The sequence below is a fragment of the Gemmatimonadota bacterium genome (assembly GCA_040388535.1).
Lineage (GTDB): Bacteria > Gemmatimonadota > Gemmatimonadetes > Gemmatimonadales > GWC2-71-9 > Palsa-1233.
This window is the reverse complement of sequence record JAZKBR010000002.1, coordinates 1,226,691-1,327,165: the sequence shown is the minus strand read 5'-3', so window position 1 is coordinate 1,327,165 and position 100,475 is coordinate 1,226,691. Positions and strand designations below refer to the sequence as shown.

At 65.9% G+C, this 100,475-nt stretch carries 98 protein-coding genes and 1 riboswitch (1 of these 99 only partly in view); of the genes, 40 read left to right on the top strand and 58 right to left on the bottom strand.

Features of this window, described 5'->3' with window-relative positions; translation table 11 throughout:
* Window positions 1-62: 62 nt before the first annotated feature.
* The 11 genes from V4558_09490 to V4558_09440 all read right to left on the bottom strand — a co-directional run bounded on the left by V4558_09490 (window position 63) and on the right by V4558_09440 (window position 11,418).
* Entirely contained in the window at window positions 63-1,253 is a 1,191-nt protein-coding gene (locus V4558_09490; protein MES2305731.1) for an acyl-CoA dehydrogenase family protein, read from the bottom strand.
* 203 nt (window positions 1,254-1,456) lie between these two features.
* On the bottom strand, window positions 1,457-2,674 hold the full coding sequence (locus V4558_09485) for an acyl-CoA dehydrogenase family protein (GenBank protein ID MES2305730.1): 1,218 nt from the start codon (window positions 2,672-2,674) through the stop codon (window positions 1,457-1,459).
* Window positions 2,671-3,285: a SprT-like domain-containing protein gene (locus V4558_09480; GenBank protein MES2305729.1), complete on the bottom strand. Its 615-nt coding sequence runs from the start codon at window positions 3,283-3,285 to the stop codon at window positions 2,671-2,673. Before V4558_09480 ends, V4558_09485 begins: the two co-directional genes overlap by 4 nt.
* A 97-nt stretch (window positions 3,286-3,382) precedes the next feature.
* Complete coding sequence (locus V4558_09475) at window positions 3,383-4,234, bottom strand: metallophosphoesterase (GenBank protein MES2305728.1); 852 nt, start codon at window positions 4,232-4,234, stop codon at window positions 3,383-3,385.
* The gene (locus V4558_09470; GenBank protein MES2305727.1) at window positions 4,231-5,592 is read right to left on the bottom strand and encodes a hypothetical protein; all 1,362 of its coding nucleotides are present in this window, start codon (window positions 5,590-5,592) and stop codon (window positions 4,231-4,233) included. Before V4558_09470 ends, V4558_09475 begins: the two co-directional genes overlap by 4 nt.
* Window positions 5,589-5,879, bottom strand: coding sequence for a hypothetical protein (locus V4558_09465; GenBank protein MES2305726.1), 291 nt, complete (start codon window positions 5,877-5,879; stop codon window positions 5,589-5,591). The genes V4558_09470 and V4558_09465 overlap by 4 nt, the downstream gene beginning before the upstream one ends.
* Window positions 5,854-6,870, bottom strand: coding sequence for an isocitrate/isopropylmalate family dehydrogenase (locus tag V4558_09460; protein ID MES2305725.1), 1,017 nt, complete (start codon window positions 6,868-6,870; stop codon window positions 5,854-5,856). Before V4558_09460 ends, V4558_09465 begins: the two co-directional genes overlap by 26 nt.
* Window positions 6,871-7,515 (bottom strand): hypothetical protein, encoded by a 645-nt coding sequence (locus tag V4558_09455; protein MES2305724.1) that lies wholly within the window; start codon window positions 7,513-7,515, stop codon window positions 6,871-6,873.
* Between the two features lie 9 nt (window positions 7,516-7,524).
* The gene (locus V4558_09450) at window positions 7,525-8,388 is read right to left on the bottom strand and encodes an SDR family NAD(P)-dependent oxidoreductase (protein ID MES2305723.1); all 864 of its coding nucleotides are present in this window, start codon (window positions 8,386-8,388) and stop codon (window positions 7,525-7,527) included.
* Between the two features lie 52 nt (window positions 8,389-8,440).
* Window positions 8,441-11,095: an ADOP family duplicated permease gene (locus V4558_09445; GenBank protein MES2305722.1), complete on the bottom strand. Its 2,655-nt coding sequence runs from the start codon at window positions 11,093-11,095 to the stop codon at window positions 8,441-8,443.
* On the bottom strand, window positions 11,092-11,418 hold the full coding sequence (locus V4558_09440) for a PadR family transcriptional regulator (protein MES2305721.1): 327 nt from the start codon (window positions 11,416-11,418) through the stop codon (window positions 11,092-11,094). Before V4558_09440 ends, V4558_09445 begins: the two co-directional genes overlap by 4 nt.
* A 141-nt stretch (window positions 11,419-11,559) precedes the next feature.
* Between V4558_09440 and V4558_09435 the strand changes: the two genes are divergently transcribed.
* The 3 genes from V4558_09435 to V4558_09425 all read left to right on the top strand — a co-directional run bounded on the left by V4558_09435 (window position 11,560) and on the right by V4558_09425 (window position 14,987).
* Window positions 11,560-11,838 carry a hypothetical protein gene (locus tag V4558_09435; GenBank protein MES2305720.1) on the top strand — a complete coding sequence of 93 codons (279 nt, stop codon included), beginning with the start codon at window positions 11,560-11,562 and terminating at the stop codon, window positions 11,836-11,838.
* A gap of 86 nt (window positions 11,839-11,924) precedes the next feature.
* Window positions 11,925-12,251, top strand: a complete 327-nt coding sequence (locus V4558_09430; GenBank protein MES2305719.1) for a PadR family transcriptional regulator — start codon at window positions 11,925-11,927, stop codon at window positions 12,249-12,251.
* Between the two features lie 9 nt (window positions 12,252-12,260).
* Window positions 12,261-14,987 (top strand): ADOP family duplicated permease, encoded by a 2,727-nt coding sequence (locus V4558_09425; protein MES2305718.1) that lies wholly within the window; start codon window positions 12,261-12,263, stop codon window positions 14,985-14,987.
* 9 nt (window positions 14,988-14,996) lie between these two features.
* Here the strand turns inward: V4558_09425 and V4558_09420 are convergent, their stop codons facing one another.
* Window positions 14,997-17,750: an ABC transporter permease gene (locus tag V4558_09420; protein MES2305717.1), complete on the bottom strand. Its 2,754-nt coding sequence runs from the start codon at window positions 17,748-17,750 to the stop codon at window positions 14,997-14,999.
* 7 nt (window positions 17,751-17,757) lie between these two features.
* Window positions 17,758-18,093, bottom strand: coding sequence for a PadR family transcriptional regulator (locus tag V4558_09415; GenBank protein MES2305716.1), 336 nt, complete (start codon window positions 18,091-18,093; stop codon window positions 17,758-17,760).
* Between the two features lie 183 nt (window positions 18,094-18,276).
* On the opposite strand from V4558_09415, the gene V4558_09410 reads away from it, so the two are divergent.
* Together V4558_09410 and V4558_09405 are read left to right on the top strand one after the other, a co-directional pair.
* Window positions 18,277-19,335 carry a hypothetical protein gene (locus V4558_09410; protein MES2305715.1) on the top strand — a complete coding sequence of 353 codons (1,059 nt, stop codon included), beginning with the start codon at window positions 18,277-18,279 and terminating at the stop codon, window positions 19,333-19,335.
* Window positions 19,335-21,044, top strand: a complete 1,710-nt coding sequence (locus V4558_09405; GenBank protein MES2305714.1) for a DUF2911 domain-containing protein — start codon at window positions 19,335-19,337, stop codon at window positions 21,042-21,044. The genes V4558_09410 and V4558_09405 overlap by 1 nt, the downstream gene beginning before the upstream one ends.
* 63 nt (window positions 21,045-21,107) lie before the next feature.
* Here the strand turns inward: V4558_09405 and V4558_09400 are convergent, their stop codons facing one another.
* Both V4558_09400 and V4558_09395 read right to left on the bottom strand, forming a co-directional pair.
* Window positions 21,108-21,581, bottom strand: a complete 474-nt coding sequence (locus V4558_09400) for a cupin domain-containing protein (protein MES2305713.1) — start codon at window positions 21,579-21,581, stop codon at window positions 21,108-21,110.
* Between the two features lie 2 nt (window positions 21,582-21,583).
* The gene (locus V4558_09395) at window positions 21,584-23,206 is read right to left on the bottom strand and encodes an amidohydrolase family protein (protein MES2305712.1); all 1,623 of its coding nucleotides are present in this window, start codon (window positions 23,204-23,206) and stop codon (window positions 21,584-21,586) included.
* Window positions 23,207-23,393: 187 nt separating this feature from the next.
* Here V4558_09395 and V4558_09390 point away from each other — a divergent pair, with 187 nt between their 5' ends.
* From V4558_09390 to V4558_09375, 4 genes are all read left to right on the top strand, one after another.
* The gene (locus tag V4558_09390) at window positions 23,394-25,001 is read left to right on the top strand and encodes a HAMP domain-containing sensor histidine kinase (GenBank protein ID MES2305711.1); all 1,608 of its coding nucleotides are present in this window, start codon (window positions 23,394-23,396) and stop codon (window positions 24,999-25,001) included.
* Window positions 24,998-25,699 (top strand): response regulator transcription factor, encoded by a 702-nt coding sequence (locus tag V4558_09385; protein MES2305710.1) that lies wholly within the window; start codon window positions 24,998-25,000, stop codon window positions 25,697-25,699. The genes V4558_09390 and V4558_09385 overlap by 4 nt, the downstream gene beginning before the upstream one ends.
* Window positions 25,700-25,778: 79 nt before the next feature.
* Window positions 25,779-26,114, top strand: coding sequence for a PadR family transcriptional regulator (locus V4558_09380; GenBank protein ID MES2305709.1), 336 nt, complete (start codon window positions 25,779-25,781; stop codon window positions 26,112-26,114).
* A 30-nt stretch (window positions 26,115-26,144) separates the two neighbouring features.
* Window positions 26,145-28,817 (top strand): ABC transporter permease, encoded by a 2,673-nt coding sequence (locus V4558_09375; protein ID MES2305708.1) that lies wholly within the window; start codon window positions 26,145-26,147, stop codon window positions 28,815-28,817.
* A gap of 7 nt (window positions 28,818-28,824) precedes the next feature.
* On the opposite strand, the gene V4558_09370 is transcribed toward V4558_09375, so the two are convergent.
* From V4558_09370 to V4558_09350, 5 genes are all read right to left on the bottom strand, one after another.
* Window positions 28,825-29,724 carry a hypothetical protein gene (locus tag V4558_09370; GenBank protein MES2305707.1) on the bottom strand — a complete coding sequence of 300 codons (900 nt, stop codon included), beginning with the start codon at window positions 29,722-29,724 and terminating at the stop codon, window positions 28,825-28,827.
* Window positions 29,725-29,826: 102 nt separating this feature from the next.
* Window positions 29,827-30,999 carry a hypothetical protein gene (locus V4558_09365; GenBank protein MES2305706.1) on the bottom strand — a complete coding sequence of 391 codons (1,173 nt, stop codon included), beginning with the start codon at window positions 30,997-30,999 and terminating at the stop codon, window positions 29,827-29,829.
* The gene (locus V4558_09360) at window positions 30,999-31,520 is read right to left on the bottom strand and encodes a hypothetical protein (protein ID MES2305705.1); all 522 of its coding nucleotides are present in this window, start codon (window positions 31,518-31,520) and stop codon (window positions 30,999-31,001) included. The genes V4558_09365 and V4558_09360 overlap by 1 nt, the downstream gene beginning before the upstream one ends.
* A gap of 15 nt (window positions 31,521-31,535) precedes the next feature.
* Window positions 31,536-31,991, bottom strand: coding sequence for an isoamylase early set domain-containing protein (locus tag V4558_09355; protein ID MES2305704.1), 456 nt, complete (start codon window positions 31,989-31,991; stop codon window positions 31,536-31,538).
* Window positions 31,991-32,524, bottom strand: a complete 534-nt coding sequence (locus V4558_09350) for an RNA polymerase sigma factor (protein MES2305703.1) — start codon at window positions 32,522-32,524, stop codon at window positions 31,991-31,993. The genes V4558_09355 and V4558_09350 overlap by 1 nt, the downstream gene beginning before the upstream one ends.
* A 157-nt stretch (window positions 32,525-32,681) precedes the next feature.
* Here V4558_09350 and V4558_09345 point away from each other — a divergent pair, with 157 nt between their 5' ends.
* From V4558_09345 to V4558_09335, 3 genes are read left to right on the top strand one after another with little or no spacing between them, the layout of a single operon-like run.
* Entirely contained in the window at window positions 32,682-33,365 is a 684-nt protein-coding gene (locus V4558_09345) for a DUF4397 domain-containing protein (protein ID MES2305702.1), read from the top strand.
* A 3-nt stretch (window positions 33,366-33,368) separates the two neighbouring features.
* Complete coding sequence (locus V4558_09340; protein MES2305701.1) at window positions 33,369-33,755, top strand: hypothetical protein; 387 nt, start codon at window positions 33,369-33,371, stop codon at window positions 33,753-33,755.
* 19 nt (window positions 33,756-33,774) lie between these two features.
* Entirely contained in the window at window positions 33,775-34,464 is a 690-nt protein-coding gene (locus tag V4558_09335; GenBank protein ID MES2305700.1) for a DUF4397 domain-containing protein, read from the top strand.
* A gap of 6 nt (window positions 34,465-34,470) precedes the next feature.
* On the opposite strand, the gene V4558_09330 is transcribed toward V4558_09335, so the two are convergent.
* Window positions 34,471-35,247, bottom strand: coding sequence for a LytTR family DNA-binding domain-containing protein (locus V4558_09330; protein MES2305699.1), 777 nt, complete (start codon window positions 35,245-35,247; stop codon window positions 34,471-34,473).
* Window positions 35,244-36,344, bottom strand: coding sequence for a histidine kinase (locus V4558_09325; GenBank protein ID MES2305698.1), 1,101 nt, complete (start codon window positions 36,342-36,344; stop codon window positions 35,244-35,246). The genes V4558_09330 and V4558_09325 overlap by 4 nt, the downstream gene beginning before the upstream one ends.
* A gap of 162 nt (window positions 36,345-36,506) precedes the next feature.
* Between V4558_09325 and V4558_09320 the strand changes: the two genes are divergently transcribed.
* Window positions 36,507-37,937, top strand: coding sequence for a hypothetical protein (locus V4558_09320; GenBank protein MES2305697.1), 1,431 nt, complete (start codon window positions 36,507-36,509; stop codon window positions 37,935-37,937).
* Window positions 37,938-38,083: 146 nt separating this feature from the next.
* Here V4558_09320 and V4558_09315 read toward each other — a convergent pair whose 3' ends face one another.
* Genes V4558_09315 through V4558_09305 form a run of 3 tightly spaced genes read right to left on the bottom strand, consistent with a single transcriptional unit; the run spans window position 38,084 to window position 41,252 of the window.
* Window positions 38,084-39,199, bottom strand: coding sequence for an ABC transporter permease (locus V4558_09315; protein MES2305696.1), 1,116 nt, complete (start codon window positions 39,197-39,199; stop codon window positions 38,084-38,086).
* Between the two features lie 8 nt (window positions 39,200-39,207).
* Window positions 39,208-40,197, bottom strand: coding sequence for an ATP-binding cassette domain-containing protein (locus V4558_09310; GenBank protein MES2305695.1), 990 nt, complete (start codon window positions 40,195-40,197; stop codon window positions 39,208-39,210).
* Window positions 40,194-41,252, bottom strand: a complete 1,059-nt coding sequence (locus V4558_09305) for an efflux RND transporter periplasmic adaptor subunit (GenBank protein ID MES2305694.1) — start codon at window positions 41,250-41,252, stop codon at window positions 40,194-40,196. The genes V4558_09310 and V4558_09305 overlap by 4 nt, the downstream gene beginning before the upstream one ends.
* 177 nt (window positions 41,253-41,429) lie before the next feature.
* Here V4558_09305 and V4558_09300 point away from each other — a divergent pair, with 177 nt between their 5' ends.
* Genes V4558_09300 through V4558_09290 form a run of 3 tightly spaced genes read left to right on the top strand, consistent with a single transcriptional unit; the run spans window position 41,430 to window position 44,837 of the window.
* On the top strand, window positions 41,430-42,557 hold the full coding sequence (locus tag V4558_09300; protein MES2305693.1) for a hypothetical protein: 1,128 nt from the start codon (window positions 41,430-41,432) through the stop codon (window positions 42,555-42,557).
* A 52-nt stretch (window positions 42,558-42,609) separates the two neighbouring features.
* Window positions 42,610-44,643, top strand: a complete 2,034-nt coding sequence (locus V4558_09295; protein MES2305692.1) for a carbon starvation CstA family protein — start codon at window positions 42,610-42,612, stop codon at window positions 44,641-44,643.
* A complete protein-coding gene (locus V4558_09290; GenBank protein ID MES2305691.1) occupies window positions 44,640-44,837 on the top strand; it encodes a YbdD/YjiX family protein in 198 nt (65 codons plus the stop codon). Before V4558_09295 ends, V4558_09290 begins: the two co-directional genes overlap by 4 nt.
* Window positions 44,838-44,850: 13 nt before the next feature.
* Here V4558_09290 and V4558_09285 read toward each other — a convergent pair whose 3' ends face one another.
* The 3 genes from V4558_09285 to V4558_09275 are packed head-to-tail and all read right to left on the bottom strand — an operon-like array spanning window position 44,851 to window position 46,990.
* Complete coding sequence (locus V4558_09285; GenBank protein MES2305690.1) at window positions 44,851-45,663, bottom strand: hypothetical protein; 813 nt, start codon at window positions 45,661-45,663, stop codon at window positions 44,851-44,853.
* The gene (locus V4558_09280) at window positions 45,660-46,589 is read right to left on the bottom strand and encodes an ABC transporter ATP-binding protein (protein MES2305689.1); all 930 of its coding nucleotides are present in this window, start codon (window positions 46,587-46,589) and stop codon (window positions 45,660-45,662) included. Before V4558_09280 ends, V4558_09285 begins: the two co-directional genes overlap by 4 nt.
* Window positions 46,586-46,990 carry a GntR family transcriptional regulator gene (locus V4558_09275; GenBank protein ID MES2305688.1) on the bottom strand — a complete coding sequence of 135 codons (405 nt, stop codon included), beginning with the start codon at window positions 46,988-46,990 and terminating at the stop codon, window positions 46,586-46,588. Before V4558_09275 ends, V4558_09280 begins: the two co-directional genes overlap by 4 nt.
* Window positions 46,991-47,109: 119 nt before the next feature.
* Between V4558_09275 and V4558_09270 the strand changes: the two genes are divergently transcribed.
* Window positions 47,110-47,937, top strand: coding sequence for an AraC family transcriptional regulator (locus V4558_09270; protein MES2305687.1), 828 nt, complete (start codon window positions 47,110-47,112; stop codon window positions 47,935-47,937).
* Here the strand turns inward: V4558_09270 and V4558_09265 are convergent.
* On the bottom strand, window positions 47,891-49,249 hold the full coding sequence (locus V4558_09265) for an alpha/beta hydrolase (GenBank protein ID MES2305686.1): 1,359 nt from the start codon (window positions 49,247-49,249) through the stop codon (window positions 47,891-47,893). The genes V4558_09270 and V4558_09265 overlap by 47 nt on opposite strands.
* A 161-nt stretch (window positions 49,250-49,410) precedes the next feature.
* On the opposite strand from V4558_09265, the gene V4558_09260 reads away from it, so the two are divergent.
* Window positions 49,411-50,058 carry a hypothetical protein gene (locus tag V4558_09260; GenBank protein MES2305685.1) on the top strand — a complete coding sequence of 216 codons (648 nt, stop codon included), beginning with the start codon at window positions 49,411-49,413 and terminating at the stop codon, window positions 50,056-50,058.
* Between the two features lie 4 nt (window positions 50,059-50,062).
* Here V4558_09260 and V4558_09255 read toward each other — a convergent pair whose 3' ends face one another.
* A complete protein-coding gene (locus V4558_09255) occupies window positions 50,063-51,871 on the bottom strand; it encodes a DUF2911 domain-containing protein (protein ID MES2305684.1) in 1,809 nt (602 codons plus the stop codon).
* Window positions 51,872-51,978: 107 nt separating this feature from the next.
* Here V4558_09255 and V4558_09250 point away from each other — a divergent pair, with 107 nt between their 5' ends.
* A complete protein-coding gene (locus V4558_09250) occupies window positions 51,979-52,884 on the top strand; it encodes a helix-turn-helix domain-containing protein (GenBank protein ID MES2305683.1) in 906 nt (301 codons plus the stop codon).
* A 117-nt stretch (window positions 52,885-53,001) separates the two neighbouring features.
* Here the strand turns inward: V4558_09250 and V4558_09245 are convergent, their stop codons facing one another.
* Window positions 53,002-55,131 (bottom strand): glutamine synthetase III, encoded by a 2,130-nt coding sequence (locus tag V4558_09245; GenBank protein ID MES2305682.1) that lies wholly within the window; start codon window positions 55,129-55,131, stop codon window positions 53,002-53,004.
* Window positions 55,132-55,451: 320 nt separating this feature from the next.
* On the opposite strand from V4558_09245, the gene V4558_09240 reads away from it, so the two are divergent.
* Both V4558_09240 and V4558_09235 read left to right on the top strand, forming a co-directional pair.
* Window positions 55,452-55,997 carry an RNA polymerase sigma factor gene (locus V4558_09240; protein MES2305681.1) on the top strand — a complete coding sequence of 182 codons (546 nt, stop codon included), beginning with the start codon at window positions 55,452-55,454 and terminating at the stop codon, window positions 55,995-55,997.
* A complete protein-coding gene (locus tag V4558_09235; GenBank protein MES2305680.1) occupies window positions 55,994-57,193 on the top strand; it encodes a hypothetical protein in 1,200 nt (399 codons plus the stop codon). The genes V4558_09240 and V4558_09235 overlap by 4 nt, the downstream gene beginning before the upstream one ends.
* A gap of 3 nt (window positions 57,194-57,196) precedes the next feature.
* On the opposite strand, the gene V4558_09230 is transcribed toward V4558_09235, so the two are convergent.
* The 5 genes from V4558_09230 to V4558_09210 all read right to left on the bottom strand — a co-directional run bounded on the left by V4558_09230 (window position 57,197) and on the right by V4558_09210 (window position 61,782).
* Window positions 57,197-58,429 carry an MFS transporter gene (locus V4558_09230; protein ID MES2305679.1) on the bottom strand — a complete coding sequence of 411 codons (1,233 nt, stop codon included), beginning with the start codon at window positions 58,427-58,429 and terminating at the stop codon, window positions 57,197-57,199.
* A complete protein-coding gene (locus V4558_09225; protein MES2305678.1) occupies window positions 58,411-59,823 on the bottom strand; it encodes a hypothetical protein in 1,413 nt (470 codons plus the stop codon). The genes V4558_09230 and V4558_09225 overlap by 19 nt, the downstream gene beginning before the upstream one ends.
* Window positions 59,820-60,803: a sugar phosphate nucleotidyltransferase gene (locus V4558_09220; GenBank protein MES2305677.1), complete on the bottom strand. Its 984-nt coding sequence runs from the start codon at window positions 60,801-60,803 to the stop codon at window positions 59,820-59,822. Before V4558_09220 ends, V4558_09225 begins: the two co-directional genes overlap by 4 nt.
* Before the next feature lie 4 nt (window positions 60,804-60,807).
* Window positions 60,808-61,164 (bottom strand): cupin, encoded by a 357-nt coding sequence (locus tag V4558_09215; GenBank protein ID MES2305676.1) that lies wholly within the window; start codon window positions 61,162-61,164, stop codon window positions 60,808-60,810.
* 90 nt (window positions 61,165-61,254) lie between these two features.
* Window positions 61,255-61,782: an outer membrane beta-barrel protein gene (locus V4558_09210; GenBank protein ID MES2305675.1), complete on the bottom strand. Its 528-nt coding sequence runs from the start codon at window positions 61,780-61,782 to the stop codon at window positions 61,255-61,257.
* Window positions 61,783-61,998: 216 nt separating this feature from the next.
* A riboswitch (cyclic di-GMP riboswitch) is annotated at window positions 61,999-62,073 on the top strand.
* Between the two features lie 63 nt (window positions 62,074-62,136).
* On the opposite strand from V4558_09210, the gene V4558_09205 reads away from it, so the two are divergent.
* Window positions 62,137-62,865 (top strand): hypothetical protein, encoded by a 729-nt coding sequence (locus V4558_09205; protein ID MES2305674.1) that lies wholly within the window; start codon window positions 62,137-62,139, stop codon window positions 62,863-62,865.
* Between the two features lie 73 nt (window positions 62,866-62,938).
* Here V4558_09205 and V4558_09200 read toward each other — a convergent pair whose 3' ends face one another.
* Window positions 62,939-63,514, bottom strand: coding sequence for a 4Fe-4S binding protein (locus V4558_09200; protein ID MES2305673.1), 576 nt, complete (start codon window positions 63,512-63,514; stop codon window positions 62,939-62,941).
* Between the two features lie 163 nt (window positions 63,515-63,677).
* Here V4558_09200 and V4558_09195 point away from each other — a divergent pair, with 163 nt between their 5' ends.
* Window positions 63,678-64,520 (top strand): AraC family transcriptional regulator, encoded by an 843-nt coding sequence (locus V4558_09195; GenBank protein ID MES2305672.1) that lies wholly within the window; start codon window positions 63,678-63,680, stop codon window positions 64,518-64,520.
* 208 nt (window positions 64,521-64,728) lie between these two features.
* On the opposite strand, the gene V4558_09190 is transcribed toward V4558_09195, so the two are convergent.
* Window positions 64,729-65,214, bottom strand: a complete 486-nt coding sequence (locus V4558_09190) for a nuclear transport factor 2 family protein (protein MES2305671.1) — start codon at window positions 65,212-65,214, stop codon at window positions 64,729-64,731.
* Between the two features lie 124 nt (window positions 65,215-65,338).
* On the opposite strand from V4558_09190, the gene V4558_09185 reads away from it, so the two are divergent.
* Window positions 65,339-66,472 (top strand): hypothetical protein, encoded by a 1,134-nt coding sequence (locus V4558_09185; GenBank protein MES2305670.1) that lies wholly within the window; start codon window positions 65,339-65,341, stop codon window positions 66,470-66,472.
* A 14-nt stretch (window positions 66,473-66,486) separates the two neighbouring features.
* Window positions 66,487-67,638 (top strand): hypothetical protein, encoded by a 1,152-nt coding sequence (locus V4558_09180; GenBank protein ID MES2305669.1) that lies wholly within the window; start codon window positions 66,487-66,489, stop codon window positions 67,636-67,638.
* Window positions 67,639-67,776: 138 nt separating this feature from the next.
* On the opposite strand, the gene V4558_09175 is transcribed toward V4558_09180, so the two are convergent.
* Window positions 67,777-68,238: a hypothetical protein gene (locus V4558_09175; GenBank protein MES2305668.1), complete on the bottom strand. Its 462-nt coding sequence runs from the start codon at window positions 68,236-68,238 to the stop codon at window positions 67,777-67,779.
* A 20-nt stretch (window positions 68,239-68,258) separates the two neighbouring features.
* Window positions 68,259-68,516: a LysM peptidoglycan-binding domain-containing protein gene (locus V4558_09170; protein ID MES2305667.1), complete on the bottom strand. Its 258-nt coding sequence runs from the start codon at window positions 68,514-68,516 to the stop codon at window positions 68,259-68,261.
* Between the two features lie 153 nt (window positions 68,517-68,669).
* Between V4558_09170 and V4558_09165 the strand changes: the two genes are divergently transcribed.
* Together V4558_09165 and V4558_09160 are read left to right on the top strand one after the other, a co-directional pair.
* Window positions 68,670-69,014, top strand: a complete 345-nt coding sequence (locus V4558_09165) for a hypothetical protein (protein ID MES2305666.1) — start codon at window positions 68,670-68,672, stop codon at window positions 69,012-69,014.
* A 78-nt stretch (window positions 69,015-69,092) separates the two neighbouring features.
* Complete coding sequence (locus tag V4558_09160; GenBank protein ID MES2305665.1) at window positions 69,093-69,530, top strand: hypothetical protein; 438 nt, start codon at window positions 69,093-69,095, stop codon at window positions 69,528-69,530.
* 8 nt (window positions 69,531-69,538) lie between these two features.
* Here the strand turns inward: V4558_09160 and V4558_09155 are convergent, their stop codons facing one another.
* Window positions 69,539-70,114: a DUF4142 domain-containing protein gene (locus tag V4558_09155; GenBank protein ID MES2305664.1), complete on the bottom strand. Its 576-nt coding sequence runs from the start codon at window positions 70,112-70,114 to the stop codon at window positions 69,539-69,541.
* A gap of 228 nt (window positions 70,115-70,342) precedes the next feature.
* Here V4558_09155 and V4558_09150 point away from each other — a divergent pair, with 228 nt between their 5' ends.
* A complete protein-coding gene (locus V4558_09150) occupies window positions 70,343-70,783 on the top strand; it encodes an Ig-like domain-containing protein (GenBank protein MES2305663.1) in 441 nt (146 codons plus the stop codon).
* 81 nt (window positions 70,784-70,864) lie between these two features.
* Here the strand turns inward: V4558_09150 and V4558_09145 are convergent, their stop codons facing one another.
* The 4 genes from V4558_09145 to V4558_09130 form a co-directional block, all read right to left on the bottom strand.
* The gene (locus V4558_09145; GenBank protein ID MES2305662.1) at window positions 70,865-72,205 is read right to left on the bottom strand and encodes a sorbosone dehydrogenase family protein; all 1,341 of its coding nucleotides are present in this window, start codon (window positions 72,203-72,205) and stop codon (window positions 70,865-70,867) included.
* Between the two features lie 75 nt (window positions 72,206-72,280).
* Entirely contained in the window at window positions 72,281-73,894 is a 1,614-nt protein-coding gene (locus V4558_09140) for a M56 family metallopeptidase (GenBank protein ID MES2305661.1), read from the bottom strand.
* Window positions 73,891-74,271, bottom strand: a complete 381-nt coding sequence (locus V4558_09135; GenBank protein MES2305660.1) for a BlaI/MecI/CopY family transcriptional regulator — start codon at window positions 74,269-74,271, stop codon at window positions 73,891-73,893. The genes V4558_09140 and V4558_09135 overlap by 4 nt, the downstream gene beginning before the upstream one ends.
* A gap of 74 nt (window positions 74,272-74,345) precedes the next feature.
* Window positions 74,346-75,368 carry a hypothetical protein gene (locus V4558_09130; GenBank protein ID MES2305659.1) on the bottom strand — a complete coding sequence of 341 codons (1,023 nt, stop codon included), beginning with the start codon at window positions 75,366-75,368 and terminating at the stop codon, window positions 74,346-74,348.
* A gap of 124 nt (window positions 75,369-75,492) precedes the next feature.
* Here V4558_09130 and V4558_09125 point away from each other — a divergent pair, with 124 nt between their 5' ends.
* A complete protein-coding gene (locus V4558_09125) occupies window positions 75,493-76,644 on the top strand; it encodes a hypothetical protein (protein MES2305658.1) in 1,152 nt (383 codons plus the stop codon).
* A 26-nt stretch (window positions 76,645-76,670) separates the two neighbouring features.
* Here the strand turns inward: V4558_09125 and V4558_09120 are convergent, their stop codons facing one another.
* Together V4558_09120 and V4558_09115 are read right to left on the bottom strand one after the other, a co-directional pair.
* Window positions 76,671-78,962, bottom strand: coding sequence for a BTAD domain-containing putative transcriptional regulator (locus tag V4558_09120; GenBank protein MES2305657.1), 2,292 nt, complete (start codon window positions 78,960-78,962; stop codon window positions 76,671-76,673).
* A gap of 49 nt (window positions 78,963-79,011) precedes the next feature.
* Complete coding sequence (locus V4558_09115; GenBank protein MES2305656.1) at window positions 79,012-80,541, bottom strand: hypothetical protein; 1,530 nt, start codon at window positions 80,539-80,541, stop codon at window positions 79,012-79,014.
* A 104-nt stretch (window positions 80,542-80,645) separates the two neighbouring features.
* Between V4558_09115 and V4558_09110 the strand changes: the two genes are divergently transcribed.
* Complete coding sequence (locus V4558_09110) at window positions 80,646-80,894, top strand: hypothetical protein (protein ID MES2305655.1); 249 nt, start codon at window positions 80,646-80,648, stop codon at window positions 80,892-80,894.
* Here V4558_09110 and V4558_09105 read toward each other — a convergent pair.
* Complete coding sequence (locus tag V4558_09105) at window positions 80,881-82,527, bottom strand: Ig-like domain-containing protein (GenBank protein ID MES2305654.1); 1,647 nt, start codon at window positions 82,525-82,527, stop codon at window positions 80,881-80,883. The two genes, V4558_09110 and V4558_09105, sit on opposite strands and share 14 nt — an antisense overlap.
* 171 nt (window positions 82,528-82,698) lie before the next feature.
* Between V4558_09105 and V4558_09100 the strand changes: the two genes are divergently transcribed.
* Window positions 82,699-83,532, top strand: coding sequence for a hypothetical protein (locus V4558_09100; protein ID MES2305653.1), 834 nt, complete (start codon window positions 82,699-82,701; stop codon window positions 83,530-83,532).
* A 71-nt stretch (window positions 83,533-83,603) separates the two neighbouring features.
* Here the strand turns inward: V4558_09100 and V4558_09095 are convergent, their stop codons facing one another.
* The 8 genes from V4558_09095 to V4558_09060 form a co-directional block, all read right to left on the bottom strand.
* Window positions 83,604-84,692, bottom strand: a complete 1,089-nt coding sequence (locus tag V4558_09095; protein ID MES2305652.1) for a 6-bladed beta-propeller — start codon at window positions 84,690-84,692, stop codon at window positions 83,604-83,606.
* 141 nt (window positions 84,693-84,833) lie between these two features.
* A complete protein-coding gene (locus V4558_09090) occupies window positions 84,834-86,195 on the bottom strand; it encodes a hypothetical protein (protein MES2305651.1) in 1,362 nt (453 codons plus the stop codon).
* A 170-nt stretch (window positions 86,196-86,365) separates the two neighbouring features.
* Window positions 86,366-86,899: a F0F1 ATP synthase subunit delta gene (locus V4558_09085; GenBank protein MES2305650.1), complete on the bottom strand. Its 534-nt coding sequence runs from the start codon at window positions 86,897-86,899 to the stop codon at window positions 86,366-86,368.
* Entirely contained in the window at window positions 86,896-87,429 is a 534-nt protein-coding gene (gene atpF, locus V4558_09080; protein MES2305649.1) for a F0F1 ATP synthase subunit B, read from the bottom strand. Before atpF ends, V4558_09085 begins: the two co-directional genes overlap by 4 nt.
* Window positions 87,430-87,448: 19 nt before the next feature.
* Entirely contained in the window at window positions 87,449-87,715 is a 267-nt protein-coding gene (locus tag V4558_09075; protein MES2305648.1) for an ATP synthase F0 subunit C, read from the bottom strand.
* Between the two features lie 303 nt (window positions 87,716-88,018).
* Window positions 88,019-88,885, bottom strand: a complete 867-nt coding sequence (atpB, locus tag V4558_09070) for a F0F1 ATP synthase subunit A (GenBank protein ID MES2305647.1) — start codon at window positions 88,883-88,885, stop codon at window positions 88,019-88,021.
* On the bottom strand, window positions 88,882-89,247 hold the full coding sequence (locus tag V4558_09065) for a hypothetical protein (protein ID MES2305646.1): 366 nt from the start codon (window positions 89,245-89,247) through the stop codon (window positions 88,882-88,884). Before V4558_09065 ends, atpB begins: the two co-directional genes overlap by 4 nt.
* Window positions 89,228-89,452, bottom strand: coding sequence for an AtpZ/AtpI family protein (locus V4558_09060; protein ID MES2305645.1), 225 nt, complete (start codon window positions 89,450-89,452; stop codon window positions 89,228-89,230). The genes V4558_09065 and V4558_09060 overlap by 20 nt, the downstream gene beginning before the upstream one ends.
* A 256-nt stretch (window positions 89,453-89,708) precedes the next feature.
* Between V4558_09060 and V4558_09055 the strand changes: the two genes are divergently transcribed.
* The 5 genes from V4558_09055 to V4558_09035 all read left to right on the top strand — a co-directional run bounded on the left by V4558_09055 (window position 89,709) and on the right by V4558_09035 (window position 93,412).
* On the top strand, window positions 89,709-90,719 hold the full coding sequence (locus V4558_09055) for an AAA family ATPase (GenBank protein ID MES2305644.1): 1,011 nt from the start codon (window positions 89,709-89,711) through the stop codon (window positions 90,717-90,719).
* 365 nt (window positions 90,720-91,084) lie between these two features.
* Window positions 91,085-91,393 carry a hypothetical protein gene (locus tag V4558_09050; protein MES2305643.1) on the top strand — a complete coding sequence of 103 codons (309 nt, stop codon included), beginning with the start codon at window positions 91,085-91,087 and terminating at the stop codon, window positions 91,391-91,393.
* A gap of 68 nt (window positions 91,394-91,461) precedes the next feature.
* Complete coding sequence (locus V4558_09045) at window positions 91,462-92,058, top strand: hypothetical protein (GenBank protein ID MES2305642.1); 597 nt, start codon at window positions 91,462-91,464, stop codon at window positions 92,056-92,058.
* Window positions 92,016-92,759 carry a sensor histidine kinase gene (locus V4558_09040; protein MES2305641.1) on the top strand — a complete coding sequence of 248 codons (744 nt, stop codon included), beginning with the start codon at window positions 92,016-92,018 and terminating at the stop codon, window positions 92,757-92,759. Before V4558_09045 ends, V4558_09040 begins: the two co-directional genes overlap by 43 nt.
* Complete coding sequence (locus V4558_09035; protein ID MES2305640.1) at window positions 92,756-93,412, top strand: response regulator transcription factor; 657 nt, start codon at window positions 92,756-92,758, stop codon at window positions 93,410-93,412. Before V4558_09040 ends, V4558_09035 begins: the two co-directional genes overlap by 4 nt.
* A 137-nt stretch (window positions 93,413-93,549) precedes the next feature.
* On the opposite strand, the gene V4558_09030 is transcribed toward V4558_09035, so the two are convergent.
* Together V4558_09030 and V4558_09025 are read right to left on the bottom strand one after the other, a co-directional pair.
* The gene (locus tag V4558_09030; protein ID MES2305639.1) at window positions 93,550-94,929 is read right to left on the bottom strand and encodes a M20/M25/M40 family metallo-hydrolase; all 1,380 of its coding nucleotides are present in this window, start codon (window positions 94,927-94,929) and stop codon (window positions 93,550-93,552) included.
* Window positions 94,930-95,116: 187 nt separating this feature from the next.
* Window positions 95,117-95,803: a DUF1080 domain-containing protein gene (locus V4558_09025; protein ID MES2305638.1), complete on the bottom strand. Its 687-nt coding sequence runs from the start codon at window positions 95,801-95,803 to the stop codon at window positions 95,117-95,119.
* 158 nt (window positions 95,804-95,961) lie between these two features.
* Between V4558_09025 and V4558_09020 the strand changes: the two genes are divergently transcribed.
* The 4 genes from V4558_09020 to V4558_09005 form a co-directional block, all read left to right on the top strand.
* On the top strand, window positions 95,962-97,065 hold the full coding sequence (locus tag V4558_09020) for an MBL fold metallo-hydrolase (GenBank protein ID MES2305637.1): 1,104 nt from the start codon (window positions 95,962-95,964) through the stop codon (window positions 97,063-97,065).
* Window positions 97,066-97,157: 92 nt separating this feature from the next.
* Complete coding sequence (locus V4558_09015) at window positions 97,158-97,766, top strand: hypothetical protein (protein ID MES2305636.1); 609 nt, start codon at window positions 97,158-97,160, stop codon at window positions 97,764-97,766.
* A 108-nt stretch (window positions 97,767-97,874) separates the two neighbouring features.
* Window positions 97,875-98,225, top strand: a complete 351-nt coding sequence (locus V4558_09010; GenBank protein MES2305635.1) for a PadR family transcriptional regulator — start codon at window positions 97,875-97,877, stop codon at window positions 98,223-98,225.
* Window positions 98,222-100,475, top strand: the 5' portion of a protein-coding gene (locus V4558_09005; protein ID MES2305634.1) for an ABC transporter permease. It continues 401 nt past the right edge of the window; the window shows 2,254 of its 2,655 coding nt (coding positions 1-2,254); its start codon is at window positions 98,222-98,224; the stop codon falls past the right edge of the window. The genes V4558_09010 and V4558_09005 overlap by 4 nt, the downstream gene beginning before the upstream one ends.

The window sequence follows — 100,475 nt, the reverse complement described above, 5'->3', positions numbered from 1 at the left end:
TCATCTGTCATCTGTCATCTGTCATCTGTCATCTGTCATCTGTCATCTGTCATCCTGCTGTTCTAGTACGCCGCAAGCCCCGTGATCTCCTGCCCGAGAATCAGCGAATGCATATCGTGCGTCCCTTCGTACGTGTACACTGACTCGAGATTGGCGAGGTGTCTCATCGAGTGGTACTCGATCAGGATGCCGTTGGCACCCAGCAGTCGCCGCGCTTCGCGGGCGCACTCGCACGCCATGTTGACGTTGTTGCGCTTCGCGAGCGAGACCCGCGACGGCGTCGCCTTGCCCTGATCCTTCAGGCGGCCGAGCTGCAGCACGAGCAGCTGCGCCTTGGTGATCTCGGTGAGCATGTTCGCGAGACGCTCTTGCTGGATCTGCGTCTGGCCGATCGGCTTGCCGAACATCACGCGATTGGCGGCGTAGCGGCGCGCCTCATCGTAACAGGCCATGGCCGCGCCGACGCCGCCCCATGCAATGCCGTAGCGGGCCTGGGTCAGACACATCAGCGGCGACTTGATCCCGCCCGACTTGGGGAGGATGGCGTCCTTGGGCAGGTGCACGTCCTGCATGTGCAGTTCGCTGGTATCGCTCGCGCGGAGCGAGAGCTTCCCTTTCTGATCCTTGCCGGAGAACCCCGGCGTATTGGTCGGCACGATGAAGCCACGAATCGAGGAGGCGTCATCGATATCGCCGGTCTTCGCCCAGATGATCGACACCGTCGCCTGTGAGCCGTTGGTGATCCACATCTTGGTACCGTTGAGCACCCAGCCGTCGGCGGTCTCGCGTGCCGTCGTGATCATCCCTGCCGGGTTCGAGCCGTAGTCCGGCTCCGTCAGTCCGAAGCAGCCGATGTCGGTGCCGTTCGCCAGCCGTGGCAACCAGTACTTCTTCTGCTCGTCGGAGCCGAAGGCATAGATCGGATACATCACCAGGGCACCCTGCACCGAGGCAAACGAGCGGATGCCGCTGTCGCCACGCTCGAGTTCCTGCATGATGAGCCCGTACGCCACGTTGTTCAATCCGGCGCAGCCATACTCCTCCGGCAGATTGGCGCCGAAGAGGCCCAGCTCGGCCATCCCCGGAATCAGCTGCTTCGGGAAGCGCCCCTCGATGTAACAGTCACCAATGACGGGAATCAGCTGGTCGTCCACCCACGAGCGAACGGTATCGCGAACCGCCCGCTCCTCCTCGGAGAGAAGCGAGTCGCAATCGTAGAAATCAACGCCGGTGTACTCAGCAGAACCTGCCATTCCGAGCCTCCAAGAGGGACGCGCCAATCTAATCAGGCGGGAAGCGGGAAGCGGGAAGCGGGAGGCGAGGGGATCCCCGAACCCCTGGCTCCGTCGCCCAGAACGAAGTGAGGGGGCGAAGTGCCGTTTTAGGTCGGGCCTCCGCCCCCTCGCTGCGCTCAGGGCGACAGCGCCCTCCTCGCTTCCCGCTTCCCGACCGTGATCTACCGGTACGCCGGCAGCCCCGTCAATTCCTGCCCCACGATCAGTGTATGCATGTCGTGGGTCCCCTCGTAGGTGTAAACGCTCTCGAGATTTGCCATATGACGCATGCTGTGCCAGCCGCCGAGGATGCCGTTGGCGCCGAGCAGCCGGCGGGACTCGCGGGCCACGTCGCACGCCATATCGACGTTGTAGCGTTTCGCGAGTGAAACCTGCCCCGGCGTCATCGTCCCGAGGTCCTTGAGTCGGCCCAGCTGGAGTGCCAGCAGCTGCCCGTTGGTGATCCGGGTGACCATATCGGCGAGGCGAGCCTGCTGCAACTGCGTCTGGGCGATCGGCTTGCCGAACATCTCGCGCTGCTTGGCATACTGGAGCGACTCATCGAAGCACGCCATCGCCGCGCCGAGCGCACCCCACACGATGCCGTAGCGCGCCTGCGTGAGACACATCAGCGGACTCTTGAGCCCACCGGACTTCGGCAGCAGCGCATCCTTCGGCAGCCGCACCTGGTCGAACGTCATCGCGCTCGACTCCGACACCCGGAGCGAATGCTTGTCGTCGACACGATGCACGGTCACACCAGGCAGATCGGTCGGGACAATGAATCCGCGGATCGAGTGCGCATCATCGCTGTCGCCAGTCTTGGCCCAGACAACAGCAATCGTGGCCGAAGGGCCGTTGGAGAGCCACTTCTTGGTGCCGTGCAGGAGCCAGCCGTCGGCCTTCTCGGTGGCGCGCACGATCATCCCCGACGGGTTCGAACCGAATTCCGGTTCGGTGAGGCCGAAGCAGCCGATCGCCGTGCCCTGAGCCAGCCGCGGCAGCCATTCGCGCTTCTGCGCCTCCGACCCGAACTCCCAGATCGGGTACATCACCAGTGAGCTCTGCACCGACGCGAAGGAGCGGATCCCGGAATCACAGCGTTCGAGTTCCTGCATGATGATGCCGTACGCGACGCCGCTCAATCCGGGGCCGCCGTATTCCTTCGGAATCGTCGGGCCGAGGAGCCCGAGGGCGGCCATCTCCTGGACGAGCTCGCCGGGAAAACGGCCGGCGAAATAGCAGTCGGTGATGATCGGCATCAACCGCGCTTCGACCCACTCTCGCACGCGACTGCGCAAGGCGAGTTCGTCGGTGGTGAGCAGCGAGTCGACGTTGAGGAAATCGATCGCGGTGTACGGCGGCAACGGCGCCGGATGAATCGGGGCGAGTGGCTTCATTCGATGCTTCCCGAGTGGTCGTACGTCGTGGGGAATCCTGCTTCGGCGCGCGCGTTGGGGGAAATGCCGACCTCGCGCGCCTTGGCACGGAACGCGGCGCCGTGGTCGAGGGGGAGCCCGGTTTCGCATTGCCACTGATGCACCATCTCGTGCAGCAGGGTCTCGGAGGCCGCCGGCCAGCCATCGCGACGGACATGCCGGCCCGAAAGCGTGATCTCGAGGGCACGCCCATCGTGATCCGCCCGGAATTCACCGAGTCGCGAGCGCATCCGATCGGAGATGGTGATCGGCAGGGTCGCGAGCAATCCACTGAAGTGGCGCGCGTTGAGAATCTGGTGCAGCCGCAACAGTCGGTTCACCATCGTCTCGTGCTGCGCCGGTATTGGACGCGTGCGCCGCGGCCGGCTGCGCGAGGGAACGTGCCGGTCGACCGGAAACCCGAGGAACTTCCGTCGCGCCACAATCCGCTCGGCGCGCGGCACCCGCGGCTTGAGAAAGAGGACGATCGCGGCGAGGACATCGTCCGGCGCCCAGGCATAACCAGCGTGCAGCCGGAGCCCGAAGCGTGCGTGATGCGAGACGAGCACCGTCCGGTTGCGCGTGAGTGTCACCTCCGTCCCGGGCGGCAAGCCGAGGCGGAAGAGTCGATCCGGAAGGGCCTCTTCGGGAGCGAGTTCCAGTGCGAGGCCGAACTGGCCGTCCTCGGCACTAGCCGCGGGTGCTGATCGTCTCCGCAACGCGTGGGCGCGGGAAAGAAGTTTCGTTCCCGGCGTGAAAGGCGCGGTCGTTGGCGTCCCACAGGTAGTGGCGCACCACGATCGAATGCTCGTCGGCGATGATGAGGTTGCATGCCGACCCTCGCCCACCGCGGGTACGCGGCGTGTGCGTGCCGGAGGTTGCGACCACGGCGCCGTTCGGGAGCGTACCGGCCGCCTCTTCGTGATCGTGCCCGCAGAGCACCAGGTCGACGCCCGTCGCCATCACGTTGCGCCACGCCTGGCGCCAGCGCGCCAGACCCATCCGGCCCGAAATGCGGCCGCGCAACAGGTTCTGGTGCATCACCATCACCCGCAGCAGATCGGGACTCTCCTCGGCGAAGCGCATCCCGGCACGCTCGGTTTCGCGCGCCGGCAGATGACCTTTCACGGCCATGTCGTTCAGGTTGTACGTCATTGACCCGGCCACCACGCCGTAACTCGTGAGCACACCGCTCAGCACCGCACCGTCGACCACCAGCGTCGGCGTGAGTTCATCGCCAAAATACTTGCGGTACTTCTCGTACTTCGCACCCGCACCGATGACATCGAATGGCGTCGCCCACCATTGCACATCATGGTTCCCGGGCACCACCAGCGTGGGCGCGAGGCGTCGCATCGCCTGCACGAAGACCAGCGCCCGCTGGAATTCGCCGTGTCGCGCGCGCTGCGTCAGGTCGCCCGCGATCGCGACGGCCGTGGGAGCGAGATCGCTCGCCAGCGCCTCGATGCCCGCGACCTGGTGCAGGTCGCAGTCGTGACCGAAGTGCAGGTCAGAACATTGAAGAATCGAGACTCGACTCACCAGACCACACGCACGCGGTACGTGAGCGTCGCCTTGCCCTTTGCCGGGACTGTCACGGGAAAGACAACGCGCGAAGAGGAGCGCTTCTGGGCGACGACCGAGCTCTCGACCACCGACCACTCGCCGCCACGATCCTCGCGCACCTCCACGACCACCGCCGAATCCTTGGCATTCTGCAGCGCGACCTTGAACGTCGCGGTCGCGATCGTCCGCACCGGCGCCGCGGTCCTGCTGGTGGTGAAGTCGGTCTGCGTCCGCTTGGCGGTGACGTCGAAGGCCGTCCCGGTGCTGACCATCAACTCTTCACCTGGTGCGGTGTGACCGATATTGCCCATCCCGATGAGCTGCACCCGTCCGGCCTTGTCCGCGTCGAACACCGACACACTTCCTGCCGGCAGCGGCAGATCACCAAATGGTGTCGCCAGCTTGCGATCGAGCTTGTATGCCACGGCCACCGGCACTTCCTGCTCGTCCTCGGCCTGGCCGAAGCCACCGTAGTACGGCAGCACGCCAGTCACCGTGTAGCGACGCTCGGCCTTCGCAGTGGTCGGCTCGAAGAGCGGGACCACGAGTTGGGTGCCCGGGGTGAAGGTGACTCGGGTCGGCAGGGTGTAGAGCCGCGCTTCTCCAACCGCCTCTTCCGCCGCGTTCCCCGCGTCCTTGGCCAGCGACTGCGCCCGCGCCGCCATCTCGTACATCGGCCGCGGACCCGGCGCCATCGGTGGCGCGCCGATGTCGCCGGCGAGCAACTGCACTTCGGCATCCTTGAAGTCGAGCATACCGGTGTTGATCGTGGCGTTCCCTTCGACACGCCCGGTCCCGCCGAGGAAGAGTCGATACGTTGCGCCCCAGTTGGCCCCGGCGGTGGCGTACATCACCTTGATCCCGGTATGCGCCTTGTCGCTGCGCAGCGTCAGATCCGCCATCGGCGTGACGGGCACGCGCTCCGCTGGCCAGATGATCTGACCCGGTCGGCCGAAGCTCACTCCGGCAGTCCCGTTGCTGCTCGTGAACCAACGCTCGGGATCCATCGAGACCAGTGTCGCTGAAAAGGCCGGCTCGCTGCCGCGGCGAATCATGAACTGGCCACCGATGTTGCGGCGCAGAAGTGCGTCTTCGGAAAAGGCCGGGTCGAAGGCGAGTCGCTGCAGCGTGACACCGGGCTCCATCACGGCGAAGTCGCTCGCCGAAATCGCGCCGAGGGCTGCGGAGAGCGTCGTCGTGCCGGCATTCACCGAAATGGGGAGCGTGCGGCGCACCAGCACGCGCCCCGACGAAAAGAGCGTCAGCGACGCATCCTGCGCGGCGAGCGGGGTGCCGAGCAGGAGCAGGGTGGCAGCAGTCAGGGCGATCTTCACGGCAACGCCTCCATGGCAATGGGGCCCGCGATCTTGCGGACCAGCACGTAGGTCAGCGGTATGCTCAGGGCGGCGTACCAGCGACCGGTTGGAGACGACGGAAGGGTCAACAACGTCCACGCCCCGACGAGTAGCGTCGCCGTCAACGAGGCGATCCGGCCGATGCGAGACGCTTTCGCCTTGCGCCGTGCGAAACAGGCGGGACAGCGCTCCCCGAAGTCGATGTCCGGCACGAACTCGCCGCACTCGACGCAGGGGACTTCACGCCACCCGGTGGGCGACGGCATCACCGAATTCCCGCGTGGAAGCTGTGCCCCCGAGGTCACGAGTGCGCACGCGATCGGCCACAATCGTGGCAATGATCGCGCGCCGCACTCGGTCACCGGCCTTCACTTCGCCGATATGGTCGAGCATCATCGCCGCCGCGAGGATCAGCGCCGACGGATTGGCGATTCCCTGCCCCGCAATATCCGGGGCCGATCCGTGCACCGCCTCGAAGATCGCCGCGTGCTCGCCGATGTTGCCGCCTGGTGCGAGCCCGAGCCCGCCAACAAGACCGGAAATCTCGTCGCTGAGAATGTCGCCGAAGAGATTCGTGGTGACAATCACATCGAATTGTTCCGGCTTCATCACCAGCTGCATCGCGCAATTGTCGACGATGAGTTCGTTCATCGACACGCGACCTTCGTACTCCTTCGCAATCTCGCGCCCGACCTGCAGGAAGAGCCCCGACGTGAACTTCAGGATGTTGGCCTTGTGGACCAGGCTCACCTTCTTGCGACCGTGCGAGAGCGCATACTCGAAGGCATAGCGGATCACGCGTTCGGAAGCCGCGCGCGTGACGACGGCCACAGACTCCGCCTGACCATGCGGGTCGCCGTCGACCTCCACCCACCGCTCCTGCCCGATGTAGAGACCTTGCAGATTCTCGCGCACCAGCACGATGTCGACGTGCTCGAAGCGTCCGCCCGGGATGATCACCTTGGCAGGGCGCACGTTGGCGAAGAGCTCGAACTCCTTGCGCAGCGCGACGTTCACCGAGCGGAAGCCCTCGCCCACGGGCGTCGTCAGCGGCCCCTTGAGCGCGAGGCGCGTCCGGCGAATGCTCTCGAGCGTGGCCGGCGGCAGTGGGTCGCCGGTGGCATCGACGGCGGCCATTCCGCCGAGCTGCCGATCCCAGTGGAACTCGATCCCCGTCGCCGCAAGCACCTTGATCGTGGCATCAGCGATTTCGGGACCGATCCCGTCGCCGGGAATGAGCGTGACGTCGTAGGCCATCTAGTGATTGTCGGGAAGGATGTGAGCGATCGCCGCGGTGAGTGCCTCGGCCGCCGTGGCCCCGGCGCCTACCGGATGACTGCGGAACAACACCTGACCATTGCGCGAATCGACCAGCACCAGTGTCACCTCGACCTTGGCGCCGCTCGCAGCAGGCACGAATCGCACCGCAGCCGGCACCAGGATATCACGCGAGTCGGTCATCGCGCTGAGTGACCGCAGGTACGATCGCAACGGGTCGGGAGTCCGGTTGAAGCCATCATTACGCAGCATCGCCTGGCCCATGCGGTCCGGATCGGTCACCAGCCCGGGGGCGCGTTTCGCCACTCGCCGCAGCTCGGCCGGGAGCACCCAGGTCACCTCGGGGCCGCGCAGTTGCAGGGTCGCGGCCACAATCGAGTCGGCCCAGGCGAGTCGCACCGCGTTTTCGGCAGGGAGCCCCGGTGGGGTAACCGAATCGCTGAGCAGGAAGGTGATTGGCAGGACCGGGATGGCCTGACCGGCAAGGGGCGCCAGCAGCAGGGAGGGCGCCGCCGCCACCTTGGCGGGCTTCCCCTGCTGGGCGGTGGCGGCACAGGCACCGCTGGAAAGCGCAAAGGCCGCCAACAGGGCGAGCCGGGATGTGGCCGTACGGAGGTTTTTCACCGCTGAAAGCTATTCGAGCGAGAGCCCCCCGTCCACGACGATCGTCTGTCCCGTGATGTGCCGTGCCGCATCGGAACAGAGGAACGTGATAACGTTGGCCACGTCCTCGGGCTCGGCCAGTCGCCCGAGTACGGCGCGCTTGCGGGCCCGGTCAATCACGTCCTTCGGGAGCTGGTCGAGTCGCTCGGAGTGCACGAACCCGGGTGCCACCGCGTTGACATTCACATTCGATGGACCGAGGTCGACGGCCGCAGCACGAGTGAGTCCCTCGAGCGCCGCCTTGCTCGCCGCGTAATTGGCCACACCGAACCCGGGGCGCCCCGCCTGATGCGCGCTGACATTCACGACCTTGCCCCAGTGCTGCGTGCGGAAATGCGGCGTCACAGCGGAAAGACAATGGAACGCACCGCTCACATTGGTCTCCAGCACCTCGGCCCACGAAGCCGGGGTCAGGCGCCAAAGCGCTCCATCGTGCGCAATTCCCGCGTTGTTGACGAGGTAGTGCACCGTCCCGAACTTCCGGATCACTTCGGCAAAGAAGCGTTCGACGCTCGCGGGATCACGGACATCACAGCGCGCCGAGTAGGCCTCGACCCCCATTGCCGCAAGCGTGGTCTCAGTCAGCAGTGCCGTCGCCTCGACCTCGCGCCCGGGCAACTCGACCCAGCAGAAGGCGACCTTGCAGCCGAGACGGCCGAACTCCGTGGCGACGGCGCGGCCGAGTCCGGTCGCCCCGCCCGTCACCACGGCCACCCGACCCGACCAGTCGGCCGCCACCGGGGCCGGCTTTGGCTCGGTTTGCAGCGCGGGGCTCGCCCGCGAGGTGGCGGGTGCGGCAGCCCACGGCAGGTCGCTTCCAGACGAGAATGGCATAGCCCGTGAACGTACGGGTCGATCGGGACGGCGGCAAGCACGCCGCCGTCGATCAGTCGGCTCGGAGGGTCGTGACCGGGTCGATCCGGGCCGCCCGCCGGGCCGGCAGCCAACAGGCGGCGATGGCTACGGCGAAGAGCACCAGGGCCACCCCCAGGTAAGTCGGCAGGTCGGTGGCGGTGATCCCGAAGAGCATCGAGGCGATAGTACGGCTGAGCAGCACGGACGCTACCAACCCGACCGTGAGTCCGATGCCGGTGAGTCGCATCCCCGCGCCGACGATCAGCGACAGGATGTCGCGACGGGAGGCGCCGAGCGCGGATCGCACGCCGATTTCCCGGATCCGTTCGGTCACCATCCCGCTGAGCACGCCGTAGATACCGGCGGCAGCCAGAATCAGCGCCACCAGAGCGAAGCCCTCGAAGAGCACCAATGCGAACCGTCGCTGTGCCTCACTCGCGTGCAGCAACGCCGCCATGGTCGCGACACGAATCACCGGCTGATCACGATCGACTTCGGCGACGGCCTGACGAATCGCCGGCAGCAGGGCGTTCACATCGCCGCCCCCGCGCACGACGAGTGTCATCGCACCATCGGCGCCATACGGCGATTGTACCTCAGGCTGGTAGAGGGCATCCGATCGCTCAGCGGCGAGCGAGACCTGCTTCACATCGCCGACGATGCCGACGATCGTGCGCCATGGTCCCTTGGCTGGATCCCCAACGCGCACGCGCTGGCCAATCGCATCTTCGCCAGGAAAGACTCGCTTCGCGAAACTCTGATTGATGACCACCACTTCGGGCTGACCGGCGACATCCTGCGGCGTCAGCGTGCGCCCGCGCAGGAGCGGGATGCGCATCGTCTCGAGATAGCCGGCGCTCACACCGTACCGGAAGGCAGAGGGGTCCTCGGAGGGATTGGGGTTCGGATGCTTCTCGCTGTGAATGCCGTAGCCGTCGAAGTCGTTGCTCAGCGGCAACTGGCTGGTAAGCGCGGCGGAAGTCACGCCAGGAAGTGCCCGCACCCGGGTCAGGACCTGCTCGAAGAATCGCCAGGTCGTAGCATCGTCAGGCATCCGCTGGCCACCACTCTGGATCTGCACCGTGAGCAATTGCTCGGCGTCGAATCCGGGATCCACGTTCAGCACCTCGCGCATGCTCCGGAGCAGCAGCCCCGAGCCGACGAGGAGCAACAGCGCGAGAGCCACTTCGGAGATGACCAGCGCGCCGCGCGTGAACGAAGCGCCGCCGGCCGTCCGTCGACTCCCCGCCCCCGTACCCTGATGGAGATTGCGTCGCGTTGCGTGCCATGCCGGCACCAGGCCAAAGATCACGCCAACCGCGAGTGAGATCGCAAGCGCGAAGCCGAGCGCCGACGAGTTGAGCGCAATGGCATCAACCCGTGGCATCATCGCCGGACTCAGCGCCACGAGCCCCCGCACGCCGAACACCGCCAACGCGACGCCGAGTGCACCGCCGAGGCCGGAAAGGAGCAAGCTCTCGGTCAGCAATTGCCGCATCACTCTGCCTCGGCTCGCGCCGAGTGCGGCGCGCAGCGCAAACTCGCCGCGACGCTGTGCCGCTCGGCCCAGCAGGAGATTGGTGACGTTGGCGCACGCAATGAGAAGTACGAGGGCGGCAGCGGCGAGCACTGCGAGCAGTGCCGGTCGGACCGCCCGCGTGATGTCATCCTGCAGCCGCACCGGGAGCAGCGTCACGCCGGCGTAGTCGGTGGGGTGGTCTCGGCGCATCGTGGCATAAATGCCTTCGAGCTCGCGCGCAGCGGCCGTCGTCGTAACGCCCGCACGCAGGCGCGCCACGGCGCGGAGGTGGTGACAGCCGCGGCAGGCATAGGGCAGCGAGACGTCGTAGCGCAACGGGGTGTAGAGTTGTGCGGCGGGGTTGAGCACATTGACGAACGAAGCCGGCATGATTCCGACGACGGCGAAGGGGTTGCCGTCGATGGTGATATCGCGTCCCACGATGCTCGAGTCGCCACCAAAACGACGGCGCCACAAGGCATCACTGAGAATGACCACCCTGGCCGCACCAGGGCGATCTTCTTCATGGCTGAAGCCTCGGCCAATCGCGGGCGATACGCCGAGGACGCGAAAGAACGACTCCGTGACCTTCTGGCCGACCAGCTGCTCCGGTTCGCTGCGGCCGGTCATCGTGCCACTGAAACCGCCGACGGCCGCCGTTGCTTCGAACGAGCGCGAGAGATCGGTGAGTTCGCGCCACGTCGTGAAGCCGACGTTGTCACGGCCGCCGTCCTTCGTGGACTCCCAGATCATCGTGATCCGGCTCGCATCAGGATACGGCAGCGACGCAAAGAGAATCGGATAGACGGCGCTGAAGATCGCCGTCGTGGCGCCGATACCGAGTCCGAGAATCAGGACCACCAGTGTGGTGAAGGCCGGTCGACGACGCAGCGTGCGAGTGGCGAAGTGGAGATCGGCGGCGAGGAGCGACACGGAGGAGTCTCCAGCGAAGCGGGGAGAGGGGCGGGGCGACTGGAGCAGTGCGATCGGTGCCCGTAGCACCTCGCCCCAGTACCAGCGACGTGCGGCAGCCGCCCCGCGTGCGGGCACGATCTCGTTGCGAAAGCGCTCCTCCAGATCGCCGAGGCACGCTTCGCGAAAGTCTTCCGGGAGGATGCGTGTCAGGAGCCATGACGCGAGCGCCGGGGGCGCGCTGTCGGCGTTCACGGCATCCCCCAACTGGTATCGAGCCCGTGGCTCATCCCCCGCAACGCGTGCAGCGACGCCTGAATTGCGCGCCGACCGGCCGGGAGAATGGCGTAATACTTTTTGCGACGGCCACCGCGCTCGGCCGTCGGCTCGCCCATTCGCGACGTGATGAGGCCCTTGTCGGCGAGTCGGGTCAGCGTGGTATACACCGTCGCAAATGCAGGGTCGCGACCAGTGCGGCGATGGATCTCGTCGCGCACCGAGATGCCATAGCCCTCGTCTCCCAGGTGGATCAGGGCGAGGAGGACAAGTTGCTCGAACTCACCGAGGTGGGCGCCCATCGCGACTCCATATATTTGTAATTGTCGATGATATAGACGAAGGTACCTCCGGTTTGGTTTCGGAGGCCGGTGCAATCGAAACCGTGGCAGGATGAAACGCGTCCGACTTTCAGGATCGTCCCATTCAACTGCGAGTGCCTCATGGATCGCCACGCGATCATGTCCCTGATTCCGATCTCCTTCATTCTGGTGACCGGCTTGCTGCTCTTCTCCCGGACGCGCCTGGGTCGGGCTTTCGCGACCCGAATCGAAGGCGGCGCGTTAGGAGAGGAGTCCCGCGCCCGGCTCGATGCCCTCGAGAATGACATGGACCTGCTGCGTCAGCAGCTGGCCGAGACCGAGGAGCGGCTCGAATACTCGGAGCGGATGCTGATCGCGCAGCGGCTCATCGAAGAGCACCGCGATACTCCCGTCCCGTAAGTAGCCGGCACTCCCCTTAAGGCTTGAGGGGGCTTGCCCTCCCCGGTCACGCGAATATCTTCCCCTTAACCATTCAGGGGAACACCGTGGCCGAACTCGACCTGCTCCAGGGCACCCTCGATCTCATCATCCTCAAGGCCCTGATCTGGGGCCCCTCCCACGGCTATGCCGTCGCGCGCTGGGTCGCCGAGACCACCGGCGACGACCTGCAGGTCGAGGAAGGTGCCCTCTACACCGCCCTCCACCGGATGGAGAAGCGGGGCTGGATCGCAGCCGAGTGGGGCCTCTCCGACAACAACCGGAAGGCGAAGTACTATCAACTGACGCCGGTCGGGCGGAAGCAGCTGCACGACAAGACCGAGTTGTGGAATCGTTACGCCCACGCCGTCTCCGCCATCCTCCGCACCGCCTGAGGTGATGCGATGACTTCGCTTCCCCACGTCCGCCGTTTTCTCCGCGTCGACCGCGGCAGCGTCGACGTCCCCGGTGGTGTGGCCGACGAACTCGATTTCCATTTCGCGATGACCATCGACGAATTGATGGCAAAGGGGATGTCCCGCGAACTCGCCACGCGCGAGGCACATCGCCGCTTCGGCGATCTCGAGATGACGCGGCGCGGCCTGCAGCACATTGATCAGGAACGTGTCAGCAACGAGCGTCGCGCGCGGTGGTGGAGCGGGATGACCCAGGATCTGCGCTATGCCCTGCGAGGCCTGCGGCTCTCCCCAGGCTTCACCCTTGGCGTGATGCTCACGCTCGGGCTGGGCATCGGCGCGAATGCCACGATGTTCTCGATCATCGATCCGCTGCTCTTCCGCGCACCGAAGTATCTCGAGCACCCGGATCGGGTCAACCGGATCACGGTCGGCCAGATGAACCTTGGCACCGAGTATTACCGCGAGTCGTTCGGCTATCAGCAGTATCAGGACTTCATCGCGGACACGCATTCGTTCAGCCGGTTCGTCGCGACCTGGTCGAGCAGGCTCGCCATCGGCAGTGGCGCCGACGTCAAGCAAGAGCAATACGTGAGCGGCGTCAGCGCCTCCTTCTGGCAGATGTTCAATGCACCACCGGCGCTCGGTCGCTACTTCTCCGCCGACGAAGACCGGATTCCGGCAGGCGAACCGGTCCTGGTCATCAGCTGGCCCTACTGGCAGGCGCATTATGGCGGCCGCCGCGATGTGCTCGGACAACATCTGCAGATCGGCAAGCTCGACTACACCATCATCGGCGTCACGCCGCGTGACCTGCTCGGCTTGAGCCTGCGTCGATCGATGGGATTCATCCCGTTGACCAGCATCGCGGCGAACGTGATGCCTGATCGCGGCGAAGGACGTCGCTTCTACAACGGATACTCCTTCAACTGGCTGCAGCTCGCGGCCGAGCGGAAACCGGGGGTCAGTGCGGCCGCGGCAACGGCCGACCTGCAGTCCGCCGTACTCCGCTCCTACGAGCGCCGGCGGGAGGCCGAGCCCAGCACGCCTCCCGCTTCGGAGCTGCAACAACGCGCAATGCTATCGCCGGTCCAGAGCGAGGCGGGGCCGAATCGCTCGACCGCGACCAAGGTCGGCACCTGGCTTGTCGGTGTGGCGCTGCTGGTGCTCGTCATCGCCTGCGCGAACGTCGGCAACCTGCTGCTCGCCCGGGCCCTCCGCCGCCGCCGCGAGATCGCCCTGCGCCTCGCCCTCGGCGTGACCCGCGGTCGATTGCTGGGACAGCTGCTCACCGAGAGCCTGCTGTTGTCGACCCTCGGCGCCGGCCTCGGCCTCGTGCTGGCCGCCTGGGGCGGAGCCGTGGTCCGCCACGGCCTGACACCCGATGCCGAGTCGATCGGCATCTTCTCTGATTCGCGAATGCTCGCGTTTGCCGCCATCGCGATGCTGATCGCTGCCCTGCTCTGCGGGGTCGCACCGGCCGTGATGGTCCTCCGCTCCGACCTCGCCGGCGCACTCAAGAGCGGCGCCCGCGAGGGCGGCTTCCATCGCTCGCGCCTGCGGGTCACCCTCCTCGTGTTGCAGGGGGCGCTCTCGGTCGTATTGCTCGTCGGCGCCGGACTCTTCGTGTCGTCGCTGCGTCAGGTGCAGGCGACCCCGCTTGGATACGACGCCGAGCACGTGACCTACGTCGAACAGAATATGCGCAGCGCCAAGCTCACCGATGACGAGCGCTACCATCTGCTCGACCGGTTGCTCGCGCGTGCGCAGGAGCTCCCCGGCGTGGTCGCCGCCACGCGCACGACCAGCGTGCCGTTCTACATGGATTGGAGCGAAGACCTCTTCGTGCCGGGCGTCGATTCGGTGAACAAGCGCGGTGAATTCGTCCTGCAGGCGGTCAGCGGCGGGTATTTCAAGACGATGGGCACCCGGGTGCTGCAAGGGCGCCCGCTCAACGACGCCGATCGCGATGGCAGCGAACTGGTGATCGTGGTGAGTCAGTCGATGGCGAAGCTGCTCTGGCCCGGGGTGAATGCACTCGGAAAGTGCGTCAAGATCAGTGCCGATTCACTGCCTTGCCGCAACGTCATCGGCGTCGCGGAAGACATCAAGCGCGGCTCGCTGAGCGACGACCCGGGGCTGCTCTATTACGTCCCGATCAGCCAGTTCCCGGTGGGCGCGTTCGGGATCTTCGTGCGCACCGCGGCACCGGCCACGGTGGCCGCCGAGCAGCTACGGCGCGCATTGCAGCCGGAAATGCCCGGCACGGCCTATCTCACCACGCAACCGCTCCCCGACCTGATCGCACCGGAGATGCGCTCGTGGCAGCTCGGTGCAACGATGTTCACTGTCTTCGGCGGGCTGGCCCTGCTGGTGGCGAGCATCGGACTCTACAGCGTAATCGCCTACACCGTGACGCAACGGCGTCAGGAACTCGGTGTACGCGTCGCACTCGGCGCGTCGGCAGCGTCGATGCTGCGGCTCGTGGTGGGCGATGCGATGCGGATGATGACGGTCGCGGTGGCGCTCGGCATCGCCGGCGCGCTCATCGCCGCGCGATGGGTCGGCCCGTTGCTCTTCCACACTTCGCCGAGGGACCCGATCATCCTGGGCGGAGTTGCGGTTGCCCTGTTGCTGGTGGGCCTCGCCGCGTCGTTCGCTCCAGCCTGGCGCGCGGCGCACCTCGATCCGGTCACGGCGTTGCGCAGCGAGTAACCGCTGCGCTCATCCCAACCGCAGCGCCTCGACCGGATCCACTTGCGAGGCGCGGCGGGCGGGGAGCCAGCTCGCCAGCAGCGCGGCGGCGCCGAGGACCACGACAATGGCCAGATAGACCAGCGGATCCGATGACTCAACATCGTACAGCAGCGCCCGCATCACTCGGGTGAGCAGGAGTGCCGCACCAACACCGATCAGCGCGCCGACGGCGGCGAGGGTCGCACCCTCGCTGATCACCTGCCGCAACACGGCGCCGGGCTCGGCACCCAGCGCCATCCGGATCCCGATCTCACGCGTCCGTTGCTGCACGGCGAACGACATCACCCCGTAGATCCCCATCAGCGCCAGTGACAACGCCACCATCGCGAACAGGGCGAGCAGGGTCGCGATGAACCGCGATTGCCCGGTTGCCGCGGCGACCCGGCTCGACATCGGCTGCAGGTCATAGACCGGATACGCCGGCGCCAAATCCGCGAGCACCCGTCGCGCGGCGGGTGCCAGTGACGCTGCATCTCCTCGCCCGCGGATGAAGATCATCAGTGACGTCCGCGGCGCCTGCGTGTAAGGCATGTACACCTCGGGCACCGGTACGGAGTCCACCGTGCTGTATCGCACCTCGCCCACAACACCGATCACGGTGGCCCCGTCGTGAAAGCCACCTTGATAGATGTTGGCGCGCTTCCCGATCGGATCCTGCCCGGGCCAGTGCTTGCGAGCGGCCAGCTCGGAAACGAGGATGACCTTCTCGGTGCCGATATGATCAGCATCGGTGAAGAGACGTCCGCGGAGCAGCGGGACCCGCAATGCACCAAACCACCCCTTGGTGACCACATGCACCCCGATCCCTGGCGCCTCGACGCCCTTCACCGCCGGCCGGTCGGGAAAGGTGATGATGGTGCCGTTGCAGCCGCCGTTGAGCGGAGGACAATCGGCGAGGCCGACGTTGGTCACCCCTGGAATCGCCGCCAGTTGTGCGACGAGTCGGTCGTAGAAGCCGGGCATCGAGTCGCGCGGAATCTGCCCCGGGATCATCCCGAGCCGCATCGTGAGCACGTGTTCGGCATCGAAGCCGGGATCAATCGCGAGCAACTTGCCCAGCGAGCGCAGCATCAGTCCCGACCCCGCGAGGAGCACCACCGCGAGCGCCACTTCGACAACAACCAGCGTTCCCCGACTGATGCCGAATCGGAAGCCGCGCTGCGGTGTCGGTGAGGTTCCCTCCTTGAGTGACTCCGTGAGCGACGGGCGCGTCGACTGCAACGCTGGCGCCAGCCCGAATACCAGTGCGACGACGAGAGTAGTGACCAGAGTGAAGAGGAGCGCATGGCTGTCGATCCCCACATCGGCAAAACCCACAATCCCGAGTCCGCTGAGCCCCTGCACCCGCAACGTCTCGAGCGGATTTGCTGCCTGCAGCAACCGCGTTCCCAGCCACGCCACCAGCAATGAGGCCGCGCCGCCGAGCAGTGCCAGCACGAACGACTCGGCCAGCAGGAGGCGTACCAGCCGGGCGCGGCTCGCGCCGATGGCGAGGCGGATTCCGATCTCGCGGCGGCGGGCAGTGGCCCGTCCGAGCAGGAAGTTGGCAAGGTTGACACAGGCGATCAGCAGCACGAAGCCGACTGCACCGAAGAGCACCAGCAGCGACTGCCGCACCCCCGGCGACACGCGGAGACCATCGAGCGGATGCGCGCTCGCGCCCCAGCCGCCCTTGGCGCCGGGGCCGAGATTCGACTCGGTCATCGGCGAGGCATCATAGATCCGCGGGCCCAGCAGTTCCGCCTCACTCCGCGCGGCGGCCGGTGAAACACCCGGCCGCAACCGGCCCACCATCGAAAATTCGAGCGACCAGTTCTGCGCGAGATCCTCGGCGCTCCTGGTCGCAATCGGGATCATCACGTCGGCGCGACCAGTGAGGCCACGAAAGCCGGTCGGCAGGACGCCCTGCACGGTAAACGGCTGGCCATCGATGTTGATGGTCTGGCCAATGAGGGTCGGGTCCGCATTGAATCGGCGACGCCAGAGCTGGTCGCTGATCAGCGCGAGGGATGGCGCGCCTGGCCCAATGTCCTCGCTGGTCGGCAAGTCCTGACCCACCGCCGGGACGATCCCGAGTGTCGCGAGATATCGTGCCGAGATCAACTCTCCCGGGACACGCTCCGAGGTGGCGGTCCCGACAATGAAGTTGCCCGCGCTGTAGAGCGCGAGTTCGGCATGGGAGTGCTGCTGCTGGCGATAGTATACGAACTTCGGCCACGACCAGGGATTGTCGGCGGGGGTGGCCCTGGCCTCGTTGGCAGGCGCCACGAGCACGATATCCATCAGTTCGTTCGGGGCGTGGAACGGGAGCGACCGGAGCAGCATCGCGTTGACGGCCGAAAAGATTGCCGTGTTGGCACCGATCCCGATGGCCAGCGTTGACACTGCCAACAGGGTGAACGCAGGGCGGCGAGCGAGTCCGCGGAGTGCGTAGCGACAGTCGGAGAGAAACTCTTCGATCAGTTCGTGCATGGCCAGGCTCCGTTCCTTGCGCTCCGCCGAACTGTGGAGGCGCCGGGTGACTTCGGTGAGGGAAGGTCCGAGGCGACGAACCGCTTCCGCGCGGGCCTCCGCGGGCGACATGCCGCGTGCCGTGAGCTGGGCGACGCGTTCGTCGATGTGAAAGCGGAGCTCCTCGTCCATCGCCTCGTGAATGAGGTCGGGGCGTCGCAGCGAGAGCCGGAAGAGGCGTCGGACGCCGTTGGGCAGCATGGGCGACATATCGCGCTCAGGCAGTGCGGGCGGCGAGAATCGCCACCAGCGTCTCGGCGTAACGGACCAGGGCACTCGACTCCGCCCGCAGATGGGCGCGGCCAGCCGGCGTCATCGAGTAGTAGCGGGCGCGGCGATTGTTGCTGGTGATACCCCATTCGGCCCGGATCAGGTCGCGCTCTTCCATCCGATGCAGCGCCTGATAGAGCGCGCCGTCGTCCACGGCGAGGTGACCGGTCGAGCGCTCCTCGAGCCAGCTGGTCACTTCAAAACCGTGCCGCGGCCCCCACGACAGCGACTTGAGGACGAGGACATCGAGCGTTCCCTTGATCAGCGACAGTGGTGCGGCCATGCTCCCCCCAGGATCTCTACCCAGATTCTAGGGGGAATCAATACCGCGCTGCGCCCGGGCAGGTCAAGCGGCCCCCTGTCAGAACCGTCCGACGGGGTTCTGACACTTCCAGCTGCAACGAAGCCGGCGAGTTGCGCGTCCTGCAGAGGTCATCGCCCTCACCTCTCGGGACCGGAGTTGCCGATGTTCCTGCTTGCCCTGGTGCTTTTCCAGCAGGTGCCCACCGTCCGGCTCGATCGACCCACGGCCGCGCCGAAGGAGTCCTTCACCGAAATCACGGGGCTGGTCGAGCTGCCCGACGGTCGGCTCCTCGTGGCCGATCAGTCGGAACATCGGCTGGTGCGCCTCGATCCCCGCAGCTCCGAGGTCACGCCACTGAGTCATCAGGGCGCCGGGCCGCGCGAGTTCCGCGCAGTGAGTCATCTCTTCCCGCGCCCGGGCGGCGGCGCCTGGCTCACCGACTTCGCGCAGCGACGCCTCCTCCCCATCAATGCCGACGGATCACTCGCCGACGTGGTCGCCGTGCCGCCGTCGTTGCTCCTCGCTGCAGTCGACGCAAGCGGGCGGATCTACGCCGACCTCTTCGGCAAGTTCGCCAATGGCAAGGCCCCCGATTCGATGACCGTCGTGCGCTGGACACCCCCAGCCTCGGGCTACGATACCCTGATGCTTCGCAATGCCAACTGGTCGACGCGAACCGGCCGACCGCGCCACGCGCTGGCGCCGTATGATGCCAGCGTGGTGCTCGCTTCGGGCGATGTGGTCACGCTCGATGCCGCGCACTACCGCTTCGAGCGCTGGCATGATGGCACTCGCATCGCGAGCGCCATGGTACCGTGGACGCCGATCCCGATGACTGCCGAGGAGAAGCGAGCCTACATCGCAGCCGAGAGCGCGCAGAAGTCGAGGTCGTTCCGGAACGGCAAGGCTGGCAGCACCGCGCCGGGCGCTCCGCCTCCGAACTGGCTGGATGGTATCGTCTGGCCGACCAACAAACCCGCCTTCGTCGACGATGATGTCTACGCGTCGAGCGATGCGCGTATCTGGCTCCGTCGCTACACCGCCTTCACGGACTCGACGCCGCGATATGACGTCCTCGATGACGCCGGCCGGCTCGTCGGTCGCGTGACGCTCCGCACCAGCGGTAAGGTGGTCGGTTTCGGGAAGGGTGTGGTCTACATCGGCGAACGAAACGACGACGATGAGTTGCAGATCCGACGGTACCCGTTGCCGGCCTTCTGATGCCACTCTCGGCACTCGCCGTGCTCCTGTCGCTCGCCACCCCGGCGCAGCGCACCGCGCAAGTGAGCGAGCACATCGCCATCGTGCCCCTGCACGGCGGCGATCCCCTGGTGATTGCCGCGGGAGATGCGCTACCGCTCCGAGTGGACCCATATCGCTGTTACGGTGATGTCTGCGAGCGCCTGCCTCGCGCCGGCGCAGCGATGTGGAGCGCGGTGGGCGTCGGGATTTTCGTCTCGCCTCGCGGGGTCGTGCATGCGAAACAGCCCGGTCGTTTTCTGGTTCGGGCACGCCTTGGTGGGCGGATGGCCACGGACTCGATCCGCGTCCTGCCACCAGTCAAGTCATTGGGATGGACAGCGCACCCGAGGCGGCTGTTCGTAGGTGACACACTCCGGATCGCGACCCTCGCGCTCGACTCCAGCAATGCCGTGGTCGGTCAGCTCACGCTGTCGGAACATTCCGGGAGCGGCGGCGCGACCGAGGTCGTGTCCTACGCCGACAACGGTAGCACGGTTCTATACATCGCCCGACCAGGTCCGATCGCGCTCGTCGGGCGACTGGCGCACCGTAGCGACACGCTCCACCTCGAAGCGATCGCTCGTCCCGACACCCTGCGTGGTGCCCTGATCGTCCGCCTGGGCGTCGACACGCTCAGCGTCGAGCAGTGGACCCGGACCGCCGACAGGATGGAAGGAGATTACGTCCGCCGGATGCCGGCCGCATCCCGATGGCACTACGTGGTGACGGTCAACGCCGACGGACTGCCGCGCCGAATGGATCTCACCCCGGTGCGCAGCACGACGGCCAGCGCCCCGAGCGGCATTCGGAAGCTTTCCGTCGAGTGGGATGCCGACTCGCTCAGCATCGATGTCCTGCGCGATACTGTGGTGCACCGTCGGCGTGCCGCAGTGAACGGCATGCCCATCTTTCCGGACTCCTACGCCTTCTTCGAGCTGTGGCTTTCGTGGTTGCGACGAAGCGGGCGGGATTCGGGCCTGGTGACGGTTGTGGCGCCCCTCGGCGGCCCTATCGGTTCGATCCCGGTGCGATTCCGCGGCGGTGACTCGGCGGAGGCGCTCGTCTTCGGGGTGCCGATCAAGATCCGCACCGACGCGGAAAGCCGGCTCCTCGGGCTCGATGCGACGGCGTCGACCATCAAGCACGTCGGGGAGCGCGTCGCGAGAATCGACCTTGACGCGGTCTATGCCTCCTTCGCCCGGCACGATTCGCTCACCGGCCCCACCGGCACCTTCATCTCCACGCGTGATACCGTCAGGGCACAGATAGGCGGAGCGCAGCTTTGGATTGACTATGGCCGCCCCGCCAGGCGAGGCCGCGACGTCTTCGCCAGGGGAGTGCTCGGTGACACGCTCTGGCGCACCGGCGCCAACGCAGCGACGCAATTTCGTACTGATCGCGATCTCCGGATTGGCGGGCGGACGCTGCCCGTCGGGATGTACACCCTCTACACTCACGTCGGCCCGACCGGTATCGAGCTGATCTTCAATTCACAAACAGGGCAGTGGGGAACCGAATACCATCGTGATCGCGACGTGATGCGTGTTCCGGTCACCGTCCGTCGCACGCCGGGCAGCTTCACCGAGCTTTTCACGATCCGCCTCGAACCCGGCGGCGTCACCGGCGGCGGTACGCTGATCCTCGCCTGGGATGATGTCGAATGGCGACTGCAGTTGCTGGTACCCTGAACATTCTGCTGCGCGGAGCGGAACGGCCGAGCATCGCCGGCGGTTCGCCCGCAAGGCGAGGAGCTATCGCGTTGGCGGGCGCACGACGGTGGTCCGCAGCGGCCCGATACCGTACAGCGCGACAATGGTCACACCCCGCCCGCCTTCGTAGTGCGCGTGATCGGGGGGCATCACTACAAAACTGCCTGCCGGCATCTGTGTCACACTCGAGGAATCCAGGCGCTCGCCGTGGCCGAGTAGCAGCGTGCCGCTGACGACCAGGAGTCGCTTGGCAATGTTGTGCGTATGCGGCGGAATCCAGGCGCCGTCCGCGAGTCGGAGCAGCATCGTGAACGGCTGACCGTCGACGGTCGGATCCCCGTCGAGCATGGCCATCTCGAGCCCGCCTCCAGCCGCCGACCAGCGGAGGTCCGATAGGAGCTTCGGTGTCGGCCCCTCGGGAAGCGGGCTGGTACCCCCCATCGACGCGATCTGTGCCGAAAGTCTTGGCGTAGCAAGGAGCGCTGCCACGATTTGAATCCGGATCAGCGACTTCATGGTCATTCCCTGGCCCCAAGCCAGCGCACCACCACGTGACACGCCGGTGCGCTGCCATAGTCGAGCGTCACACTGGCATCGAGCGTGCTGCCCGTGAATTTCCCCGTGATGGAGATGGCATAGCTCACCCCGCCTGCCACCACAGTCTTGGGCTGCGTCGTGAAGCGGAGGTCGGGCTTGAGTTCGCCGCCATATGTGGTGCCCGCGTGCGTCAGCATCACGACGCTGTTGCCATTGCTGGTCTGCACCACTGTGGGGTTGTTTTGCACCGGCAGCGAGCAGCCCTCGCTGCTGGAAGTGACCGAGACCGCTGTGTTGTAGGTGCCGGCGACGGATGGCGCATCAGCTGGCGCTGAAGCGCCACAGGCGAGCGACGTCACCGCGGCCGCGGCAATTCCGACGAAGGTGACACGAGGACGCGCGCGCACCGATGAACCTCCCTGGGTCGAAGGGCTGATTGGCCCGGCGCATCCTTCCGACCGGGTGAGGATCCGGCCATCGCGCACGATCACGGCGGCACGGCGGAGCACGGCCAGGTCGCGCGTCGGGTCGCCATCGAGCAGGAGGAGCCGCGCTGGCGCCCCCGCCACGATGGTGCCCAGGCCGGGTTCGCGAAGCAGTTCCCCGCCGTGGCGGGTGCCTATGGCAAGCACCTCCTCAAGCGGGATACCGGCCGCGGCAAACTCCTCCAGTTCCGCCTCGAGGGCTCCGGCCGCTGGAATCACGTCGATCCCGGCGTCGGTCCCGGCAGCAAGGTGGGCCCCGGCCTGATACAGCATCTGCACGAAGCGCCGGCGGTTGCCAATCACCCGGGCGCGCATGTCGGCCGGGTGTTGCTGGGCCAAATGCCGGTAGATCGCCATCGTCGGGACATTCCAGACGTTCTGCGCCACGGTCTCGCGCAGCAACGCGTCAGTTCCGGTGAAGGTCGCGTCGCTCCAGCCCCAGGTTCCGCCGTTGTGACTCGCGCTGAGCCGCCGGTCGTAGCCGGAAAGGTGCTCGATGCTTCGCATCCCGGAGGTCAGGGCGTGCTCGATCGGCACCGCCGTGGGGACGTGCCCGGCGAATTCGACGCCGTGCCGCTTGGCCGCGGCGCTCACCGCGTCGAAGCTCGCGAGGCTCAGACTCTGATACACCTTCAGGGTCTTCCAGCCCGCGCCGGCGAGCCGGGCGACCAGCGCTTCGGCATCTGCCGGAGTGTTGAGCAATTCGGTCTCGGGCCACTGCGGTGGCGAACCATCGATGCCAGGCGAGAGGGACACCACGGCGGGGCCCGCAACGTTGCCACGCTCGATGTCAGCGATCAGCGGCCGGATGCCGGAGTGCCCCCACATGTTCCGCACCGTGAGCACGCCGTCGGCGAGATACTGGGCCGCATCGGCTCGCCGCAGGTGGACGTGCGCATCAACCAAGCCGGGAAAGAGGAAACGTCCATCCCCTTCGATGATCCCGACGCCATCAGGAATCGGGGCATCGGCCGCCACGATGCTGCTGATCTGCTGGCCGCTGATCAGCACCGTGCGGTGTGTCAGGTTTGGCCCACCGTTCATCGGGATCACGGTGACGTCACGGATCGCCAGCGTCGCTGCCGACGGGACCTCTGTCGGGGGGGCGGCGCCGCTCAAGCTGCCGCAACCAAGGAGCCCGGCGAGCAGGCCCCATCGCCGTGGATGACCAGGAATTCGAGGCTGAGTTCTCATGGCCTCATCCTACGCGCGCCGCTCCCCGCCGCCCGAGCGAACCGCGACATTGCATACACCGCGTTTACAACCCTGATCGTGAGTCGGGCGCGCTCAGGCTATCGTTCGACCCATGCGAACCCGGCTTTCCCATTTCGCTCTCCTGGCCGTGTTGCTGGTTGGCCTCGGCGGGCTTGCCGTGCTCACCCGCCTCTCGCTCACGGCGCACCGGTTGCAACAGCAGACCGCCCACTCGCTGCTGACAGGGCTCGCCACCCGAGTCGCTGCTCGGATCGAGACCGATGCTGAGGCGCAGCTCTACATCAGCGCCACGGCGATCTTTGGTCGCGCGGGACTGACCCGGATCTCGGTACCCGGCAAGCCCGGGACGCCGGAAGCAATCCTCGATGCCGTTCCGGCGGTGGTGGCGTGTAATTGCGCCAACGTGCTGCAGCCCCGCTACGCTTTCAGAGCCGACCTCAACGCCGGCACTATCCGCGTCGTCGCGGCCGACACGGCCGCGCCACCCCCGGCACTCGACCTCGCCGTCCTCCGTGCCGATCTCGGGGCCCGCGCGCGCAATGGCGGCTGGGAGTTCGCGATCGCGAATCGCCTCGGCCCCGGCGGCGTGGTGCTCTTCTACACCCTGGTCGCGGGTCAACAGCAGATCATCGCCGGTTTTGCCGTCGATACCGCCGTGGTGCGCTACCGGATCCTCAGGGAACTGTTCACGGAGCGAGGTGCCGTCCTCGCAGCGGCTGGATTGCGGGCGAGCGACTCGACAGTCATGTCGCTGCAGGTGCGGGCCCAGGACGGCTCGCTTCTGGGCGACTTTCCCGCGGCTTCCGTAACCGACCTGCACGGTGTCGCGACGATCCCGATCATGTTCGGCGGCTGGACGGTGTCGGTGGGCCTCAATCGGGAAATGGTTGCCGGGGCGCTTGGCGCCGATGTCGCACGATCGCCCCTGACGCTGATGCTGGTGCTGGCATCCCTGGCGGCCCTCGCGCTGATCATCGCCTGGAGTGCGGCGAAGCGCGCGGCGGACCTGGCGGCAATTCGCGCCACACTCATCGCCGGGATGAGTCACGAATTGCGCACACCGCTGACCGAGATCCTCCTCGTCGGCGAGTCGATTCAACGCGGTCGGTACGGTGACGCACGCGAACTCGCGGGTGCAGTCGACATCGTGGTGCGCGAGGCGCACCGATTGCTGCGAATGATCAGCAATGTGCTCCATATCTCGACGACAGGCGGCATCACGCCAGGGCGTGCAACACCCCAGCGACTGGGCGACGAAGTGCGCCGAGTGGTCGAGGATTTCTCGGGAATCGCTGCGGGGTACCAGTGTCCGGTCACCGTGCGCATCGAAGCCGACGACCCTGTCGCCGTCGATCTCGAAGCGGTGCGCCAGATCCTCAACAACTTCCTCGACAATGCCTGTCGCTACGGTGGCGCGGGGTTGGCTGTGGAGGTCGTCCTCTCGCGGGAGCAGGGCGCAGTGCGGCTTGCCGTGCACGATCGGGGCGCCGGGATCGCCGTCGCCGATCGAGAAGCAGTCTGGCGTCCATTCGTCCGGGCAAGGCAATCGGGCGGACGGGAACTGTTCGGCAGTGGCATCGGACTCGCCGTTGCGCGTCAACTTGCGACGACCTGGCGAGGCACGACCGGGATCGCCAGCAGCCCCGCCGGCGGTGCTTCGGTGTATGTCGACTTTCCGATTGCGCCGGGGGAAGCGTGACCCGGATCCTGATCGTCGAGGACAACCTCACCATCGCCGACGCACTCGGGAGGAATCTTCGCGCCGAGGGGTATGACATCGAAATCGCCACGAGCGGCGACGATGGCCTGCAGCGCATCACCTCGACGCAGCCCGACCTGGTGATCCTCGACCTGCTCCTCCCGAAAATGAAAGGGTACGACGTGCTCCGCCGGATGCGCGCGGAGGGATGCGATCAGCCAGTGCTGATCCTCTCGGCCCTCAGCACGGAACGCGACAAGGTGATGGGCTTCCGGATGGGTGCCGATGATTTCGTCACCAAGCCGTTCGGCGTGCGGGAGTTGCTCGCCCGCATCGAAGTCCTGCTGCGGCGACGCAGCGTCGTCCCTGTGCTCGCGCCGGCCGCGACACAGTTCAGCTTCGGTGATGTGGTGGTCGATCGCAGTGCGCGGGTCGTCCGGCGCGGCGGGGAAATCGTGGCGCTCAAGCCGATGGAGTTCGACCTGCTGATGGCGTTCCTGCTTCATCCCGAAGTCGTGCTGAGCCGCCAGTCGCTCCTCGAGGCCGTCTGGCGCTACGATGCGAGCATCAGCTCGCGCACTGTGGATGTGCATATCGCCGAGCTGCGCCGGAAGCTGGAGCCCGTCGCCGACCGGCCGCTTCATTTCGTGACCGTGCGCAAGGCGGGCTACGCGTTCTACCCCGCCGGACTGCGCTGAGCACGCACAACCCTTGACACCCGAAGGCCGCGCAGTAGGGTTATACCTAGCTAGATATGTATAGCTAGAAAGGTATCCTATGCCCCGCGCCCGCAACGACATCCTCCAGGGTACGCTCGCCCTGCTCGTCCTCCGGACCCTGGCCTCCCGCGGTCGGCTCCACGGCTACGCCATCACGGCGCACATCATCCAGGCCTCGGCCGATCTGCTCCGCGTCGAGGAGGGATCGCTGTACCCGGCACTGCACCGGATGGCGCAGGATGGCTGGGTCAAGGCCGAATGGGGCCTGACCGAGAAGAACCGCGAGGCGCGCTTCTACACCCTCACGGCTGCCGGTCGACGCCAGCTCGAACTGGAGCAGGAGAGCTGGTCCCGGCTCACTGACGGAGTCCGTCGCGTTCTCCGCTACGCCTGAGCACCCCCGTCCCTCTTCCGTGAGCCCCCGATGAGCTGGCCCCGTCGCTTCTGGAACCTGATCCACCCCGGCTCGCTCTCGCGCGATCTCGACCGCGAGCTGCAGTTCCATCTCGACGAACGGACCGATGCGCTCGTGGAAGGCGGGATGTCGCCGCCACAGGCGGCGCAGGAAGCGCGACGGCAACTCGGCGGTGTTCTGCGCCAGAAGGAACGGACCCGCGATGTCGATGTGGTCGGCTGGCTCGATACCGTGGCCGGCGATATCCGGTACGCCCTGCGCGCCATTCGCGGCAACTCGCTCGCCGCTGCAATTGCGATCCTCTCTATCGCCCTGGGGATCGGCGCGAACACCGCCATCTTCTCCCTCATTGATGCCGTTGTCCTGCGGCCGCTGGCGGTCGAGCGCCCGGGTGAACTGGTGGAGATTTCCACGGGTAAGGGGCACGACGCGTTCACCAATCCGATCTGGGAGGAACTCCGCGCGCTGCCCACGCTCGCCGGAACGTTCGCCTTTTCCGAAGCGGATCTCGACCTCGCGACCGGCGGGCCGGCACGACGGCGGCCTGCGAACTTCGTAAGCGGCGGGTTCTTCACGGTACTCGGCCTGCGGCCCCTGGTGGGTCGTCTGTTGCAGCCGGCCGACGATGTGCGTGGTTGTCCCGGCATCGCGGTGGTGTCGGAGGGCTTCTGGCAGCGGGAGCTTGGCGGCAGTGCAGACGTGGTCGGGACCACGATTCACCTGCACAATCAGCCGTTTCAAGTGGTCGGTGTCCTCCCCCGCACTTTCCCGGGGATCACGATCGGCCGCGCAACCGATGTCTATGCTCCGCTGTGCACCAACGCAATCGTCGAGGGGAGTCCCGCGTTCTTCACCAATCGCAGCCAGTGGTTTCTGACGGTCATGGGTCGGCTCAAGCCTGGGCAGGACGCCGCGAGTGCCAGCGCGGACTTGAAGCGCCTCGCCCCCGCGGTGTTCGCCGCAACACTGCCAGGCAACTGGGGAGCGAAGCAGCAGGCGGCGTATCTGCAGCGCACTCTGTCGGTCTATCCGTCGCCGGGTGGCTTCTCTGCGGTGCGGGTGGAGTACGGCACCACGCTCTATCTGCTGATGGCGGTCGTCGCGATCGTGCTCGTCATTGCCTGCGCCAATGTGGCCCAGCTGCTGATGGCCCGGGCGGCCGCACGCCAGCGCGAAATCGCGGTGCGCCTCGCGGTCGGCGCGAGTCGTGGCAGGCTCTTTCGCCAGCTCCTCACTGAGGGGCTGGTGCTCTCGACACTTGGTGCCGCCCTTGGTCTCCTCTTCGCACAATGGGCGAGCCGGTTGCTGGTGCGCCTGCTCAGCGAATCGGGCGACACCGTCTTTCTCGACACCTCGATCGACTGGCGACTGCTCGGCTTCGTCACGCTTGTCGCCTTGATCAACGGCATTGCCTTCGGGCTCGCCCCGGCCTGGCGCGCCAGCACAGTGTCGCCGCAGAACGCCCTTCGGGCGGGCGGGCGCACGATGGCGCGTGGCGAACCCGGTCAGCGCACCGGACAGGTACTCGTGGTCGGACAGATCGCGCTCGCGCTGGTCCTCGTCACCGGCGGTGGGCTCCTGCTCGACACCTTCCGTCGCCTGGTGGCCGTCGACCCCGGCTTCCGGAGCGACGGCCTGTTGCTCATTCGCGCCGACCTCAGCAAGACCGGGATCGCCGACACACTGCTGCTGCCACTTGAGCAGCGACTCCTGGAACGGCTCCGGGCCACGCCAGGCGTGCAAGGAGCCGCAGCCTCCCGAATTGCGCCGTTGAGTCACAGTGGCTGGAACGGATTCGTGCTCGTCGACGGCTACACGCCAGCGAAGGAAGACGACGCGCTGGCGTGGTTCAATGCCGTGACGCCCGGATTCTTCGCGACCTACGGCACGTCGATCCTGGCCGGCAGGGATTTCGGGCCCACGGATGTGAAGGGCGGCAATCGGGTCTCGATCGTCAACGAGGCAGCCGTCAAGCGGTTCTTCGGCGGGCGCTCGCCGATCGGCCGCACCTTCCGCGAGAACAACGGCGACAAGCCCAGCGCGCCGAGTGAAATCATCGGTGTCGTGCGCGACACGAAATACGGCTCGATCGATGAGTCGGGCTCCCCGATGATCTACTATCCGTCGAGTCAGGTTCCGCTCTTCGGCGCGCAAACGCAGCTCGCCATTCACGCCGCAGACCCGGCGTCGATCACGCCCGCAGTCACGGCGGCGATCGCTGATGTGTACCCGTCGATCTCGCTCGACTTTGCGACGATGTCGCAACAGATCTCGGCGTCGATCGCGCGTCCCCGATTACTGGCCGTGTTGTCGGGATTCTTCGGTGGGCTGGCACTGCTGCTGGCACTGATCGGGCTCTACGGCAGCATCGCGTATGGCGTCTCGCGTCGTCGCAGCGAAATCGGCATCCGGCTCGCCCTCGGCGCACGGCCCGGCGCCGTGCTGCAGATGATCCTCCGCGAGGCGGGGATCCTGGCCGGCGCCGGATTGCTGATCGGCACCGGCCTGACGCTGCTGGGCGTTCACTTCCTCGCTTCGATGCTCTATGGCACCACACCGACCAACCCGGCGACGCTTGCCGTGTCGATCGGCCTGGTGCTGATGGTCGCCCTAAGCGCGGGCGCGATCCCCGCGTGGCGTGCAGCGCGCACCGATCCGGTGGCCGCGCTGCGAGAAGACTGAGGGTGCCCTACCGCTTCCGGTGATAGTAGAAGTCGTAGCCCACCTGCCACGTCTTCCCGCTATCTGTGGAGATCTCGCCGAACTGGCGCACCGTGTTGCTGTCGACCGGCGTGAAGCTCAACCGCTGCATCGGCATGCCACCGATGGTGTTGTACACCAGAGTGGGGCCATCCCAGCGGCTCTCGCGGAATTCCACGACACCACCTGATTGCCCGACCCAGTACTGCTGCCACTGCTTCGTCGCCGCGTTGAACGCGTTGAGACTCTTCCCTTGCGCACCATTGTTTGCCGTCCAGTTCTCGAGCAGGGCGCAGCCACCACTCACGCGCTGCACCACACTCGTCCCTGCCGCGAAGGTCGGTGCGCCTGCCGGCGTGACGTTCCACTCTCCGACCCAGAAGTCGAATCGGCGGGAATCCGGATCACTCATGCACGGCTCGGTCGCCACCGACGCCTTTTTCAGCAGGGCCGGGAAGCGCGGGTCCTTGCGGACCGCCGCGAGGTCCGGATCGGTGTTGTACAGCGAGAGCTGGGTCACTCCGGCAACAACCGCCTTGTCGAGCCAGGCGAATGCGAGGTCGAGGTGGCCCATCCGACTGTGCATCGCACCCACGTTGTAGATCGCCGACGTGAGGCGACCGCCAGCCGCGGCGTGCTCGAACGCCGCGGCCGCCGTGGGGAGATCATTGAGTGCGGCGGCCGCATTGCCCACGCCGTTCCACGCCCGCAGAAAGGTGCTGTCTTCCGCGACGAGCTGCCGGTAGATCTGCTGCGCCCCCCGGGCATCACCGGCGCGCAGCAGCGAGTCGGCGCGCAACTCGAGCGCACCCTTGGGCCGCGGCGCTTGCGCGTGCAATACCGGGGTCGCGCAGGTGAGCAGAACGATGGTCAGAACGCGGATGGACATGTGGTCGGCTCCAGGTGGTGGCTGCGATTGCAGGAAGATCGCACCCCCCTACGCGGGCGCGCAGGCAGCAGTTGTCAGCGGATTGTAATTGTGGCGCGGAAACTAGAGGTCGACGAGGAATGCCCGTCCGCCGAATTCGTCCGAGAGGGTCGGAACGCCGAGGGGTGTCGTCCAGGGGCCCCCATCGAGCGAGACATTGAAGCGCGACACGCCGGGCGCGGCGTTGAGCATCGCTTCCCAGCGTCCATCCGCGCGGCGCGAGAGCGGTATCGCCGTCCAGCCCGTTGCGTCGCCAATCAGTTCGGCGCGGTCGTGGGCATCGAGGGTCACGATGAAGCGCACCCGGCGGACCGATTCACGATGTGCTTCGACAGCCATCGAGCGGGCGTGACGCACCAGTGGCCGCGTGCCCGCAAGGTTCAATCGCAGACCGAGCATCGTGGAGCGGCCGCCGCGCAGCCCCAGCAGGAGATCGGGCGGGGTGCGCGAGATATTCGCCACCAGCGCGATCATCGGCGCGACCTCAAGCGTTGCGCCGCCGCGCCACCAGATCTGCGTGCGCACATCATCACCCGCACGCTGACCTGCCTCGACCGTGAGCTGAAGCTCGCGGTGGGCCCATGCCGCACTGAGCGAGACATCGCGGAGCGAGCGGACGCGACGCCTGAAGAGCGTGTCTGCACCCGGATCGTTGGCGGTGAAGAAGACATTGTCGCGCAACATGCTGTCGCGCACCGTGGCGCGCTGCCAGGAGAAGCCGAGTCCGACGTTGCCCAGCAGGAAGGTTCCGCTCACCCCCTGCTTGCCCCATTGCGAGTGCTGCTTCGCAATGCGGGCGACGCCCTCCTCGACCCGGACACCGATGCTGCCGCGCCCGAAGTAGCGTACCATGTCGCCACCGACGCCCAGCAGCAACGTCGCCCGCTCGCCCAGGCCACCACCGCCGCGGACCAGCGGCCCGAGATGACCGCTCCAGTCGCCGACCCGGCCGCCGTAGTTGAGTTCGGTGCGGACCACGGTCGCGCGGCCGATACCGACGTGCGCCACGGTCGCCGCAGAACCGTCGAAGCGAAACGAGCCCAACGCGAGCCGCGCGCGACCGTCGAGCGACGCGGCGTCCCGAATGGTGAGGCCATCAAGGTGGGTGACACCGGTCGCCGTGGTGAGCGCAATCTGGCCGTCGAGGCGAGGCGCCCGGGCGATGGGTGCGATCGGCGTCTGCGCGGCGATCGGCAGCAACGGGAGAGCGACCAGCGCGAGGAGATGGCGGCGCATCAGTCGTCCTCGGGCGGCCGCGGGCCGGTGACGAGTCCGATGTATTCACGATCGGCGGCCCGTCGCTGCGCCAGGCCGCTGATCTGCGTCCAGGCCTGCTCACCCGGGACGCCGCGCGCCACGAGATCGAGATAGGCCCCCAGCGGCGCCGTGAGTGGCTTGCCGTTACGCCAGCGCTGCAGCTCGGCAACGCGGGATTCGGGCACGCCGGCCTGGAGTGCCGCGGCGGCCACGGTGAGATCGGCAGCTTCAACGCCAGGACCGAGGGTGGCACGGGCGTTATGCAGGGAAGCACGGAGCCGACCGAGTACCAGCAGGATGCGATCGTTGCTGGCTCCCTTGATCGACCCTTCGAGCGCGCGCAGCACCAGCGGTTCGCTGGGCAGCCCCTCGGCCACGGCGCTGTCGATGACGGCCGTGATGCGCAGCGCCGACTCCCGCGAGAATCGCGCGGAGAGCCGCGGATCCTGCGCCGCCAGTGCGGCGGGAAGGAGACAGATCAGGAGCAGGGGTGCGCGCATCAGGATTCCTCGCAACTACTGCTTGACCACGGTGAGCACCGAGGTGGGTCGGCCGAAATCATCAACCACCGGAGCGGCGCTGGCGTCGGAGACCCACTCGCCACCATCCGTGACATAGGCAAACCGGTACCGACCAGGCCGCAACCGAAGCGTAACCTCCCAGACGCCGTCCCGCGTGGGGGTCAGCGCCAGCTTGTCGGTCCGCCAGTCGGTGAAATCGCCCACCAGCGCCACGTGGTGCGAGCTGGGCCGCTGCAGCGCGAAGGTCACCTGTTGCTTGCCGTCGAGGCGGGGCTCAAGGGCGAGCACCGCCACAGCCATGACAAGCACCGAGCCGGCCACCCGGATGCGGTGCTGGCGTCGTTCGCGGCGCACGATTCGCTGGGGCAACCCCGCGCGGACCGCAACCTCCTGGTGCAGCTTCGTCACCAGCGAGTGCAGCGGGTCGTCGGGAGCGAGTTCGTCGTCCATCAACGGATCTCCTTCAATTGATCTCGCAACTGTTCACAGGCACGGGCGACGCGCATCTTCAGGGCCGACAGCGAGACCCCTGTGGCGTCCATCATCTCTTCGTAGCTCCACCCTTCCACATGCTTGAGCAGGAAGGCCTCGCGGAGCGGCGGTGTCAGGCTCGCGAGCGCGCGATCAATTTCTTCGCGCCAGAGCCAGGTCTCGACTTCAGGCGGGTGCGCCGCACGACCAAGGTGCTGATCGGCCTCCGCTCCCCCGACGTTGCGCCACCAGCGCCGACTGTGCGAGCGACAGCGATTGACGGTGATCCGGAAGAGCCAGCCGCTGATCCGGTCGGGGCGCACGCCCTTGCGAATGGCTCGGTTCGCCCGGAGGAAAACCTCCTGCAGCACCTCGTCGGCATCGTCGGCGGACCCGAGATAATGGGTCGCGTACCGCATCAACGGTGGAGCAAATCGCGCCAGCAATTCGGCGAGCGCCTGATCGTCACCGGCGCCCACCCGTTCCAGGAGCGTTGCATCCGTTGACGTCACATCCACGGGACCTCTGCTGCGCGAGGAATGTCACATGTCACAGGAACGTTGGGGGCCACGAGCATGAGGTGACCCTCACCCGACGCGCCGGGTCTCCCGGTAGCAATCTGCCAGGCCTTCGTGCTTTGTTCAGATATACCATCTACCCGGTCGCCCCATGAAACGCCCACTCTTTTCGCTCCTGGTTGCCGCGACCCTGCTCGCCGGCTGTGCCGAATCCGTCCTCGCCCCGGTGGGCGGCGAGGCCCAGTTCGCGCTGCTCAACGCTCTCGGCGCCGACGAGAGCACGACGCTCTCCCTCGATGGTGCGACCCTGTCGCTGCCCGCGAGCGGCGCCAGAAGCAGCCGGGCGATACCGGCCGGGACTCACCGAATCGAGGCGCGCGGTGCCGCTGGCAACCTGGTGGCCGCTCTCGACTTCACGGTCGCCGACGGCGCGCGCCGGTCCACCGTGATCGCCCGCTCCGGACCCGGTGCCATCGCCCTGCTGATGACGACCGATACTGCGTCGCTGCCACCGGTCGGTGCGGCGAAGGTCCGGGTCATTCACGCGGTCGATGGCGTTGAACCGATGAAGGCCTGGCTCCGGCTGGTCGGAGCCCCAATGGACAGTTCCGCCGGTTTTGTGACGCCGTTCATCCGAGGTGCCGGCACCAATCCTGAGTTCCCGGGCTACGCCGTCAGGGGGCCGGGCAGCTATCTCGTCTCCGGGACCTCGCTCGCCACGGGAGAAATGCTGGTTGAAGGCACCGTGCAGTTGTCGGCGGGCCAGGTCTGGAGTGCGGTGCTCGCGCGCACGGCCGCAGGCGCGCTCGAATTCAAGATGGTCCGGGAGAACTGACCGATGCACCACCGGCTCGCCTTCCTCATGCTGGTCGGCCTCGTCGGCTGCAGCAACGGCTCTCCCGTCGGGCCGGTGGTGGAGCACCCACTCAACGCGGCGGTGACGTCTGGGGGGCTGACCCTGACGAACAGCACCGACACTCCACTCTACTATCAGGCCTTTGAAAAGGTCTGGGGCACGGACGGCCTCTTCACCTGGGCGGCCTGCACGCGTCCCGCCACCTGCCCCTCCGTCCCGGCGCACGGCGCGACGTCGGTACCCTACACATCGATCGATGGCTACACCACGGATGCACGGCAGGCACTGGTCTATTACTGGGAGCTGGCGCCGGCCGCCGGGGCAGAGCATCAAGTGCGAAATCTGCGCTCGACCGTGGTGAACTTCTAGCAAGATCCTGTAAGAGCCGATGATTGCTCACCTGGCCCGCCGTGTCGGAGTCGCCCTCGCCTTCGCCCTCGCGGGGTGCACCGATGCTACCGGCGCGAATGGGCCGGGGATGGCCGAGCTCTCCCTCTTCAACGCCCTGGCAGATGGCGACATCCCGCTGGTCAAGCTGGATGGGGTGCGTCTCACTCTGCCGGCGAGCGGCGGGAAGCTCAGCCTGAGCGTCTCTGCAGGGCCGCATCATCTCGAATTGCGCAACGGCGCGGGAGCGGTGCTCGCTACCACCGACTTTGCAGCGCCTTCCGGCACGAGCGAATCGCTGATGATCGTTCGCCCGGGCGCGATGGTGCTGCGCATGCTCGTGCTCCGTGACACCGCATCACTGCCAGCCCCCACCGCCATCAAGGTGCGCACGATACACGCGGCGGACGACAGCGGTGCGCTACGCGGCTGGCTCCGGATCAACGGTACACCCCGCGATGGGTCGGCCCTGGTCAGCGACCAGTTCGACGAAGGCTTCGGCACCGATGGACGCTTCGCCGGCTACGCCATGGATGCTCCCGGTTTTCATCTCGCCACGGCTACCTCGCGCGCGACCGACGAGGTCCTCGCGGAAGGCGGGAAGCATCTCGCAGGCGGACATATCTGGTTTGCCGTGCTGGTTCGTTCGGTCGATGGCGCGCTCGAGTTCCGGCTCTTCCGCGACAAATAGCGGAGTTCAGGCAATCCCGCCGAATCGCGCCTCGAACGCCTCGCGATACGACCGGGTGAGCACCAGGCGCTTGCCGGACTTCAGCACCACCTCCTGATCGCCATCCCCGAGCGGGCGCAACTCCCGCACCGCACCGATCGCCACCATCGTGGATCGATGGATGCGCGCGATGCGTGCCGGATCAAGGGACTGCTCCAGATCCCGCATCGTGCGTCGCGAGAGGTGGGTCCCCGCCACCGTGTGCAGCCGGACGTAGTTGTCCGCCGCTTCGATCCACTGGATGTCACCGACGTCGAGCAGAATGGTCCGGCGGACGCCGCGCGCGGCGATGCGGTCGAGCCACGACGTCGACCGGTCGCCATTGCGTGCCACCAGCGCGGCGATCGCACGCTGCACGTCGTCACCACGGTCGCCGGGCATCCGGGCACGCACTCGCTCGATCGCGCGACGAAGTCGCGGCGGGTCGAACGGCTTGAGGAGGTAATCGACCGCAGCTGCATCGAAGGCCTCGACGGCATACTGATCGAAGGCGGTCACGAAGACGACGGCCGGTGTCAGCTGCGGGTCAAGTTCGGCCACGACGCCAAGGCCGTCGAGCTCCGGCATCTGGATATCGAGAAAGAGTGCATCGGGCGAGAGCGCCTGCACCAGGTCAAGGGCTTCGAGGCCGTGCCGCGCCTGACCCACCACGGTCACCCCAGGCTCGGCGGCGAGCAGGCGGACCAGGTCCGCCAGAATCAGCGGCTCGTCATCGGCGACCACGACGCGCAGATTCGTGGTCATGTGGCGCTCGTCGCGGGCAGGTCGATGACGGCCTCGACGCCCCCATCGGCAGCGTTGAGTCGCAGGCTGGCTTCCGTGCCGTAGCGCGTGCTGAGGCGCTGGCGCGTCGTCGACAATCCCACGCCATCGGTCGCTGAGGGCGAAAGCGCCAGTCCGTTGTTCCAGACCCGCAGACGCAGCCGCGTCCCTTCTCGTCTCGCCTCGATTCGCAGTGTGCCTCCGGCCGCGCGCGGCGCGAGCCCGTGACGAAGTGCGTTCTCGGTGAGCGGCTGGAGCAGGAATCGCGGGACCAGCAGAGCGGTCGTGTCAGGGGCTATGGCGACGTCGATCTGGACACGATCGGCGAATCGCGTCTGCTCGATATCGAGATACCGGCGCAGCAGGGCGATCTCGGCGGCCAGAGTGATTTCACCATTGGACGAATCATGCAGCACATCCCGCAGCAGGTCACCGAGCTGCGCCAGCATGGTACGGGCACGGGCCGGGTCACTGTCCACCAGTGCGCTCACCGAGTGGAGCGTGTTGAACAGGAAGTGCGGCTGCAGCCGCGCGCCGAGGGCCTCGAGGCGGGCGCGGGTCGCCTGCGCTTCGAGACGAGTCGCCTGAAGTTCGCGTTCCTGCAGCGCCTGCCAGACGTGCACCGCGCGGTCGAGACCGATGATGGTGGCGTAGATGAAGATCGTCAGCGTGAGCCGACTGCTCGTCGCAAGGCCGCTCAGCGCCAGCAGCACACCCGGATACTTGTCCGGTGCGAAGAGCATGTAGCCAAGCCAGATCGACGGAATGCCGGTCAGGACAAACGACGCTCCCATCCCCAGCAGGTGCAGCGCGGCCGAAACGAGGCGGCGACCGCGGCGGAAATCGAAGATCCGGCCCCACACCACAATCCCGGGGGCCACCAGCAACCAGACAGCCCAGCTTGCCAATCCCATCGCCAGCGCGGCCAGGATGCCGGTGCCCTGCCCCTCCGATTTCCGCGCGAGGTACCCCTGCATCGATGAGACCAGGGCGAGGGTACCGAACGAGGTAACCAGCAGGACGCTGGCGAGACGCCGACTGGACATCCTCGGCGACCGGGCGACACGAGAGGGCATCATCCCGAAAGGTAGTGCGCACGCCCATGAGGACGGGGCGCTGCGCCGCGACTCGCCCCGCCGCAACGCGATTCACCCCCGCCCACGCACGGGGGTGACACCCGGGCAGCGACTCTCTCGTCGTTGCGAACTGAAAACTTCGTCCTACACGTTACCGAGGTGAGCATGACGCGTAATATCGTGGCCGCTACGATCCTGGTCACAACATTCGCTGGGGCGCTCTCGGGCCAGCAGCCATCCAACGACCCCCGTGCCGTGGCGATCGTTGACCGCGCCGTTGCGCGAATGGGGGGTGAGGTCGCCCTTCGAAGTGTCAAAGGCCTCCGGATGGAAGTCATGACGCAGTGGCAGCGCACCGCCTTCGGTACACATCCCTATGCGGACCTGCCGTCGTACGAATCCAACGTCGAGCTGCGCGACTATGCGACCAACTCGTATCGGCGCACGACGCTTGGGTTTCGCGGTAACACCAACCCGACCCGGGTGGTCATCGTCAAGGACTCGGTTGCGGCCTACTGGCTCGCCAATGCAGCCAACCCCACCACGGCGTTTCGCCCGCTGAGCATCGCGTACGTGGATGAACGACGCGAGCTCTTCGCCTTCGCACCCGAGCGGATGCTACTCCTGGCCCGGGATGCTGGCGGGTTGCGGGTGCTTCCCGACACAAGCATCGACGGGGTAGCCCACGCGAGGGTCACCGCGACGCTCGACGGCTATCCTGCGACCTTCTTCCTTCGCCGGACCGATGGCCTGCCCTCGCTGGTCCGTTTCACGGCTGACGAGACCAACGACTACGGTCTCGCCCTCTGGCCCCGGATGGAAGTGGAATTCTGGTATTCGGGATGGGCGCAACTGCAGCCGGGCGTGCTGATTCCACGTCAACGCGACGTCCGTCGCGTCGGCCGACCTTACAAGCGGATGACCGTACTGGCCGCAGTCATCAACCCCCCACTCGCTGCGGATTCCTTTGCGATTTCAGACTCGCTGTCCAAGGAATATTTCGCCACCCAGACCAAGCCGATGTGGGACGTGCCGTTCGACTCCGCCAGGATTGTGTCCGACAATTTCGCGGCCTTTCCACCATTCAGCGGCGTGTCTGCCGGGGTGAAAATCGGTGGGAAATGGGTGCTGGTCGAAACCGGCCAGGCCGGCGGAAGCGCGCGTATGGCCAGTGAGTGGCTGGCCCGCACGACGCCGGGCACCCCGATCGGGGCAGGGGTGGTTACTCTCCGCCAAACCACCAATGGCGGTATCGCCTGGCTGGCGGAGAAGCACGTCCCGCTGTTTATCGCCCCCGGTGCGGCCTCGATCGCCGCAAACATCCTCGGGCCTCGCCAAACGAGTGCCACACAGGTTGCCACCGCTCGCTGGGTCAAGGTCGGCACCGATTCGCTATGGCTCGAGCCGATCGAACTCCCCGATTTGCCCGGCACTCTCGCCGTCTACGCTCCGACCCATCACTGGCTCTACCTGGCGGTTGCCGGTACGCCGCAGTTCCAACCAGACGTCGATGCCCTTCTGGCCCGGTTGCGCGCCAAGGGAATGCCGGTCGAATGGATGGGCAGTCTGCGCGCGGTGCGGACGGCGGTGAAGTAGGCGATCGGCGATGGGCGATGGGCCGTGGGTGATGGATTGTCACCCTGAGCGTAGCGAGGGGGCGGCGGATGGAACCGTCGCGATGCCTTGCCCCCTCACTTCGTTCAGGGCGACAGCCCTGGCTGTACTCCATCGCCCATCGAGCGTTACAGCGTCCTGCGGAAGAGGAGCGTCGCCGCCGTCATCGCCACCACGGTGAAGAGCGCGAGATACATCAGATCCCCGCTGATCGCACCGAAGCCGGTGTTCTTGAGCAGCAGCGATTTGAGGGCGTGTACCGCGTAGGTGAAGGGATCGATCTTCGCAAAGGCGCGCATCCACCAGGGGAAGGCCTGCTGCGGATAGACGGCGCCGCTGGGAAAATAGAGCAGGGTGTTGAGCACGCCGAAGGTGGCGCGTGGAAGCAGCGGATCGTTGACGCGCACCACCAGGAGAAACATCAGCGAGACCAGCGCGATCGCCGTGAACACGATCACCACGAAGACGCGCATCAGCCGGAGCGGTTCGAACGGATTGGGCACGCCGGCAATCACCAGCCCCACCGCCATGAGCACGACCCCGGCGAGCACCGCCTTGATCGCACCAGAAATATTGAAGCCGAGGATCAGCTCGAGCCGGGTGATCGGGGTCACGAGATACCCCTCGTGCAGACCGCGCGCCTTGTCGTCGACGAAGATGATGCCGCCGCCGATCATCACCATCATGTAGATCGACAGGACGATCGAACCCGAGAGCAGGTACTGGATGTAAGGGACATACGGATAGAGCTCGACCTGGTCGAGTACGGTCTCCGAGCGCATCCGTCGTGAACTCTCGGGCTCCGCATTCGACGCGGCCACCACGCCGTTGATGCTCGCCGCGAGCGTCGCGGCCACGAAGTTGTCGGTGTTGTCCTCGATCAGGGCGACGCGCGGATTGCGCTCGCTGAACTTGCGCCGCGAGAAGTCGGGCGGGATCGCCAGCACGCCGTTGAGATGGCCGTTGCGCAGCGCATCAAGCGCCTGGCCCATGTCGGCGTAGTGCTTCGTCGTGAAGGTGCGCGCATTGGCGTCGACGGCGCCCGCGAGCTCGCGGAGTCGAACCGCCGGCATGCCACCATCCTGGTCGACTACCCCGACGGTCAGGTGCTTCACCTGACCACCGAACGCATAGCCCAGCACGATGAGCTGGATCAGCGGCGTCACCAGTGCCATCACGATCAGGGCCGGGCTCCGCCGGAAGCGGCGCAGTTCGCGTTCGACGAGGGCGAGGGCGCGCTGCATTGCGTCCGCTACCGCGGCCGCAGCATGATGCTGCGATCGGCTGGCGACGGGGCCTGCAGCGCATCACGCAGCTGCCGGCCGGAGAAGTGCATGAACACGTCATCCAGCGAAGTCGTCTGGACCGCCAGCGACTCGAGCGGCACATCGGCCTCGGCGGCGAGCGCGATCAGCGCAGCGGTGGTCGCCGGTCCGCCATGCGACGTCAGGCGATAGGTCGGCCCCTCGCCGGTGACGGCTTCGATGCCGGGCAGCGCCGCGAGCCGCGCGGCCCACCCTTCGGGCGGGGAGGTGAAGGCGACTTCGAGCGTGGTGGCGCCGCCGATGGCGGCCTTGAGTGTCATCGGCGCATCGAGCGCGCGCAGCACGCCGTGATCGACGATGGCGATCCGGTCGCAGAGCTTGTCGGCTTCGTCCATGTAGTGAGTCGTGAGCAGCACAGTCAGGTCGCGCTCGCTCTTGAGACGCTTCAGCATCGCCCAGACTGCCGCGCGCGAGACCGGGTCGAGTCCGGTGGTTGGTTCATCGAGAAAGAAGATCTTCGGTTCGTGCATCAGGCCGCGGGCGATCTCGACCCGGCGACGCATTCCGCCGGAGAGTTGCCGCACCGGCTTGTCGGCCCAGGCACTCAGTTCAACTTCCTCGAGCAGTTCGCCGGCGCGCTTGCGACGCAGTTCACTCGGCACACCGTAGAGCTTCGCGAAGAAGAGCAGGTTCTCTATCGGCGAGAGTTCGAGGTCGCTGGTCATCGCCTGGGGGATCACGCCAATCGAACGACGCACGCCGTCCGCGTCGGTGAGGATGTCATGTCCGGCGACAAGGGCGGTGCCACTGGTGGGCTCCACCAGCGTCGTGAGCATCCGGATCAGCGTCGACTTCCCTGCCCCGTTGGGGCCGAGCAGCCCGAAGATCTCGCCATCCTCGACCGTGAACGAGAGGTCGTCGACCGCGGTGAACGAGCCGAATCGCTTGGAGATGTGCTGGACAACTACCGCACTCACTTCGTGCCGCCGGGCGCGAAGAGCACCTGCGCCGTCATCCCGACAGCGAGGCGGCGGTCGGTGTTGTCCACCCGCAGGCGGATCTCGAACGTGCGCACGTCGCGCTTGGTCCGGCTCACGTCTCGCGCCGTCGCGAACGCAGCATCGGCACCGCGATAGAAGACCACACCCTTCCGCTCCTGCCCCGACGGGAGTCGCACGGTGAGGGTATCGCCGATCCGGACGCGCTCGACGTAGGTCTCCTCGATATCGGCGCGAACCCAGAGATCGTCCGGATTGATGATGGTGACGACCGGCTGGCCCGCATTGACGAACTCGCCCTGACGTACGGCGCGGACGTCGACGATCCCGGCCACCGGAGCGTGAAGCTCGGTGTAGGCCAGCCGCACGTTCGCCTTGGTAGCCTGCGCGGCGGCGCCGGCCTGACGCTGCTTCGCGGCGCCGAGAGCCTCACGCTGCATCGCGACCTGGTCGGTATTGCTCTGCGCCAGGGCGAGCGTGGCGCGCTGGGCTTCGACCTGCTTCTGGGCGGCGTCGTAGCGCGCCTGCGCCACGGCGAAGGAGGTCTTCGCGGCATCGACCTCCTGGCCAGTGGTGACGCCGTCCTTCGCGAGCACCACGACCCGGTCGTAGTTCCGCTTCGATTCGTCGCGGGTGGCGAGCGCCTCGCTCTGCCGCGCGATCGCAGCCGCGAGGTTTGCCTGCGCTTCCTTGACTCGTTCGGAGGCCTGCCGTTCCTCGAATCGCAATGCTGCCGCGCTTTGCCGGACGTCGCCCTTGGTCCCTTCGGCGCTATGGGCGTAGTAGGCCTGATCGGCGGCAAGTTCAGCGGGGGTGATCACCGCGAGAAGCTGCCCCTTGGTGACGGCATCGCCCTCGGTCACGAGCAGCTTTCCCACCTGTCCGCCAACTTGCGGCGAGACGACCACATCGCCGGTGGTGACGATGCCGCTCAGTACCAGCGGCTGGTCGCGAGAGCGCCACCAGGAGACCACCACAATCACAAGCAGGAGACCGGCACCGGCGTATAGCAAGAGCCGTTGGCGTGGCTTCACGACAAACCTCTGAACCCGGGATATGGGGGGATCGCGCACCCGCAGGCGCCTGCAAGGAAGATACCGGAGCCGCCAACGGATTGCCGAGTCGCCAGCGTGTCGCGCGACCAAAGCCCCGCCTCGGGCGTCTGGTGGAGGTGGTCCCGTTCCGCCCCCACTCCACCGAGGTATTCCGAAATGCGTCGCCTCACCGTTCTTGCCCTCACCCTGATCGGGGCACTCAGCTCCCCGGCGGCGGCTCAGACCGTCGTCCTTGGCACTCCCCTCGCCCGATCGGCCGAAGGGGTTTCACGCATCTTTGCCGCGACCGAACTCGCCAACGGCAAAGTGCTGGTAAGCGATTCCAAGGACCGGCTGCTCCGGCTGGTGGATTTCGCGGGCAAGCGTGTCGAGGTCGTGGGGCGGCACGGGGACGGACCGAAGGAGTATCGCAGCGGTTTCTCGTTGCTCCATACCGTCGGCGATTCGATCCTGGTCTACGACGCCTTTGGCCGCCGGATGCTCATGCTCTCGCCGGCCGGTGAAATCGTCCGCACCGAACGAATTCCCGAGTCGATGTTTCGCGGCGGGATGAGCGCACCGACCGGCATTGACCATGATGGCCGAGTCTATCTGCAGGTGGACGAGTACGATCCCCAACTCCAGTCCACCCGACAGATGGGCACCATCTTTCGCTGGAAGCTCGGCACCGACGTCAAGGAGCCGATCCTGGAAATTGCGGCTCGTCGCCCCGACCAGATGCAGCCTGGCAAGGTGGTGCCGTATCGCTATCACGACGCCTGGGCCATACGCCCCGACGGCGTGATCGGCCGGGTCGTCGCCGATGGTTATGAGGCGCTCTGGTATCGTGATGGCAAGATGATCGGTCGGAGCGGCAAGCTCGCCTACGAGCCGATTCGATTGACGGCCGAGGAGAAGGCCGCCCACAATGATTCGCTGCTCACGGTCCCGTCCGGCAGTGCCACGAGTGGCGGCGGCAACAGCGGCACGACAACCCGCCGGGTGCCCGACTCCTGGATCACTGAGCACCTGGGAAGGTGGCCCGAGTTCAAGCCGCCTATCATGGACATGAACGGCGCCGCACAGTTTGACCCCGACGGCAACCTCTGGGTGCTGCGCTCGCGCGGGTTGCACGACTCGGTGCCGAAATACGACGTGATCTCGCAGAGTCGCGGCTTACTCGGACAAGTTGCCCTCCCACCGAGGAGCCGGGTGGTGGGTTTCACGAGGGGGAGCGTATTCGTTGCCCATCCGGATGAGGATGACCTCGAGTGGCTCGAGCGCTACGCCCTCCCTCGACGCTGACGGGCGGCGGGCGCCGGCTCGACTGACGGCCGGCACCGAGTAGTTTCCGTAGATGCGACGCATGTTTCCATTGCTTGGCGCGGTAGCCGCCGCCGCGGGATGGGGGGCGATTGCCCTCCACCGTGGCGAAACGATCAACGCTGCCTGGCTCGTGCTGGCAGCCGTGGGCAGCTACCTCGTCGCCTATCGCTGGTATTCACGGTTCCTCGCCGAGCGCGTCCTCGCGCTTGACGATCGCGTCGCCACGCCGGCGCACCGCCACGCCAATGGTCGCGACTTCGTCCCGACGACTCGCTGGGTCCTCTTCGGTCACCATTTCGCGGCGATCGCCGGCGCCGGCCCACTGGTTGGGCCGGTACTCGCGGCGCAGTTCGGCTACCTCCCGGGCACCCTCTGGATCGTGATCGGCGTGGTGCTCGGCGGCGCGGTGCAGGACTTCGTGATTCTCACCGGCAGCGTCCGCCGCGATGGCAAGTCGCTGGGGCAGATGGCGAAGGAAGAGATCGGCCCTGTCACCGGGCTCATCGCGATGGGCGCGATCCTCGCGATCATGGTCATCCTGCTCGCGGTACTGGCGCTGATCGTGGTGCGGGCCCTCGCCGATTCACCGTGGGGCGTCTTCACCATGCTCTGCACCATCCCGATTGCCCTGCTGATGGGGATCTGGATGAAGGTGTGGCGACCGGGGCGGACCATCGAGGCGACCACGATCGGCGTCGTGTTGCTGCTCGCGGCCCTGGTGGCGGGGCGCTACGTCGCGGCCTCCCCCACACTTGGGCCCTTCTTCACGCTCGACGGCGTCACCATCGCGTGGGGGGTGATCGGGTACGGCTTCATCGCCTCGGTGATTCCGGTCTGGCTGCTGCTCTGCCCGCGCGACTACCTCTCGACCTTTCTCAAGATCGGCACCATCCTCGCGCTGGCCCTCGGCATCATCCTCACGCTGCCGACGATCCACTTGCCGGCGGTCACCAGCTTTGTCGACGGCACGGGGCCGGTGTTCGCCGGGTCACTCTTTCCGTTCTGCTTCATCACCATCGCCTGCGGCGCGATCTCGGGATTTCACGCGCTGGTCGCGAGCGGTACCACACCCAAGATGCTCGACCGCGAGAGTGACGCGCGGCTCATCGGCTACGGCGCGATGCTGATGGAGTCGGCCGTGGCGCTGATGGCGCTGATCGCCGCCGCGGTGCTCGACCCCGCCGTCTATTTCGCGATGAACGCTCCGCTCGCCTCGCTCGGCGGCGATGCCACGCACGCGATCGAGGTGATTCGCGGCTGGGGCTTCACACTCGCTCCAGGGCAGATGGAAGCACTGGCCACCTCGGTGGGTGAGAAGACGCTGCTCGCGCGCACCGGGGGCGCACCATCGCTGGCCGTGGGAATGGCGCAGATCTTCTCGGGCGTCTTCGGGCAGTCGCTCAGCGCGCTCTGGTATCATTTCGCCATCATGTTCGAGGCGCTCTTCATCCTGACGACGGTGGATACCGGCACGCGCGTCGGTCGCTTCATGTTCCAGGAACTCGCGGGCTATGTGTGGGCGCCGATGCGCCGCACCTCGTGGTATCCGGCCACCGTGCTGGCCTCGGCCGTGGTGGTGGCGGCATGGGGGTGGTTCCTGCTGCAAGGAGTCACTGATCCACTCGGCGGGATCAACTCGCTCTGGCCGCTCTTCGGCATCAGCAATCAGTTGCTCGCGGCGGTGGCACTCTCGGTCGGCACCACGCTGATCATTCGCTCCGGCAAGCAGCGCTATGCCTGGGTCACCCTGCTGCCCCTCGGCTGGCTGCTCATCATCACGACCTCGGCGTCGTGGCAGAAGATCTTCAGCACCGACCCGCGCCTCGGCTTCCTGAGCCACAAGACCAGGCTGGCCGCCGACATTGCATCGGCGGCGCTCGATCCCGCGAAGGGCGCGCGGATGATGTTCAACGACAACGTCAATGCGGCGCTCTGCGCGCTCTTTCTGGTGGTGACGTGGGCAGTGGTCTTTGCTTCGATGCGAGCATGGCTTGCTGGAGAAGGGAGAAAGGGGAAGGGAGAAGGGAACGCACAGGCAGGAGCGATGATCGAGATTGCACAGTGAGCCCCTCCCTTCTCCCTTCTCGCTTCTCCCTTCTCCTTGCAACGGTGCGCCGCGTGTTCGGGATGCCTGACTACGCCGCGCACCTCGAGCATCTGCGGATCGCGCACCCCGGCTGTCCCGTCCCCAGTGAGCGGGAGTATTTCGACGCCTTCCTGCAGGGGCGCTATCGCGAGGGGGCGAGCCGCTGCTGCTGAGTGTCCCCTGCGATCACCCTCTGCCCTGCCGCGGTAAGCGCCCGACCGCCTGACCCGTCAGCAGGGTCGCGAGAAGCAGCCATAGCACGACGGCCGTTGGGTGGGTCTCGCGATGTTTGAAGGCGTCCAACCCGGCGAGCACGGCAGATCCGATCCCCCAGCGGCCACCGATGATGTGATTCGACACCCATTCGAAGGTGGCGGCCACCCAGGCGAGGCGCTGACTGAGGAGTGCGGCGAGCATTCCGGCGAAGAATCCGTAAATCAGCACGCGCGCCACATTGCCGATCGCACTTCGGGTGAGCAGCCCCGCCAGACTCGCCAGAAAATAGGTTACCGTGAGCGAGCCCCCCGCGAGCAGGAAGGCACCGGGCGTCGGCAACGGTACCGAGGGAGGAAGCAACCGGACCTGGAGCAGCAACGCGATTCCGAACAACACGAATGTGGCGGCTGCCACGATCAAGGCACCCGCGCCAACGCGCAACAATTCGTGCTGATCGCGATTGACCGGAAGAGCGTGGAGCGCGACACGCCGATCCGGCGGCAGGCCCTGCCATACCACGCCGGGGAAGAGCAGCGCGACGACGAGGGCAATTCCCTGTGCGATGGCGAAGTAGGGAAGCAGCGCCCAGCCGATCGCCCCGTCGTTCCTGACAATCACGTCGGTTGAGTTCAGCACGCCGATCAATGCGGCAACCACCACCACTGCCGCGATCGTCGCCAGTCCGATGCGGCCGAGAATCGATTCGAGTTGCTGTCGCAGGATCCGGCGGCGCGAAGGGACCATCGCGAGTTCGGCGGTCGTCGCCACTCGAGGTGTCGTCACGCGGCCTCCGTGGCGGCAGACGCCGCCAGCAGCACCACAGCGGCTTCCTCAAAGTCCATCGCTCGCTCCTCCACGACCTCGGCACCAGTGGTCCGGAGCCAGGCGATCGCCTCCGAGACGTCGCCCACCACCGTCCAGCGGTGTTCACTCGCACGGCTCTCCTGCCGCACGATGCGGATCGGCGCGCCCGCCAGTGGCGGTGGCCCTCCGGAGCGAACGAAGAGTATCTGTCGCACGGTCGCGTGCAATTCCTCCGTCGTCATCGCCTCGACCAGTTGACCACGGTGCAAGACGGCCACACGGTCGGCCAGGGTATTCATCTCGTGCACCTGATGTGTGGAAACAATGACGGTGGCCGGTGAATCGGCGAGATGTCCCGCGAGAAGTTCCTGGACGCGCGACCGGATCAGGGGGTCCAGTCCGTCAGTGGGTTCGTCGAGAATCAGTGCGCGTGGTCGATGGGCCAGCGCGCAGACCAGTTGAGCCCGGCGAAATTCACCTTTCGAGAGCGCTCGCACTCGACGATCGAGTCTCAGATCAAGCGCCTGACAAAGCCGCTCGGCGTAGGCCGTGTCCCACGTGGTTCGGTAGGCTGCATGCTGTGCCAGCACTTGACCGAGACGCATCGCACCGAATGGCCACTCGCCCGTCTCCGGGACATACCCGATCTGGGCGCGCACCACACCGCCATGTCGCGCGGGATCGAGTCCGAATGCCCGGACGGCTCCGCCGGTTGGTGCGAGCAGATCGAGCCAGAGTTGGAGAAGCGTCGTTTTCCCGGCGCCGTTGGCGCCGACGAGGAGGAGAAACGCGCCGTTGGGCACCGTCAGGTCCAGCTGTCGCAAGGCGAACTGCTTGCCGTAGCTCCGATCAGCCGCCATCGCCTCGAACGCTGCCTCGCCAATCGACTCGGTGCGCACGGTCACGCTGCACCGCGTCGCGGCAATCTGCCACGCCGCACGGTCCCGGTGAGTGCTTCGAGCTCGGCAATCAGGTCGTGCACGGAAAGGCCGGCGCCCGCGGCCGCGCGCGCAGCCGCGGACGCCAGTTCGCGCCTGACGGAAGGATGGACCGCTGCGCTCGCATCGTGCGCGATGAAGGTGCCCTGGCCCCGGCGAACTTCGATCAATCCCTCGCGCTCCAGCTCGCGATAGGCGTGATGCACCGTGTTGGGATTGACCCGCAGGTCGACTGCCAGCTCGCGGACCGAAGGCAGTTGGTCGCCAGCGACCAGTCGACCCGCCGTCAGCGCCTGCCCGAAGGAGTCGACAATCTGCTGATAGATCGGCCGTGGATCACGAGCATCGATTCTGGGAAAGCGGGACATTGGCGCCTCTGTGTATTAGTACACTAATACACTAGCAGCGTTCCAGCGCCCTGGCAACCCTCTGGGGCGCTGCCGCGTCGAACGGCGGGAGTCGGCACACCACCCGTGAGGCGAGTCAGATGTCAGACCAGGACCCGGCAATGCTCTCCCTCATCGAACGACGAAGTCGGCCGGTCGCCCTCTTCGAGATGTCGGTTGCTGCCGACACTCGCGTCCCGCCCCACGACCACGAGCGTGACCACCTCTGCATCGTCCTGGCTGGTGGGTTCGCGGAGGAGCATCGTCGGGGCGCCGAGTGGTGCGGTCCGATGTCGTGGCGACTCTCACCGGCGGGAGATACCCATCGCCTGCGCATCGGATCGACCGGGCTGACCTGCCTGCTGGTCGAGCCCGGGGCGGTCGAACTCCCGAAGGTGCGGGACCGCGCCTATCTCGCGGGGACGCTCGTCGTGCCGCTCGCGCGAAGCCTCCAGCGCGAGCTGGCGCAGGGCCCACACGCCTCCACGCTGACTCTTGAATCGCTCACCCTGGAGCTCTTCACCCAGGCGACGAGGACCGGCGGTCGGCGAGGCGAGGCACGTCCGCCATGGCTCGCGCTCGTGCGCGACGCTCTGCATGCCTCCTTGCCGGAGACACCCTCGCTCAAGGCGCTGTCGCAACTCGCTGACCGCCACCCAATGCAAGTGGCTCGGGGTTTCCGGACCCATTTTGGATGCTCGGTCGGCGAGTATCGCCAGCGGGTTCAACTCGAGTATGCCCGCCGTCAGTTGATCGAATCGGACGCACCACTCGCCGCGATTGCCTATACCAGCGGCTTCGCCGACCAGAGCCACATGACACGCCTCCTCCGACAACGGCTCGGCGTGACTCCGGCACGATTGCGGGCGCAGACGCGCGCGGTCACCGAGTCGGACGCGCCGGGTCAACCACCTGGGTCAGCCAAGTGATGATTGTCCTGATATAGGCAGGGTGGAGGCGAGGAATGTCACCCGCAGTCGCTGGAAGTAGAAACTGGTGGTTGGCCTCCGTGAGCATCTTGGTGGTGAGTTGGCCAGTCGTCCCACCCGGGAGCTCCCGCTGCAGATGCTCGATCGCCACCGACGTCGGCACCGCCTTGTCGTCGTTGCCATAGAGGGCCAGCATCGGTTGGTGGATCTTCGCATACAGTTCGGGAAGCGGCAGGGCAAGATCCTTCGCGAAGACCTTGCGCGCGGGCGGCCAGTCCCCGACGGTGGGGTCTTTCACCGGCGAGATCAAGCCCAGCCACCCCGCGTTGGCGTAACGTTGGAATATCGGCCGAAAGCGAACGGAATCACTCCCGCCACTCTTGAGGTATTCAAAGTAGGCCGTGATGTACTCCTTGGCTCCCGCCACTTCGGCGGGCGGGAATCCGGAATCCGCCACCAGCCGAACGCGACGATATATCTCCTGGTCGCCTCCGGAGACCCCTCCTCCACTCGTCGCGATCGAGAACGCCAGAGTCGGATCGGCGGCGAGCAACAGTGCCGAAAGCCATGGTCCCTGACTCGTGCCCAAGGTTCCAATTCTGGCAGGATCAATATTTGATCGAGTACGCAGCAACGCGATCCCTTCACGGGCATCGCCGGCCAGCTCTTCAAGGGTGGAGGTCTGCCAGTTACCCGTCGACCCGCCCGTGCCGCGCTTGTCGTAGGAGAGCGATGCAATGCCGCGACTGGCAAAGAGACCTGCGTAGCTGGGAAAGGTCCCCCGCGTGGCGTCGCCCGACCCGTGCAGAAAGACGACCGCGGGCCGTGGACTTGTCCCTTTCGGCGAAACCAGCAACCCCGTCAGGGTGACATCGCCGTGTCGCCAGGTCACCTCCTCGGTCACCAGTGGGATCTCAGGCAGCAGTCGATCCGCCTGCCCTGCCTCACGGATCATCAACGCAGAACTTCCCGTACGATCAGTTGTAAACCAGAGGTACTCCGGCGAAGGCTGCCGAGACCCGTTGTCGATGAAGGTGAGTTGAAACGTGTCACCTGCCACCGGCATCATCGCGCCGAGTCGGCCAGTCACCCAGTCTGAGACATAGGAGATCGGCATCCCGGGAAGTGCCTGGACACTGACGACCAGCTCGCCATCACGAAAGGCGCGCAACGCCGGCCCTGCGGTTGTCCCGCCGCTCGGCAGCGCGTGTGGAGTCGAGACCACCGATGAATTTTGCTGGGCCGAGAGTCGAGCGGCGAGGGCGAGGACGAGGGCGAGGGCGAGGGACAGCAGGAGGAGCGACTGCTTCATCTGGTACCGGTCCGGGGAAGTAGTATCGACGTCCAGCGCAAACTCGTACCGCGGAGGAGGATCGGATAGAACCAGCGAAGCGCTCCCCCGCGCTGCAACCATCCAGCGACTGAGAACGTCCCCCCATCAGAAACGTCACTACCTGCCCAGGAGTAGCCCGCATGCGTCGTCACTCGATCACCTTGCTGATCGGCCTCGTCCTCTGCTCCACCCCGGCCGCGAGCGCGCAGCGCACCGTCACGGGTCAGACCCTGAGTTCGCTACGCGAACCCGCCATCAACATCACGGCCACCGCACCGTTCCACTACGTCGGCACGCAGAGCTTCATCCTGTACGGGATCGCCGATGCCGAACAGCATTTCTTCGTCGAGTCGGAAGGCGGGCACATCAAGCGACTGATCTGGATCCAGTTCGAGTCGATGCGCGCAAACTCCACCGGCAAGTACGGCTATGAGACGTCACCGCTGATCCGTGGCTGGGGGCGCGACCTGCGCGTCGACGCCTATGCCACCATCACGGCAGCGGCCGACTCCGAGCCACGCCCCGAGTCCGATGGCGCACGAATGCGAAGCTTTCTCCGCGCAAAGGGGCTGACCTTCTCTCGCGATGTGCTGATGCAGCGCCTCGTCTGGGTGCCCGACGCCGACAAGCGTCGCGAGGTGATGGTGATCTACACCGAAGACCTCACCCTCCCCGGCATCATCTCGGCCGACCTGCGCGACGGCGGCCGGAAGCGCGATCAGTGGCCTGCGATCGCGGCCGCGCTTCAGACGCGGGCGCTTCAGGCACTCAGCATCACCGATCGCTGAACCCTCAACGCACCGCGATCGGGGCGGTCCAACGGAACTTCCCCCACATCAGCACGAGCGTGCCATGTGTGCTGTCGGCCGGTTCGACCGACAGCGTGAAACGCTCGGTTGACGCGTCGGTGCTCGCCACCGCGAGCGGCGCCCGCCCGAGGTCCCGGGTCGAGTCGTATTGCGTTCCCCACTGCTTGAACTGCTTGTTCACGATCAGCTGCACACCACTCGCTGTCGGGAGCGTCCAGAGGGTGTAGGTCCCCGGAGCGAGTTCCAGCCCGGCCAGCGAGATCGCCGACGACGTGGTGAACTGCGTCGCGGCGTTCGCACCAGTGCGCCAGACCTGATCGAGGGGAATCACGTCACCAACCAGCACCCGGCCGCGCGCCGTCGGCCGGCCGTAATCGATCTGAAAACTTGCCGCGCCGATGCTGCCGCGTACGGTATCGCGGACGCTCATCTCCGACGGCGTGCCGGCCACTTTTTCTGCTGCCGCCCACACCGCACCCGTCGTCTCGACATCGGGCGTGTTCGCCAATCGCTCCACCTTCATCTTGAAGGTCGTGCGCGCGCCGCTGTAGGAGAGCATCCGCTCGCGCGCATCCATCATCGCCTCGCCGGTGCCGGAGAGCGCGTCGTGATGCGACACCTCCATCCTCCCGCCGGGAAACTTTCGCACCGTCCCGGCCGGCCTGACCTTGAGCAGGAAGGGATACTCCTCGGCCTGCGCATCGAGGTAGTAGATGCGAAGTGTGACACTATCTCCCGGCAGCCGCGCAGCCGCCGCGAAGTAGAGTTCCGAGAGGGAGTATTGCTGCCCCGACCATGGCATCGTCAGCATGCCGCCCTTCTCGACCGCGACGCGCCGGGTTCCTTCGCCATTGCGAATGCTGATCCGCACCGAGTCGCGACCATCATCGGCCACGACGTGCCGCTCCCGCCACTTCGGCGTCCGTGCATTGGGCAGCCGGATATCCGATTCGAGGTGACGCACACTGCCATCGGGCGCGAGATCGATCACCGTGTGTCTGCTGACGACCTGCGGGAAGCGCTCGACCTGGTCACTCACCAGGCGCGACCCTGTGCGCACAACCTTCTCCACGGAGACCGTGTCACGCCCGAGCGTGGCCACGAAGCCGTAGCGCTCCGGCGCGTCGCTGGTGACGGAAGCGGAGCGTGACGGCCGAACAACGAAGTTGGCGAAGTCACCGGGCGACTGATCGCCGACGAAGAGGCCAACGCCGCCTCTCGTGCGGTTCCCCGGCATGGTGATCGAGAGCACTGGACTGGGATTCCGGTTCAGATACGCCGTGACCTGGCGACCGTGAATCGCGACGCGCAGATGCACCCACGACTCGGCCCCGAGGTCGGACGGGACCGCCGCTTCGAAGGCGCCGGGGTGCTGCTTGCGAAGCGCGTCCCAACCGAAGTCGGGATAGTCGGCGTACTGCACAGCGTGGGCGCGCCGCGCCGAATCGGTCGACTGGAAATTGAAGGGGCGCAACCAGACCACTTCAAACGAGGTATCGGCCGCGATGTGGAAGGCGATGCCGAGGAAGCTCTTCTGCAGCACATCGCGACCCTTGAGATCAACCTCGAGTTCGCCGTCCTGGAACTGCATCGCCGGATTCCAGGCGAGCCCGCCGCCGGGCCGCTCATCGAAACGAAGCAGCGACCGCCCGCTCTCGCTGACCACGGCCGGCGTCCGGTTGAAATGCCGCCAGCCATCAGCCACATCGCGCATATTGACGCTGACGGCGACCTGAGCTCCGGCCACGGCGGGCGTGAGTCCCAGAAGGAGCGTGAGAATCCCGAAACGCATCGGCTGACCCCGGAGTGGAATGAATGGCACCTCTTCTGGGAGGATTTACGACCTTCGGACTTCAGCAGGTTCGGAGTATTCCGTTGAGTTCTGGTACTTTTCGACAGATGCCCGCGACTCGCCTCCGCCCTGGCCCCGCCAAACGTGCCACGATACCGGCACCGGTTCCGTTCCATACCACGAAGTACGGGCCGGAACTGCTTGTCGATGTCGCCACAGTGCGTGAGATGCCTTCCTTCATCCGGCAGGGGCCGCATCAGCTGGCCTTCTACGACATCATCCTCGTGACCGAGGGCCGAGGCACCTTCTCGCTCGACGGCCTCGAGTATCCCGTGAAGCCGGGGACACTGCTTTGCACCACTCCCGGACAAGTCAGGGAGTGGGACGTGCCTGCGCTCGACGGCGTCTGCCTCTTCTTTCCCGCGCTCTTCCTCGAAGAGTTCTTTAACGACTCGGGGTTCCTGCATCGGCTCCCCTTCTTCCACGCACCGGCCGGCGCCGCCGCGGTCGCGCTCTCGAAGAGCGAAGCAACCCGATGGCAACAGCAGTTGCTCGCGATGCGCCAGGAGCTCCGCCGCCTCCGGCGCGACAGTGCGCACCTTCTCCGCGCCCAGGTTTACGCCCTCCTGGTCACCCTCGCACGCCACATCATCCCCGATGGCACTGCTGCCAGCGCCGGCAGCAACAGCACGGTGACGCGCTTCCTCGAAATGGTGCACCATGATGTCGCGACGCACCGTCAGGTTGCCGAATTCTCGCGCCACCTTGGCGTGAGCCCCGGCTACCTCAACACCCTGTGCCGCAACCACCTCGGCCGCGGCGCCAAGGCGGTGATCGCTGACCGGGTAATGGTCGAAGCGCGCCGACTGCTCCGCTACAGCGACCTGACCGCGCAGCAGATCGCGCTTCGACTCGGCTTTCATGACGCCAGTTATTTCTCGCGCTTCTTCCGGCTGCAGTGTGGCCGCTCGCCGCGAGATTTTCGAGCCGAGCACGCTGGACGAACGGGGTAGACGCAAGCAAGCCCCCCGGGTGAAACCGGGGGGCTCGCTTCCCTTCGACAAGCTCAGCGCAGGCTGCTCAGGGTGAGATCCCTCGCTGCGCTCGGGATGACCTGGGCTTCGCCCAGGTCACTTCAAGAACAGCAGCTTCCGGTAGGTCGGCATCGGCCAGAGATCATCAGCGACGTGGTTCTCGAGCGCGTCGACTGCGGTGCGCAGGGTAGCCATCGCCGGGCGGACCTTCGCCTTGATGTGTTGCGCGTGCTTCATCGGATCTTCGTCGTCGTGTGCCGCTGCCATCTCGAGCGTGACCAGCGCCGCCCGTGCGTCGGTCACCAGCCCGACGAAGTGCTCGAGCGCCTTCACGCTGTCGATGCAATCGACACCAGCTGCTTCGGTCGTCGTCACCGCGTCGGCGATCTCGGTCTGCTGCCGCAGTGCGGCGGGGAGGATCATCGTGCGCGCCATCGCGATCATCGTCTCGGCTTCAATGGTGAGCTGCTTGACCCACTTCTCGACCGCGATGTGGTAACGCGATTCCACTTCGGCCTTCGTCAGCACGCCGTACTTCTTGAAGAGCTCGATGGTCTTCTTTGCCTTGAGCACCGGGAAGGCATCGACCGAGTCGCGCATGTGCGGCAGGCCGCGCTTCTCGGCCTCCCTGTGCCACGCCTCGTTGTAGCCGTCGCCGTCGAAGACGATCCGCTTGTGTTCCTTGAGGATCTTCTTGAGCACCGCGAGCACAGTGGCCTGCTGCTTGGCGGGCGTCGGGTTGTTGCCGGCGCCCTTCTCGAGTTCACCGGCGACGAAGTCGAGCGACTCGGCCACAATGGTGTTGAGCACCGTGTTCGGCCACGCGATCGACGCGGTTGATCCCACGGCGCGGAACTCGAACTTGTTGCCGGTGAAGGCGAACGGCGACGTTCGGTTCCGATCGCCCGAGTGCCGCGGGATCTGCGGCATGGTGCGGGCACCGAAGTCGATGGTGCCGCCCTGCAGCGTGCGCTTCGGCAGCCCCTGCTCGACCTGGGTCAGGATATCGGAGAGCATATCGCCGAGGAAGACCGAGATGATCGCCGGTGGGGCTTCGTTCGCGCCGAGACGGTGATCGTTGCCCGCGGCGGCGATGCAGGCGCGGAGCAGGTCGGCGTGAATGTCGACCGCGCGCAGCACGGCGCAGAGACAGGTCAGGAACTGCATGTTGGTGTGGGTGTCATCCTGCGGATCGAGCAGGTTGACACCGGTTTCCGTCGCCATCGACCAGTTGTTGTGCTTGCCGCTGCCGTTGACGCCGGCGAAGGGCTTCTCGTGAAGCAGCGCCTTGAGGCCGTGACGATCGGCGACCCGGCGCAGGATCTCCATCAGCACCATCTGGTGGTCGCTGGCGATGTGCGATGTCTCGAACAGCGGGGCGATCTCGTACTGACCCGGGGCAACCTCGTTGTGGCGAGTCTTCACGGGCACGCCGACGCGAAAGAGTTCCTCCTCGGCGTCGGCCATATAGGCGAGGACGCGAGCGGGAATGGCGCCGAAGTAGTGATCTTCCAGCTGCTGCCCCTTGGGGGGGCGAGCGCCGAAGAGGGTTCGCTCGCAGGTCACCAGGTCGGGGCGCTGGTAGAAGAGCTCACGATCGACGAGGAAGTACTCCTGCTCGGGGCCGACGGTGGTGATCACCCGCGAGACACCGGTGTCGGTACCGAAGAACTTCAGGATCCGCATTGCCTGCTTCGAGAGCGCCTCCATCGAGCGCAGCAGGGGGATCTTGGTGTCGAGTGCCTCACCGGTCCAGGAGACGAACCCGGTCGGGATGCAGAGGGTGGTCGCCTTGCCGTTGCGATTGAGGAAGGCCGGCGAGGTCGGGTCCCACGCGGTGTAGCCGCGGGCCTCGAAGGTCGCCCGCAGGCCACCCGAGGGGAACGACGAGGCATCGGGCTCGCCCTGGGTCAGGTCGGTGCCCGAGAAGTTGTAGATCACCCCGCCCATCCCGTCGGGCGACACCAGTGAATCGTGCTTCTCGGCGGTGAGGCCGGTGAGCGGCTGGAACCAGTGGGTGAAGTGGGTCGCCCCGCGCTCGACCGCCCAGTCCTTCATGGTGGCGGCGACAATGTCGGCGATCTTGGGATCGAGCAACTCACCGTGGTCGATGGTCCGCAGCAGCGACTTGTAGATCGCCTTCGGCAGCCGCTTCTGCATCACGGAGCGGGAGAAGGTGTCGGTGCCGAAGAGTTCGTCGACGCGCTCGGAGGGGGGTTGGGTCACGGGAGGTCCTTGGATGACGGATGACAGATGACAGATGACGGATGGCAGATGGGGACAACTTAGGGGGAGAGGTCAGCGTGGCAAGGTTTGGTTATGCGTCTAACTAAATGTCTGTTTCCTGCCACAGTACGGGCCTTTCAGGCTGCCGCTGACCTGCGGCGTGATTTAGTTGCACGGCTAACACATCTTGAACACAGATACCTCCGCCGGTCGATTCATCATCCGTCATCCGTCAACTGTCATCTAGGATCTGTCATCCGTCATCTGTCATCCGTCATCCTTTCCAGTAAGATCCCGCCTCCTCGCGGCGTTGGGCTTCTGTGACCGACCCCCTTCGCCCCCTCGGCTCCCCCTTGCCGCCGCTGCTGGCCCTGAAGCAGGGCGACCAGGCGGCGATTGCCGCGGTCTATCGCGACCACGCCCCGGCCCTGCTGCGGACGCTGACGGCGATGCTCGGCGAGCGAAGCGAGGCGGAGGATGTGGTGCATGACCTGTTCGTCGGGCTGCCGGAGGCGATGGGGCGCTATCAGGAGCGAGGGCAGTTCGGCGGCTGGTTGCACCGGATCGCGGTGCGGATGGCGATTTCGAAGCTCAGGCGCCGAGGTCGGCGGGGCGAGGTCGCGATCGAGGCGGCCGACGGGGTGGGAAGTCGTGCGACCGGCGACTCGGTAGCCACAAGCATCACCGTGACCGCCGCGCTCGCAGCGCTCCCCGAATCGTTGCGCACCGTGGTGGTGCTCCGGGAATACGAAGGGTGGCCGCATCGCGAAATCGCGGCGCACCTCGGCATCAGTGAAGGCGCGGTGATGACGCGCCATTGTCGTGCGCTGCAGAAGCTGCGCAACGCACTCAAGGAGGACCGATGATGCTCCTGCTGCACCCGCGGGAGGCCACCCTGCTCCGCTACGCTGCCGGCTCCGCCAAGGAGACGGCGCGCCGTCAGGTCGCGAGCCACCTCGCCGATTGTGATCGCTGCCGCGGCACGGTGCAATCCACTCGTGAGTTGCGAGCGACGCTCGCGAGTGGCGGCGCCGTTGGTGCTCCCGATCCGCTGCTGCAGAGGATCCTGCAGTCGCGGGTGCAGGGCGAGCGGGTGATCCTGCCAGTGGAGGCGCCGGTGCTGCAGCCGGGGTTTGCGGCGCCAAACACCAGGGTCGGTCAGCCAACGATCCGGCCCGCCTTCTGGCTGGTCTTGACGGGTGTTGCAGTGGCGGCGGTGGCAGTTGTCGGATCTGACCGCTACGAGAAGTCGTTGGTCGCGCGGATGGGGGGGAGCGCCGCCAGCTTTGCAGCGAGGGCCCCCAGACTGAAGCTGGATCCCAAAGTGCCCAGTGCTGGACCATTTGCCGCGGCACGACTTCGCCCAGTTCAACTTCGCTATGGCCAGGTTAGGTACAGTGCATCCGGCCCGCTCGAGTCGGTGCAGTCGAGCGCACTTCGTTTTGTTCGTAGTGGCACACCCGGCAGCGACTGGATTGCGATTACTACCATGGATACGCGCGAAGGTGGTCCGGACTCTATCTGGATCAATGGCGAAACCCTGGAGCCCGCGCAATGGCGGGAAAAGGAGTTCTACAAGCGGGGCGGCTCGGTCTCGACCTACCGCATGCATGGCAATGAGATCGCAGTGGATCGCCGATTCAAGCTTCCCACCGGTGTGGTGATGACTCGTGCGCGGGCAGACAGCCTCGCGCGAACGTGGGGTAGTAGCGACACTACCTACTCGCTGGCGGAGCCCCATCCTACCATCCTCCTCAACCAGGCGCATCTCATCGTTGCAATGATGGCATCGCCGCTCGCAGTTGGGTGGCAAGGTGCATTCGCGTATGTCAGCGTAGGTCGGAAAAAGGCTTCGACCTACGGCAAGCGTACCATAAGGATTACCGGGACACGGCAGATCGTCACGCCTGCGGGAGTTTTTGACTGCTGGGAGGCGCTGCTTCGAACCGACAACTACGAACGCCTGCAATGGTATCGCAAATCGGACGGCTTGTTTGTCGGGGAATCCTACGGAACTCGGAACGATGTGATGGCCAGGACGCTTCTCCTCTCCGAGGAGTAACCCTCACCCCTCCCCCTGACTCACCCCCAGCCACGCAGCCGTCGCGATCACCCCGGCGACGGCCGAGGCCAGCAGCGCTACCGCACTCCCGCGCGCATCTACGAGAAAACCGAACGCCAATCCCGCTGCGAGCGCGCCGAAGCCGAGCAGCGCCTGCGCCTCACCGAACGCCCGCCCGGCGCCTTTCGGCGCGAGCCGTGCCACTAATGACTTCTCCGCCGGCTCGCCGATCCCCGTCACCAGCCCGAGTGCGAGAAAGACGCCGATGAGTGCCGCTGGCGACGCCGCGATGCTGAATGCCCACGCGCCGATCGCGCCGAGTGTACCCGAGATCGCCACCACGCCGCGCTCGCCGATCCGGTCGACTAGCTTGCCCGCCGGATACGCCGACGCACTGCGCACCACGTGCAGCCCCGCCCACGCGAGCGGCACCATCGCCAGCGCCACCCCGCCCCGCAACAGATGCAGGATCAGCAGCGTCTCGGGCATGCGGGTCACGAGGATTGCGGAGAGGGCCCCCACCCGGAGATAGAACCGCGATCCCCCCGAACGCACCCGTAGGGGCGCCGCGTGCGGCGCCCGGGTCTCCGTCACCGCGTCAGTCTCACCGTCGAGATCGTGCCGCGCAGCGCGCGCCGCGACTGAAGTCGCGGCTCGCCCTGCATTCCTCAGCGTGAGCGCGAGCACGATCACCACCAGTAATCCCGGCACCACACTCCATGCGATCACGTCCCGGACACTCAACCCCTGCCTAATCAGCACCCACCCCAGCAAGCCGCCCACCACCGCCCCACCGTGATCAAACGCCCGATGAAATCCGAACGCGCGCCCACGCATCTCGAGCGGCACCGCCTCGGCGATCATCGCGTCGCGTGCCGGCGAACGGAGACCTTTCCCGACACGATCGGCCACGCGCAGCCCGATCACCACACCCGCCGACTGAGCCAGCGAGATCAGCGGCCGGATCGCACCGGCGAGCAGGTAGCCACCCAGCACGAGTGGCCCGCGCTTGGTGCTCTTGTCGGCGAGACGCCCCGAGACGAGGCGGACGAGTGAGGCAGTGAGGTCGGCTGCGCCGTCGAGGGCGCCGAGTGCAGCGGCCGGCGCACCGAGCGCGCCGACCATGAAGGCAGGAAGCAGCGGATAGACCATCTCGCTCGCCGCATCATTCAATCCGCTGACGAGCGAGAGGCCGCAAACGACCGGGGGGAGCTTCTTCAGCTCGACAGCGCCCACCTGGCCAGCGGCACGGAGAGGCCGCCCCCGGCAAGCGCGCGCTTGATGAAGGCGACCGGATCGCCGCCCTCTTCCGCGTACCAGCTCTGCCACGCTTCGTGCGCGAGCGCCGCCGCCAGCGAATCGAGCGGCTCTTCGGCCACCCGCCAGACCAGTGAGCGTGCCGACGGCTCGTTCATCCCGGTGAGTTGCATCGTGCGCTCGAGCAGCCCTTCGAGCGACGCGCGCCGCGACTGCAACAGCAGGTCGGTCTCGGCGGCAACCGAATCGAGCAGGGCCAGATACGAGAGCATCAGCTGGCGCTCGGGCAAGCCGGTGACCTCTGTGCTCCGCAGCAACGCCGCTACCGTGCGACCCCAGCCATCCATCAGCCCGGGCGCGACCAGCAAGCGACGCACAGCAGAAGTCTGCTGCTCACGCGACAGATCGAGCGAGAGCGCCGCCTGCTCGCGAATGGCCGCTGCGGTCAGCGTCCAGCGATCTTCGGCCTCGAACGGATCTTCAATCGGTGGCGCCGCACTCACCGGCACGCCGAGGATCACCAGTTCGCGCCGGACGCGCTCCCATTCACTGGGCCATTCGTCGCTGAGCGCTTCGAAGCCGATCGACTCATCATCGATCATCGAGCGCACCAGTGCGAGCGGATCATCGGAGCCGAGTTCCTGCGCGGCTGCGAGGAGCGACTTCTCGACACCAACCCGACGGAGTTCGAGCAGTCGCAACGTTCCCTTGATGCCGACCGGTTCGGAGCTGAGCGTCGCGAGATGGCGCTCGACGATATCCTCCCCCAGGCGTGCCTCACCGCCGATCCGCTTGAGGTCGTCGAGCCACGCACGATGCTCGGCCACCGCCACGAGCGCGGGCTGCACCGTGGAGTCGTCGAGATATTCGGAGGCCTCGTCGAGGGCCTCGAGGAGTTGCGCGGCCTTTCCCACGGTGGCGTCGGCGAGTTCCGCCGGGAGCTTGCGCCGGTCACTGCGGAGCGATGCCAGAAACTCGGGCAGTGCCAGGATCCGGTCGCGCAGTGCCGCCTCGGACTCGGCATCGAATGCCTCGTCCATCAACTCGTAGAGTGCCTGCTGGGCGTGCTCGAGCGGGCGAATGCCGTCGAAGGTATCGCCGCCGGCCTGTGCCTCGAGATCGACGATGTCGGTGCGGATGGTGTTGATGAGCATCGTCCGGTCGACTTCATCGTCGAGCGATTCGACATCCTCGAGATCTTCGATGGCGTTGGCGATGCTCTTGAGTGCGGCGACCTGCGCCACCAGCCACGGCGCGTCGAAGCGGCCTAGCCGATGGCGCAGCGCAGCAGGCGCATCGATCTGGTGACGCAGCGGATCGAGGTGGCGTGCGAGGTCGAGATAGGAGGCCAGCAGCTCTTCGAGTGGCGTCACATCGCCCCCGACACTTCGGAATGGGCACCGAACGAGCCGGAACCGGTGAAGTCGCTGATCAGCACGGCCTCGCCAAGCATCGTCTTGCTGAGGTGACAGCGCTCGATGGTGCAGCGCGCCGCGATGATCGAGTCCGCGATTGTCGAATCGCGCACGGTGGTGCCGGTCTCGATCGTCACATTCGGGCCGATGGTGCAGCGCTCGAGCGTGCACCCGGCCTCGATCAGCACCGGCTCGATGATGGTGACGTCGTCGCCCACCGGTTCGTGCGATGCGGCCCCGTGCGCGAGCAGGATGCCGTTGGTCTCGAGCGTCGTGCCCAGCTGGCCACAGTCGTACCAGCCACCGACCTCGGCCGTCAGAATCTTCCCGCCGGCCTCGATCATGTGCTGGAAGGCATCGGTGAGGTAATACTCGCCCTTGTTGGCGGGCGACTGGAGCACGTGATCGATGCCGCGCCAGAGGGCGTCGACATCCTTGATGTAGTAGAGCCCGATGTTGGCGAGCTTGGAGATCGGCGTCGTCGGCTTCTCCACGATCTTCGTCATGTAACCGTCGGCATCGGTGACGACCACGCCGAAGCGCTGATAGTCCTCGACTTCCTTGGCCCAGATGATTCCGTCGGCCGTGGTGGTGGCGGCGAGCGAGAGATCCGCCTCGAATACGGTGTCGACAAAGATGATCATCACCGGCCCGGTCACATGCGGTCGCGCGAGATTCACGGCGCCCGCTGTGCCGTCCTGCACCTTCTGCTCGATGAAGCGCGATGGCGTGTGATAGTGCGAGCGCGCATACGCCTCGACCTGCTCCTTGAGATGGCCGGTGATGAAGATCAGTTCATCGACCTGCAACCCCTTGAGGCGGTCCATCACCCAGTCCATCACCGGCTTGCCGGCGACCTTGAGCATCGGCTTGGGTGTGAGATGAGTATGTGGGCGGAGTCGGGTTCCCTTGCCTGCGAGCGGAATGATCACCTGCATGTGGTCACGATCTCCCGTAACGGTCGTTGAGCCGGACCAGATCGTCGAGCTCGGGCGTGGAAGCCTCGAGGACATCGCTGTCGACGACGGCTTCAATCTGATGAATGGTGAGTGCCGGAATATGTACCGAGTCACCCGCCAGGAAGGCGCGCTCGTCGGGGGCCGCGCCCTCGGCCGGCCAGATCCGGAGGATCAGCTGACCGGCGAGCACGTGCATCGTCTCGTCCTTGAAGTTGTGATACTGGCACGACAGGATCTGGCCGGCATTTACATGCAGGACCTTGCCGACATAACGGTCGGTATGGGCCCAGATCAGTTCGTAGCCCCACGGCTTGTCGATCTTTCGCGGTACCGTCGCCATTCCGCCTCCTCGCGGGTTGGTGAGTGGGGGTGAAACGTAACGCGGGAGCCGCACTGTTGTGCGGCTCCCGCGCCCCGACGGACCCGTAGGTCAGAGCCCGACGGTGAAGCCCCCGGCAATGCCGAGAAAGCCGGTGTCACCACGCTTGATGTACCGTGACTCGAGGTAAAGCCCAGCGGTGCCCATCGGGAAGTAGAGTCCGCCGCCCCCCGAAATCATCAGCTTCGACTCCGACTCGCTATTGCCTGTGGCCGGCTTGAATTTCTGGTTGAGGACGCCAAGACCGCCAAGGAGGTACGGCACAATCTTCCCCTTGGGATTGCCCACCGTGTAATCGAGGAAGCCGCCGACACCCAGCAGGTCGGTCCGATCGTCGGAGGACTTGTGCTTGTTGGAGCCGTACATCACCTCGGCGCCGAAGTTCGCCCGGTCGCTGATGTTGTAGCCGACGCCGGCGTTTCCAATCCATCCCCCCTTGGCATAATCACCGTAGTCGCCCATCGGCAGCGTCACCCCGGCACTACCAAAGAAGTATGCCGACTTCGCCTGCGCCTGCATCGGGTGAACCGAGCCGACCAGAACGACGAAGAGCAGCAGTGCCGGAAATGGTCGCCTCATGGAACCTCCGCAAACAAGAATGAAAACAGGGCCGGAACCGCCTAAAAACTTGACATCGGGTTCAGAAAGCAACCTGCGACACCCCCAGAATGCCGGTGCACCGCCAGGAGCGAGCCGGCCGCCGTTCCTCAAGTCGTTATGGGGACAGCAGATAGCCATGCGGTTCGGGCGGCACAGCGATTGCCTTCTCAATCAACAGGCGCGCATTCGGCGCGTTCACCGAACAGGCACACCCGGAGCGATCCGGGGTCGCAAAGCCAAGGGTCTCCCCGAGACAGCCCGGCTACCGAAGGAACGCGCGATTCGCTCCTGGATTCCGCTTCTTCCGGCCTCTAACCTGAAGGAGTGTATTTCGTGTTTGCCTCGTCCACTTCGACCCGCATCTCTCTCGTTGTTGCTTTCGCGCTCGCCGCGTGCGGCAGCGAAACGACCACCCTCCCGATCGGCAACCCGCCCCCGCCGCCGGCGCCAGCACTCGTCGTCTACGGTGCGGGTTCGGCGGCTGCCGCGTCGCTGCTGAATGATCCCGGCCAGAATCTGACGTTCGGGCCGGCCAGCTCGCTCACGATGAAGCTCTATGCGTTGCATATCAGCGCCAACGCTGATTGCTCCAACCCGGTGCTCGTCCAGGACCTCGGCGCCGCTGGCGTCGACAAGGACTTCATGACGAATCCGGTGCTCTTCACCGCGACGCCTGCAAGCGGCACCTATCAGTGCGTGATGTTCACGATGTCGGATGTGCTCAAGATGAAGCCGGGCACGTCGTTCGGCGGCTGCGTGGCGGGAACCGAGTACGCTGGTGACATCTACCGTGAAGGCGAGAACGACTGGGTCGACGTGAACGGCAACAGCATCACCGGCACTGGCACCGACGAGGTCCCGGTCGACAGCCACGTCACGATCTTCTTCACCCGCAATGTCGCCGCCGCGCAGGCGCGCGGGATCAGCGAGAATCAGCTCGTGGAACTGCAGAGCTCCCTCGTCGTCCCCGGTCAGAGCACCTTCCGGATGGACGCCTCGCACGCCGTGGCCACCGATGGCGTGCAGTGCGGGATCGAGAAGCCGGTCGTCTCCTTCCAGTAGACACCTGCTGCTCAAGGAACAACAGAGCGCCCCGGAGATCCTTTCCGGGGCGTTCTTCGTTACCTGCAGTGGATCAGCTGGTGCGCGCGCGAAAGACGAACGATGATGGCACGGTGATACAGTCACGCACGCAGACGCCGCAGGCAACGCAGCCTTCGGCCTTGAGCACCGGTCGTCCCTCGGCGTCGAGACTCAGCGCCTTCTCTCCCACGGGGCAGGCGCGCACGCAGACGCCGCACTCCTGGCCATCGAACGTCACGCATCGTTCCGGGAGGAACTCGATGGTGCCGAGCCGGGTGCCACTCCATCCCGTTTCGGGGACGATGAGCGCGTCGGTCGGGCATTCGGCGGCACAGGGCATTTCAGGGCAGGCGATGCAGGGAATCCGCGCCGGCTCGAGGAATGGCGTTCCCGCCGCGAGGCCACCACTGGTGGGGACGTGAAGAATGGCGCCTGCTGGGCAGGCCGTCGCGCAGGCACCGCAGCGGGTGCAGGCCGCGAGGAACTCGAGTTCGGGAAGTGAGCCCGGCGGGCGGACGTAGCTCCGCTGCACCAGGCGCTCCTCGGTCGCCTTGCCGAAGCGCTGCATGGCGTCGCCAAAGGCCTGACGGAAGAAGGAGCGACGGTCGCCTGGGGTGTCGTTCAGCACGAAGCGGTATACGAGTGGGACACGGGCCAAAGATAGCGGCCCCTTCGCCGGGTTGAATGATCTTGCTCTCCGACCCCGGAGCGGCCCCGGCTTCGCAACTCCTGACCGGATTGGACGTACGGCGCTGCGAGTCCTGAAACGCCCTCTCTCACGGTCGGACCCCATGGTCGAAAGCCACACTCCAGCAGCTCCCCGCACCGGGGCATTCCTCACCCGGGTCGAGCTCTCCATCGGTGCCATCGATCTGATCCGGTTCGTGCACTTCGACCACGACTTCCCGCGACACGCCCATGACTACTTCACACTCGGTGTGTTCGGGTCGGGAAACGGCACCTTGGGTTACCGCGGCGCTCGCTGGCAGGCAAACTGCGGCAGCGTGATTGCCGTTCCGCCCGATGAGGTGCACGAGGCCGAACCGGTGGCCGGCGAGGGGTGGTGCTACGACGCGCTCTATCCCTCACGCGCGATGGTGGCACTGGCCCTCGGCCTCGATCGCGAGCAGGGGGTCCCCTTTCTCGAGCGGCCGATCTTCGATGACGCGAGACTCGCGGAAGAAGTGCGTGCCGTGCATCGCGGCCTCCGCGAAGGATCCGAACTCCTCGCCACCGAGGAGGCACTGCTCGGGATGCTGCGGCGGTTGATGGAGCGTCACGGCGCATCACGTGCAGTGCCAGCCGACGCGCGTGGCTCGTTGCATGCGGTCGCGATCGCCCGGGACTATCTCCATGCGCACTTCACCGAACCGGTGATGCTGCAGCAGCTTTCGGCCGAATGCGGGATGAGCCCCTTCCACCTGCTGCGAATCTTCCGGAATGCGACCGGCTTGCCGCCTCACGCCTACCTCACCCAGTTACGCGCCGATCACGCGCGTGAACTGCTGCGGCAGGGAGAATCCCTAAGCACCATTGCCTATCGTTGCGGCTTCGCTGACCAAAGCCACTTCACGCGCACCTTCAAGCGGATCTTCGGCGTGACGCCGGGGGCGTATCAGGTCGCGGCGGCGTAGGCGAGAAGAGCTACGAGTGACGGGTGACGGGTGATGGGTAATGGGTGATGGGAAGTTGTCATCCTGAGCGTAGCGAGCCGGAGGCGAGCGCAGTCGAAGGAGCTGGTCTCGACGGTGAGAGGATGCTCCCTCGACTTCGCCCGCTTCGCGGGCTTCGCTCAGGATGACAGCTCGCGTTCGCCATCACCCATCACCCATCACCCGCTATTCAGGGAGGCGGATGCCGGACACAATCTGCCGGCTGGTAGGTGTCAGCGATCGAGACGATCTTCCACCCGGCAACCGTGCGCAGCAACTGCACCGCGTCGAAGCCACAATGGCTGAACGTGCTCCCGAAATGAAAATCGTATTCGGCCCAGACGGTGGCGAGGGTGCCGGTGATCCTCACCTCCGGGTTCCAGGCCCGCTCGGTCCAGTCAGGGCGCTTGTCTCGCCCGATGAATGCCACCCATACGTCCAGAGAGAGTGACTGCACCACAGTCTCGCCCTTTGCGTTGGGGCGAATGCCGACCAGGCGTGCGCCAGGCTCGAAGGTCGCACGTACCGCAGCGGTATCCTTGGCGCGCATGGCGTCGAAGAAGGTCTGGATGACGGCGAGCACCTGCTCCCGCTCGCCATTGCCCTGGGCGCTGAGGGGGGCCACCGTGGCGAGGAGGAGTGCGATGGCAGCGAGAAAGCGGCGAGATATCGTCATGGGGGGAGTTTGACCTTGGACTGGCGCCGGCGATTGAAGCTTCTTGCCGCGCTCTGACATTCAATCCCGCGACCCGCGGGCTACCCCGCGCATCCAAGGTGCGACCCCTCACATCGAGCTGCTGATGACTCGTGCCGTTGCACTCTTCGCGCTCTGCGCAACCGCTGTCACGCCATCGTTGGCCGCACAACAGCCCGCACTGCCACCGGTGCGACGGCTTGTCACGCGCGCCGAGGAGTTCCCCCAGCCGTTCACATCGGTGCGGTCACTTACCGCCCTCCCAGACGGCCGCCTCGTTCTCTCCGATGCCGCCGAGAAGAAGCTGCTGCTCGTCGATTTCGCAAAGAAATCGGCCACCCCACTGGCGCGTCCGGGCACCGGTCCGCGAGAATTTCAGGATCCTGGCGGGACCTACCGCGCGGCGCGGGGAGGGGTGATCGTCTACGACCAGCGGCAGAAGCGCTTCCTGCCGATTGCGATTTCGGGCCAGGTGGGCGATGTCGTGGCCCTGCCGATGACACCGAGCTCGTGGGGAGCATCGGATGAGGGCCCCGACACCTTCGTGCCCGACTCACTGGGCAATCTCTACACCCTGGGCTCGCGGTTTACCCGGGCAGGCCCGCAGGATTCCATTCCCTTGATTCACATCGACCGCCGCGGCGTGACCAGCGACACCCTCGGCTTTCTGAAGCAACAGGAGTCGCGCCCCCTGCCGTCGTCCCAACCGGGAGTCACGATGGGCCGGAGCGTGATGTTCTCGCCGCAGGATGTCTGGGCGGTCGCCCCCGATGGCGCCGTCGCCGTGGTCAAGGCGGCCCCCTATCGCGTGGATTGGGTCACGCCAGGAAAGCCGCGGGTGGTTGGTGCATCGATTCCCTTCACGCCGCTTCGCGTCACCGGTGCCGATCGCGATTCGATCAAGGCGCGCAGCGCGGGCAGCAGCGCATCGGTGAGTCGGAACGGGCAGAGCAGCCGGGTGCAGACGCCTACTGCCGAGCCGATCACGGCCGAGGTCAAGCCGCCGTTCCCGGCCCAGGTTCCGCGCATCGACGAGATGGGGCGCCTTTGGGTCGAGCGCAGCCGCACTGCCGATGCCACAACGCGTACCTACGACGTATTCGACCGGCGCGGCGCGCTGGTCGATCGACTCGAACTCCCGGCCGGTGCCCGGCTTGTTGGCTTCGATGCCCATTCGCTCTACACGGTGCGGAAGGACGACGACGACCTGCTGCACTTGCAGCGCTTCAAACTCCCCTAGGAGACCGGCTCCTGATGCCACTGTCCGTAACCCGTGCCACGTTGATCACGGCGGCCCTGCTGCTCGCCCGTGCGAACTCCAGCTCCGCCCAGCGCACCGCCGTCGAGCCGCCACCACGGCGGCTCAGCGGCACACCGACGGAATTTCCGTTGCCGTTCTCGTCGGTACGGTCGGTCACCGCGTTGCCCGATGGGCGACTCGTGCTCACGGACCCGCGCGACAAGGAAATTCAGCTGCTCGACTGGTCGAGGGGCACTGCGGTCTCCCTCGCGCGAAGCGGCGCCGGACCACGAGAATTCCGGGACCCGGGGAGTGGCTATCGCGCTCGAGGTGGCGGCCTGCTGGTGTATGACCAGCGTCAACAACGCTTTCTTCCGATCACCTCTTCGGGAAGCGTGCTCGATATTATTCCGCTTCCGCTGAAACCTGGCGGCTTCACGATCAATCCCGAGGAGCCGGACCAGTTCGTGCCGGATTCGTTGGGAAACCTGTATACGATGGGATCGCTGGGGCATCCGCGCACGGGTCGCGATTCATTGCCGCTGCTGCGCGTCGATCGGCACGGCGTGGTCACCGACACCATCGCGTATCTGCTGCAGCAGGAATTCCGGTCGGTCGCGGGACCGGACCCGCGGATGAGTCTTGGCCTTCTGGTGGGTTTTTCGCCGCAGGACGCCTGGGCAGTGGCGCCCGACGGCTGGGTCGCGGTCGTGCGGGCCGAGCCATACCGGGTCGACTGGTTCTCGCCCACGAGCGCACGCATCCGGGGGCAGGTGATTCCCTACGCCGCCTTGCCGGTGACGAACGCCGACCACGACGCCGCGCGAGCCCAGCTGCGAGCGGCCGCACCGCCGAGGGTCACCACCAATGGCGAGTCGCGGAACCTGGCGATGCCGGTGATCGAGCCACCACTTCGCGATGTCAGGCCACCCTTCCCGCCGCAGCGCCTTGCTCCCGACCCACGGGGACGGATCTGGGTCGGGCGCAGCGCCGCAGCCGACGCAACCGAGCGCACCTATGACGTGTTGGACCGACGGGGAGTGGTGGTGGATCGCGTCGCATTTCCGGCAGCTACTCGCCTCGTCGGCTTCGATGCGCGCTCGCTCTACACCGTGCGGAAGGACGACGACGATCTCTTGCACCTGCAACGCTTCAAGCTGCCCTGAGCAGAAGGGTGACGGGTGATTGGGAATTGTCGCCCTGAGCGCAGCGAGGGGGCGGAGCGCCGTTCGGACCGGTGCTCCGCCCCCTCACTTCGTTCAGGGTGACAACCTATTTCGCCCGCTTCCCGCCTTCCATGCTGTCTACGGGCGCTTGACTTCGAACTTCTTGGTTCCCGCCGCCACGCCGTTCAGGGTCACGTCGACCTGATAGTTCCCGGCCGGCCAGGGGGTCTTCTTCATCACGTGGAACTCGGTCCACGCTTCGCCGGTGGAGTTCATCGACTGCGACGTCGAATCCACGAGCTTGCCGGCTTCGGTGGACCAGCGCACACCGATCAGCGCCGTGCCGACGCCATCGGTCTTCACCGCGACGTACATCGTGTCACGCTGGCCGAAGGTGCCAGTGTTGTCGTTGATGCTCTTGTCGGCATTCAGCGACTTGCCGAGGTCGACATTCTTTACCGAAACCACGGGTGGCGCGACCGGCGGCGGGGCATTGGCCGCGGCCATGCTATCCGCGTCGGGGGCTTTCTTGGCGGTGCCGCAGGCCACGAGGGCGGCAGCGAGGGCGACACGCGAGAGGGAACGGAATGACAATGACATGGTGACTCCAGGTTGTAAGTTCAGGGGAGACGCAGAGTCTGACCCGGAAAGATCTTGTCCGGATCGGTGATCTGGTCCTTGTTGGCCTCGAAGATTTCACGCCAGCGATTGGCATCGCCATAGGTCTGCTTGGCAATCTTCGAGAGCGTGTCGCCGGCGACAACAGTGTGGGTCTTCTCCGGAATGCCGTCGGCCTGTGATTCAGGGACCGGGGCAGTGGACGAATGTCCTGAGGTGACATCCAGGAACTCGTCATTCGGTGTGGCCTTGGTATCCATCCGGTCCTCCTGCAACTGAGAGTGGTACGGAACTGCAACATCGGGAAGTACCGTGGTGACGTCGCACAAGGGGGCGTGTACACGGCCAGCGCTGCCCGTGCCGCTCCACCCTTCTGAGGCGTCTCCATCGGCGTTCCCCCACAGGAGTTCCTCATGGATGACGAAGTCGTAGTTGCCATCCCCGGTCGCTCTCGCCCGGCGGCCCGCGGTTACCAGTTCATCGACTACATCTTCTGGTTGATCTACACCCTGTTGCTGATCCGTCTCCTGCTGGTCTTCATGGATGCGCGGACGTGGGTCGGCTTCGTCCGGTTCATCAACACGGTGACTGATCCCTTCTATGCCCCGTTCAAGGGAATCGTGGCCTCGCCTACCGTGGAGGGGACCACCTCCGTGGTCGCCGTGCCGATCCTGATCGCAATCGTGGCGTATGCCCTGCTCCATCTGGCGATTCACAAGTTCCTCGTGATGCTGGCCTATCGTCGCGTCGGGGTCTGAAGCGCCGCAAATCAAGAATCATCTATCGCCACCGCCCGGCTGGCGGGATTCGTTCCGCCATCCTCTTCAGGAGTGGCGATGGCAACGATCAACGCGGGCGCACACGTACGACAAGTCGGGGGCCGCCTCGGAACCTTGCTGCTGTTGGTTGGTGGCGTCGTGGCAAGCGGCTGTGGCAGTGAGAGCGCGGTGGGTGTCAGCGACCTCCCCGCCACGGTCAGCATCGTGAGCGGTGACGGACAAAGCGGCCTGGCAGGGACCGTGCTGGAGGCGCCGCTGGTCGTGAAGGTGACCGACCTGCTGGGCCGCCCGGTGGCCGATATCGGGGTGACCTACTCGGTGGGATCACCACCTGTCGTCAACAGTTCCGTTGAAACCACCGACACCGACGGCAAGGCGACCGCGCGATATGTCCTGGGCCGGAATGTCGGGACCCAGATCGTGACCGCGACCGTAGCAGGTGTGGGCCGACCGGCCACCTTCACCCTCCTCGCGACCCCGCACACGGCGAACTGACGGCCTCGTCAGATCCGCCGAGGCAGTTCCTTCGCCGCGCCGAGATGCGCCTGCACCATCGGGAGACCGCTCGCGATGAGGGCACGGACTCCGGCATTGCTGGTGGAGTTCTCGAGGAACGCGCGGTACGCTGCCTCCTCCTCCGTGTGACTCGACATCATCTGGCCCCGGTAGGTGAGGTCGAAGCCGTCAACCGCGGCTGTGAGGGCTCGCAATCGCTCCTGCCCCGTGACATCCAGCGTGGTCGGCAGTTGCACGGTCGGGTCGGCCGCCCGCACCGTGGTGGTGAGTCGGTCGAGCATCGCCGTGTGATCGGTGATCATCCCCTCGGCATATCGTCGCACGACATCGCTCTTGCTCTTCGCGAGAGCGACCTTCGCTGCCGCCACTTGATAGTTCGCGCCCATCGCAGCCGACGCCACGAAGTCCTTCTCTGCCGGCGTCAGTCCAGCGCGTGAGCCCTCCTGTGCGCTGACTGTGATCACTGCACCGATCAGCAGCGAAGCCAGTGCAGCGCTCATCCGTCGCCGCATTCGCATGGTCCCCGGCATGGCGTACCTCGTCGTCGCAAAGTGAACAGTCATCAAACCCGCATCACTACGGGGAGACGTGAGCTGTTGCGTTGCGTGACACAGCAACGCCTGACCTCGCCAATGGTCGCGTTGCAGTCGCAAACGCAGGCGGCGCGCAGGTGTCACGCGCGTGTCAGGCCGCGCGAGTTGTGCGTCACCGAATCGCGATCGACAGCACGACACTGCGTGTGGATCAGAGGTCGCGGCTTCATCACCAGGAATTCAAGACAGGAGCAACTCATGCGTTCGAATCCCCCAGCCGCACGCCAGCATGCGTTCCGGCACTTCCGACTTGTCGCGGCCGCACTCGGCCTCGTCGCTCTCGGCGTCACAGCCTGCGACGATGACACCACCAATTCCAACGTCGCGGCATCCATCGCCGTGGTCAGCGGCAACACCCAGACCGGTGTCGTCGGCACCATGGTGACCAATCCGTTGATCGTGAAGGTCACCAACGAAGACGGCAATCCCGTCAGCGGCGTCACCGTCACCTTTGCATCCACGGCGGGTGGCACCATCGGCACCCCGACCTCGACCACCAACTCGCAAGGTCAGGCGCAGAGCACCTTCGTTCTCGGCCCCACGGCCGGCGCACAGACGGTGACCGCCACGGTGGCCGGTGTCACGACCCCAGCGACCTTCACGTTGACCGGGACGGCAGTGGGTGGCGGTCAACAGTAGTCCCGCAGCCGTTGCAGGATGAACACACAAACGGCGGGCATCGTGAGATGCCCGCCGTTTGCCTTAGGTCGGCGCGCCGTCCTATCGAGGAACAGCGGGTGTGACTCGCCAGATCGCGTTCCCCACATCATCGGCGACCAGCAGCGCACCTCGCCGGTCGATGGCCACACCCACTGGCCGACCTCGCGCCTCACCCTCAGCATTGAGAAATCCGTCGAGCACGACCTCGGCCTCGCCGGACGGCTTGCCCGCATTGAAGGGGACGAAGACGACGCGATAGCCGTTGAATGGCCGCCGGTTCCACGAACCGTGCTGGCCGATGAACACTCCGCCCTGGAAGTGTGCCGGAAAGAGCGTCCCGGTGTTGAAGGCGAGGCCGAGCGAGGCCGTGTGCGTGCCGAGCGCATAGTCGGGCACCGTGGCACGTGCCACGAGATCGGGGCGCTGAGGGTCGACGCGGTTGTCGACGTGCTGACCGTAATAGCTGTAGGGCCAGCCGTAGAAGGCGCCATCCTGCACCGACGTCATGTAGTCCGGCACGAGGTCGCTGCCGATTTCGTCGCGTTCATTGACGACGGCCCAGAGCGCGCCACTCACCGGTTCCCAGCCGAGTCCATTGGGATTGCGGAGCCCCGTGGCGAAAGTGCGCTGTCGGCCCGTGGTCCGGTCCACTTCGAGAATCGCAGCCCGACCCTGTTCCGCTGCAATGCCGTTCTCGGCCACGTTGCTATTGGACCCGACGGTGACGTAAAGGTGCTTGCCGTCGGGGCTCGCAATCACATTCTTGGTCCAGTGATGATTGATGGTTCCCGCCGGCAGATCGATCACCTTGCCGATCACGCCGGTGAGCATGGTATCGCCGGCCCGGTAGCTGAACGCGAGGAGAGCGTCGGTATCGGCGATGTAGAGCACGCTGTCGACCAGCGCCATTCCAAATGGCGAGTTGAGTCCAGCGATGAAGAGCGTGCGCTGCTCGGCAACACCATCACCGTCGGCATCGCGCAGCAGGATGATCCGGTTCGGGCTCGGCACCGCCGCGCCCGCGCGACGCATGAACTTGCGCATGAACCACCCCTTGATCCCCTTGCCATCATCGGGACGGACCGGCGCATTCGATTCGGCCACGAGGACGTCGCCGTTGGGCAGGGGGTAGACCCAGCGCGGATGATCGAGTCCACTGGCGAACGCGTTGACCGCGAGGCCAGTGGCAGCCGCAGGCGTGGTGCTGGCGGGCCAGCCGACGGCCGTGGCGACGTGTACCGTGGGAATCAGCGTGTGATGTGGGGCCGGCAGCGTGGGCGAAGGGCCCATCCCCGCCCCCGGAGCGAGCCGGGCGGTGTCGCCGCAGGCCGCAAGTGTCGCCATCAGCAGAGCGAGGCGGGCGCGCGATAGCGCGCCGGTGGTGCGAGTGCGGTCGGTCATCGGTCCTCAACGCGAAGGGTGCCTGCGCCTTGGGGACGATGGGTGTCAGCCTGCTGTCACAGTGACCGCACCAGGCTACTTCGCGGTCAACTGATCCCGGTAGAAGTACCACTTGAATGAACTCACGCTCAGCTCCGGCGCCGCGGCCGGCCGCCACGCTTCGGGCAACTTGACCCGTACCGTGACCGTGTCGACTTCGCTGACGCTGCTCCCGAGCCGATCCATGAGCAGTCGCGCGATCTGGAGCGCCCTGCCTCTCAGAGTGTCCGCGAGGATTCCGGCGTAGGCCACGTGGAGCTGACCGCCATCGCGGGTCAACGAGTCGAGCGTGATACCGAACTCGGTCTTGAGCGACGCATCGAGGACACGAACCGGGATTTCACCATCGCGGTCAGCAATCCGCGACGCAGTGGAGCACCCGACACGCAGCCACTCGTCTTCCTTCAGACCATACCGGCCAGCCGGCGCGACGGCGTAGAAGCCATGCGCCCTAGCCGGGCTTCCCGGTGTCGGATGCAGCGGCCCGGCAATGACCGCCTGCAACTGGAGTCGCGTCCCATCACTCTCATCGAAAAGCACGTTCGCGCACGCGGACCCTGGATGGCTGTCTGGCATACTTCCGGATTCGCTCACCCGGAACTGCTTCGGAAGGTTGCGCGCCAGCCGCACCGTTGCTGTTGGGTCATCAGCCGAGACCACAGAGTCAGCCACCTGAGGCCCTAGTGCAGTCAGCGTGTATTGAGTCCCTGTGCCCGCCCCGCTCCGGGCTGGGCCTACCGCGCAGGCGGCGGCCACGATCGCGGCCCCACTGACGAGCCGCCAGCGGGAAGCCATCGTAGCGGGTGCAGTCGCCGCGAAGAGGGACTCGATTCGCGTGCGCAGCATCGAATGCCGCTCGGCAAATCCCGCCGCGAGCAGTGACCGCCCCGAGCTCCGCCGCCCGATCTCGATCAACAACGTGGCGTACGTTTCGACGTCGTAGCCCCGCTGGAGAACGCGCTGGTCGCAATCCGCCTCCATCGCAAAGCGGAAACGGCGCAGCAGATACCAGAGCCCCGGATTCCATGGTGCGAGCGCCACCCCAAGGAAACCGATGCCCAGCCAGGATGAATCACGCGCCGCGAGATGTTCCGACTCGTGGGTAAGCATCAGCTGCCGTTGTCCTGCCGGCAGCTCAAGCGCCCATTCCGGGATCACGATCGCCGGTCGGAAGATGCCAACAATAGCGGGGCCAAAGTCCTGCGAGACCAGCACAGCGGTACCATCGACGTCAGCACGACGCCAGCGTCGGCGAGCACGAAGCAGTCGAACGCCCTCGAGCAGCAGGAGTGCGAACAGCAGCATGGGCCCGCCGATCGCGACTTGCAAAGCGATGCGATCAATCCGCATCGATGCCGGCACAACGACTGGGAGCGTAACTGCGGGTCGCACGGACGCGAAGGCCCCTGACAGATCGTCTTGCCGAATCGGCCCACCCGACCTAGACGAGAGCTCCGGAGCGACCGCGGACGCCGCCTGCCGAGTCACCATCACCACTGCCATTGGCCAGATCAACGCGACAAAGATCAGCGCGATCCAGAGTCTCCTGGTGGCGCCGACCCGCTCGCGCAGGGGGCGCTCGAGCAGGGTGGCGCCGGCGATGGCGAGGAGACCGAAACAGACGGCATATACCATCCACGAAGCGATCATCGGGACTCCTTGCGCTCGCGCAGGCGCTGGTCGAGGAGAAGCTTGAGTTCGCGGAGGTCGTCATCAGTGAGCGTACGATCGCGGACCAGCTCGGCCACAAGGAGCCGGGGGTCACCGTCGAAGAGGCGCGCCGTGAGGCGCTTGAGTGCCGACTTCTTGGCGCTGCGTCGAGCGACCGTCGGGAAATATCGGAAGGCCCGGCCCTCCGCTTCTCGGCGGAGGTACCCCTTCCCTTCCAGGATGCCGAGCATGGTGAGGACGGTGTTGTAGGCGAGTGCGTCTGCGAGTGCGGCGCGTACTTCGGCGGCCGTGCCCGAGCGGGCATCCCACAGCGCATTCATGATGTCGAGTTCGCGGTCGGTGAAGATCGGGTCCACGATTACCTCCTAATGTCTTAGGAGATAATACGGCCGGCGCGACCCGCTGTCAACTAAGACCTTAGGAGGTCCGCCTACGGCGTCACCACCACCGTCAGGGGCACCGTCGCCGCGGGCACGCCGAAGCCGTTGCTGTTGATGGTGATGATGTAGTTCCCCGGGACGGTCGCCGGCGTGATGTTCACGTTCGCCGTCATCGTATTGCCCGTCGTCGACGGCGGCGTGAACGACATCGCGAGGCCGAACGGTGTGTTGCTGGTGACCAGGCTCACTGACGACGGGAGATTGGTGCGGGTAAGCGTCACCTCCACCTGTCCAATGGTCCCACGCGCGAGCGTGATCGTGCCGGAGGCGAGTGTGAGCGCGAGCGAGGGCGGCGGTGTCACGGTGAGGTTCAGCGGCGCCGTGCCCTGGAAGCCACCCCCGTTGGCGCGTACGCCGATGTTGTAGACCCCCTCTGGCACCGAAGCATCCGCCTGGATCGCCATCGAGCCCGTGGTACCAGTCAGCGGATTGGGCGTGAACACCGCCGTGATGCCGGCCGGCGCGCTGCCGAGGGCCAGCGACATCGTCGCCTCGCCGTCAAAATCGGTGCGAATCAGGGAGAATGGGTCGGCCAGCGCGGGCCCGCCACGGGCCACCGTAAATGCATTCCCGATGCTGACGAACACTCCCGGGGCGCGGGACACCGTGATGCTCATATCGACATTCACCCCGGCCACCTGATCCGTCGGGGACCTGACGAGCACTGGAAAGGGAAAGGTGATGAGTGGATAGCTGCTGGGTACCTTGATGATCAGGAGTGCGGTCGTGGTCGTGCCAGTGGTCACGACATTGGCAATCGTCAACTGCGGCGTCTGGGTTTCGAGCGGCTTGAACTCGACCGGGCCGATGAAGCCGCCGCTGCGGGTCACGGTGAAATGGACCGTGTCGGTGGCGCCCTGTTTCATCGGCAGGTTCTGGCGGTCCACGGCGACACTGATCGCCCAGTCGTGGGGTGTGCCGGTCCCTTCCGTCGGATCGGGGGCCGCTTCACCCAGGCCGCAGGAGGCGAGGAAGATGAATGCTGCGACGCTCGCACGAGACCCTGGACCCATATGCATTCCGCCGGCAGAATCGAGATCGCCAACGGTACGATTCGGTCAGGAATGTGTCAACACGGAACCGAGCGGGATCGGCGACGTAGGGCACCGCGAACCTCTACCTCACGGAACCGACATCATGCGTCGATTTCTCCTGGCCGCCATCCTCCTGCCCATCATCGCCGGAGCTCAGGAGGCCCCACCACCCGCCAAGCTGGCGCTTCACCCGGCGACGATTTCCGCGGTGATCGGCAGGCACAACCTGACCTACCTGGGCGAGGGCGATTCGGCTCTGACGTTCGACCTCTACCAGTCACGGCGCCGTCAGGGTGCCCAGCCCGTCTTTATCGTCTTCAACGTGATCGGTCGCGGCTTCAAGGACGATCCGCTCAACAGCGGGTGGGCTCGCCTTGCCGCCGCCGAGGGATTTGCCGGCATCGTCTACCAGGTTCCGGATGAGTCCCGCGCCGTCGCCTCGTTTGATGCGCTTCTGGCCCACCTTCGGCGCAACGCAATTCGCCTCGGCATCCAGTCCGACAGCATCGTGGTCTGGGCCGGCAGCACCAATGCCCGCATCGCACTTCCGACGGCAGAGGATGCTTCGCGCACGACGATTCGTGCCCTCCTCCTCTATTATGGCGCCGGGAGCAGTCCGTCGTGGCGACGGGATCTGCCGGTGCTCGTGGTCCGCGCCGGACTCGATCAGCCACTGCTGCAACGACTGCAAATCGCGATGATCGACTCGATGATCTCGCGCAATCTTCCGGTCACCCTGATCAACCATCCGCACGCGACCCATCCCTTCGAGGATCAGCAGTTCGATGCCACTTCGCGGGAGATCATGCGGCAGACGTTTGCGTTCGCCCACACGGCATTGCTGGGGACCAGTCGGGGCGCCCTCGAGGATGGCGCGCTTGCCGCGAACACTGCGGCGGCGCTGTTGCGGGAGGAGTGGCCCACCGCAGTGGCAGGGTATCAGGAATTGCACCGTCAACACCCCGACGACTTCAATCTCACCCAGCGACTCGGCGACGCCTTGTTGGGCGCGCGTCGTTTCAGCGAATCCGGCGCCGCCTACGACAGCGCACTCGCGCAGGGGAGCTGGCGACGGGTCGAGCTCGCGCTCGGCGCCATCGCCGCGTACGGTCAGGCGGGCGATCTCGATCGGACACGCACGTGGCTCGACCGCATTCCGCCGTCGTGGGAGAGTGAGCGGATCCTGTCGCGGATCGGCGCAGCTGCCTCCGTCCCACAGATCCGCGAACTGATCCTGCAACGCACGCCGCGCTGAACGGTCGCGTCCGTGCTGGCGAGGCGCTACGGCCCCGTAGCCGTGAGCGGCAATGCCCCGGCGGCCGCAAGCAGTCGCTGGAATCGCGGCAAGGAGCGCACTTCATCGATTTCCGGATTGCACGGCAGCTTGTAGACCATCCGGCTCCCGTTCCGCGTCTCGTCCTCCAGCAGTGCCAGGCCGCGATCGAGGTGCCCAGCGCCGATTTCCGCCACGCCGAGGAGATACGGCGCCACGAAGCCAGTGCGCGCTCGCCGCTGGCGCTCCTCAAGCAGGCCAGCCCCTTCACGGTGCTTCATCTCCCAGTAGCCCCGCTCACCGTGTGCCGCCAACAGCGCCGAGGCGAAGGCGGGGTCGCCGCGGGCGACCGCCAAGGCCCGCAGTTGCGCGATCGCCTCGTCCCAGCGGCCCATTCGTGCCAGTGCTCGTCCCGCCCCGAGGTGGGCGCTGCGGTCACGCGGATCGAGTGCGAGCTGCACGCGATACCAGCGCAGCGCGTCAGCGGGGCGATCCTGGCACATCGCCCCGTTCCCCTCCAGCCCCGCGTAGTAGGAACTCAGCGGATCGAGTTGCCGCGCGACCCGGATCGCATCGTGCGCCTGATCCCACTGCCACGCGAAGCGCAGCGCCGACGCGTGGACCATGTAGGTCTCGGCGTTGGCGGGTTCCACCATCATCGCCCTGCGAAAGAACGGCTCCCCTGCCGCGAGACTCCGCGCCTTTAGTGCGTGCAGGATGCCGAGGTTCGCCCAGGCGGTGCCCTGCAGGGAGTCGAGTGCGAGAGCGCGGCTCGCAGCGGCCTCGGCCAGCGCAAACCCCTCGTCGAACGGAATCTGGCCATTGGTGGTGGCGGCAGCCCACGTCGAACTCAGCCCCGACCAGGCTCGCGCGTGCAGCGGATCGATCTGCGTAGCGCGAAGGAAGAGTTCCCTCGCCCCAGCGGCATCGCTGCGCTGGAGCAGCACGTGCCAGCCGAGGAGGGTGAGGCGATAGGCCTCGGGGTCCACTGGACGGGACGGATCTCGCGGTACCTCCGGCAATGGCACACGAAACACCGCGCCGGCGACGGCGGCTGCGAGTTGACTGCCGGCATCGCGAAGCGTGCCCAGCGTGAATCGCTCGGTTGCGATCTCGCGGGTCGCACCGCTCTGCGCATCGAATACTTCCGAAGTAACCTGGAGTGAGTCCCCCGTGCGCGTGAGCCGCGTGCGCAAGATCACGGCTGTTCCGAAGCGCGGAGTGAGCGTGGCGAGTGCTTCACGCGGGCGCACCGGCCAGCGCGCCCGGGCCCCGGAATGAATCACGAAGCTGTGGAGGGCCGTCAGCCGCGCTGCGACGTCTTCGGCGAGCCCCGTCGCGACATAGTCATTGCCGGCATCGCCGGTTGCGTTCTCCATTGGCAACACGAGCAACGACGTCGGAACAGCTCCCACCGCCGCGCGCCAGCGGCCGAGCGAGGCCGCGATGAGCGTCAGGACGAATACGGCGGCCCCGGCCCACCAGCGCCAGCGCACGCCGGCGCGATGCCCGGGACTTGTTTCGGCGGCTGCGATGGGGGGTGGGTAGGCGGCCGCCTGCTCCTCCATCGCGGCTGGTGTACGACGAGAGCGGATCTCTTCGATCAGGCGAATGGTTTCGCGCGACGGTTCGCTCCCGAACTCATCACGCAAGCGTGCGTGCAAGCGGTCGAACACCACCAGGGCCTGGACGCGATCCCCGCTCTGGTCGAGCAGTGCGATGTATCGGCGGGCGGCGGCCTCATCATCGGGAGCCGTCTCGCAGAGCCAGCGTTGCGCCTGCAGGGCCGCGGCGAGATCGCCGTGCGCCTCCGCGTCGAGCGAGAGCTGCAGGGCCGCTTTCAAGACCAGGGAGCGAATCCGGTGCCGCTCGCCATCGACCCACTTCTCGAACCCCTGTGCGTCGTGGACGAAGAGCGCGGGGAGAAAATCCCCGCCATAACGATCGACCGCGTCCCTGAGGGCGCCAGAATCGATGTCACGCTGCAGGAGCGCGACATCATTCACCAGCAGCGCAGGATCGAGGGAGACCTCGTCGTCGCCGCGCGTGCGAAGCACGTCGGGGCCGAGTTCCTGACGAATGACGTAGAGGGCGTTCCGGAGAGCGGAACGAGCCTGGCCGGTTTCGAACTCGGGCCAGAACGCCGCGAGGAGGGTATCGCGACGGTGCCAGGCGCCAGGGCTCGGCGAAGCGAGGTAGCAGAGCAGCGCCAGCCTTTTTGGCTGGCGCAGGAGCCCATCGAGTTCTCGCCCATCAACCGCAGCAAGGCCAATCGCGCCCAAGGTGCGCAGGACGATCATGCCGGAAAAACTACTCTCCGGGAGATCGCTGCCAAGGGGATCGAGGTTGTCAGGGGTCGACCACTGCGATGAGCCCGAAGGTCCCGGGCCCGTTTCCCGTAATGGCGTAAGTGGTCGCGCGGCCTCCCTGCGGGTCGATACGGAATCGTGCCAGCTCCGCTCCATTCCCGGGGCGACTACCACTCACGACGCCATCGACCAGCACCAGCTCGTATGCGCGCGCGGGCCTTGGGGAGTAGTCGGTGATCGAACCGAGTTCGAGGAAGTTGCCGAACATCGCCCCACCAATGGGTTCACCGACCTCGACGAGAAAAGCGTCGATGGGTGCCCAGTTTCGGAGATACGTGCTCGCCATCAGCACGCGAATCAGCACAACATCGGGTGCGACCGGGTCGTGGAGATCCGACACCGCAATCAGGAATCCCTGCGGCACCCCACCCGTGGCGTAGAGCGTCAAGTGCTGGCCGGGGAGGAGGCCCTCGGAAAAATCCTGCCAGAGGGGAGTGATCGGCGGCGGGAAGCCCAGCATATCCACCCGTAGAGCCCCGGCGGTCATGGGCTGATCCGCACTTTCGCCAAACCTGAGAAGCGCAGAAGCCCCGCGAGACGGCACGAAGACGAGCCCCTGAAGTTCGCTCGCCGCGTGAACGAATCGGAGTCCGCTGGCTGCGCCGCCAGGAAGTGGCAGCAGCTGAACGATCATGCTCCCAGTCAGGTCGGCGCGCTTTGCAGTGATGTGGGCGACTCTCGAGACCCCATCGACGTTGGCAGCCACCGCATGGACCCAGCCAGATGCGTCGACGCGAACCCATTCCGGATGATCCGATTGCCACTCGACTTCAAGATTGCCCGGGAGTTGCTGCCCGTCAGTTCCTGTTTGCACCGCAGTCAATTGCGTGCTGTCGCCCATCGCGAGTTGAATGCTCGCGGGCTGGATCACCAGCACGGCCGACACCGTGGTCACCGTCACGCGCGCCGTCAGGAGACCGACGGACGCGCTGATCTCAGTGACACCGGCTTGATGCGCAGTCAACACGCCGGTGGAGGATACCGAGACCAGAGCGGCATCGGCCGAGCTCCACGTGGCCGCACGCGACGGCAACAGCTTCCCCTCGGCATTGCGTGTCGTGAGGGCGAGGGTCAGCTCGGCCCCCACCTTCATCGTGAGGGTTGACGTCTCGAAGCTGAGTGTCGCGGGCCGCGGGTCCACAACCGTGACCACCCGAGTGGCCCGGACATCGCCGACCGCCACAGTCACGCTCGTGCTGCCTGCCGCCAGGGCGACGACAAGACCGTGCTGGCCACCGAGCGACGATGCGGAGGCGACCGATGGCTGGGACGTGTTCCACACCAGCGGAACCTCGACGACCAGTCCCGCGGCGTCGCGAGCCGTCGCCGTGATCAGCCGACTGTCTCCCGGAAGGAGTTCCGCCACTTCCGGGATTTCGAGGCTGGCAACGATCGGCAGGGTGGATGGGGGCGGAGGTGTTGGCGCGGGCGGAGGAATGACGACGGGATCGGCGCCGCACCCGGCCAGTACCAGGGTCAGCGAGAGGTATACCAGGGAATGGCTGCGCATTTGACTGTTCCGTTGGGGGGGACGACAGCGCCTTCGCCCGGTCACCGGTTGGCGAGAACGCGGTACATCATCGTCCAAGAGTGTACGCCAGACGTGAGCCAGCCGTGAGTTGGCCGCCGAGCGGGACCAAGCGAGTGCTCTTCGTGGGGAATTCGCTGACGTACACGAATTCGCTGCCGAAGACGGTAGCCTCGATCGCCCGGGCTGCCGGGACACCCCTGGAAACGCTGATGGCGGCTGGGGCCGACCTCGCCCTGATGGCGCCCAGGGTGTGCAACACGATCATGCCGGAGAAGCTACTCTCCGGCAGATCGCTGCCAGGTCTTTTGTCGTCTGGCGCTATCTCCAACTGATACTGGAGATCCGGCTCCCGGGCACGAGGGTGCCGAATGGTCGCTGGTCGCCGGCCCCTGGGATGGAGACCACCCAGAGCTCGCCGTTCCGGACCAGCAGGAGTCTCTGCCCATCCGGGCTCCACGTCATCTCGGTGACGTCCGCGAAGCCGACGAACTCGGCGACGCCGGGGCCGCTCGGGGCGGGGCTACTCTGCGGGGGTTCAACCACCAGGAATCGGAAGCTGCCCACCTCGTCCACACTTCGGATGTACGCCATACGCCCATCAGCGGCGAAGCTCACGGCGTTGCCGTAGGTCCTGTAGAGGGTCACGTTGCCGCTGGCATTCATCCGGCAAAGACTGAACTGCGCCTCGTAGAGCCGGGAAAAATCGCATTCGTAAATCACCATCTGACCATCGGGAGAGAGGCGCGGTCGCTCGACGTAGAACGGCGCGCGCAGGGTCGTGATCTCGTCGGTCACCAGGTTGTATTGCACGACGCTGCTGTAGTCGCCGCGCAGGACCAGGGTGGAGCCATCCGCGCTCCAGGTCGGCTCGGAGTACCCTCCATAGAGCAGGAGGGTCGCACTGCCGGTAGCGAGTTGCAACAGGCAGACTCCGCCAAGGCAATCGTAGGCAATGGTCTTGCCATCGGGTGAGAGGGTCACGGTGGGTTGCGAGGCAAAGGTTGCGACCCGAAAATCGATCGACGGGCGAACACTGAGGATGAGTTCGCCACTTTCTGCGATGACCTCGAGCCGTCGTTCGCCGCCGACGTACTCCCGGATGTAGGCGATCCGGTGCGTCGGGGTGATCGTGCCGCTCACCAGCATCGGCACCGAGCGAGAGAGGGCCCCGAAGCTCGCGTTGATACTCGCCTGCCCCACGCCGACACCAGTGACTTCGCCCGAGGATGTCACCGTCACGACAGTCGGGTCACTCGAACTCCACACGACCTGGGCATCGGCGATGGTGGTGCCGGTCGTGGCGATCACCGACGCGGTGAGTGTTGTGGTCTCTCCGAGACGGATGGTCCTCGCGCCACCCGAGATCTGAACACTCGCCGGCGGCGCCGGCAACACGGTGAGGGTGTGACTCGCGGTCGCCGTGCCACTCACCGCCGTCACAGTGATGACTCCGGCGGTAAGTGGGGTCAGGTCCCCGGTGACTGAAATGCTCGCGAGCGCCGTCCCGGTGACACTCCAGGTCACCGAGGCATTCTGGAGCTGGTAGCCACCGTCAGCGCGCACGTCCGCAACGAATTGCAGATGCCCCCCCGCGGTCAGCGTGGCGGGGAGCGGCGAGAGGGTGATCGAGTTGGGCTCGATCGGGCGGACAATCACTGAGCGGGTCGCGCTCGCACTGCCCGAACGCGCGGTCACCATCACCGTACCAGCCGCCACCCCGCGCAGACGACCGGCCGCCGTCACCGTGGCGACCGCGGGAAGATCAGTGCTCCAATCGATCGGGGTCGCCGGCAGCGGGAAGTCGAGGCCGTTGCGCGCGACGGCGGTGAGCTGGATCTCGTCGCCCACCTTGATCTCCGCCACCGGGAGGGTGAGGACGACGTTCTGTGGTGTATCGGACGAATCGGTGGGGGTGGCGGCGCAGCCGGCCAGCAACAGGAGGATCAGGGGGAGTGGCGACTTCATCAGGACAACCTCAGCAAGGGGACGTGACCATCATCGCACGAGGGTGTCTGGTAGCCGTGAGTTGACCGTGAGTTGGCCGGACATCGAGTGTCAGGGGGTGGTCAGGCGCGCCACCGGAGGGGTCCAATCACCCCGGGATCGGGCCAGACTTCAGGGCAAGGAGGAGGCTGCATGACACTCGCGCGCACGCTGGCATCATCACTCCTGGTACTGCTGGGCTGCGGTACCATCGCCGTGGTCGAACCACCCCCACCGGCTCCGCCACCCCCTCCACCGCCGAGCGGCGCCCAGCGAGTGCTCTTCGTGGGCAATTCGCTGACGTACACGAATTCGCTGCCGAATACCGTGGCCTCGATCGCGAGGGCCGCCGGCAATCCGATCGAGACGCTGATGGCGGCTGGTGCTGACCTCGCGCTCATTGACCATATCAATGGCGGCTCGAACGCCCTCTCGCTCCTCGGTCAGGGCGGCATCGATGTCGTGGTGCTGCAGCAAGGGCCGACGCCTGCCGGGATGTGTCGCGACTCGCTGGTGCTCTGGACCCGGATGTTCGACGAACGGATCAAGGCCGCTGGCGCACGCACGGCCGTGATGATGTCGTGGTCGGGTGCGCCCGGCAGCGGTCAGGATTGGGACTTCGACGGCGTGCGGCTCACCTTCCAGCTCGCCACCTCGGCCGTGAATGGCACCTTCCTCCCCGCAGGAGAGGCGTGGCGCGCAGCATGGCGTGAAGACCCGTCGCTCAAGTTCTATGGGCTCGATGGCTATCACCCGTCACCACTCGGTACCTACCTCGCCGCGCTCGAGATCTACGAACGGATCAGTGGCGTCGACGTGCGCACACTCGCGCCGGCGGCATTCAGCGGTAATTCGCCGCTCGGCATTCCCGAAGCACAGATTCGGCTGTTGCAACGTGCGGCGCATGACGCCAACACCAATTTCCCGGCGAGTCCTGGGCTCGCGGTGCCACCGATGGGGAACTGGAGTGGTGCGGGGCATTGCTGAGAGGGAGATGGGAGATGGGAGATGGGAGATGGGTGATGGGTGATGGGTGATGGGTGATGGGTGACGGACTTTCACCGCCTGACCCGATACACCAGTAGGTGCTGTTCCCCCTCGGCATCCTCGACGATGCCGAGCAGGTAGTCGCGGCCGATCTCCCGCACATCGACATCGCGCGGAATCCGCAGGGTGCCAATGGGCACGCCGGCGGAGTCGACGCCGTGCAGCACCGTCTCCCCGTCACCATACGATGAGGTCACCGCCCACACGGCGCCCGTGGGATCGGCGAGCAGCGCCCGGAATGCCGGCAGTTGCGTCGGGGCCGGGATTTTCATCAGGATGGTACGAGGCATCTCTCGGTCGGCAGGCAGGATCAACGCGAGAAGCAGATGCTCGATGCTCGCCGCATATTGGGCCGGAGAGACTGGTCGCCCGGCGATGCCGAGCGCTCGCGTTGCGACAGGAACTCCGTCCATCGTGGTGGCGGTCACCACGGCCGAATCACCGCGACCGAAATAGAGCTTCCCTCCAGCGATCGCGATGGTCGCGGTGGCGGCCAAGGGCCGGTTCTCGGCGATCACACGCCGTTCGAATGCATGCCTCGGCGTCCCGTCCCGCGTGAATGTGGTGACTACGCCGGTCCGCGGTGGTGCCGCGAGCGACGGCATCCCGCCGCCCTGGACCGACCCAATGGTCGCCAGCTCGCCGGCCTCGTTGCACACCAATAACCGGGGACTACTGGGGAGCGCAAACTGGCGAACGAAGTGCCCCACCGAATCGAAGACGGAGGCGCGCTGCTGCCGCGGGTCCCATACAAAGATCGAATCCGGGCCGCATTGCGCGATCTCGTCGATCATCGCGAACTCCCCAGGACCAGCGCCCTTCCGCCCCACTTCGCGGAGCACGCGGCCATCGTGGGAGATGAACCGGAGCGATTCGCTGGTGCGATCAGGAATGACGAGGACGCCACTGCTCAGTCGCGTCGCGTCCGTAGCATTGCCGAAGCGGACCGCGCCAGTGGAGTCGGTCGGGACAAGATCGACAAACGGCACGGAGTCGATCTGCACGGTGTTGGCCGCTGCCGCGCGGTGAAGGGAGTCGGGAGTCGCCCGACAGGCTACCACGGCAAGCAGCGTCAGGAAGCAGCGGTGATGACGGCGCACGGTGACTCCACGGAGGGGGTGGCCGTGAGTGTACCGGGGGATTGGCGGCCCCGCAACCGGGTTACATCGAGTGCAATGTGATTGAGGGGAAGTTGTCATCCCGCACGCATACCCATCACCCATCACCCATCACCCATCACTTCAGTAATCCCGCTCCGGCATCGGCAACAGCGCGCGGTCAGCCAGAGCGCCGGCGAATAGCGCGGGCACCAGCGGCCGTGTCCCATCGAGCAGCGTCGGGATGCCAACGCGCAGGGCCCCCGTTCGCCACGTATAGACCGAGCCATTGAAGCGGGCGCCCGAGAGCCAGAAGACCACCGTCCCCTGCTCCGGCTCCACCTGCAGTGACGAGCGATAAATCACATCACTGAATTCCGGCAGGATCCCCGCCGTGAGAATCGGTTCTGGATGCCGCGTCCAGCGCACGCCATCAGTGCTGCGCGCGAACTGCAACTGATCGGTGACGCAGGTGCTCCCTGCCGGATAGGTCGCGACGAGGGCCCAGTATTCCTGTCGCGCCGCGACCCAGATCACATCGAGATGCCACGCGACCCGTCCGGGCCATACCAGATCGCTGACGACCGGTGCGCCCCAGCGCCGGCCATCAGAAGCCTCGCGAAACTCAACAGTGGTTTGCGCGGCGCGACATCCGGCCACGCCACTGTTGACCGACCACATCTTCCACGACCCGGAGTGTCCGCCGCGCACAATCGCCGGTGAGACCACGTCGTGATTGGGTGTGCGCAACACCTCCACCGGTGCTCCCCACTGCACCGCGTCGTCACTCTGCCGCATCAGGATCCGGTTGGTGCCATCCACCACAGCGCGATAGTAGAGCGACCAGCGATCACCCTGCGGTGCCACGAGATCCGGATCGGAGAGATAACCGTCGCTGATCGCCGCGATCGGGTTGCTCACGCCGTGCGGCACCGTCCAGCTGCGCGGTGTGATGGTCGTGACGATCGAAGGATTCTCGTAACGGGAATCGCCACCCGGATAGGGCGTGAATGCCATCAGCAGTCGCTGCGACCAGAGCGGATCGACCGCGACATCCGGATGCACTGCCTCTCCGGAGCCTTCGTAGGTGGGGAGCCCGATCAGCAGGACGCGATCGAGCGGGAGGCGCTCGGGCGGCGCAGTGAACGCGTGCGCCTTGAGGACGAGCGTGCGCGCACCATCGGCCGAGACTTCGAGGGCCTGATCACCGAGTTGCTCGGCGAGGCGCCAGCGAATGGTGACACTGCCGTCGGGCGCCGAACGCGGCGAGTCGAGTGCTGCGCTTCCGCCGGCGGGAGTACGCACTGTGACCGCCACGCCGGGGAGCGGCGCGCCATCGGCACCGATCAGCATCACGACAATCGGATCGAGCAGCGTCCCCACCTCGCCGGCCTGATCATCGCCGCGCTCCAGCCGGATCACGACGCTGGGCGGCGTGGTCGGTTCCGATCCGGCACATCCAGCGAGGAGTGCCACCGTGAGCAAGAGTGCGCGAGGGAGACGCATGACTAACTGACCCGGCGGGCCGTCGGTTCGTCACCATCGACTGGAACAAATCCCCCATCTCCATTCCCCCTTCCCTCTTCCCCCTTCTCCCTTCTCCCTTCTCCCTTCTCCTAACATGAAAAACGCCGCCCTCTTCAGGCGGCGCTCTCACATCTCAACCAGCGCGCAACCTACCGCGCCAGCAACTTGTTCCTGAGCACCGCGAGGCGCTTGCGCACCGAGCCGTCGTAGACCCGGTCGCCGATCCGCACCACCACGCCACCCAGCAGCGCGGGATCGGTGCTGAACCCGGCAATGACATCCTTGCCGATCGCCTTCGACAGCCGCTCGACAATCACCGAACGCGCCAGCGCATCCATCTCGCGCGCCACCGTGACGCCCGCCCGAACGCGGGAAAGCTTCACATCAACCAGGCCACGATACTCATCGGCAATGGACCCGAGCATCAACTGCCGGCCGCGACGGATCACCGCGGCCAGGAAAAGCGTGAACGGCTTCGGCGCATCCTTCATCGCGTCGAGCACGATCGCGACCTTCCGCTCCTTCGGCACTCGCGGCGACATCAATACCGCCTCGATCGACGGGGTGCTCATCGCCCCCGCCGTCGCGTCCATCAGGTCACCCCACGCCTCGACCGCGTTCGCCTTGTTGGCGAGCGCGAACAACGCCTCAGCGTAGTTCCGGGCGATGGTCACTTCCCTCACGGCTTGTTCCCGATCTGCGCGAGGTAGTCTTCCACCAGCTTGCGGTCGGCGCTCGAATCAAGCCGCTGACCCACCACCTTGCCGGCCGCTGCAATCGCGATGTCGACCGCCTCGCGACGAAGGTCGGCCACGGCCCGCTCCTTCTCGGCCACGATCTCGCGACGGGCGCGATCGAGCATCTCGGCCTGTTCCGTCTTGGTCTTCTCGACCGACGCCGCGCGCTCACGCTCCGACGCGCCACGCGCCTCGGCCATCAACGCCTGCGCCTCGCCGCGTGCACCGGCCAGCAACTGCTTCTGCTCTTCCAGTGCCGCCTTCGCCTCGCTGTGCATCCGCTCGGCATCGGCGAGCTGCTTGGTGATCGCCGCTTCACGATCGGCCGTCGCCTTCACGATCACCGGAAGGACGAACTTCGCCAGGATGATCAGGAACGGAATGAAAACGATGAAGGTCCAGAGGAAGAGACCAAACGTCGGCGAGAAGGGCTTCGGCAAGCCCCCCTCTTCCGCCATCATCAACAACGGTAGCATCGTCACGCGAACCGCCTGGTTACTTGATCAGCTTGAACAGCAGGGCGAACACGAGCGCGATGATCGTGGCGCCTTCGAGCAGCACGCCGAAGAGCAGGCCAGCGCCGCGGATCTCGCCTGCCGCTTCCGGCTGACGTGCGATGCCTTCAGCGACCTGGCCACCGATGCGGCCGAGGCCGATGCCGGCGCCGAGAACGGCGAGGCCGAGGCCGATACCGGCACCCAGGGCGCCGTAGTTCGGGATCTGCGCGGCGGCTTCAGTCTGCATGAGAATCGGGAGCAACATTTTCAACTCGTCGTTTCAGTGAGGATCAATTGTCATTTGCATCCTCGGCCAGTGCACCGTCTCCCCAGGAACGGTGGCCAGTCGATGGGAGCCGGCGGACCCGGAGGTCCAGCTCCCGCAATCAGCGACGATCGCCGATTGGAAACGCAGTCGCCGTTGGATGCATCGGGCGGTGCGGTGTCCTACCTCTGCTTGTCATCCTGAGCGAAGCGAGGGAGCGAAGCTCCGCCCCTTCGACTGCGCCCGCTTCGCGGGCTTCGCTCAGGGTGACAGATCCGTCATCTGTCATCCATCATCCAGCTATTAATGCTCGTGCTGCATCAACCCAATAAACACCGCGCTCAGCAGCGCAAACACGTACGCCTGCAGGAACGCGACGATCAATTCAAGGAACATCACGCCGAGAACAACCAGGGCCGTGACGCTCCCGATGCCATAGCTCCACATGCCAAGTGAACCGAACAGGAACACGATGCCGAAGAGCGACAAGATCACGAAGTGGCCGGCGAGCATGTTGCCGAACAAGCGGATCGCCAGGGCGATCGGCTTGACCATCTTGGAGAGGATTTCGATCGGCGCCATGGCAATGGTCATCACCGCACCGCCCGCGCCATCGAGCCCTTCGATGTGCGGGAAGATGGTGCCCATGTAGCCCTTGAAGCCGAGCTTGACCATCCCGCCGATCTCGATCACCAGGAACGAGATCACGGCGAGCGCCGCGGTTACGGCGAGGTTGCCGGTAGGCGACGCACCCCAGGGCAGCAGGCCGAGGAGGTTCATCATCAGGATGAAGAAGAAGAAGGCGATGATCAGCGGCGCGTACCGCGGCCCCATCTCGTGACCGATGTTGGCGATGGCGATCTCGTTGCGCACGAAGACCACGAATGCTTCCATCATCCCGGCGTAACCCTTCGGTGCCTTCCCCTGCGCTCGCGCCTTCGCAATGCCGCGCGCGGCAATCCAGAGGAGCAGCAGCGTCAGCGACGCCGCGAGCACCATGAAGACGACGTGGCGGGTCGGGGAGAGATCGATCGAGTACGCCCCGATCCGGATCGGCTCCCACTCCGGGAGGTGGATGACCCCGAACGGGGAGAAATCGAGTTCGTGCGCGTCGCCCGTGTGGTGGAACACCATCTCGGCGATGCTGAAGGGCTCTTGTCCGTCGGTCATCGGTCCAGTCGTGTCTCCAGATACAGCAGAGGGAGAATGACTCCCAGGTATCCCGTTGCCGCTCCCTGGTAGGAGAACCCCTCTCCCCCGGCGAGCGCCGCCACCGCGATGAGCGCTACCCCGCCGAAGCGGAGCACCACTCCAATGCCATAGACCTTGAGCCGGTCCACCGTCGCCGGCACCCCGACCTGCCGGGCCAACCGGTCGGCAACCAGCTGAATCAGCGTGGCGAGCGCTCCGAAGAGGAGTGCCGCCTTCGCGCCCGACCCACTCCAAAGCGCACCCGACAGCAGCGTCACCCCGGCGGTGCCGGCCGCCCCCCAGAGGAGCCGGCGCGCCTGGTCACTTCGGGCGCTTGCCAAGCCGCTGCCAGAGCCAGAAACCGCCCAGGGCCATTCCCACGACCATCCCGAGGATCGTCAGCAACGGCGTGGTGTGGAACCGGCCGTCGAGCCAGAATCCCCCCAGGGTGAACCCCGCCAGGGTGAGGGCAAACGTGATCCCCACCGAAACCAGGGCGTACCCCTCGCCGATCTCTCGATTCGAGCCATCGTCGGGGTGCTTCACGGGGCGGAAAGTACGGGCTTGTGAAAACTTTCGCAAGCGATTCCAGCGCCCTTCGCGGGGGATTTCCGCCCTTCCGGGAAACCTTTGCAGGAGGTCGGGCGTACCCGGACCCAGCGGATGACAGATGACGGATGACAGATGGTCGATGCGACCGTCCCGTATACCTTATTGACCGTACCGGGCTCGGGACCCTTTTCCGTTATCCGTCATCTGTCATCTGTCATCCATCATTCCTTCCTCGAACTCACCGACCTCGATGACCTCTGCTCCTCCTCTCGACGACGTCCAGCAGCTCCGCCGCCTCGCCGAGGCCATTGCCGCACTCCGGACCCAGGTCTCGGCCCGGGTGGTAGGCCAGCACGAGGCCGTCGACGGGATCGTGACCGCCATCCTGGGGGGAGGGCACGCCCTCCTGGTCGGGGTCCCCGGCCTGGCCAAGACGCTGATGGTCTCGACCGTCGCGGAGGCGCTGGCGCTGTCGTTCAACCGGGTGCAGTTCACCCCCGACCTGATGCCGGGTGACATCACCGGTACCGAACTGGTCGAAGAGGATCCGGCGACTGGGAAGCGGCACTTCCGGTTCGTCCCCGGGCCGATCTTCGCCTCGGTGGTCCTGGCCGACGAAATCAACCGGACCCCTCCCAAGACCCAGGCGGCGTTGCTGCAGGCGATGCAGGAGCGGACCGTGACCGTCGCCGGGCAGACCTATCCGCTTCCGAATCCCTTCTTCGTGCTCGCGACGCAGAACCCGATCGAGCAGGAAGGGACCTATCCCCTTCCCGAGGCGCAGCTCGACCGCTTCATGCTTGAATTGCGCGTTGGCTATCCGTCGCGCAGCGAGGAAGAAGCGATCGTGACGCAGACCACCGGCACCCACAAGGTGAGCGTGAGTCAGGTCGTCGATGCCGCGGCGCTGGTGGAGATGCAATCGCTCGTGCGCCGGATTCCGGTATCGCAGTCACTCATTGCGGCTGCGGTGCTGCTCGCGCGGATGACGCGACCGAACGAAGCCGAAGCGCCGGCACTGGTGCGCGAGTATGTCGAGTGGGGTGCTGGTCCGCGCGCGTCGCAGTATCTGGTGCTCGGTGCCAAGGCGCGCGCGGCGATGGATGGCCGGCCGCAGGCAGATCTCGAGGATGTCCGCGCGATCGCTCCCGCCGTGTTGCGTCACCGCGTGATGACGAACTTCTCGGCCGAAGCGGCGGATCGCAGCAGCGAGGATGTGGTGATGGAGCTGATTGGGTCGGAGAGTTGGCTGAAGGGATGACAGTTGACGGATGACAGTTGACGGATGGTCGAATCACGGATCCAAGATCTGTCATCTGTCATCCATCATCCTGCTGTTCAGGCTGCACGTCCCACCCAGGGTCAAGGGGCCAACCCCTGGGGGGACTCGCTGCAGACGATATCAAGATGCGTCTCCCGCTGAGCGAGTCAAGCAAGGGAAAACCCTGACTTTTTGACGCTTTTTTCGGTCAATAATTGCCTAAAAAGCCGCACTGACATTGGGTTAGAGCGATTCCACGCTCGCCCGTTTAATTCCGAATATTCAGGGTTTTCCCTTGTTTCCTTTTGGACATCGGCAACCTACTCTTTTGGCGACCCCTGAACGCCTACTCCCCGGAGTACCCCATGTCGGCCGACGACCATCGCATCACGCTCGCGCAGGCGATCGAGTACACGCACACGTGGCAGAAGGAGCACCCTGGTGAGCGCAGGGCGTGGAAGCTTCCGCGCGAGATTATTGAGGAGATCCTCAAGAACCCAGAGTGCGCTAGCATTCGGGTCTATGCTGGAAATGTTTCGGGCGATGAGCGACTTGTGTGGATCGGCACGGACGCGACTGGCAAGGATCTCATTACTGGCACCATCGCGGAAAAATGTGGCCCATGTCCCTTTGACTGCGACGAGGGCTCACCATTGATGTCCCCGGTCGCATGACCTGGAATTGGGATTTCGTCTTCTCCGCCACTCGGTTGCTCCCCAACATCGGAATAACATTGAGCGTGGTGGTAGCCATCGCCGTATGGGTGCGCGTCCCCCCCTCTCCGGGCGCCCGGAGTTTCGCATGGTGGTTGGTCCTCGGAGCGGCGTCCAACGTTCTCGCGTTCCTCATGGGAATGCACAGCATCAATAATCATGATCTCTTTCACTGGTACGACCTGTTTTCCGCGATGCTGCTCGGACTCACAGGCTATCTCTTGCTGTCGGACCAACGTCAGCGGCGCGCCATTCTGGTGGGTATGATGGTATTTGCCATCTTCTGGGCCCTGCTAACCGCCGGGGGCGACGGTCTCGAGTTCTATTCCAAATACACTTCTCCAGGTGAATCTTTCGTTGGCCTGAGCATCGGCATACTCCTGGTGGCCGAGGCTATCCGCTCAAGCGACGACTCACCATGGTCGAAACCCGAGGCATGGCTTGGCTTTGGGCTGGTGCTCGCCAGCGCGCCAGCTCTAGGCACCTCTCCAATAGTCAATGCGCTCGCACAAACGTCACGGTCCGCCGCAATGATGGTATACCGCGTCTCGCAGACTTTCAGTTATGTGGCGCTCATCCTCTGGTGCATCCCATACTGGAAACGGAGCGTAACCTGGGGCCGCTGATCTGGGTTTTCACCCTCACCGTCGGCCTCGGTCTCGCGATGGCCGCGGTGCTCTACTGGGCGATCAACTCCGTCCAGCGCGACCGCACCCGCGCGGCCGTGGCATGGGGCCGCCGGCTGCTCGACGGCCAGGAGGAGGAGCGTCGCGGGATCGCCCGTGAACTCCACGACGGCGTCGTGCCGCTGCTCGAATCGATGGGAATGGAACTCCGTCGCGCTGGTAGCGCTGACGGCGCCGAGCGTGCGTCGGCGCTCGCGATGCAGCTGCGGACCCTGAGTCGCGGGCTGCATCCCGCAACGCTCGATCATCTCCCGCTCGCCGACGCGCTCCAGCAGCTCTTCGCGACCGAGTCGACCGATGCGTTTGAGATGACCCTCGATGCCGGCGAACTCCCTGACCTCGACTTCGCGCATCGACTCGCCGGTTACCGCATCGTCCAGGAGGCCGTCAACAACGCGCGCCGTCACGCGGCCGCGACCCAGGTCAACGTGAGCCTCGACGCTACGCCGTTCGGCATCGACATCAAGATTCACGACAATGGCCACGGCTTCGTCGTCCCGGCCGATGGCAAGCTCGCCTCCCTTGGCCTGCGCAGCATGCGCGAACGCGCGAGTGCGCTCGGCGGCACGCTGCACATCAGCAGTCAGCCGGGGAAGGGGACCAGCGTCCACGCGCACTTTCCGCTCGCCACCACCAGATGACCGGCCCGCTCGCTGGTCGCACCGTCGTGATCGCCGACGATCACCGCCTCTTCGCTGAAGGGGTCGCAACCATTCTCCGCGACGAAGGGTGTCACACCTTCATTGTCACGGAACTCGACCAGATCCGCCCGACAATCGAGTCGGCCCGGCCCGACCTGCTAGTGCTCGACCTCGCCTTCGGAGAACAGAGCGCAATGCCACTGCTGCGGGCACTCCGAATGGAGCGGCACCCGATACCGATCCTGGTCATCAGCGCGTCGGAAGAGGGAGTCATTGTCGAGCGAGTCCGCGAAACGGGGGCGGCCTACGTCGCCAAGAGTCGCGCCGGCGTCGATATCGCGGTGGTGGCGCTGCAACTGGTGACCGATAGCTATCGACCACCCGGGCCGCGGCCGGGGCGTCGCCCCGACCTCAAGGCCTCAGTCACGATCGGCGGGATCACCCTGAATCACGGGCATCTCGAAGTGCTTCGCCTCATCCGCGACGGCCGATCCAACCCCGAGATCGCCGGGACCATCTCCCGCGCCGTCAAGACGGTCGAATCACGGATCAGCGAGCTGTATGCGCGAACCGGCCTCCGCACCCGCGGCCAGCTGATCCGCTGGGCCAATGATCACGCGAAACTGCTCAAGACACCGGCGGATGGGACGTGACAGAAGGGGAAGGGAGAAGGGGGAAGGGTTTGTCGCCCTGAGCGTAGCGAGGGTGCGAAGCGCCGTTGTGGGCCGGAACTCCGCCCCCTCACTTCGTTCAGGGTGACAACGCTCCCAGTGATCCCTTCCCCCTTCATCTACCTCGGCACCACCCCCGGCAGATCCGCCAGCACATACGCCATCACCGCCATCGTCGCGATGCACTTCCGCAGCTCGTCGCGATCGATGACCGTCATCATGTCGGCCTCGGTGTGGTGATACCAGAAATACTTCGAGTCGTCGACGTCAAGCGCGAAGCCCGGCACACCCTCGCGCAGGATCGGGCCGACGTCGGCCTCGCCATCCCCCATCTCCACTCGCCCAGCACCGATCCGTTCGAGCAGCGCGCCGACCTGTTTCGCCATCGCGAGTCCCGCAGCGCTTCCCTGGAAGCGGAAGCCGTAGGGGCGGAAGACGCCGTTGTCGGATTCGATCGCCGCGACGTGCTGCGCGAGTTCGGCCTTGTGCGTGTCGCGGTACGCCGTGCCGCCGCGAGTGCCATTTTCCTCGTTGGTCCAGAGCACCACGCGAATGGTGCGCTTCGGCTTGAGGCCGAGTTGCTTGATCAGCTTGAGCGCCTGCCACGCAGCGACTGACCCGCCGCCGTCATCCATCGCGCCCTGCCCTACGTCCCACGAATCGACGTGGCCGCCGAGCACCACAACCTCCTCGGGGTGCTCACTGCCACGGATTTCGGCGACGACATTGCGCGACGGCGCGTCCGCCTCGGTGCGGGCCTCCATCTTCAGCGTGATCTGCGGCACCACGCCGCGCCACTGGAGCCGATGCAGCAGCTCGGCGTCTTCCACGCTGACGGCGGCATACGGAATCGACGGCACCGCCGGGTCATAGCGCATGCCGCCGGTGTGCGGCGTCGAGAGCGACTGCGGCGTGAGCGAACGCACCAGTGCAGCAACGGCACCCACGCGCGCTGCAGCGACTGCCCCAGTACTGCGGTACGCCTGCACCGTGCGATAGGCGACCATCGGCGCCACGTCGGCGGCGAAGGGAACGTCGAAGAGCACGATCTTTCCCTTCGCTTCGGCGGCGTGCGCCGTCAGGTCGTCGAAGGAGCTCACCACCAGCACCGGTGCGGTGATCCCGGCTGCGGGAGTTCCAACGGACCCACCGAGCCCGAGGATATGCAACGGCGCACGACGCGGCGCAATCAGCACTGCCGACTCGGCCCCGCGAATCCAGTGCGGCACCATCACCGGTTCGCCGCGGACGGCGTCGAAGCCATCGGCCTTCATCCGGGCAATGATCCAGTCGATTGCGGCTTCGAGGGAGGCCGAGCCGCTGAGACGATGACCGAACGTGTCGGTCAGTTCGGCGAGCCGACTGTAGCCCGTGGTGTCGGCGAGCGCTGCGGTGATCAGCTGATCGGCAGCGCCGCGTGTGCGATCGGGAATCCCCTGGGCCGTGAGCAGTGCCGGGGCAGCGAGCAGCAGGATGGTGGCAAGGCGGAGAGCGCGCATCGGGTCCGTTAGGCGGAAGGTGCATCGAAGCTAACCACCCCGAAATGCGAACGGACTCCGCGGCTCGCCACTGTGGCGAACCGGGAGTCCTGCGGGGGGAGTTCCTGCGGTGACCGGTGCGGAGGCAAATCGTCCGGCCTGTAGCTATAGATGCACCGACCAGTAAAAGCGTTGCGTCCCGACGCGCTCAGGGCGTGAGGCGCACAATCGGGGTCAGGTCCAGCTTGCGGAATTCCACCTCGGACCCTTCCGACTGAATCGCAATCTGGCCGTGGTCGGCGGTGGCATTCGTACCAGAATTCACCAGGGTTCCATTGACCCATACCTTCACCGATCGCCCGACCGCCTCTACCACCAGCCGGTTCCATTCGCCGAGGGGCTTCTCGGAATCATCGGTGAGATTGCGGATGCGCCGCTCCTTCCCTTCGGTGGCGCCCCACTTCTCGCGCGGGCCACGTCGCGCCACCATGTCGGGCACGGTGATGTCCTCGAGGATGCACCAGAAGTCGCCGGCGTTGCCCGATTCCATCTGTACTTCGAGCGAGCGCGGAAACATCCCGTAGAGCGCGCGCGGCGTCGACGCGTGAATCAGCACGCCCGCGTTGCCGGGCTTCCCGGTAAAGCGGTACTCCACCTCGAGTCGGTAATTGCGAAAGATCGAGTCGGTGATCAGGTGGCCACCCGGCGTGCCGAGCGTGACCAGGTGACCATCGCGCACGATGAACGGGTTGCGAGTGGTGTCGTTGCCGTCCCGGGCCGGGACATCGACGTGCCAGCCGGTGAGATCGTGGCCGTTGAAGAGCGGGCGCGGCTTGGCCGCAGGAGCGAGGCCGAGGGCGGCGGCAGCAGCGGCGAGCAGAGCGAAGGGCTTCATGGCAGGCCGACTCGTGCTAGGGGAAAGGTCGGGAGTGGAGGATGAGTAATGTACGGACCCGGTAAATGACAGGAAAGTTCAATGGGGGGCGCTTCGCCCATGGCATCCATTCGCGCTCCTCCGAGCACATGCTCGTTGGAACTCTTACGGAGCGCCCTATGCCGCAGCAATGGACCAGCCTGTTCGCGTACGCGACGCTGGCACTGACAATCACTCCGGTACTCCCGGCCCAGAGCCCCGTCGGCCCACCGCCCTTCCGATTCGTCACGGTGGTGCCAGGAGTCTACGCCACCGTGGAACCGCGCGCCAATGCGCTTTCCCCGTTCGTGCACGGCAATTCGATGTTTGTGGTCAATGACAGCGACGTCTTTGCGTTCGACGCGAACCGCACGCCGTCGGCCGCCCGCGCGACGATCGCGCAGTTACGCGCCGTTACCAGCAAGCCAGTTCGCTACCTGATGATCAGTCATTTCCATGGCGACCACCTCCTGGGGACGCAGGCGTTCGCCGAGGCGTGGCCGGGCCTTCGCGTCATCACGACCGATAGCACTCGCCTCGATATGCTCGCCACCTTCGGTCCGAAGGCGAGGAAGCGTGATGCGGCCTATTACGCTGCCACCAACAACCGGTACGACTCGATGGCCACTGCCGGGGTCGATCTGGCCGGCCGACCACTGACGCCGGCCCGGAAAGCGCAGTGGGCGATGACGCGCCACGCCTTCCGCGACTACTACAGCGTCGAGGCCCCCGGCATCCGCATCGTGATGCCGGACACCACCTTCAGCGACGCGCTGACCATGCATTCGGGCCGGCGCGAATTGCAGCTCCTCTCCTTCGGCCGCGGCGATACCCGCGGTGACGGCATCCTCTGGCTTCCGCGGCAGCGCGTGGTCGCCACCGGGGACCTGCTGGTAGAGCCGGTGCCGTACTCGGGCGCCCAATGGCCCAGCGAATGGCTGCGCGCGCTTCGTCGGGTGCGTGCGCTCAACCCGCTCCACATTGTGCCCGGTCACGGCGAAGTGCAGCACGACACCCGCTACCTCGATCTCGTCATCGCCGTCACCGATTCGGCGATTCGCGAAGTGAAGCGATCGATCGCGGCTGGGCAGACACTTGAGCAGACGAAGCGGCAGGTGACGATGGCGGAGTTCCGGCAACGCTTCACCCACGGCGAACCGCTCGTCGATGACCGCTGGCTCGACTTCATCGATGGATTGATTGATGGTGCCTATGCCGAGGGAACGGCCAAACCAGCGACATAGTCAGGACTGACCGGAGGCAGGATCAAGGAACGGTGGAACCGGGCGCAATCCGGAGGCGTAGGATTTCCCGTCCCGCTTCCGGAGGAGCCCCGATGTCCAGGATTTCCGCCCTGCTGCTCAGCGCGATCGCGCTGGTACCCCTCGCGCAAGTCGCAGCCCAGACCCCAACGAATGCGCCGCGGGCCGTGAGCTTCGGCGATACCCTCGGCGCAAACTTCATCGTGGCCGATTCGGCGACGGCGTCGGCCACCATCAGCGATTTCGATTTCCTGCAAGGCACCTGGGAGTTCACTTTCCAGCAGCGTCGCCCCGACGGCACCTTTTCGCCGGCCTTCACTGGCCACTGGTTCGCCGAGAAGAAGCGCACCGCCAACGGGTTCCTCGAAGACCATTTCCGCGGTGACAACAGCAATACCACGATCGCGGCAGGGACGTGGACCTACCGGGTCTTCAACCCGCGTCGGAAACTCTGGGAGATGCAAGGCGTCGGCTCGGAATCGGGCCAGTGGGCGCCGGGGCTCTGCTGGTCGGACGCCGGCAATCGCTACGTGATTCAGTGGTACGGCAGCAGTATCGTCCGGATCCGCTATTTCAATATCACCGCCGACTCCTTCCTCTGGCGGGCCGACATCTCGAACGATCGGGGCAAGAGCTGGCAGCTCGACTACTGGACGATGTCGGCGAAGCGCTTCGCGAAGTAGGCGATCCCATCCCCCATCCCCCTTCCCGTATTCCGCGCTTCCCGCGCGGCACACCCATAACTATCTTATGCCTTAGCCACTCATCCCTTCCCGTGCCCGGACGCCTCGATGACTCGCCCGCCGATGATGCTGCTCAAGGGGACCCTCGATGTCCTGATCCTCAAGACGCTCGGCTGGGGCCCGACCCACGGCTACGCCATCTCGCGCTGGATTCAGCAGGTGACTGGTGATGAGCTGAAGATCGAGGAGGGGGCGCTTTACCCTGCCCTCCGGCGGCTCGAGGAGAAAGAACTCATCGACGCGAAGTGGAAGACCACGGCCACGGGCCGCGAGGCGAAGGTTTATCGTCTCACGGCAGCCGGCCGTGAACAGCTGCAGGTCGAGGTCGGCGCCTGGAGTCGTTATGTGACCGCAATGAGCCGGGCGCTCGAGGCGCGCCCGAGCGGAGTGATCTCGTGAAGTCCGACGCGCACGACCCGTTGCCGCTCTCGAACCAGAAGCCGATCGATGAAGACATCCGGCTCGAGATCGCGCAGCACATCGAGTTGCGCACCGAGGAGCTGATCTCCGAAGGGATGCCACCGGAAGCCGCACGGGCCGAAGCGTTACGGTCGTTCGGCAGTGTGGACGAGGTCTCGCGCGAGTGCCGCGAGATCACCACCCGGGCGCGGAAAGGAAAGCGGCGGGCCGAACGCTTCGGCGCGCTCAAACTCGACCTCACCTTCGCGTTGCGGATCCTTCGTCGCAGCCCGGGCTTCACCCTCGGTGCCGTGCTCACGCTGGCATTAGGGATCGGCGCGAATACCGCGATCTTCTCGGTCGTCAATGGGATAATCCTCCGGCCACTCCCCTACGATCATCCGGCACAACTCATCGATCTGCGAGAGAAGCACGAGAAAGGGGGCGAGTCCGACGTCCCCTGGCCCAACCTCATGGACTGGCGCGACAGGTCCCGTTCATTCCAGGGACTCGCGGCCTATCGCAGCAGTGTCAACACCCTGCTCGGTGCCGACATTCCGTCGCGGGTACGGACGGCCGCCATATCGGAAGACTTCTTCCGGGTGATGCGGGTGCAGCCGGTACTCGGTCGACTCCCCGGGCCCGATGATCACCGGCCCGGTGCACCGCCCGTGGCGGTGGTCAGCTATCGCTTCTGGAAGGATCGTCTCGGCGGCACCCGGGACATTGCGTCACGACGGCTGCGCACCGAGCTGGATTTTCAGGTGATCGGCGTGCTGCCACCTCGCTTCAATTTCCCGAGCGAGAGCGACGTCTGGTTCCCGCTCGAACTCAACGGGTACGACATCAGTCGCACGAGCCACAACTGGTCGGTGATCGGGCGCCTCAAGGATGGCCTCGCCGCGGCAGATGCCGATCGTGAGCTCGACGCCATTACCCAGGAGATGAGGCCGACCCTCCTCCCCGACTTCGACGCGGTCGGGGTTACGGTATCGCCGCTGCAAGAGGTCCAGACTGGTTCGCTCAAGCAGCCACTGATGATCCTGCTCGCGGCCTCGACCCTCCTCCTCCTCGCTGCCTGCACGAACCTCGCGAGCAGCATGCTTGCGCGCGGGACGGCGCGGGCCCACGAACTTGCTGTTCGCGCGGCGATCGGCGCCGGGCGCGCGCGCCTGGTCCGCCAGATCTTCACCGAATCGCTCGTCATTGCCGCGTTCGGATGCGTCGGTGGTCTCGCCCTCGCGTGGGTGCTGATGCAGAGCCTGCTGACGCTCGCGCCGGTCGAGATGATCCCGGTGAGTGGCGCACACCTCGACGCCCGGGTGCTGAGCTTCTCGATGATCGCGACCTTCCTCACTGCGGCACTCTTCGGCCTCCTCCCTGCCCTGCGGATGTCGAGTGTGAAACCCGCGCTCGCGATGCGCGAAGGGAGTCGGCACAGCGGCTCGCGTCGCAGCCGGCAGCTCTGGTCGACGCTGGTGACGGTGGAGGTCGCGCTCGCCGTCGTGTTGCTCTGCGGCTCCGGACTCTTGTTGCGGTCGTTTGCCGCCATCACCGCGATCGACCCTGGATTCAAGCCCGAAGGAGTGCTCACGACCCTCATCGATCTTCCCGAAGTCAGCTACCCGGATGTGCAGCAGGCGGTGGCCTTCCACGATCGCCTGCTCGCCGACCTCCGCAATGTGCCCGGAGTGGTGGCCGCCGGGATCACCAACCGGTTGCCACTCGAAGGCGACAACCCCAGCGGGGCAATCCAGGTCGAAGGGAAGCCGCTGCTCAAGGCATACCCGATCACCGGTTACGCCATCTACCGCACGGCGAGTCCTGGGTATTTCGCCGCGATGGGAATGCGGCTGATCCGCGGCCGCGACCTGCTGCCCAGCGACAACGCCACGGCACCGCCTGTCGTCGTGATCACCAAATCGTTTGCCGATCGGGAATGGCCCGGGGAAGATCCGCTCGGCAAACAGATGCGGGTGATGGGAATGGACGATGGGCTGGTGCGCCCGTATGCCAGCATCGTCGGCGTGGTCGCCGACATTCCGCACGGGCCGATCGTCGGCAAACGGAACGAGGCATACTGGTACCCGTACCAGCAGATGCCCAAGCGCACCCGTTCGATGTCACTGGTGGTGCGGACCGCCGCCTCGCCTGCGTCGTTCGCACCGATGGTGACCAAGCTCGTTCACGCCATCGACCCGACCATTCCGCTCGAGTTCCGCACCATGGCAGAGCGGATGACGTCATCGA

Excerpts from the sequence above, each read along its gene's own strand:
- V4558_09490 (MES2305731.1), bottom strand. The coding sequence starts at position 1,253 with ATGGCAGGTTCTGCTGAGTACACCGGCGTTGATTTCTACGATTGCGAC.
- V4558_09485 (MES2305730.1), bottom strand. The coding sequence starts at position 2,674 with ATGAAGCCACTCGCCCCGATTCATCCGGCGCCGTTGCCGCCGTACACC.
- V4558_09465 (MES2305726.1), bottom strand. The coding sequence starts at position 5,879 with ATGCCGTCGCCCACCGGGTGGCGTGAAGTCCCCTGCGTCGAGTGCGGC.
- V4558_09460 (MES2305725.1), bottom strand. The coding sequence starts at position 6,870 with ATGGCCTACGACGTCACGCTCATTCCCGGCGACGGGATCGGTCCCGAA.
- V4558_09450 (MES2305723.1), bottom strand. The coding sequence starts at position 8,388 with ATGCCATTCTCGTCTGGAAGCGACCTGCCGTGGGCTGCCGCACCCGCC.
- V4558_09440 (MES2305721.1), bottom strand. The coding sequence starts at position 11,418 with ATGGGCGCCCACCTCGGTGAGTTCGAGCAACTTGTCCTCCTCGCCCTG.
- V4558_09435 (MES2305720.1), top strand. The coding sequence starts at position 11,560 with ATGGATCGCCACGCGATCATGTCCCTGATTCCGATCTCCTTCATTCTG.
- V4558_09425 (MES2305718.1), top strand. The coding sequence starts at position 12,261 with ATGACTTCGCTTCCCCACGTCCGCCGTTTTCTCCGCGTCGACCGCGGC.
- V4558_09420 (MES2305717.1), bottom strand. The coding sequence starts at position 17,750 with ATGTCGCCCATGCTGCCCAACGGCGTCCGACGCCTCTTCCGGCTCTCG.
- V4558_09415 (MES2305716.1), bottom strand. The coding sequence starts at position 18,093 with ATGGCCGCACCACTGTCGCTGATCAAGGGAACGCTCGATGTCCTCGTC.
- V4558_09410 (MES2305715.1), top strand. The coding sequence starts at position 18,277 with ATGTTCCTGCTTGCCCTGGTGCTTTTCCAGCAGGTGCCCACCGTCCGG.
- V4558_09405 (MES2305714.1), top strand. The coding sequence starts at position 19,335 with ATGCCACTCTCGGCACTCGCCGTGCTCCTGTCGCTCGCCACCCCGGCG.
- V4558_09400 (MES2305713.1), bottom strand. The coding sequence starts at position 21,581 with ATGAAGTCGCTGATCCGGATTCAAATCGTGGCAGCGCTCCTTGCTACG.
- V4558_09390 (MES2305711.1), top strand. The coding sequence starts at position 23,394 with ATGCGAACCCGGCTTTCCCATTTCGCTCTCCTGGCCGTGTTGCTGGTT.
- V4558_09380 (MES2305709.1), top strand. The coding sequence starts at position 25,779 with ATGCCCCGCGCCCGCAACGACATCCTCCAGGGTACGCTCGCCCTGCTC.
- V4558_09375 (MES2305708.1), top strand. The coding sequence starts at position 26,145 with ATGAGCTGGCCCCGTCGCTTCTGGAACCTGATCCACCCCGGCTCGCTC.
- V4558_09370 (MES2305707.1), bottom strand. The coding sequence starts at position 29,724 with ATGTCCATCCGCGTTCTGACCATCGTTCTGCTCACCTGCGCGACCCCG.
- V4558_09365 (MES2305706.1), bottom strand. The coding sequence starts at position 30,999 with ATGCGCCGCCATCTCCTCGCGCTGGTCGCTCTCCCGTTGCTGCCGATC.
- V4558_09360 (MES2305705.1), bottom strand. The coding sequence starts at position 31,520 with ATGCGCGCACCCCTGCTCCTGATCTGTCTCCTTCCCGCCGCACTGGCG.
- V4558_09355 (MES2305704.1), bottom strand. The coding sequence starts at position 31,991 with ATGGACGACGAACTCGCTCCCGACGACCCGCTGCACTCGCTGGTGACG.
- V4558_09345 (MES2305702.1), top strand. The coding sequence starts at position 32,682 with ATGAAACGCCCACTCTTTTCGCTCCTGGTTGCCGCGACCCTGCTCGCC.
- V4558_09340 (MES2305701.1), top strand. The coding sequence starts at position 33,369 with ATGCACCACCGGCTCGCCTTCCTCATGCTGGTCGGCCTCGTCGGCTGC.
- V4558_09335 (MES2305700.1), top strand. The coding sequence starts at position 33,775 with ATGATTGCTCACCTGGCCCGCCGTGTCGGAGTCGCCCTCGCCTTCGCC.
- V4558_09330 (MES2305699.1), bottom strand. The coding sequence starts at position 35,247 with ATGACCACGAATCTGCGCGTCGTGGTCGCCGATGACGAGCCGCTGATT.
- V4558_09325 (MES2305698.1), bottom strand. The coding sequence starts at position 36,344 with ATGATGCCCTCTCGTGTCGCCCGGTCGCCGAGGATGTCCAGTCGGCGT.
- V4558_09320 (MES2305697.1), top strand. The coding sequence starts at position 36,507 with ATGACGCGTAATATCGTGGCCGCTACGATCCTGGTCACAACATTCGCT.
- V4558_09315 (MES2305696.1), bottom strand. The coding sequence starts at position 39,199 with ATGCAGCGCGCCCTCGCCCTCGTCGAACGCGAACTGCGCCGCTTCCGG.
- V4558_09300 (MES2305693.1), top strand. The coding sequence starts at position 41,430 with ATGCGTCGCCTCACCGTTCTTGCCCTCACCCTGATCGGGGCACTCAGC.
- V4558_09295 (MES2305692.1), top strand. The coding sequence starts at position 42,610 with ATGCGACGCATGTTTCCATTGCTTGGCGCGGTAGCCGCCGCCGCGGGA.
- V4558_09275 (MES2305688.1), bottom strand. The coding sequence starts at position 46,990 with ATGTCCCGCTTTCCCAGAATCGATGCTCGTGATCCACGGCCGATCTAT.
- V4558_09270 (MES2305687.1), top strand. The coding sequence starts at position 47,110 with ATGTCAGACCAGGACCCGGCAATGCTCTCCCTCATCGAACGACGAAGT.
- V4558_09265 (MES2305686.1), bottom strand. The coding sequence starts at position 49,249 with ATGAAGCAGTCGCTCCTCCTGCTGTCCCTCGCCCTCGCCCTCGTCCTC.
- V4558_09260 (MES2305685.1), top strand. The coding sequence starts at position 49,411 with ATGCGTCGTCACTCGATCACCTTGCTGATCGGCCTCGTCCTCTGCTCC.
- V4558_09255 (MES2305684.1), bottom strand. The coding sequence starts at position 51,871 with ATGCGTTTCGGGATTCTCACGCTCCTTCTGGGACTCACGCCCGCCGTG.
- V4558_09250 (MES2305683.1), top strand. The coding sequence starts at position 51,979 with ATGCCCGCGACTCGCCTCCGCCCTGGCCCCGCCAAACGTGCCACGATA.
- V4558_09235 (MES2305680.1), top strand. The coding sequence starts at position 55,994 with ATGATGCTCCTGCTGCACCCGCGGGAGGCCACCCTGCTCCGCTACGCT.
- V4558_09220 (MES2305677.1), bottom strand. The coding sequence starts at position 60,803 with ATGCAGGTGATCATTCCGCTCGCAGGCAAGGGAACCCGACTCCGCCCA.
- V4558_09215 (MES2305676.1), bottom strand. The coding sequence starts at position 61,164 with ATGGCGACGGTACCGCGAAAGATCGACAAGCCGTGGGGCTACGAACTG.
- V4558_09210 (MES2305675.1), bottom strand. The coding sequence starts at position 61,782 with ATGAGGCGACCATTTCCGGCACTGCTGCTCTTCGTCGTTCTGGTCGGC.
- V4558_09195 (MES2305672.1), top strand. The coding sequence starts at position 63,678 with ATGGTCGAAAGCCACACTCCAGCAGCTCCCCGCACCGGGGCATTCCTC.
- V4558_09190 (MES2305671.1), bottom strand. The coding sequence starts at position 65,214 with ATGACGATATCTCGCCGCTTTCTCGCTGCCATCGCACTCCTCCTCGCC.
- V4558_09185 (MES2305670.1), top strand. The coding sequence starts at position 65,339 with ATGACTCGTGCCGTTGCACTCTTCGCGCTCTGCGCAACCGCTGTCACG.
- V4558_09180 (MES2305669.1), top strand. The coding sequence starts at position 66,487 with ATGCCACTGTCCGTAACCCGTGCCACGTTGATCACGGCGGCCCTGCTG.
- V4558_09175 (MES2305668.1), bottom strand. The coding sequence starts at position 68,238 with ATGTCATTGTCATTCCGTTCCCTCTCGCGTGTCGCCCTCGCTGCCGCC.
- V4558_09170 (MES2305667.1), bottom strand. The coding sequence starts at position 68,516 with ATGGATACCAAGGCCACACCGAATGACGAGTTCCTGGATGTCACCTCA.
- V4558_09165 (MES2305666.1), top strand. The coding sequence starts at position 68,670 with ATGGATGACGAAGTCGTAGTTGCCATCCCCGGTCGCTCTCGCCCGGCG.
- V4558_09160 (MES2305665.1), top strand. The coding sequence starts at position 69,093 with ATGGCAACGATCAACGCGGGCGCACACGTACGACAAGTCGGGGGCCGC.
- V4558_09155 (MES2305664.1), bottom strand. The coding sequence starts at position 70,114 with ATGACTGTTCACTTTGCGACGACGAGGTACGCCATGCCGGGGACCATG.
- V4558_09150 (MES2305663.1), top strand. The coding sequence starts at position 70,343 with ATGCGTTCGAATCCCCCAGCCGCACGCCAGCATGCGTTCCGGCACTTC.
- V4558_09145 (MES2305662.1), bottom strand. The coding sequence starts at position 72,205 with ATGACCGACCGCACTCGCACCACCGGCGCGCTATCGCGCGCCCGCCTC.
- V4558_09140 (MES2305661.1), bottom strand. The coding sequence starts at position 73,894 with ATGATCGCTTCGTGGATGGTATATGCCGTCTGTTTCGGTCTCCTCGCC.
- V4558_09130 (MES2305659.1), bottom strand. The coding sequence starts at position 75,368 with ATGGGTCCAGGGTCTCGTGCGAGCGTCGCAGCATTCATCTTCCTCGCC.
- V4558_09125 (MES2305658.1), top strand. The coding sequence starts at position 75,493 with ATGCGTCGATTTCTCCTGGCCGCCATCCTCCTGCCCATCATCGCCGGA.
- V4558_09120 (MES2305657.1), bottom strand. The coding sequence starts at position 78,962 with ATGATCGTCCTGCGCACCTTGGGCGCGATTGGCCTTGCTGCGGTTGAT.
- V4558_09115 (MES2305656.1), bottom strand. The coding sequence starts at position 80,541 with ATGCGCAGCCATTCCCTGGTATACCTCTCGCTGACCCTGGTACTGGCC.
- V4558_09105 (MES2305654.1), bottom strand. The coding sequence starts at position 82,527 with ATGAAGTCGCCACTCCCCCTGATCCTCCTGTTGCTGGCCGGCTGCGCC.
- V4558_09100 (MES2305653.1), top strand. The coding sequence starts at position 82,699 with ATGACACTCGCGCGCACGCTGGCATCATCACTCCTGGTACTGCTGGGC.
- V4558_09090 (MES2305651.1), bottom strand. The coding sequence starts at position 86,195 with ATGCGTCTCCCTCGCGCACTCTTGCTCACGGTGGCACTCCTCGCTGGA.
- atpF (MES2305649.1), bottom strand. The coding sequence starts at position 87,429 with ATGCTACCGTTGTTGATGATGGCGGAAGAGGGGGGCTTGCCGAAGCCC.
- V4558_09075 (MES2305648.1), bottom strand. The coding sequence starts at position 87,715 with ATGTTGCTCCCGATTCTCATGCAGACTGAAGCCGCCGCGCAGATCCCG.
- atpB (MES2305647.1), bottom strand. The coding sequence starts at position 88,885 with ATGACCGACGGACAAGAGCCCTTCAGCATCGCCGAGATGGTGTTCCAC.
- V4558_09055 (MES2305644.1), top strand. The coding sequence starts at position 89,709 with ATGACCTCTGCTCCTCCTCTCGACGACGTCCAGCAGCTCCGCCGCCTC.
- V4558_09050 (MES2305643.1), top strand. The coding sequence starts at position 91,085 with ATGTCGGCCGACGACCATCGCATCACGCTCGCGCAGGCGATCGAGTAC.
- V4558_09035 (MES2305640.1), top strand. The coding sequence starts at position 92,756 with ATGACCGGCCCGCTCGCTGGTCGCACCGTCGTGATCGCCGACGATCAC.
- V4558_09030 (MES2305639.1), bottom strand. The coding sequence starts at position 94,929 with ATGCGCGCTCTCCGCCTTGCCACCATCCTGCTGCTCGCTGCCCCGGCA.
- V4558_09025 (MES2305638.1), bottom strand. The coding sequence starts at position 95,803 with ATGAAGCCCTTCGCTCTGCTCGCCGCTGCTGCCGCCGCCCTCGGCCTC.
- V4558_09020 (MES2305637.1), top strand. The coding sequence starts at position 95,962 with ATGCCGCAGCAATGGACCAGCCTGTTCGCGTACGCGACGCTGGCACTG.
- V4558_09015 (MES2305636.1), top strand. The coding sequence starts at position 97,158 with ATGTCCAGGATTTCCGCCCTGCTGCTCAGCGCGATCGCGCTGGTACCC.
- V4558_09010 (MES2305635.1), top strand. The coding sequence starts at position 97,875 with ATGACTCGCCCGCCGATGATGCTGCTCAAGGGGACCCTCGATGTCCTG.